This is a genomic window from Bacillus sp. EU52 (assembly GCF_037964975.1).
Lineage (GTDB): Bacteria > Bacillota > Bacilli > Bacillales > Bacillaceae > Bacillus > Bacillus subtilis.
The window spans coordinates 408,187-522,037 of record NZ_CP150177.1 but is presented as its reverse complement, the minus strand read 5'-3'; the positions used below and the strand labels follow the sequence as shown (position 1 = coordinate 522,037).

General features: G+C 45.2%; 119 protein-coding genes, 7 tRNA genes, 2 pseudogenes and 1 riboswitch (1 of these 129 cut by a window edge). Of the genes and pseudogenes, 32 read left to right on the top strand and 96 right to left on the bottom strand.

Annotated features, from left to right (window positions below; translation table 11 throughout):
- Positions 1-141: 141 nt before the first annotated feature.
- The 9 genes from NSU05_RS02720 to NSU05_RS02680 all read right to left on the bottom strand — a co-directional run bounded on the left by NSU05_RS02720 (position 142) and on the right by NSU05_RS02680 (position 2,648).
- The gene (locus NSU05_RS02720) at positions 142-1,146 is read right to left on the bottom strand and encodes a hypothetical protein (RefSeq protein WP_038428388.1); all 1,005 of its coding nucleotides are present in this window, start codon (positions 1,144-1,146) and stop codon (positions 142-144) included.
- A gap of 211 nt (positions 1,147-1,357) precedes the next feature.
- A tRNA-Leu gene (locus tag NSU05_RS02715) sits at positions 1,358-1,441 on the bottom strand.
- 80 nt (positions 1,442-1,521) lie between these two features.
- Positions 1,522-1,603: transfer RNA gene (locus tag NSU05_RS02710), tRNA-Leu, on the bottom strand.
- An 11-nt stretch (positions 1,604-1,614) separates the two neighbouring features.
- Positions 1,615-1,690 (bottom strand) — tRNA-Lys (locus tag NSU05_RS02705).
- Positions 1,691-1,716: 26 nt separating this feature from the next.
- Positions 1,717-1,791 (bottom strand) — tRNA-Gln (locus NSU05_RS02700).
- Between the two features lie 11 nt (positions 1,792-1,802).
- Positions 1,803-1,874, bottom strand: a tRNA-Glu gene (locus NSU05_RS02695).
- A 29-nt stretch (positions 1,875-1,903) separates the two neighbouring features.
- Positions 1,904-1,994: transfer RNA gene (locus tag NSU05_RS02690), tRNA-Ser, on the bottom strand.
- Positions 1,995-1,998: 4 nt separating this feature from the next.
- A tRNA-Asn gene (locus NSU05_RS02685) sits at positions 1,999-2,073 on the bottom strand.
- 122 nt (positions 2,074-2,195) lie between these two features.
- Positions 2,196-2,648, bottom strand: a complete 453-nt coding sequence (locus tag NSU05_RS02680) for a SprT family protein (RefSeq protein WP_003234309.1) — start codon at positions 2,646-2,648, stop codon at positions 2,196-2,198.
- Positions 2,649-2,751: 103 nt separating this feature from the next.
- Here NSU05_RS02680 and cmpA point away from each other — a divergent pair, with 103 nt between their 5' ends.
- The gene (cmpA, locus tag NSU05_RS02675; protein ID WP_003225207.1) at positions 2,752-2,865 is read left to right on the top strand and encodes a cortex morphogenetic protein CmpA; all 114 of its coding nucleotides are present in this window, start codon (positions 2,752-2,754) and stop codon (positions 2,863-2,865) included.
- Positions 2,866-2,874: 9 nt separating this feature from the next.
- Here cmpA and NSU05_RS02670 read toward each other — a convergent pair whose 3' ends face one another.
- From NSU05_RS02670 to acpS, 15 genes and pseudogenes are all read right to left on the bottom strand, one after another.
- Positions 2,875-5,034, bottom strand: a complete 2,160-nt coding sequence (locus NSU05_RS02670) for a Tex family protein (RefSeq protein ID WP_038428387.1) — start codon at positions 5,032-5,034, stop codon at positions 2,875-2,877.
- 93 nt (positions 5,035-5,127) lie between these two features.
- Positions 5,128-5,322: pseudogene (locus tag NSU05_RS02665) on the bottom strand (MarR family transcriptional regulator); the annotation flags it as partial.
- Between the two features lie 111 nt (positions 5,323-5,433).
- Positions 5,434-6,033: a phosphoserine phosphatase RsbX gene (gene rsbX / locus NSU05_RS02660; protein WP_003246608.1), complete on the bottom strand. Its 600-nt coding sequence runs from the start codon at positions 6,031-6,033 to the stop codon at positions 5,434-5,436.
- Positions 6,033-6,821 (bottom strand): RNA polymerase sigma factor SigB, encoded by a 789-nt coding sequence (gene sigB / locus NSU05_RS02655; protein WP_003246715.1) that lies wholly within the window; start codon positions 6,819-6,821, stop codon positions 6,033-6,035. The genes rsbX and sigB overlap by 1 nt, the downstream gene beginning before the upstream one ends.
- The gene (rsbW, locus tag NSU05_RS02650; protein ID WP_038427419.1) at positions 6,787-7,269 is read right to left on the bottom strand and encodes an anti-sigma B factor RsbW; all 483 of its coding nucleotides are present in this window, start codon (positions 7,267-7,269) and stop codon (positions 6,787-6,789) included. The genes sigB and rsbW overlap by 35 nt, the downstream gene beginning before the upstream one ends.
- Positions 7,266-7,595, bottom strand: coding sequence for an anti-sigma factor antagonist RsbV (gene rsbV, locus NSU05_RS02645; protein ID WP_014475877.1), 330 nt, complete (start codon positions 7,593-7,595; stop codon positions 7,266-7,268). The genes rsbW and rsbV overlap by 4 nt, the downstream gene beginning before the upstream one ends.
- 61 nt (positions 7,596-7,656) lie before the next feature.
- Positions 7,657-8,664 carry a phosphoserine phosphatase RsbU gene (rsbU, locus tag NSU05_RS02640; protein ID WP_003234295.1) on the bottom strand — a complete coding sequence of 336 codons (1,008 nt, stop codon included), beginning with the start codon at positions 8,662-8,664 and terminating at the stop codon, positions 7,657-7,659.
- A gap of 11 nt (positions 8,665-8,675) precedes the next feature.
- Positions 8,676-9,077, bottom strand: coding sequence for a serine/threonine-protein kinase RsbT (gene rsbT, locus NSU05_RS02635; RefSeq protein ID WP_017697001.1), 402 nt, complete (start codon positions 9,075-9,077; stop codon positions 8,676-8,678).
- Between the two features lie 3 nt (positions 9,078-9,080).
- Positions 9,081-9,446: an RsbT antagonist protein RsbS gene (gene rsbS / locus NSU05_RS02630; protein WP_003225190.1), complete on the bottom strand. Its 366-nt coding sequence runs from the start codon at positions 9,444-9,446 to the stop codon at positions 9,081-9,083.
- 4 nt (positions 9,447-9,450) lie between these two features.
- Positions 9,451-10,275, bottom strand: coding sequence for an RsbT co-antagonist protein RsbRA (rsbRA, locus tag NSU05_RS02625; RefSeq protein ID WP_009966610.1), 825 nt, complete (start codon positions 10,273-10,275; stop codon positions 9,451-9,453).
- 115 nt (positions 10,276-10,390) lie between these two features.
- Positions 10,391-10,741, bottom strand: coding sequence for a type II toxin-antitoxin system endoribonuclease NdoA (ndoA, locus tag NSU05_RS02620; protein ID WP_003156187.1), 351 nt, complete (start codon positions 10,739-10,741; stop codon positions 10,391-10,393).
- Positions 10,742-10,745: 4 nt separating this feature from the next.
- Positions 10,746-11,027 carry a type II toxin-antitoxin system antitoxin EndoAI gene (gene endB, locus NSU05_RS02615; RefSeq protein ID WP_003225183.1) on the bottom strand — a complete coding sequence of 94 codons (282 nt, stop codon included), beginning with the start codon at positions 11,025-11,027 and terminating at the stop codon, positions 10,746-10,748.
- 115 nt (positions 11,028-11,142) lie between these two features.
- Positions 11,143-12,312 carry an alanine racemase gene (gene alr, locus NSU05_RS02610; RefSeq protein ID WP_015252766.1) on the bottom strand — a complete coding sequence of 390 codons (1,170 nt, stop codon included), beginning with the start codon at positions 12,310-12,312 and terminating at the stop codon, positions 11,143-11,145.
- A 113-nt stretch (positions 12,313-12,425) separates the two neighbouring features.
- Positions 12,426-13,442: an outer membrane lipoprotein carrier protein LolA gene (locus NSU05_RS02605; RefSeq protein WP_072557167.1), complete on the bottom strand. Its 1,017-nt coding sequence runs from the start codon at positions 13,440-13,442 to the stop codon at positions 12,426-12,428.
- Between the two features lie 165 nt (positions 13,443-13,607).
- Positions 13,608-13,973: a holo-ACP synthase gene (acpS, locus tag NSU05_RS02600; protein ID WP_038428386.1), complete on the bottom strand. Its 366-nt coding sequence runs from the start codon at positions 13,971-13,973 to the stop codon at positions 13,608-13,610.
- A gap of 94 nt (positions 13,974-14,067) precedes the next feature.
- Between acpS and NSU05_RS02595 the strand changes: the two genes are divergently transcribed.
- Positions 14,068-14,667, top strand: coding sequence for a rhomboid family intramembrane serine protease (locus NSU05_RS02595; protein ID WP_038428385.1), 600 nt, complete (start codon positions 14,068-14,070; stop codon positions 14,665-14,667).
- Between the two features lie 195 nt (positions 14,668-14,862).
- Here the strand turns inward: NSU05_RS02595 and NSU05_RS02590 are convergent, their stop codons facing one another.
- The 5 genes from NSU05_RS02590 to NSU05_RS02570 all read right to left on the bottom strand — a co-directional run bounded on the left by NSU05_RS02590 (position 14,863) and on the right by NSU05_RS02570 (position 21,400).
- On the bottom strand, positions 14,863-16,344 hold the full coding sequence (locus NSU05_RS02590; RefSeq protein ID WP_038428384.1) for a PH domain-containing protein: 1,482 nt from the start codon (positions 16,342-16,344) through the stop codon (positions 14,863-14,865).
- A complete protein-coding gene (locus NSU05_RS02585; protein ID WP_003234318.1) occupies positions 16,334-16,813 on the bottom strand; it encodes a PH domain-containing protein in 480 nt (159 codons plus the stop codon). The genes NSU05_RS02590 and NSU05_RS02585 overlap by 11 nt, the downstream gene beginning before the upstream one ends.
- Positions 16,814-16,985: 172 nt before the next feature.
- A complete protein-coding gene (gene cshA, locus NSU05_RS02580; protein ID WP_003246685.1) occupies positions 16,986-18,470 on the bottom strand; it encodes an ATP-dependent RNA helicase CshA in 1,485 nt (494 codons plus the stop codon).
- Positions 18,471-18,869: 399 nt separating this feature from the next.
- Complete coding sequence (gene murF / locus NSU05_RS02575; RefSeq protein WP_038429985.1) at positions 18,870-20,243, bottom strand: UDP-N-acetylmuramoyl-tripeptide--D-alanyl-D-alanine ligase; 1,374 nt, start codon at positions 20,241-20,243, stop codon at positions 18,870-18,872.
- Between the two features lie 71 nt (positions 20,244-20,314).
- A complete protein-coding gene (locus tag NSU05_RS02570) occupies positions 20,315-21,400 on the bottom strand; it encodes a D-alanine--D-alanine ligase (protein ID WP_038428383.1) in 1,086 nt (361 codons plus the stop codon).
- Between the two features lie 153 nt (positions 21,401-21,553).
- Here NSU05_RS02570 and NSU05_RS02565 point away from each other — a divergent pair, with 153 nt between their 5' ends.
- Complete coding sequence (locus NSU05_RS02565) at positions 21,554-21,874, top strand: thioredoxin family protein (RefSeq protein WP_038428382.1); 321 nt, start codon at positions 21,554-21,556, stop codon at positions 21,872-21,874.
- A 14-nt stretch (positions 21,875-21,888) separates the two neighbouring features.
- Here the strand turns inward: NSU05_RS02565 and NSU05_RS02560 are convergent, their stop codons facing one another.
- On the bottom strand, positions 21,889-22,761 hold the full coding sequence (locus NSU05_RS02560; protein ID WP_339204422.1) for a cation diffusion facilitator family transporter: 873 nt from the start codon (positions 22,759-22,761) through the stop codon (positions 21,889-21,891).
- A 247-nt stretch (positions 22,762-23,008) separates the two neighbouring features.
- Here NSU05_RS02560 and NSU05_RS02555 point away from each other — a divergent pair, with 247 nt between their 5' ends.
- Both NSU05_RS02555 and fbpB read left to right on the top strand, forming a co-directional pair.
- A complete protein-coding gene (locus NSU05_RS02555; RefSeq protein WP_003225157.1) occupies positions 23,009-23,173 on the top strand; it encodes a Fur-regulated basic protein FbpA in 165 nt (54 codons plus the stop codon).
- Positions 23,127-23,306: a Fur-regulated basic protein FbpB gene (gene fbpB / locus NSU05_RS02550; RefSeq protein WP_010886410.1), complete on the top strand. Its 180-nt coding sequence runs from the start codon at positions 23,127-23,129 to the stop codon at positions 23,304-23,306. Before NSU05_RS02555 ends, fbpB begins: the two co-directional genes overlap by 47 nt.
- 23 nt (positions 23,307-23,329) lie before the next feature.
- Here fbpB and NSU05_RS02545 read toward each other — a convergent pair whose 3' ends face one another.
- From NSU05_RS02545 to dctS, 9 genes are all read right to left on the bottom strand, one after another.
- Positions 23,330-24,475 carry an acyl-CoA dehydrogenase family protein gene (locus tag NSU05_RS02545; RefSeq protein ID WP_003234334.1) on the bottom strand — a complete coding sequence of 382 codons (1,146 nt, stop codon included), beginning with the start codon at positions 24,473-24,475 and terminating at the stop codon, positions 23,330-23,332.
- A 129-nt stretch (positions 24,476-24,604) separates the two neighbouring features.
- Positions 24,605-24,940 (bottom strand): hypothetical protein, encoded by a 336-nt coding sequence (locus tag NSU05_RS02540; protein WP_003225151.1) that lies wholly within the window; start codon positions 24,938-24,940, stop codon positions 24,605-24,607.
- A 94-nt stretch (positions 24,941-25,034) separates the two neighbouring features.
- Complete coding sequence (locus NSU05_RS02535; protein WP_015715273.1) at positions 25,035-25,802, bottom strand: ABC transporter permease; 768 nt, start codon at positions 25,800-25,802, stop codon at positions 25,035-25,037.
- A complete protein-coding gene (locus NSU05_RS02530) occupies positions 25,795-26,721 on the bottom strand; it encodes an ABC transporter ATP-binding protein (protein WP_038428381.1) in 927 nt (308 codons plus the stop codon). Before NSU05_RS02530 ends, NSU05_RS02535 begins: the two co-directional genes overlap by 8 nt.
- Positions 26,714-26,878, bottom strand: a complete 165-nt coding sequence (locus tag NSU05_RS02525; protein ID WP_014475863.1) for a hypothetical protein — start codon at positions 26,876-26,878, stop codon at positions 26,714-26,716. The genes NSU05_RS02530 and NSU05_RS02525 overlap by 8 nt, the downstream gene beginning before the upstream one ends.
- Before the next feature lie 119 nt (positions 26,879-26,997).
- Complete coding sequence (locus NSU05_RS02520; protein WP_003246523.1) at positions 26,998-28,050, bottom strand: AI-2E family transporter; 1,053 nt, start codon at positions 28,048-28,050, stop codon at positions 26,998-27,000.
- A gap of 147 nt (positions 28,051-28,197) precedes the next feature.
- Positions 28,198-29,463, bottom strand: coding sequence for a C4-dicarboxylate transporter DctP (gene dctP / locus NSU05_RS02515; protein WP_014475862.1), 1,266 nt, complete (start codon positions 29,461-29,463; stop codon positions 28,198-28,200).
- A gap of 120 nt (positions 29,464-29,583) precedes the next feature.
- On the bottom strand, positions 29,584-30,264 hold the full coding sequence (gene dctR, locus NSU05_RS02510) for a two-component system response regulator DctR (protein WP_003234347.1): 681 nt from the start codon (positions 30,262-30,264) through the stop codon (positions 29,584-29,586).
- The gene (gene dctS, locus NSU05_RS02505) at positions 30,254-31,861 is read right to left on the bottom strand and encodes a two-component system sensor histidine kinase DctS (protein WP_076458442.1); all 1,608 of its coding nucleotides are present in this window, start codon (positions 31,859-31,861) and stop codon (positions 30,254-30,256) included. Before dctS ends, dctR begins: the two co-directional genes overlap by 11 nt.
- A gap of 69 nt (positions 31,862-31,930) precedes the next feature.
- On the opposite strand from dctS, the gene dctB reads away from it, so the two are divergent.
- Entirely contained in the window at positions 31,931-32,983 is a 1,053-nt protein-coding gene (gene dctB / locus NSU05_RS02500) for a C4-dicarboxylate TRAP transporter substrate-binding protein DctB (RefSeq protein ID WP_032722921.1), read from the top strand.
- 84 nt (positions 32,984-33,067) lie between these two features.
- On the top strand, positions 33,068-33,889 hold the full coding sequence (locus tag NSU05_RS02495) for a manganese catalase family protein (RefSeq protein ID WP_015715268.1): 822 nt from the start codon (positions 33,068-33,070) through the stop codon (positions 33,887-33,889).
- A 36-nt stretch (positions 33,890-33,925) separates the two neighbouring features.
- On the opposite strand, the gene NSU05_RS02490 is transcribed toward NSU05_RS02495, so the two are convergent.
- From NSU05_RS02490 to NSU05_RS02475, 4 genes are all read right to left on the bottom strand, one after another.
- A complete protein-coding gene (locus NSU05_RS02490; RefSeq protein ID WP_032722920.1) occupies positions 33,926-34,285 on the bottom strand; it encodes a YdbC family protein in 360 nt (119 codons plus the stop codon).
- Complete coding sequence (locus NSU05_RS02485; RefSeq protein ID WP_003246564.1) at positions 34,279-34,620, bottom strand: cupin domain-containing protein; 342 nt, start codon at positions 34,618-34,620, stop codon at positions 34,279-34,281. The genes NSU05_RS02490 and NSU05_RS02485 overlap by 7 nt, the downstream gene beginning before the upstream one ends.
- A gap of 131 nt (positions 34,621-34,751) precedes the next feature.
- Positions 34,752-35,123, bottom strand: a complete 372-nt coding sequence (gene gsiB / locus NSU05_RS02480; RefSeq protein ID WP_003246542.1) for a glucose starvation-inducible protein GsiB — start codon at positions 35,121-35,123, stop codon at positions 34,752-34,754.
- Positions 35,124-35,251: 128 nt separating this feature from the next.
- Positions 35,252-36,070 (bottom strand): EcsC family protein, encoded by an 819-nt coding sequence (locus NSU05_RS02475; RefSeq protein ID WP_003234359.1) that lies wholly within the window; start codon positions 36,068-36,070, stop codon positions 35,252-35,254.
- Between the two features lie 117 nt (positions 36,071-36,187).
- Between NSU05_RS02475 and NSU05_RS02470 the strand changes: the two genes are divergently transcribed.
- From NSU05_RS02470 to NSU05_RS02450, 5 genes and pseudogenes are all read left to right on the top strand, one after another.
- The gene (locus NSU05_RS02470; protein ID WP_003246574.1) at positions 36,188-36,640 is read left to right on the top strand and encodes a DUF2188 domain-containing protein; all 453 of its coding nucleotides are present in this window, start codon (positions 36,188-36,190) and stop codon (positions 36,638-36,640) included.
- Positions 36,641-36,717: 77 nt separating this feature from the next.
- Positions 36,718-36,975 (top strand): GlsB/YeaQ/YmgE family stress response membrane protein, encoded by a 258-nt coding sequence (locus tag NSU05_RS02465; protein WP_003246519.1) that lies wholly within the window; start codon positions 36,718-36,720, stop codon positions 36,973-36,975.
- 229 nt (positions 36,976-37,204) lie between these two features.
- On the top strand, positions 37,205-38,482 hold the full coding sequence (locus NSU05_RS02460) for an Nramp family divalent metal transporter (protein ID WP_003234364.1): 1,278 nt from the start codon (positions 37,205-37,207) through the stop codon (positions 38,480-38,482).
- Positions 38,483-38,585: 103 nt separating this feature from the next.
- Positions 38,586-38,852 carry a hypothetical protein gene (locus tag NSU05_RS02455; RefSeq protein WP_021481716.1) on the top strand — a complete coding sequence of 89 codons (267 nt, stop codon included), beginning with the start codon at positions 38,586-38,588 and terminating at the stop codon, positions 38,850-38,852.
- A 27-nt stretch (positions 38,853-38,879) separates the two neighbouring features.
- A pseudogene (locus NSU05_RS02450) lies at positions 38,880-39,081 on the top strand (hypothetical protein).
- On the opposite strand, the gene NSU05_RS02445 reads toward NSU05_RS02450, so the two are convergent.
- The 10 genes from NSU05_RS02445 to lrpC form a co-directional block, all read right to left on the bottom strand.
- A complete protein-coding gene (locus tag NSU05_RS02445; protein WP_038428377.1) occupies positions 39,073-40,797 on the bottom strand; it encodes a pyruvate oxidase in 1,725 nt (574 codons plus the stop codon). The pseudogene NSU05_RS02450 and the gene NSU05_RS02445 overlap by 9 nt on opposite strands.
- A gap of 66 nt (positions 40,798-40,863) precedes the next feature.
- Positions 40,864-41,313, bottom strand: a complete 450-nt coding sequence (gene mutT / locus NSU05_RS02440; protein WP_038428376.1) for an 8-oxo-dGTP diphosphatase MutT — start codon at positions 41,311-41,313, stop codon at positions 40,864-40,866.
- A gap of 58 nt (positions 41,314-41,371) precedes the next feature.
- Positions 41,372-43,195 (bottom strand): potassium transporter KimA, encoded by a 1,824-nt coding sequence (kimA, locus tag NSU05_RS02435; protein WP_038428375.1) that lies wholly within the window; start codon positions 43,193-43,195, stop codon positions 41,372-41,374.
- Between the two features lie 196 nt (positions 43,196-43,391).
- Positions 43,392-43,535, bottom strand: a riboswitch (cyclic di-AMP (ydaO/yuaA leader).
- Positions 43,536-43,670: 135 nt separating this feature from the next.
- Entirely contained in the window at positions 43,671-45,782 is a 2,112-nt protein-coding gene (locus NSU05_RS02430; protein WP_038428374.1) for a cellulose biosynthesis cyclic di-GMP-binding regulatory protein BcsB, read from the bottom strand.
- Between the two features lie 5 nt (positions 45,783-45,787).
- Entirely contained in the window at positions 45,788-47,050 is a 1,263-nt protein-coding gene (locus NSU05_RS02425) for a glycosyltransferase family 2 protein (protein WP_003246697.1), read from the bottom strand.
- Positions 47,043-48,749, bottom strand: a complete 1,707-nt coding sequence (locus NSU05_RS02420; protein ID WP_082200994.1) for a DUF2334 domain-containing protein — start codon at positions 48,747-48,749, stop codon at positions 47,043-47,045. Before NSU05_RS02420 ends, NSU05_RS02425 begins: the two co-directional genes overlap by 8 nt.
- Before the next feature lie 10 nt (positions 48,750-48,759).
- Entirely contained in the window at positions 48,760-49,611 is an 852-nt protein-coding gene (gene epsK / locus NSU05_RS02415) for a cyclic-di-GMP receptor EpsK (RefSeq protein WP_015252791.1), read from the bottom strand.
- A complete protein-coding gene (locus NSU05_RS02410; protein ID WP_038428372.1) occupies positions 49,592-50,680 on the bottom strand; it encodes a hypothetical protein in 1,089 nt (362 codons plus the stop codon). The genes epsK and NSU05_RS02410 overlap by 20 nt, the downstream gene beginning before the upstream one ends.
- 202 nt (positions 50,681-50,882) lie before the next feature.
- Positions 50,883-53,066, bottom strand: coding sequence for a DNA topoisomerase III (locus NSU05_RS02405; protein WP_003246684.1), 2,184 nt, complete (start codon positions 53,064-53,066; stop codon positions 50,883-50,885).
- Between the two features lie 64 nt (positions 53,067-53,130).
- Positions 53,131-53,565 (bottom strand): transcriptional regulator LrpC, encoded by a 435-nt coding sequence (gene lrpC / locus NSU05_RS02400; RefSeq protein WP_003246585.1) that lies wholly within the window; start codon positions 53,563-53,565, stop codon positions 53,131-53,133.
- Between the two features lie 184 nt (positions 53,566-53,749).
- Here lrpC and NSU05_RS02395 point away from each other — a divergent pair, with 184 nt between their 5' ends.
- The gene (locus NSU05_RS02395; RefSeq protein ID WP_014475846.1) at positions 53,750-54,040 is read left to right on the top strand and encodes a DUF3817 domain-containing protein; all 291 of its coding nucleotides are present in this window, start codon (positions 53,750-53,752) and stop codon (positions 54,038-54,040) included.
- A 44-nt stretch (positions 54,041-54,084) separates the two neighbouring features.
- On the opposite strand, the gene amj is transcribed toward NSU05_RS02395, so the two are convergent.
- The 5 genes from amj to NSU05_RS02370 form a co-directional block, all read right to left on the bottom strand.
- Complete coding sequence (gene amj / locus NSU05_RS02390) at positions 54,085-54,894, bottom strand: lipid II flippase Amj (RefSeq protein ID WP_015715258.1); 810 nt, start codon at positions 54,892-54,894, stop codon at positions 54,085-54,087.
- Between the two features lie 505 nt (positions 54,895-55,399).
- A complete protein-coding gene (locus tag NSU05_RS02385; RefSeq protein ID WP_015252796.1) occupies positions 55,400-55,822 on the bottom strand; it encodes a pyridoxamine 5'-phosphate oxidase family protein in 423 nt (140 codons plus the stop codon).
- A gap of 77 nt (positions 55,823-55,899) precedes the next feature.
- Positions 55,900-56,451 (bottom strand): GNAT family protein, encoded by a 552-nt coding sequence (locus NSU05_RS02380; protein WP_038428371.1) that lies wholly within the window; start codon positions 56,449-56,451, stop codon positions 55,900-55,902.
- Between the two features lie 87 nt (positions 56,452-56,538).
- Positions 56,539-57,042 (bottom strand): D-lyxose ketol-isomerase, encoded by a 504-nt coding sequence (gene lyxE / locus NSU05_RS02375; protein ID WP_003234400.1) that lies wholly within the window; start codon positions 57,040-57,042, stop codon positions 56,539-56,541.
- 15 nt (positions 57,043-57,057) lie between these two features.
- Positions 57,058-57,918 (bottom strand): SDR family oxidoreductase, encoded by an 861-nt coding sequence (locus tag NSU05_RS02370; RefSeq protein ID WP_038428370.1) that lies wholly within the window; start codon positions 57,916-57,918, stop codon positions 57,058-57,060.
- A 154-nt stretch (positions 57,919-58,072) separates the two neighbouring features.
- On the opposite strand from NSU05_RS02370, the gene NSU05_RS02365 reads away from it, so the two are divergent.
- Positions 58,073-58,669, top strand: coding sequence for a class I SAM-dependent methyltransferase (locus tag NSU05_RS02365; protein WP_038428368.1), 597 nt, complete (start codon positions 58,073-58,075; stop codon positions 58,667-58,669).
- Between the two features lie 19 nt (positions 58,670-58,688).
- On the opposite strand, the gene NSU05_RS02360 is transcribed toward NSU05_RS02365, so the two are convergent.
- From NSU05_RS02360 to pbpC, 4 genes are all read right to left on the bottom strand, one after another.
- Entirely contained in the window at positions 58,689-60,200 is a 1,512-nt protein-coding gene (locus NSU05_RS02360) for a class I adenylate-forming enzyme family protein (protein WP_038428367.1), read from the bottom strand.
- Between the two features lie 211 nt (positions 60,201-60,411).
- On the bottom strand, positions 60,412-62,496 hold the full coding sequence (mtlR, locus tag NSU05_RS02355) for a mannitol operon transcriptional activator MtlR (protein WP_038428366.1): 2,085 nt from the start codon (positions 62,494-62,496) through the stop codon (positions 60,412-60,414).
- A 185-nt stretch (positions 62,497-62,681) separates the two neighbouring features.
- A complete protein-coding gene (locus NSU05_RS02350) occupies positions 62,682-63,584 on the bottom strand; it encodes an aldo/keto reductase family oxidoreductase (protein ID WP_033883703.1) in 903 nt (300 codons plus the stop codon).
- A 100-nt stretch (positions 63,585-63,684) separates the two neighbouring features.
- Complete coding sequence (pbpC, locus tag NSU05_RS02345) at positions 63,685-65,691, bottom strand: penicillin-binding protein 3 (protein WP_033883702.1); 2,007 nt, start codon at positions 65,689-65,691, stop codon at positions 63,685-63,687.
- 150 nt (positions 65,692-65,841) lie between these two features.
- Here pbpC and NSU05_RS02340 point away from each other — a divergent pair, with 150 nt between their 5' ends.
- Complete coding sequence (locus NSU05_RS02340; RefSeq protein WP_003234413.1) at positions 65,842-66,129, top strand: antibiotic biosynthesis monooxygenase; 288 nt, start codon at positions 65,842-65,844, stop codon at positions 66,127-66,129.
- A gap of 5 nt (positions 66,130-66,134) precedes the next feature.
- On the opposite strand, the gene NSU05_RS02335 is transcribed toward NSU05_RS02340, so the two are convergent.
- From NSU05_RS02335 to NSU05_RS02295, 9 genes are all read right to left on the bottom strand, one after another.
- Entirely contained in the window at positions 66,135-66,380 is a 246-nt protein-coding gene (locus NSU05_RS02335; protein ID WP_003240256.1) for a YczI family protein, read from the bottom strand.
- Between the two features lie 172 nt (positions 66,381-66,552).
- Positions 66,553-67,194, bottom strand: coding sequence for a spore germination lipase LipC (gene lipC, locus NSU05_RS02330; protein WP_033883701.1), 642 nt, complete (start codon positions 67,192-67,194; stop codon positions 66,553-66,555).
- A gap of 63 nt (positions 67,195-67,257) precedes the next feature.
- Positions 67,258-68,010, bottom strand: coding sequence for an IclR family transcriptional regulator (locus tag NSU05_RS02325; protein WP_014475834.1), 753 nt, complete (start codon positions 68,008-68,010; stop codon positions 67,258-67,260).
- Between the two features lie 15 nt (positions 68,011-68,025).
- On the bottom strand, positions 68,026-69,033 hold the full coding sequence (pxpC, locus tag NSU05_RS02320) for a 5-oxoprolinase subunit PxpC (protein ID WP_003234419.1): 1,008 nt from the start codon (positions 69,031-69,033) through the stop codon (positions 68,026-68,028).
- Between the two features lie 2 nt (positions 69,034-69,035).
- Complete coding sequence (gene pxpB / locus NSU05_RS02315) at positions 69,036-69,758, bottom strand: 5-oxoprolinase subunit B (RefSeq protein WP_014475832.1); 723 nt, start codon at positions 69,756-69,758, stop codon at positions 69,036-69,038.
- Between the two features lie 44 nt (positions 69,759-69,802).
- Positions 69,803-70,576 carry a putative hydro-lyase gene (locus NSU05_RS02310; RefSeq protein WP_082098088.1) on the bottom strand — a complete coding sequence of 258 codons (774 nt, stop codon included), beginning with the start codon at positions 70,574-70,576 and terminating at the stop codon, positions 69,803-69,805.
- 23 nt (positions 70,577-70,599) lie between these two features.
- On the bottom strand, positions 70,600-71,814 hold the full coding sequence (locus tag NSU05_RS02305) for an NRAMP family divalent metal transporter (protein ID WP_003234422.1): 1,215 nt from the start codon (positions 71,812-71,814) through the stop codon (positions 70,600-70,602).
- Positions 71,815-71,828: 14 nt separating this feature from the next.
- Positions 71,829-72,602, bottom strand: a complete 774-nt coding sequence (gene pxpA / locus NSU05_RS02300) for a 5-oxoprolinase subunit PpxA (protein ID WP_003234423.1) — start codon at positions 72,600-72,602, stop codon at positions 71,829-71,831.
- A 205-nt stretch (positions 72,603-72,807) separates the two neighbouring features.
- On the bottom strand, positions 72,808-73,557 hold the full coding sequence (locus tag NSU05_RS02295) for a phosphoglycolate phosphatase (RefSeq protein WP_003234424.1): 750 nt from the start codon (positions 73,555-73,557) through the stop codon (positions 72,808-72,810).
- Positions 73,558-73,689: 132 nt separating this feature from the next.
- On the opposite strand from NSU05_RS02295, the gene NSU05_RS02290 reads away from it, so the two are divergent.
- A complete protein-coding gene (locus NSU05_RS02290; protein ID WP_032678934.1) occupies positions 73,690-73,854 on the top strand; it encodes a hypothetical protein in 165 nt (54 codons plus the stop codon).
- 32 nt (positions 73,855-73,886) lie between these two features.
- Here the strand turns inward: NSU05_RS02290 and NSU05_RS02285 are convergent, their stop codons facing one another.
- Positions 73,887-74,279, bottom strand: coding sequence for a 3-hydroxyacyl-ACP dehydratase FabZ family protein (locus tag NSU05_RS02285; protein ID WP_015252806.1), 393 nt, complete (start codon positions 74,277-74,279; stop codon positions 73,887-73,889).
- Between the two features lie 84 nt (positions 74,280-74,363).
- Here NSU05_RS02285 and NSU05_RS02280 point away from each other — a divergent pair, with 84 nt between their 5' ends.
- Positions 74,364-74,972 (top strand): dienelactone hydrolase family protein, encoded by a 609-nt coding sequence (locus tag NSU05_RS02280; RefSeq protein ID WP_029726564.1) that lies wholly within the window; start codon positions 74,364-74,366, stop codon positions 74,970-74,972.
- Between the two features lie 59 nt (positions 74,973-75,031).
- Here NSU05_RS02280 and lepB read toward each other — a convergent pair whose 3' ends face one another.
- From lepB to NSU05_RS02250, 6 genes are all read right to left on the bottom strand, one after another.
- On the bottom strand, positions 75,032-75,595 hold the full coding sequence (gene lepB / locus NSU05_RS02275) for a signal peptidase I (protein WP_038428365.1): 564 nt from the start codon (positions 75,593-75,595) through the stop codon (positions 75,032-75,034).
- 134 nt (positions 75,596-75,729) lie between these two features.
- Positions 75,730-76,794, bottom strand: a complete 1,065-nt coding sequence (locus NSU05_RS02270; protein WP_082098067.1) for a tartrate dehydrogenase — start codon at positions 76,792-76,794, stop codon at positions 75,730-75,732.
- Positions 76,795-76,884: 90 nt separating this feature from the next.
- Positions 76,885-78,006, bottom strand: coding sequence for a mannitol-1-phosphate 5-dehydrogenase (locus tag NSU05_RS02265; protein ID WP_003234438.1), 1,122 nt, complete (start codon positions 78,004-78,006; stop codon positions 76,885-76,887).
- 1 nt (position 78,007) lies between these two features.
- A complete protein-coding gene (locus NSU05_RS02260) occupies positions 78,008-78,439 on the bottom strand; it encodes a PTS sugar transporter subunit IIA (protein ID WP_003246714.1) in 432 nt (143 codons plus the stop codon).
- A gap of 24 nt (positions 78,440-78,463) precedes the next feature.
- Positions 78,464-79,900 carry a PTS mannitol transporter subunit IICB gene (locus NSU05_RS02255; protein ID WP_038428364.1) on the bottom strand — a complete coding sequence of 479 codons (1,437 nt, stop codon included), beginning with the start codon at positions 79,898-79,900 and terminating at the stop codon, positions 78,464-78,466.
- A 172-nt stretch (positions 79,901-80,072) separates the two neighbouring features.
- A complete protein-coding gene (locus tag NSU05_RS02250; protein ID WP_003246726.1) occupies positions 80,073-80,426 on the bottom strand; it encodes a hypothetical protein in 354 nt (117 codons plus the stop codon).
- A gap of 164 nt (positions 80,427-80,590) precedes the next feature.
- Here NSU05_RS02250 and ycnK point away from each other — a divergent pair, with 164 nt between their 5' ends.
- Genes ycnK through NSU05_RS02235 form a run of 3 tightly spaced genes read left to right on the top strand, consistent with a single transcriptional unit; the run spans position 80,591 to position 83,450 of the window.
- Positions 80,591-81,163 (top strand): copper uptake transcriptional regulator YcnK, encoded by a 573-nt coding sequence (ycnK, locus tag NSU05_RS02245; protein ID WP_015252812.1) that lies wholly within the window; start codon positions 80,591-80,593, stop codon positions 81,161-81,163.
- 34 nt (positions 81,164-81,197) lie between these two features.
- Positions 81,198-82,823: a copper transporter YcnJ gene (gene ycnJ, locus NSU05_RS02240; protein WP_038428363.1), complete on the top strand. Its 1,626-nt coding sequence runs from the start codon at positions 81,198-81,200 to the stop codon at positions 82,821-82,823.
- A 12-nt stretch (positions 82,824-82,835) separates the two neighbouring features.
- A complete protein-coding gene (locus NSU05_RS02235; RefSeq protein WP_038428362.1) occupies positions 82,836-83,450 on the top strand; it encodes a DUF1775 domain-containing protein in 615 nt (204 codons plus the stop codon).
- 43 nt (positions 83,451-83,493) lie between these two features.
- On the opposite strand, the gene gdh is transcribed toward NSU05_RS02235, so the two are convergent.
- The 4 genes from gdh to gabT form a co-directional block, all read right to left on the bottom strand.
- The gene (gene gdh, locus NSU05_RS02230; protein ID WP_003246720.1) at positions 83,494-84,279 is read right to left on the bottom strand and encodes a glucose 1-dehydrogenase; all 786 of its coding nucleotides are present in this window, start codon (positions 84,277-84,279) and stop codon (positions 83,494-83,496) included.
- Positions 84,280-84,298: 19 nt separating this feature from the next.
- Positions 84,299-85,162: a glucose uptake protein GlcU gene (gene glcU / locus NSU05_RS02225; RefSeq protein WP_003234455.1), complete on the bottom strand. Its 864-nt coding sequence runs from the start codon at positions 85,160-85,162 to the stop codon at positions 84,299-84,301.
- A 122-nt stretch (positions 85,163-85,284) separates the two neighbouring features.
- Positions 85,285-86,673 (bottom strand): succinate-semialdehyde dehydrogenase, encoded by a 1,389-nt coding sequence (gabD, locus tag NSU05_RS02220; RefSeq protein ID WP_038429981.1) that lies wholly within the window; start codon positions 86,671-86,673, stop codon positions 85,285-85,287.
- Positions 86,674-86,741: 68 nt separating this feature from the next.
- Positions 86,742-88,052, bottom strand: a complete 1,311-nt coding sequence (gene gabT, locus NSU05_RS02215; RefSeq protein ID WP_038428361.1) for a 4-aminobutyrate--2-oxoglutarate transaminase — start codon at positions 88,050-88,052, stop codon at positions 86,742-86,744.
- Between the two features lie 106 nt (positions 88,053-88,158).
- On the opposite strand from gabT, the gene gabR reads away from it, so the two are divergent.
- Positions 88,159-89,598 (top strand): transcriptional regulator GabR, encoded by a 1,440-nt coding sequence (gene gabR / locus NSU05_RS02210; RefSeq protein WP_038428360.1) that lies wholly within the window; start codon positions 88,159-88,161, stop codon positions 89,596-89,598.
- Between the two features lies 1 nt (position 89,599).
- On the opposite strand, the gene NSU05_RS02205 is transcribed toward gabR, so the two are convergent.
- On the bottom strand, positions 89,600-89,914 hold the full coding sequence (locus NSU05_RS02205) for a metalloregulator ArsR/SmtB family transcription factor (RefSeq protein ID WP_003234476.1): 315 nt from the start codon (positions 89,912-89,914) through the stop codon (positions 89,600-89,602).
- Positions 89,915-90,053: 139 nt separating this feature from the next.
- On the opposite strand from NSU05_RS02205, the gene NSU05_RS02200 reads away from it, so the two are divergent.
- From NSU05_RS02200 to NSU05_RS02185, 4 genes are all read left to right on the top strand, one after another.
- Positions 90,054-90,341, top strand: a complete 288-nt coding sequence (locus NSU05_RS02200) for a putative quinol monooxygenase (RefSeq protein ID WP_038428359.1) — start codon at positions 90,054-90,056, stop codon at positions 90,339-90,341.
- Positions 90,342-90,357: 16 nt separating this feature from the next.
- Positions 90,358-91,107, top strand: coding sequence for an oxygen-insensitive NADPH nitroreductase (nfsA, locus tag NSU05_RS02195; protein ID WP_003234479.1), 750 nt, complete (start codon positions 90,358-90,360; stop codon positions 91,105-91,107).
- A 163-nt stretch (positions 91,108-91,270) separates the two neighbouring features.
- On the top strand, positions 91,271-92,149 hold the full coding sequence (locus tag NSU05_RS02190) for a TetR/AcrR family transcriptional regulator (protein WP_038429980.1): 879 nt from the start codon (positions 91,271-91,273) through the stop codon (positions 92,147-92,149).
- Positions 92,150-92,168: 19 nt separating this feature from the next.
- The gene (locus NSU05_RS02185) at positions 92,169-93,587 is read left to right on the top strand and encodes an MDR family MFS transporter (protein ID WP_014478836.1); all 1,419 of its coding nucleotides are present in this window, start codon (positions 92,169-92,171) and stop codon (positions 93,585-93,587) included.
- Positions 93,588-93,633: 46 nt separating this feature from the next.
- Here the strand turns inward: NSU05_RS02185 and yclQ are convergent, their stop codons facing one another.
- From yclQ to yclN, 4 genes are read right to left on the bottom strand one after another with little or no spacing between them, the layout of a single operon-like run.
- A complete protein-coding gene (gene yclQ / locus NSU05_RS02180) occupies positions 93,634-94,587 on the bottom strand; it encodes a petrobactin ABC transporter substrate-binding protein YclQ (protein WP_038428358.1) in 954 nt (317 codons plus the stop codon).
- A 21-nt stretch (positions 94,588-94,608) separates the two neighbouring features.
- Positions 94,609-95,367, bottom strand: a complete 759-nt coding sequence (yclP, locus tag NSU05_RS02175; protein WP_041336852.1) for a petrobactin ABC transporter ATP-binding protein YclP — start codon at positions 95,365-95,367, stop codon at positions 94,609-94,611.
- Positions 95,361-96,308, bottom strand: coding sequence for a petrobactin ABC transporter permease YclO (yclO, locus tag NSU05_RS02170; protein ID WP_003246705.1), 948 nt, complete (start codon positions 96,306-96,308; stop codon positions 95,361-95,363). Before yclO ends, yclP begins: the two co-directional genes overlap by 7 nt.
- Positions 96,301-97,251, bottom strand: a complete 951-nt coding sequence (gene yclN / locus NSU05_RS02165) for a petrobactin ABC transporter permease YclN (RefSeq protein ID WP_014475804.1) — start codon at positions 97,249-97,251, stop codon at positions 96,301-96,303. Before yclN ends, yclO begins: the two co-directional genes overlap by 8 nt.
- 384 nt (positions 97,252-97,635) lie before the next feature.
- Here yclN and NSU05_RS02160 point away from each other — a divergent pair, with 384 nt between their 5' ends.
- The 3 genes from NSU05_RS02160 (at position 97,636) to NSU05_RS02150 (ending at position 99,438) form a co-directional block, all read left to right on the top strand.
- Positions 97,636-99,000 carry an aspartate kinase gene (locus tag NSU05_RS02160; protein ID WP_033883679.1) on the top strand — a complete coding sequence of 455 codons (1,365 nt, stop codon included), beginning with the start codon at positions 97,636-97,638 and terminating at the stop codon, positions 98,998-99,000.
- A 153-nt stretch (positions 99,001-99,153) separates the two neighbouring features.
- Positions 99,154-99,267: a YjcZ family sporulation protein gene (locus NSU05_RS02155; protein ID WP_003234495.1), complete on the top strand. Its 114-nt coding sequence runs from the start codon at positions 99,154-99,156 to the stop codon at positions 99,265-99,267.
- Between the two features lie 81 nt (positions 99,268-99,348).
- Positions 99,349-99,438: a YjcZ family sporulation protein gene (locus tag NSU05_RS02150; RefSeq protein WP_015482794.1), complete on the top strand. Its 90-nt coding sequence runs from the start codon at positions 99,349-99,351 to the stop codon at positions 99,436-99,438.
- 99 nt (positions 99,439-99,537) lie between these two features.
- Here NSU05_RS02150 and phrC read toward each other — a convergent pair whose 3' ends face one another.
- The 4 genes from phrC to yclJ all read right to left on the bottom strand — a co-directional run bounded on the left by phrC (position 99,538) and on the right by yclJ (position 103,047).
- Positions 99,538-99,660, bottom strand: coding sequence for a phosphatase RapC inhibitor PhrC (phrC, locus tag NSU05_RS02145; RefSeq protein WP_003224994.1), 123 nt, complete (start codon positions 99,658-99,660; stop codon positions 99,538-99,540).
- The gene (gene rapC / locus NSU05_RS02140; protein ID WP_017696151.1) at positions 99,644-100,792 is read right to left on the bottom strand and encodes a response regulator aspartate phosphatase RapC; all 1,149 of its coding nucleotides are present in this window, start codon (positions 100,790-100,792) and stop codon (positions 99,644-99,646) included. Before rapC ends, phrC begins: the two co-directional genes overlap by 17 nt.
- A 163-nt stretch (positions 100,793-100,955) precedes the next feature.
- Entirely contained in the window at positions 100,956-102,377 is a 1,422-nt protein-coding gene (yclK, locus tag NSU05_RS02135; protein WP_339204406.1) for a two-component system sensor histidine kinase YclK, read from the bottom strand.
- Positions 102,364-103,047, bottom strand: coding sequence for a two-component system response regulator YclJ (gene yclJ, locus NSU05_RS02130; RefSeq protein WP_015482792.1), 684 nt, complete (start codon positions 103,045-103,047; stop codon positions 102,364-102,366). Before yclJ ends, yclK begins: the two co-directional genes overlap by 14 nt.
- 212 nt (positions 103,048-103,259) lie before the next feature.
- Between yclJ and NSU05_RS02125 the strand changes: the two genes are divergently transcribed.
- Both NSU05_RS02125 and NSU05_RS02120 read left to right on the top strand, forming a co-directional pair.
- Positions 103,260-104,720, top strand: coding sequence for an ABC transporter permease (locus NSU05_RS02125; protein WP_038428354.1), 1,461 nt, complete (start codon positions 103,260-103,262; stop codon positions 104,718-104,720).
- Positions 104,721-104,735: 15 nt separating this feature from the next.
- Positions 104,736-105,416 (top strand): ABC transporter ATP-binding protein, encoded by a 681-nt coding sequence (locus NSU05_RS02120; RefSeq protein WP_038428353.1) that lies wholly within the window; start codon positions 104,736-104,738, stop codon positions 105,414-105,416.
- A 104-nt stretch (positions 105,417-105,520) separates the two neighbouring features.
- On the opposite strand, the gene gerKB is transcribed toward NSU05_RS02120, so the two are convergent.
- Genes gerKB through gerKA form a run of 3 tightly spaced genes read right to left on the bottom strand, consistent with a single transcriptional unit; the run spans position 105,521 to position 109,514 of the window.
- Positions 105,521-106,642 carry a spore germination protein GerKB gene (gene gerKB / locus NSU05_RS02115; RefSeq protein WP_038428352.1) on the bottom strand — a complete coding sequence of 374 codons (1,122 nt, stop codon included), beginning with the start codon at positions 106,640-106,642 and terminating at the stop codon, positions 105,521-105,523.
- 24 nt (positions 106,643-106,666) lie between these two features.
- Entirely contained in the window at positions 106,667-107,890 is a 1,224-nt protein-coding gene (gerKC, locus tag NSU05_RS02110) for a spore germination protein GerKC (protein WP_003246578.1), read from the bottom strand.
- The gene (gerKA, locus tag NSU05_RS02105) at positions 107,880-109,514 is read right to left on the bottom strand and encodes a spore germination protein GerKA (RefSeq protein WP_003234515.1); all 1,635 of its coding nucleotides are present in this window, start codon (positions 109,512-109,514) and stop codon (positions 107,880-107,882) included. The genes gerKC and gerKA overlap by 11 nt, the downstream gene beginning before the upstream one ends.
- 125 nt (positions 109,515-109,639) lie before the next feature.
- Between gerKA and NSU05_RS02100 the strand changes: the two genes are divergently transcribed.
- Positions 109,640-109,861 (top strand): hypothetical protein, encoded by a 222-nt coding sequence (locus NSU05_RS02100; protein ID WP_015252828.1) that lies wholly within the window; start codon positions 109,640-109,642, stop codon positions 109,859-109,861.
- A gap of 14 nt (positions 109,862-109,875) precedes the next feature.
- Here the strand turns inward: NSU05_RS02100 and NSU05_RS02095 are convergent, their stop codons facing one another.
- On the bottom strand, positions 109,876-111,630 hold the full coding sequence (locus NSU05_RS02095) for a right-handed parallel beta-helix repeat-containing protein (protein ID WP_015252829.1): 1,755 nt from the start codon (positions 111,628-111,630) through the stop codon (positions 109,876-109,878).
- 279 nt (positions 111,631-111,909) lie between these two features.
- Between NSU05_RS02095 and NSU05_RS02090 the strand changes: the two genes are divergently transcribed.
- Positions 111,910-113,388, top strand: a complete 1,479-nt coding sequence (locus NSU05_RS02090; RefSeq protein ID WP_015252830.1) for a peptide MFS transporter — start codon at positions 111,910-111,912, stop codon at positions 113,386-113,388.
- 41 nt (positions 113,389-113,429) lie between these two features.
- Here NSU05_RS02090 and NSU05_RS02085 read toward each other — a convergent pair whose 3' ends face one another.
- Positions 113,430-113,851 carry the end of an alpha/beta hydrolase gene (locus tag NSU05_RS02085; RefSeq protein WP_038428351.1) on the bottom strand. It continues 424 nt past the right edge of the window, so only the last 422 of its 846 coding nucleotides appear in the window; its start codon lies beyond the right edge, outside the window; its stop codon occupies positions 113,430-113,432.

Sequence of the window (113,851 nt, the reverse complement as noted above, 5' to 3'; positions counted from 1 at the left end):
TTCAAGGAACAAGAGAATTAAAAATACCAAGGGATTCAAAACCCTTGGTATCATTTATTATGCAACCAACAGAAAATTAATTAAGAAAAATAAACAAAATATCTCATAAGTACATGCGTTATTGTTGTTCACTCAAATAATTCATTCAATCATGTCTAATTCTTTAAGTCTTTTTATAAGAGCTTCTTCATCAATGCTACCCTTTGTACTCCCTTTAAATAAACTTAGATCGACTTCTCCCATATAGTTCAAATAACCGTTTTCTTTTAGTGCTTTACTTATGTAGTTTCTCGCATTAACATATACCCTATGTGCTTCAAGAGCTATTTCACCTGTTATATCTATTTTTCCACTATGAACAATTTCATTCCTAACTGAATATAGTCCGTCATACCAATCTTTAATAATTGGATTACTTTTAAAACCTAGGTCAGTTTTTAAAAACTTTTTTCCTAAATGATCCTCTAAGACATTCCGAAAGGCAATTGATGATGCTTTAGAGAGTTCCTGCTCTTCTTTTCCATTCTTTAATAATATAAGTTTGTGAGAATTTCTAATAAAAATCTCAAATGAGGTTTGCAAATCAATAATTACATCAATAAATTGTTCCTTATAAAAGTGAGATTTCGCAGAATGAAAAAATTTTTCAACTAGATATAAATCATGGTGATCATCATAAATCTTAATTTTATTTTGTAACTTTTTTAAACCCTCTTCTCCTAACACAAATTCTTTGTACGCATAATCCTGTGGATTTGTTACATAAATATAATCTTTATCTCCATATTTAATTATTATTATTGGTGGTAAATCAGCGATAGTAATGTTATGTACGTATTCTAAATTAAAACTTGCTCTGATGGCATCAAAGAACTTATTTAAATAACTAATAGTATTGAGAATCACAGTTCTCAGTATCTCATCAACTTCTTTTATATTATGCAAGTTATCTTTTGGAATTATATAATCAACAGTTATTCTTGTACATTCTTGACTGCTTTGAAAAAGACTATCATCAACAACTATACTTCTAGTATAAGTATTAAAATTTAATATGTACTCAACAATACCATAATTACTATAAAACTTCTGATTAGATTCTAATGGTAATTTAAACGGTAAATTAAAGTCAAAATTAAATTTCAAATGTTATCACTCCATTTTTAAGAGGATTATTTTATAAGGAAGGTTTAAAGAAAAAGGATATTTGAAGTAAGTTACTTTGAACAACACGTCATAAATCTAAGGGATTCAATGTGTCATTAATTCATCATACTCGTAAAAAATACTTTAGACCCAAATGGAGACATCCAAAAATGAAAAATACCAAGGGCGTCAAAACCCTTGGTATCATTGATGCGGCCGAGAGGACTTGAACCTCCACGGGTTATTCACCCACTAGGCCCTCAACCTAGCGCGTCTGCCATTCCGCCACGACCGCGTGATCATTAAATTGTGTTATGCTGGTTTAGTAGGCTCTTAACCTAGTAAAACAGATTTGCGTGCACTTTGTAAATAAAGTGCGGGTGAAGGGACTCGAACCCCCACGTCGTAAGACACTAGATCCTAAGTCTAGCGCGTCTGCCAATTCCGCCACACCCGCAAAAAGACAAATGGTGAGCCATGAAGGACTCGAACCTTCGACCCTCTGATTAAAAGTCAGATGCTCTACCAACTGAGCTAATGGCTCTTACTATTAGATTTCAAAAATAAAAATGGCTGGGCTAGCTGGATTCGAACCAACGCATGACGGAGTCAAAGTCCGTTGCCTTACCGCTTGGCTATAGCCCAACGAAATGGAATGACCCGTACGGGATTCGAACCCGTGTTACCGCCGTGAAAGGGCGGTGTCTTAACCGCTTGACCAACGGGCCGATGGTTGAGAACTTATATCGAAATCTTATGGCGGAGAAGGAGGGATTTGAACCCTCGCGCCGCTTACGCGACCTACACCCTTAGCAGGGGCGCCTCTTCAGCCACTTGAGTACTTCTCCAATATGGCTCCACAGGCAGGATTCGAACCTGCGACCGATCGGTTAACAGCCGATAGCTCTACCACTGAGCTACTGTGGAATAATGAGACAAGACTTATTATATCAGCCTTGATTTACAGTGTCAAGAGGTAAATATTTTTATTTATCTCTCGTAACGACTTTTATAATGTAACATAGGCTTGCCATATTCGTCAACCTTTTTCACGAAAAAATTCTTTTTATTTTCCCGCGGCATTTTCCGCACCTGTATCTGTCAGGGTTCATGGCGCGCTTCTTTATATACTGTTGGCCGCAGGCCGTACAGATATACATATAAGTTTTTTTGTTTTCCGCTTTTTTCTTAAGGGGTGTACAGAACCTCGGCGCGTTGACCTGCTGCAAAAGCATTCTAAAATCTCTGTCTCTGTGCTTGTACCCTTTTCCTTCAAGGTGGAGGTGATAATGGCAGAGCTCGTGCTTGATAATGCCGATCAGCTCCTCCCTGCCGTGTTCAATCAGATATTTTCTGTTCAATTCAATGTTATGGGAGGTTAACAGGTACCTGCCGCCAGTGGTTTTAAGCCTGTCATTAAAAAGCGCCTGATGGCGGAACGGCTTTTTAAAATACGTTTTAGAAATATCCTCTGTCAGCTTTTGAAGCTCTATATTATCCATAGTGCACCTCACTTAAAAAACATTGAACGGGACAATTCACCGTTCGCATACAATATGGTAATCACCGTCCCTCTTATGATAAAAGCTGAGGAGGAATGAGCCTATGCCAAATTGGCTTAAAAAGCAGATGCAAAAAGCGTTCCTTGAAAAAGATAATTACCAAATTAAACTGCTGAATCAATGCTGGTATTTCTATAGGAAAAAACACTGCTCGTAAGCAGTGCTTTTATTTTACCATAGACAGCGATACTCTGCCTTTTTGTACATCTACGCCGTCAACCCAAACTGTCACAATATCGCCGACAGATACGACATCAAGAGGATGCTTGACGAATTGATTGCTCAATTTTGAGATATGCACAAGCCCGTCTTGTTTGACTCCGATATCAACAAACGCTCCGAAGTCCACTACATTGCGCACGGTGCCCTGCAGTTCCATTCCCTCTTTCAAATCTTCCAGCTGAAGGACGTCTGTTTTCAGCAAAGGCTTAGGCACCTCATCGCGTGGATCGCGTTCCGGCCTTGTCAGCTGTTCACAAATGTCTTTCAGAGTGATTTCGCCGATTCCCAGCTCTTTTGCCGTTTCAGAGAGCGCCAGCTGATTGATTTTGTCCTTCAATTCCGCCGTGCCGATATGTTCTGTTGAAAGTCCGAGTTTTTTCAAAAGTGCTTTTGTTTCTTTATAGCTTTCCGGGTGGATGCCTGTTCTATCCAAAGGCTCTGTCCCTTCCTGCACTCTTAAGAAACCGATACATTGCTCGTAGGTTTTCGCACCTAACCTTGGGATGTCCTTCAGTTCTTTTCGATTTGAAAACTTTCCGATTTCCTCACGTTTTTTGACAACGTTGCCTGCTACAGACTTCGATAATCCCGCTACATACTGAAGCAGCGCGGCGGAGGCTGTGTTGACGTTTACTCCCACCTGGTTTACGACAGTTTCGACGACAAACCGCAGAGATTCATTTAAGCGTTTTTGGCTGACGTCATGCTGATACTGTCCGACACCAACAGACTTCGGATCGATCTTAACGAGCTCCGCGAGCGGGTCTTGAAGTCTCCGAGCAATAGATACGGCACTGCGCTCTTCAACCTTAAGGTCAGGGAATTCTTCTCTGGCAAGCTCTGAAGCCGAATAGACGCTTGCTCCCGCTTCATTGACGATCACATAATAAATTTTGCGCGGCATGTCTCTGAGTACATTGACGATGAATTGCTCTGTTTCTCTGGATGCTGTGCCGTTTCCGATCGCCACCATCTCGACTTGATACTGCTCAAGAATCTTTTTCACTTTTTCATGGGCTTCTTTTGTTTTGTTGACTGGCGCATGCGGATAGATCACATCAATTTTCAAGACTTTTCCAGTCTCATCTGACACAGCGAGCTTACAGCCGGTTCGAAAGGCTGGGTCAACACCGAGAACGGTTTTGCCTTTCATCGGCGGCTGCAAAAGAAGCTTTCTCAAGTTCTCTGAGAAAATATGAATCGCCTGTTCATCAGCTTTTTCTGAGAGCTCTTTCCTGATTTCACGCTCGATTGCCGGCTGGATCAGCCTTTTATAGCTGTCTTCAATTGTCTCCTGCAAAATCTCTCTTACGGATGTTGAGCGATTTTTGATGATTTGTTTTTCTAAATACGCCTTAATGTGATCCGCAGGCGGTTCGATCGCTACTTTTAAAATGTCTTCTTTTTCGCCGCGGTTCATTGCCAGCACCCTATGCGGAACGACTTTTGCAATTGGCTCTTCATACTCGTAATACATTTCATACACATTTTTCTCATCGGTGTCTGCCGACTTTCCTGCTGCAGACTTAATGGTTCCTCTTTTGAAGGTTTCCTGGCGAATCCACTTTCTGAAGGTCGGCTCGTCTGAGATTTGTTCCGCAATAATGTGCTTGGCGCCTTCAATCGCTTCTTCTCGTGTGAACACTTCTTTTTCTTCGCTGATGTATTGGTCTGCTGTTGCTGCAAGACGATCATCTTGGGGAAGTGTCAGGATATAGTCGGCAAGCGGCTCAAGGCCTTTGCTTTTGGCGACTGTCGCCTTTGTTTTACGTTTTTGTTTATAAGGGCGGTAAAGGTCTTCCACTTCCTGAAGCTTCACCGATTGCTCGATTTTACGTTTTAGATCATCTGTCAGTTTATCCTGCTCTGCGATCAGCCTGATGACTTCTTCTTTTCGCTGATTCAGGTTTTGTATGTATTGCCAGCGTTCAGAAATCGTCTGAATCTGAACCTCATCCATTGAACCCGTCTGCTCTTTTCGATACCGGGCAATAAACGGGACTGTATTGCCGTCCTCAAGCAGGCGGATGACACTTTCAACGTGTTTTTGTGATAAACCTATTTCTTTCGCAATTTGCTGTTTTAAAAGGGCTGACGTTTCCATGTAACCAAAGCCTCCAATTTTGTCGTTCTTTCTCTAGTGTATCAAAAACCGAAAAAAACACATAAAAAAAGACAGCTGGCGCTGCCCGTATCTTTACTCATGTTTCAATAGTTCCTGTAAGCCGCTCAGAAAATTCTCTTTTTTCATCGCAGCTGCAAAGAAGGCTTGATCAATCTTCTCAACAATTGGCAAAGCCGCTGTTACTTTTTCTCCTCCTATTTCTGTAAGAGACAGGAGGACCTCTCTTTTATCCTGGGGATTTTTGCTTCTTTCGATAAATCCTTTTTTTACTTTGCCGATCGCAGTAAAGCTTCTTATTAATTATAATAAGCGCACTTATTAATAGTCAACCGCAAAAAAAAGAAGCCGGTATTTCAGCTTCTTCTTGTTCTTATTCTCTTAGGACAGCTGTCCGAGAATATAGGTCAGGTCATCTTTTCTCGATGTCGTATACATTTTCAGCGAATTCGATATTTCTTCTACCGATTGGCCTTTTTTCAAGTGGGAGCGGATATCAGGTACGTTGAGTCCATCTGTATGTATAATGAACTTTGAACCCTTTTCATAGGTGGCGGTGTGCGTTTTGTATTTTTGCGGCTTGCCTGATAAATAGCCCGAAATCGGCAGAGGATAAAAGCTTTCACCAGACGGGGAATGCAGAATAAACCGTACATTTCCGACAGAGCAGTACGTAAACTGCCTTTGCTCAAAATTGATTTTCAGGATAGATGCTGTAGCGCCTCTTTTGTTTTTCATCGCCTGATTACAGCGTTCGATAATGCTTTCTACGTCTTCACTCGCATAGTTTTCCACTAAGTCTTTGATGGCTGCAGAGGATTCGTTAGCAAGTGATCCACTTCCCAGTCCGTCAGCAACCGCGCAAATTAACTCCTTATCATCAGCTTTCATAAAAAAGCTGTCACCGCAAATCGATTTCCCTTCTTTATTCAGTTGATATACTAGAGTTTGAATATGCTCGTTTTCTTCAACCTGGATCATTACATTAACTCCATCGAGGGATCTTCAATCAAGGCCTCTCTGAGCTTCTTCACAGCTTTGCGTTGCAAGCGCGAGACGTGCATTTGAGATATACCGAGAATGTCCCCAGTTTCTTTTTGGCTTTTGTTTTGAATATACGTAAGGTCTATGATTTGTTTTTCACGATCTGAAAGGACATGAAGCACGCTTTGCAGCATCAATTGCTGGTTGACCCGCTCATATCCGTCCTCCTGTGATCCGACGATATCAAGAATCGTGACGGTGCTTCCGTCCGAATCCGCTTCAATGCTGTGGTCAACGGATAAGGCTTGATAGCTTTTGCCCATTTCCATCGTTTCAAGAACCTCTTCTTCAGAAACATCGAGGAATTCGGCAATCTCTTCGACTTTCGGCGATCTTTGTGTTTCAGTGGTCAGCTGATCAACCGCCATTTTGATTCTTGGACCCAGTTCTTTAATTCGTCTCGGCACATGAACGCTCCATGTTTTATCTCTGAGGAAACGTTTAATTTCACCGATGATTGTCGGAATTGCAAAAGCTTCAAACGATTTGCCGACAACAGGATCGTATCGCTTAATCGCGCCTAGCAGCCCGATCATGCCGACCTGGCGGAGATCCTCGTGGAAGCTTTTGCCTTTTGAATATTTTTTCGCAAGCATGTCAACCAGATTTGTATACACCCGCACAAGCGTTTCCTGCGCCTGTTCATCTTGCTTTGTTTGGTAATCGCTTATGAGCCGATCGACTTCATCTTTAGTTAGTTTCGTAGTTTTTGATGGTTGTGTCATGATCAACTCGCTCCCCATTTAAATACTTTGTCATCGCTACGGTGACGCCGGAGTGGTTTTGCACTCTGACTTCATCCATGAGCGTTTCCATTAAATATAGACCGAGCCCTCCTTCTGATAATTGATCAACTGTGTGCGAAGGTGTGTACGGCCCTAGATCCTGCTGCTTTTGATCAAAGTCAAAGCTGTCTCCTTCATCCGCCACAATAACCTCTAAACGGTCTTCAAACACACCGAATCGTATTGACACTTCCCCATTTTTATCCTCTTTGTAAGCGTGCTGAACCGCATTTGTGCACGCCTCGCTGACTGCGATTTTCAAATCTTCAATTTCATCGTACGTATAGCCCATTCTGCTTGCGATCCCTGACAGCGTCAGTCTTATAATTCCAACATATTCAGGTTGGGCCGGCACTTTCATTTCGATGTAATCAACATTATTCTTCATTGCACTCCACCTTCTGACTTTGCAGAAATATCAATGATGTCCTTCAAGCCTGTAATGTCAAACAGTCGGATCAGCCGGTCAGAAAGATTTTCAAGTTTCAGCGAACCGCCTTGTTTTTTCACCATTTTAAAGGTCCCTACAAAAACGCCCAATCCGGTACTGTCCATGTAGCTGACATCTTTCAGGCAAATTCTTAAGTCAGCTCCTTGTTCTGCCAGAGGAACGAGCTTCTCTCTGAGCACCGGTGCTGAGTATACATCAATTTCTCCTGCAATGTTTACTTGTATATCATTCTCGTTTTGCTTCACATCAACATTTATATTCATTCGTATCACCTCAAATTTTCCTTCAAATCACTAGTTGCTTTATACCCTCGTCTGACAGACGTTAAACCTTTCTCCGCAAAACAATTAACGTAAAATCATCGTGAAGCTGAAAATCCTGCAATTTGAGGAGGCTGTCATAAATGTTTTTGACCATTTCCTGCGCGGAGGAACACATATGTTCCTCAATGAGCTTCTGCAGATCAGGACGCTCCAAGAAACCGTTTTCCGTTCTGCATTCTGTGACGCCGTCAGAAAATAAAACAATCATATCGCCCTTTTCCAGATGCTGATCGAATTGTTTGTAGTCATAGTCCTGTGAGATGCCGAGAACGAGTCCTTTGGCCTCTAAATCGTAAAACGTGTTGTCTTTTTGAGAATAATAGAATCCCGGTTCATGTCCCGCTGAAGCATATGTAAATTGATGCTTGTCCATATTGTAATTCGCATAAAACATCGTAATAAACATACTGGCATCAACGTTTTGTTCAACAACACGATTCAAATTTTTCAGCACTTGAGAAGGGTGTATGCCTGTTTCCGGCAAAGAGTCCATTGCGTATTTAATCATGGACATGCATAAAGCCGCTGGAATGCCTTTTCCGATCACGTCCGCGATTGCGATATTGATGGATTCCTTGTCTTTGACAAAGTGGTAGTAATCACCGCTCATCTGTTTAGCGGGAACACTGATGGCGCCGATATCCAGCGCTTCCTCCTGAGGAACTTTAGTTCCGAGAAGCGTCTGCTGGACATTTGCCGCGATTTCAATTTCTGATTTGATTTCCTGCTGTATCCCTCTAAGGGTTTGATGCTCCTGATAAGCCATTCCATAGCCAATCATGACTTCAATTAAAAAATCCAGCGAATGAAACACATCTTCCGGGAGACTTGGATACAGCTCCTTCAGCACTTTTCTGTGAATGCTGATGATTTCTTCCGGAGGAATTTGGTGTTCGATTGTTTTTCGGCTGAATTTTTGGGCTTGATATAAAGATGTTTCTGTTAATTCGGCTATATATCGACTAAGCAGCTGATGATACCGCTGCTCAATAACCTCCCTAAAATCCACGTTCTTACCTCCTACCGAAGCCATTTGATGGCTTGTATCTCTGTTCCTTCCCCCGATACGGAATTTAAGCTGAATTCATCCATCAGCCTTTTGACCCCGGGAAGTCCCGCACCAAGTCCTCCAGACGTTGAAAACCCGTCTTCCATGACTTTTCGGATATCAGGAATTCCCGGCCCTTGGTCTTCCGCTATAATTTTCAGGCCTTTTTTTCCTCTGTCTGCGACCTGTTCAATTCCAATCTGCCCTTTGCCGGCATATAAATAAATATTCCTGGCTAATTCTGAAATAGCTGTTGTAATTCTAGCCTGGTCTACCGTGCCGAAACCCAGTTCTTTCGCAACGTTTCGTCCCAGCTGTCTGGCGGCCACAATATCCCATTCTGTCATGATTCTTACACAGGATTGGTCGTTCATTCGCTATTCCCCCAATTCCCGCTTCAATGTCTCAAGCCCCTGCTCTAAGTCGAGCGCAGTTTCGATTTCCTCAAGTGCGATTCCAAGTTCAATCAGCGTCACTGCCACAGCGGGCTGAATGCCGGTCAAGACGACTTTAGCCCCCATTAACTTAGACATTGTAATGACGTCGCCCAGCACTTTCGCGATAAATGAATCAATCATATCCACAGATGTCAGGTCAATGACGACTCCGTTAGCACCTGTTTCGTATATTTTATTTAATAAGTCTTCTTGAAAAGTTAAAGCTGTCTGGTCATCAAGTTCCCATTGAATGGATACTAATAAGCAATTATACAGTTTCAAGATCGGGATTTTCGGATGTCTCAAAATGTTATTCCCCCAATGAAACGATTTTTCGATCCGTCATTTCCAATGCTGTTTGAATTCCTTTTTGCAGGGTATTCTTAGTTATAACTTGGGATAAATCAATCCCCAGGTTGACGATTGTTTGAGCAATTTCCGGACGGATTCCGGCCAGCAGGCATTTTGCTCCGACAAGCCTTACAGCTTCTGATGCCTGAATAATATGATGGGCAACCATCGTATCGACGACAGGGACACCTGTAATGTCAATCAGCACGACTTGGGAACGGTGTTTGACGACGCCATTAAGAAGGTTTTCCATAATTCGTTTCGCGCGTTCGGTATCAATTGTTCCGACAAGAGGCATCACAGTGATATTTTCAAACACCGGGATAAGCGGCGCAGACAGCTCTTGCAGCGCGATTTTTTGCAGGGATACTGTTTTTTCCCATGAGATTGAGTATTGATTAAAAATTTCTGTGTTAATCGGGCTGAAAAAGCGGTCAATCTGCCAGATTAATTCCGTGCTCTCTTGATCTGGCAATCTCTTATCATTCATTTTCGTGTAGAGACGCTTCCAGAATTCAGCAAGCGCAGTAGCCAAAAACTTCATAGACAGTCCGATTTGGACCGCTCGAAGCGCCAGTTCGCTGATTTGGCTTTCAGCAGCGTTTTCGTCCTTAACAGACAGCAGCAGAATGTCGATATATTCTTTAGATATATTTTCATACACTTGGTCAGTCAGCTGATAGGATTCTTGCTCGCTTAATTCTTTTAGTGTGTCAGTCCACAGTTGGAGCAGTTCATTTTGATTTTCGGCAATGAACTGGTATACAGTCTGATTCGACATCAAATTCGCTTACCTCCCAATAAAAAACAACATATTTTTTTCGTTATTTCACTATTATATCGTTTATGTTTTTTGAAAACAAAAAAAGTTGCTCTATTTGAGCAACCTGCAAATATGTCTAAAAATCAATGAGTGCCAAACTGATTTGTAAGGCTTCATCAACCTTATCCATCATTTCATCATCCAGATGAGTAATCTTATCCGTTAACCTTTGCTTGTCAATCGTCCGAATTTGCTCCAGCAAAATAACGGAATCTCTTTCAAAACCGTAGCGTTTTGCATCGATTTCGACGTGGGTTGGTAATTTCGCTTTCTGTATTTGTGCTGTTATGGCTGCAACAATAGCAGTTGGGCTGAAGCGATTTCCGATGTCATTTTGGATCACTAAAACCGGGCGCACCCCGCCTTGCTCTGAGCCAACAACAGGAGATAAATCAGCAAAATAAACATCGCCGCGTTTCACAATCAAATGATTATCCTCCGCTGACTAAGCGCTCAACTGTCGTTTCAGCCTCGCACTCCGCAAAGTGAGCCTCAGAAGAAATATTCAGGTTGATTTTCGCCATTTCCATATAGCCGCGTCTCATCAAATCACGGTTGTGACGAGTTGTTCGTTCGCTGACATACGCTCTCACTGCTTGTGATATCAGTTCGTTTCTGCTTCGTTTCTCCCGCATCGCTACACCATCCAATTCAGCTACTAGGTTTTCGGGCAAGCTGATTTTCATTTCGGTTCTTGCGCTGGATTCAGACAAAAAACATACACCTCCACCAAACTTACGGATACGACTCTTTTATCCATCCAGTGATAATGATACCATTATTCACTCTTCAAGCAAAGCTGTTTTATGAATTCTCCATTTAGGTAAGTTAATTGCTTGTATTTACCTGCAATAAAGGATTTCTTACTTCCATTATACTCCCATTTTCCAAAAACATACGGGGAACACGGGAACTTATTGTACAGGCCACCTCATAGTTAATGGTTTCGAGCCTTCCTGCAATCTCATCCATGGAAATATATTCATCCCCCTGCCGGCCTATTAATGTGACTTTTGTGCCCGGCGGATATTCCTGATCCAGCTCCACCATAAATTGGTCCATGCAAATTCGGCCGGCAATTTTCAAGCGTTTTCCCTTCACAAGGATGTCAGTCCCTTTCAATTTTCGGAGCCAGCCGTCCGCATAGCCTACAGGCACCGTCCCGATCCATGTGTCTTTTTCCGCTGTGTACTCGGCTCCGTAGCTGACGCTCTCGCCTTTTCTGATCAGTTTGACATGCGACAGCGTCGAATGCAGGGTAAATGCCGGACGCAGCTGAAACGGTATCTCGTCCGAAATGTCAGCAGACGGGCGAAGGCCATACATGCCGATGCCGAATCTGACTGCATTAAAAAAGCCTTTTTTCAGCCGGAGTCCGGCGGCGCTGTTCGCGCAGTGGACCATCAGATTCTTTAACGGCAGCGGAGCAATCAGCTCTTTAAAACGCTCAAACTGCATTAAGAAATAGCCTCTTTCTTTTTCATCCGCTGTCGCAAAATGGGTAAATACCCCTTTGCACTTTAAACGAGGGTTGCGGTCAAGAATGGCCATCACGTTCTGAACTTCTTCCTCTGTTTTTACACCAAGCCTGTTCATCCCTGTATCGACCTTCAGATGAAAATGAAGAGAACCTTTTTTTGTGTGGCGGGCTGCCTCCTGAAGCCATTCAACAGAATAACCTGTTAAGGTCACGTCATACTCAGCAGCGATTGCCACATACTCTGGGGGAACCGCGCCAAGCACCAATATAGGCGCCTTCAATCCCTTTTTGCGCAGTGAAATCGCTTCATCCAAAATGGCCACGGCCAAGCATGAAGCACCTGCGTCAAGAGCAGCCTTTGCTGTTTCTGCATCACCATGCCCGTAGGCGTTTGCTTTCACAACTGCCATCAGGTGGACATGTTCACCGATATGTTTTTTCATATTGCTGACATTTTCCTTTATCGCGGACAAGTCAATTTCCGCCCACGTATCTCTGTAAAAAGGTTTTGTGCTCATTACGACACTTCCTAGCTTTTATTCAATATCATTTACATATCATACTAAAATTAAAGGCTAAAGGGAAACGATGTCTAACGAAAAAAAGGCCAAATCATGTTTGGCCTTTGTTGTTATTTCGATGATTGTCCCTGCATGCTTTTCGCTACTGTCACCATTTCCTCTTTAGAAAGATCTTTAGAAGAGAGAAGGTAATCTACACCTTCATATGTCCATGACAATGATGCATCCGACAAGGCGCCGATGGTGTAGCCGAGATTTACCGGTTCGCCGTTCAGCGTAACGGAGGAGGAAGCCTTGGCAATCTGGGCTTTTTCCTGAATTAACGTAAATGACTTTTCTCCTCCGTACGTCATGATGATGCGCTTCCCGTCTTCAGTAGATATATCTTTTTCTTCAAGCAGCTTGACGCCAAGCGGCAGTTCCAGCGGCGTTTTGACCGCGAATGTATCGGAAGGCTTTGCGCTTGTGGCAACATCCATTTGAGAAAGGGTCATATTTTTCTTTTCGTCAAATGATTCTTTATCAAATTGTTTATTAAATTCAAAGCTGCTGAATTCTACTTTGACCATCACTTTCCGGTCAGTATCCATCACTTTGACAGATGACGGGCTCATATCTTTTTTGTTAAATGTGATTTCTTGCGTGGGCAGCATTTTGTTATGCTGATAGTTTGTTTTTGTTTCAAATACGTATTTCTTTTCTTTCGCTGTGAAAACTGCATCCGAATCGTTTTGAACATCCTTTACGAGCGATTCAAACAGATAAACCTGGCTGCTGTTGTTCGGCCAATCGCTTTGAAATCTGAAGCTCTTATTTAAAGACGGCGTGAGAACGAATACTCCGTTTTCATTTCGTAAAATGACTTGGTTTTGGTCCTTTTTCGGATTTTCTAAATAAACCCTGTACAGAGACGGCTTTTTGTGCCAGATTTCCACATTGTATACTTGAGGCTCACTCCCTGTCTCGATGGTCATTTTCGCTTTTGCTTTGTACGAGGTGTATTCTTTCGCCTTTTCATCTAACCCGGCCACAATATCTTGCTGTGTTTTTTGCCCGCAGGCAGAAAGAATAAGAACAGCAAGCAGTCCCGTTAAAAGCAAAACAAAGCTTTTTCTCACCTTTTTCAACCCCTTTTTCTCAATTGATGTAAAAGGAAGAAATCGCTTGTTTGACTTTAACGGTACGCTCGGTACACGTTTAGGCAGAACAGATGCGTACCATAAAAGCCTCAAACAACTTGTCTCCCTTAATGCACTATCAAATATATGAGTGGGGTTTCCCTAATATGCAGACTAGCTTGACAACCTTTCAATCACAACCTGCGCGGCAGCGTATTCTTTTGTATGAGTGATCGATACGTGAACGGCAGCCTGGCTCAGTTTCGTGCAAATGATATAGGGCTTGCCATTTTGGTCTTTCCTAATTTCAATGTCCTGAAAGCTGAGCTGCCTCCCAATGCCGGTGCCAAATGCTTTCGAGAAAGCTTCTTTTGCCGTGAATCTGCCCGCGAGAAATTCGATTTTTCTTTTCTCTGAAAGCTCATGGTATTGGTCAAGCTCGCTTCGCGTCAAAATCCGCTCGGCAAACCTTTTCTGGCGCCCAGTCATAGAGGCGATCCGTTTAAGCTCGGTAATGTCCAGTCCAATGCCGTAAATCATGTATGATAACCTCCTTTGCGTACGTACTATTTAAATGGTTTGTCTCATAAACGTGTTACTATAGATATACCAAAATGAAGAAAAGGGGCTCGGAATGTTTATACGGACTGAAAATTTTCAAACATTTATCAGGCTTTACCCCGTTGTCACCTTTATATTGGCTTTGCAAGCTGTTCTCTGGCTGTTTTTTTCACTTCCTGCCCATTCAGTCGTGTTATGGAGGGATACCGTCACAGGCTATAATCTAGGTGTCGCAAACGGTGAATGGTGGCGGTTTATCACACCGATTTTGCTGCACGCCGGTTTCACACATCTGCTGTTTAATTCCATGTCCATCTTTTTATTTGCCCCGGCTTTGGAACGCATGCTGGGAAAAGCGCGTTTCCTTCTTGTATACGCCGGCTCCGGCATCATCGGCAATATTGGCACTTATGTTACAGAGCCGCTTGATTACGTGCATGTCGGTGCTTCAGGCGCAATTTTCGGGCTATTTGGCGTATACCTGTTTATGGTTCTTTTTCGCAATGAGCTAATAGGGCAGGAGCATTCCAAAATGATCATCACACTGCTCGCATTTGCCGTTCTCATGTCGTTTATCAATTCCAATATTAACATGATGGCCCATCTGTTTGGACTATGCGGCGGGTTTCTTCTTTCGTTTTTATGCGTGCAAAAAAAAGAGCGGCGGTATTAACCGCGCTTCAGATTGATGACAAAATCCTAAAATGGTTTTCATTTTAGGATTTTGTCATCTTTTCAGCGTGATTGAAAACCCTTGAAGTCTAGGAAGGACGAGCATAGGAGCGGAGCGAATGTTCTAATTCGTGAGCACCGAAGCGCAGTCCTGACAACGAATGCGAGGGTTTGCCGACACGCTGGAGCGGCGGTATTAACCGTCCGCTTTTTCATATGAGTACCACTTTAAAATGAAGGCTGCATCCTCTTCACCTACATCCCTCACCGTTAATTCTTCCATATGGCTCGATGATTTCACCGAAGTAGAAATGGTATACAAGCGGCCTTTCTTTTGGAAATAGGATTGGCTGAACTTGCAGACCTGCATTCGTTTTTTCAGTACAATGGCGGTTGTTCTGCCTATAAATCTAGACGTCAGCTGAAGACGGTCCCCGTTGATCGTCCATGCAGCCTCTTTATACGCGAGATAGCCGAAGAACAATTCTATCGGCAGCAGGATCACTGACAGATAGCCCCATGGCTGAAAGAAGATACATAACGGGATGATCAAAAAGAGTGAAAAAATGACAGAACGGAACAAATAGCGTTTCAACGCGCGCCGCGGCAGGCGGCGGCAGTTTTCTTCCAGCGTGTATTCCGGCGTAAATGTTCGGAGCATGTGCGGAAGCTTTTTTTTATGAATCATTGGAAAGAGAATGGTCAAAGCGCCTTCTTCTTTTTCCCGGTCGCCGCCTCCTGCGCTGACGATGGACACCGTTACAAAGCCGAAAAGCTGGCGAATGATATTTTCTTTGATTTTAATGGCTTGTATTTTTCGCAGCGGAATCGTGACTTGATGTTTTTCAATAATTCCCCTTGAAATCACCAGTTCCTGCTCTTTTTTTATGATTTGAAAGTTCGCGTATCTAAACATCATGCCCGCGATGCTGAAAATCCAGGCGATAAATAAACCGATAAAAATGAGTACCGCATAAATACCGATGCTGGCGTGCTGAAGGAAGGAAAATTTATCAAATAACCAATCCATTGGCAGCACTTCATCAAGCTGGGAAATAAGTGCAAATACAGCGGAGATAATGACTCCGATTCCGCCGGAGGTAGAAGCGGCCATGAGCAATTCTTTCGCGTTCATGCGATAGTGCTCTTGCACCTCAACGGCCGGAACCAACTCCTCTTCAGCTTCAAGCCGTTCTTCATCAAGTTCATTTTCTCGTCTTTGCGCTTTTTTCTTAAAGACAGCTTCTTTGATGCGTTCCGCTTCTTCAACAGAAATAGCAGAAAGAACGGCTTCTGCCTCCTTGCCCCCGCCTGCTGTTTCAATTTGCAGCTTCACAAGCTTAAAGATTTGCTGGACAAGGCCTGCGCTCGTATTCATCGTTTGAATCCGATCAATCGATATGTATCGCTTTTTCGTAACAAATAAGCCTTCTTCGATTCTAAATTCATCATCTTCAATTCGATAGGTAAACCTTCTCCATTTGATAATGCTTGCCGCTACAAGCCAGATGAATAGCACACCGAGCGCAATGGCTCCGTAAAAACGGACAGTATGGTTTGAATTGACAATATACACAAAAAAGAATGGCAGAATGATATTTTTTATCGTTTGAATAATGGTATGGCATAAATTCAAAATGACTGCTGCCGGGTGCAGGCGTTTCGGTTCAGACATCATCATCAGTCACCCTCGCCAGACGGGAAATGGAGTCTCTCAGCCGATCCGCTTCCTCCATCTCTAAAGCGGGGATCGAATGAACGGTCGCGGCCGTGGAAATTTTCACCGTTGCCAGGTTGTATTTTTTTAATAATGGCCCTTGTGACGTATCGACGTGCTGAACTCTGACCATCGGAACAATCACACGTGTTACCACAAAAATACCTGACTGAATATCTATTTCATGTTCATGGACTTCATATCGCCACACCTTATGACGGACCTTCGGAATGATAAAGACCGTCACAATCGATCCCAACAGCCAAACCGCGCCGAGCACGCCGCTGATCCAGTACGGCCAATGAAAATAATAGCTTAACACTGCAACTGCAATGACAATAAGCAAGCAAACAGCGGATATGATGATCTCTTGAAGTCGCCAAACCTTTAATCCGTCTGGACTGATTTGGTTTTTTGGCTGCTCTCTCAAAAATACCTACCTCCCTTTTTTTCGTCGTTACTTATACGTCTCTTTTACAGAAAGGTTTCATTCTTAAGCATACAGAGAAAAATGGCTTCCGTCAGCTGAAAATTTGCTGAATAACAAATCGCGAACATAAAAAAGCCCAAAACATCATGTTTTGGGCTCTGAATCGATCAAATTAGTAAGATTTTTTCTGGCGTCTGTCACCTGAAGAACGGCGATCGTTTGAACGCTTTTTGTCATAGGAAGAACGGTTGTTGCTTTTCCCTTTTCCGCCGCGGTAGCCGCCGCCTTGACCGTCTCTGCGTTTAGAAGAGCGCTGGTTCTTGTAGCGTTTGCTGACCATCGGCGCTTCGTCTGTTAAGCGAACCGGTGTGTCGTCTGGCTCTTTTGTAGCCATTTTGATAGCCGCCGCAACCACTGTTACTGCATCATGATCTTCAAGCAGCTCAGCTGCCGCTGTCATGTAGAAGTTCAGGTTGTTTTCACTGATTGTTGTGCGAAGACGTTCAACAGTAACCTGTTGCTGGCCTTCTAACGCTTCATCAAGTGTAGGCTCCTTCATGCGGTCCATTTTGCGTTTTGTTGTTTGTTCAATTGCGCGAAGCATGCTTTTCTCACGCGGTGTAATGAACGTCATTGCCATACCTGTTTTTCCTGCACGGCCCGTTCTTCCGATACGGTGAACGTAGCTTTCAGGATCTTGAGGCACGTCGAAGTTGTATACGTGTGTAACACCTGAGATATCAAGTCCGCGAGCGGCAACATCAGTTGCGACTAGAACTTCGATTGCGCCTTCTTTAAATTTACGAAGCGCAACCATACGTTTCGCCTGCGTTAAGTCACCGTGAATTCCTTCAGCTGCATATCCGCGAAGGTTCAGGGCTTCAGCCAGCTCATCGACACGGCGTTTTGTACGTCCGAATACGATCGCAAGCTCAGGAGACTGAATGTCAAGAAGACGAGTCAGTGTATCGAATTTTTTGCGTTCTTGCACTTCCAAATAGAACTGCTGAATGTTAGAAACCGTCATTTCTTTCGCTTTTACTTTTACGTGTTCCGGCTCAGTCATAAAGCGCTCTGCAATGCGTTTGATCGGCGCAGGCATTGTGGCAGAGAACAGAAGTGTCTGATGCTCGCTTGGCACGTTTGAAAGGATAGATTCAATATCATCAATGAATCCCATGTTCAGCATTTCATCCGCTTCATCCATTACAACGGTATTTACATTGTTTAAACGAATGGTGCGGCGGTTGATGTGGTCAAGAAGACGTCCAGGTGTTCCGACAATAATATTCGGATTCTTCTTTAACGCCCGGATTTGCCGTCCAATATCCTGTCCGCCGTAAATAGGAAGAACCTTCGCACGTTTATCTTGTCCGATTTTATACAATTCTTCAGATACTTGAATGGCTAATTCACGGGTTGGCGCGATTACGATTGCTTGAATATTAGGAGACTCGGGGTTAATTTTTTCAACAAGGGGTATACCAAACGCAGCTGTTTTACCTGTACCTGTTTGCGCTTGTCCAATGACGTCTTTATTTGAAAGTCCGAGCGGTATCGTTTGTGCCTGAATCGGTGTTGCTTCTTCAAATCCCATACGATTAATTGCTTTCATGAGATCAGAACTTAAATTAAAATCTTGAAACGTTATAGTCAAATTATTCAAACTCCTTCTAATTGCTGTTTCAGTAATGTCGTGATTTACCACTTATAAAACTGCCCTTTAGACAAGAAGGACAGGATCCATCCGTATACAAAGCCCGAATTACTTTAAGTTTTATCTTACCATTACACTATTTGTTTTTCAATAAGATGAGAAGCAGATCGGCATCTCGAATATGCCGGCTGCTGCTCCATCCGCTCCCAAGAATCCGGCGGAGAACTTCGGGTCACGATGAAAAGTCCGGACGAATATGTTCGTATCGCGAAATAACCTATATATATTGTATCATAGCCGCAGCCGGCCAGATATACATAATTTTCGGCCGGCATACATTAGTGTTTGCATATCATGTTATTTTATGATGCAATATGCGTTTTTTCGCAAAATATTTTCTTATGAAAGCGGGCTCTCTATTAAATCTTTAACGATTTCTTCAAGCTTCATACCTCTGGACGCTTTGAATAAAATCAAATCGCCTTTTGATGCGTTTTCCTTCACAGCTTGGAGGAGATCTTTTTTCTCAGTGTAATGGCTGACGCGGTCTTTCTCAAAGTGTTTCAAGGCGCCTTCTGCGATAAAAGCTCCCAGTTTTCCGTACGTAAAGACGCGGTCAATTTTCTCAGGGCTGATCACAGCACCGCACTCTTTATGGAACGTTTCTTCAAGATCGCCGAGTTCAAGCATATCACCGAGCACGAGCATTTTTTTGCCGTAGCCTTCGAGGCTTTCTGTCAATTGAATTGCAGCTTTCATAGAAGTCGGGCTCGCATTATAAGCGTCATTGATTATCGAAAGGCCGCTGTCTGTTTTGATGAGTTCAAGTCTCATCCCGGTTACCTTTAGGCAGCTCAGTCCTTTTGCCGCATCCTCAGGCGCGATGCCAAAATAAGCCCCTGCAGCAATTGCAGCCATGGCGTTCATCACATTGTGCTTGCCGAGTATCGGAATAAAAAACGTTTTTTCTATCCCTTTGATTGTAAAATGGGTTCCTTCCTCACTCTGGCTGACATCCTGAAGCTGATAATCATTATGCGCTCCCGTCCCGTACGTTTTCGTCTGGCAGCTGTATGCATTTTGAAGGAGCGGTTCGTCCCCGATATAAATCAGCACTCCGTCTTCTTTAAGCCCGTTAATGATTTCAAGCTTCGCCTCTGCGATGCCCTCTCTAGAGCCGAGGTCTTGCATATGCGATTCGCCGATATTCGTAATCACTGCCGCATCCGGGTTTGCCAGGCGGCTCAAGAGGTCAATTTCTCCTTTGGCGCTCATTCCCATCTCCAATACGGCGATCTCCGTATTTTCAGGCATCGCTAAAACTGTCAGCGGCAAACCGATATGATTATTGAAGTTTCCTCCAGTTTTGTGGACACGGTACTGGGTCCCCAGTACGGCGTGAATCATATCTTTTGTTGTCGTTTTGCCATTGCTTCCGGTTACTCCGATGACACGCGTGCCAAGCTCCTGCAAATAGGCTTTTGCAAGCTGCTGAAGTGCAGTAAGGGTATCGTCCACTAAAATGACGGCGTGATTCTCGGGCGGATTTGGTACTGACCGATCCCAAAGAACAGCCGCTACACCAGCTTCAAAGGCCTGCTCCACAAAAGTGTGGCCGTCAAAACGTTCCCCTTTCAGCGGAATGAAGAGCTGATGTTGTTCCAGTTTTCTTGTATCGGTTGCCACTCCATGAATGACTGTTTGTTCATATTGCGGATTTGTTAGTGTGCCATTAACCATTTCGGCAATGTTTTTTACTGTTCGCTTAATCAAGTAAGGTCCCTCTCTTTCTTTTGTATATACGGGAAAAAACACTGCCCTTTTACCGGCAGTGTCCTTCTTCATTAGAATGTATGCTTAATCAATTGTTTTTCAGCGTGGCGTTCTTTTGCAAGCTCCACAAGCTGTTCAATCAGGTCAGCATATTCCACTCCGGCTTCTTTCCAGAGCAGCGGGAACATGCTGAAAGGTGTAAAGCCAGGCATTGTGTTGACTTCATTGATCAGAACGTCGCCGTCAGCTGTCAGGAAAAAGTCCGCTCTGACGAGTCCTGAACCATCGATCGCTTTAAACGCTTTGATCGCCATATCACTGATTGTTGCGTATTCCTCATCAGTCACAATCGCCGGAATCATCAGATCAGTATCTCCATCCTCATATTTCGCTTTGTAATCGTAGAAATCTGTCTTCGGTGCGATTTCTCCCACAACAGAGCATTTAGGATCATCATTTCCAAGAACGCCGATCTCAATCTCGCGGCCGTTAATTCCTTCTTCAACGACGACTTTACGATCATATTGGAAAGCAAGCTCAAACGCTTTTTGCAGTTCTTCACGGTTTCGGCATTTGCTGATTCCGACACTTGAGCCGAGGTTCGCCGGTTTTACGAAGCAAGGGTAGCCTAATTCCTGTTCAACCTGCTCACAGCTTTCTTTCGGAGAACGAGTCCAGTCTTTCTTAAGGAAAGCTGCGTATTTAGCCTGAGCAAGGCCGGCCTGAGCAAATAAATGTTTCATGACAACTTTATCCATGCCAGCTGAGGAAGCAAGCACTCCGTTGCCGACATAAGGAATGTTCAACAGCTCGAGCATTCCCTGGATCGTACCGTCTTCTCCGTTCGGTCCGTGGAGGAGCGGGAATACGACGTCGATGGCTTCATTTTGCTGTGACGCTTCCTGCGGAAACATCTCCTGGTTCAAGGCAGCTGGAGAAAAAGCACTGCCTCCTTGCTCAAATTGAAGCATTTTCACATTTGAAACAGGCTCAGTTAAACGGGCGCCTCTTACCCATTCGCCTTTTTCTGTTATATAAATCGGATGTATATCAAACTTCTCAGTATTTAGCGCTTTGATTACAGCCAGAGCCGTCTGCAGGGAAACATTATGTTCTGCCGACTTTCCTCCGTACACTAATCCTAGACTTGTTTTCAATGGATACTCCCCCCACTACAATTCATCTTTACTATCTTATCATTTTCACCGGAAAATGATCTAATTATTTTTGGGCATGCTGATGTTGAATGCATTTGTATGTAATTCCTTTTTATTTTATATTAAAATGGCATTGAAAAGGAGATGTGACATATGAAAAAAATCACAACAAACGAACAATTTAATGAACTGATTCAATCAGATAAAGAAATCATTGTAAAGTTTTATGCTGATTGGTGCCCAGACTGCACACGCATGAATATGTTCATCGGCGACATTTTGGAAGAATACAACCAAAACGATTGGTATGAGCTGAATAAGGACGAGCTTCCTGACCCGGCTGAAAAATACCAAGTAATGGGCATTCCCAGCCTGCTTATTTTCAAGAACGGTGAAAAAACAGCTCACCTTCACAGCGCCAATGCCAAAACGCCTGAAGAAGTGACTGAATTTTTATCTGAACATATAAGCTAATTCGTTAAACAGCCTTATTTTATGTCGTCAGGCTCTACATGAACATGAACATGAGTGACATCGTGTTCATGTTTTATTTTGTCTTCTACTTCATCCGCCACTCCATGGCCTTCTTCTACTGTAAGCTTCGGATCAACCGTAATCACCATCTCGATATGAACTGTACTGCCTAAATACCTCGCTTTCACATCCTTTAGGCGATGCACATTTTCGATCCTGCCGACGGTCTGTTTGTAAGGCTCAAGATCTTTTAAATGGAAGCCGTCTGTTAAGGAATGTGAAACGTCTTTAAAGATATCCCACGCTGTTTTGCAAATGATGATGCCGATGATAAAAGCCGTTACCGGATCAATCCACGGCAGCTTCAGCTGGGACGAAAAAACACCGATAAACGCGCCGGCGCTTACAAAAGCGTCTGACCTGCTGTCCTTTGCCGCTGCCATCAGGGCAGAGCTTTTAATGGACGCTGCCAGCCTTTTGTTATATAAATAGATGCCATACATAAACACAGCACTGCCTAACGCCGTCCATGCCGCGATAAGATTTGGCGTTTCCGTTGTGCCGCCCGCAATCGCTTTTCCTCCGCCGATTAACACTTCAATGCCGACTGCCATCATAATAAAAGACGCAACAAGAGACGAAATTGTTTCAGCCCGATAATGGCCGTATGGATGATCGCTGTCAGCCGGTCTTTGAGAAATCCGCAATCCTATCAGCACTGCTACTGACGCAACAATATCTGTTCCATTATTTAACCCGTCTGCTCTCAGCGCTTCAGAATGATATAGAATCCCGATGACTAGCTTTACAACAGCAAGGATGACATATGCAAAAATATTGAGGAGCGCCCCTTTTTCTCCCTTTTTCAGATTTTCTGTCCGCTCCATTGAATACCAGCCTCCATTCTATTACATAGTATGGTTCAAAACATGAAAAATAGCAGGACGCGTTCAATGAAGCGGAATATTTCGACAGCAAATTATTGCCCGGGAAACTTTTTGTCGATTTGTTGAATGTTTGTAAATTGGCGAAAGAATAGGACTGTTTTCACCTTTACAGGCGATTGCGGACATTGTATACTGAAGTTAATTGATAATGATTATCAATATCGTTTGATTGGAGGTTGGTGACACAATGACACCTCAGTCTGCAGAAATCAGAAAAAAACAGCTCATTCATCTGTTAATACAGAATGGTATATACAAAAAGTCAAAGCGTCATCTGTATGAATTGTCGCTGACGGAGTTAGAAAGTGAATACAAACATGTCAGGAGGGCGCCGGAGCATGCCGAAGCGTAAAGTGAAAACTTACCAACAGCTGATCCAGGAAAACAAAGAGGCGATTATGGGCAATCCAAAGCTGATGAACGTTATTTATGACAGAATTGACCGCAAGCATCAAAAAAATCTGCAAGAGCAAAACAATACATAAAAAGAGCCGGCTAGGCTCTTTTTTTATGACTCAAACGCTTCAGCTGCCAGCTTGTGTATCACGGCGTCATCCATCGGCGGGTTGTGAAGACCGGCGCGCACATCACGGTAATAGCGCTGAAGCGGGTTGGTTCGTTCCAGGCTTTTGGCCCCGACAATTCTCATCGCTTTATCAACAACAGACAGCGCAGCGTTTGTGACGATATGTTTCGCCGCACCGAGCTCGCTGGTCAAGTGTGGACGCCGCACCGGATCGTCATACAATTGAGCGATATGGAAAAGAAAGTGTCTGGCATTGAGCAGTTCAAGCTCCATTTCGCCTGTTCTTTGCTGTACGGCCGGGACATTCTTGATCGGTCCATTCAAGCTGTTTGGAGAATACTCAGATGCAAATTGCACTGCATAGTCACGAGCAGCTTGAGCCACACCAAGATAAATCGCAGGAATGTGAAGCAGCCAGCCATTCGGCTTAGCTCCACGAGGCCCTTGAAGCAGTTCCACCAGCTTATTCTCATCAAGCATGACTTCGTTCAGTACAAGGTCATGGCTCCCAGTCGCCCGCATCGCCATCATATCCCACGTTTCTTCAATCGACAAGCCGGGATCATCTTTATGAATGAGAAACACGCCTGTTGTTTGTTTGTCCTCAATCCATGCGGTTACTAAAAAATAATCCAGAGCTTGTGACATCGTCGTAAAGGTTTTTCTCCCGTTCACTGCCCATTTGCCATCCTTTTTGACGGCGTGTGTACCGGGACGCCCTCCTCTTGTCGGGCTTCCGGTTTTCGCTTCAGTCGCCGCCCTGTTAATGACAGCTCCGTTTTGGACTTCCTTGGCAACAAATGCAAATACGTCTTCATCCCAGCTGTTGCCTTCTCCAAGCTCCCCGATCACGCTCAAATGCCAGCCGATGCTAAGAGCCGTCGGAGCATCTCCCCGTGCAAGCCGTTCTTGAAACAGGAGCATATCGTAAACAGAAATGCCCCCTCCGCCATGAGATGCCGGCAATGTTAATGCTGTATACCCAGCATCACGCAGTTTTTGTATTTTCTCTGCAGGAAAACGTCCCTGTTCGTCATCTTCAGCAGCTGTTTGCTGAAATTCATCCGCAATCCGTCCGATTTTCTCCATCCATTGCCGCTGTTGATCGTTTTGTATAAATAATGACATCCGGCAGCCCCCCAAGTTTTAATTCCGATAAATTTAATATGTATTATAGATTTCCTGCCATTTTTCCGCAACTGTTAATCTTTTTGTCCAGTATAAAAAAACACGCCGTTCCCCAAGGGAACAGCGCGATTACACAGGATTTGCATCCCGGTCTTGTTTCATGCCGAGATAAATCAGCATATATGTCAGGTAACCCATCGTCATCACCAGGCCGCCAAAGAAAAAGCTTGAGAAAATCGGCTCTTCAAAAGCGGTCACTGCGGCCAACACAATCCAGCTGGCATACAGATAGATGATAAAATAGCGGATGCCCGTCTTCATTTTATATATCATGTACAGTCCCACGAGAGAAAACAACCCAAGCGCGAGCCTGAAATAAACAAGATGTTCAAACTGAAACATGAATGACACAAATGAGAATCCAAGCAGCAATACGATCGGTAAAGCGGTAATAAAGTTCCTCAATCGAGACACCTCCGTCAGTACCTTTAGTATAAACCAAAATATCAAATGATATTGATTTACGTGAGCTTTTTCACAAAAATGTCATTCCTTGCCTTTAGACCCGAACATCCCGTTTACAGAAGCACCACCAGCCAACAACGATGAAGAATATGGCATGTATGATGAGAATTCCAATTGAAAACAATGGCGTCATGCCTGAAAACAACGCTGTCTCTCCGCTTCTGTATTGCGTAAAGTCAGTGTTCGCAAAAAGCAAAAAGCTGCCCCACTTGTTTTCAAACAACTTCATGAGCTGAACAAGTGTACTCGCTCCGTATAAAACGACAAAAGAAACAACAACTGCTACCGCGCTGTTGCGGAACAGCGAAGAACAAAGCAGCCCGAATAATCCCATCATTACAGCTTCAAGCCAGTTTGACCCGATCAGCGCCAAGGTGTTGACCAGCAATGTCTTTGATTCCGCAGTCACCGATGTGCCAAAAAACACGAGACCGAATAATAATGCCAGAATGTAGTATGCCAGATACAAATAGAAGCTTACCATCACGACTGTGATTAATTTTGACCAAAAGACCTTTTGGCGTTTAACCGGACGAATGAGCAAAAATTTGATCGTCTTTTTATCAAATTCCATCGAAACAATTGTTGCTGCAATTACGATCGTTAAAGCCTGCAGCAAAATGTTCAGGCTCGGTGTATACGATAAATAGCCGATGAAGTTTTCATCTGTTCCGGCACTGATGACAATCCGTTTAATGATCAATGCCATGAAGAATTGAAAGACAGCCATCAGGATAAGAGAAACCAAAGTGACCTTCCGATTAAAAAGTTTCATATGTTCATTCCAAATTAATTTAGACAAGCTCTTCTCCCTCCTCTTGATGAGCTGTTGTCGCTTTTATAAATTCGTCTTCCAGTGACTGCGTGTAAGGCGTAATGGAAAATACATTCAGATCTTGTCCGACAAGTGATCGGTTCAGCTCCGGTATGTTTTCTTTTGCCACCTCAACTACAATCGTCCCGTCTTGGCTCTCAGCTTGATATTGATTGCCTGTAAGCCAATTGAGCGCTTTTTCTTGCGGCTGCACTTCTATAATTGCTTTTTCTGTGGTTTGATCAGTTCCTTGTAAGCTGACTTCCGCTTTGATCTCACCTTTTTGAATGATGATGACACGGTCGCACAAGTCTTCAACCTCGCGCAATAAATGAGTGGCGAACAGGACAGCTGTTCCTTCCATTTCTGCGAGTTCCTTAACATGATTGCGAAAATCCTTCATCCCCGCAGGATCGAGTCCGTTTGTCGGTTCATCTAGAATGAGAAGCTTCGGCCGGTGAAGAATTGCCTGGGCGATTCCCAGACGCTGGCGCATCCCAAGGGAATAGGTTTTCACCTTATCATGAATCGCTGACGTCAGCCCGACACGTTCTACCACTTCATCAAGCCGTCCATCCGCTATTTTTTTGTGCATATTCGCAAAGTGCTTGAGGTTTTCCCAGCCTGTCAGGTACGGATAGAACTCAGGGTTCTCAACAATTGCTCCAACCGCTTCCATCGCTTTTTCAAACTCTGTATCATGCTGGAATCCGCTGATTGTCACGCTTCCGCTGTTTTGTTTCAGCAGCCCGACGATGATACGGATGAGTGTTGTTTTCCCGGAACCATTTGGACCGAGCAGGCCGATGATTTCGCCCTCCATAACGTCCATGCTGATCTGTTTTAAAATCTGTTTAGACCCAATCTTTTTATCGAGGCCTTCAATATGTAAAATCGGCTCAGCCATAAAGCCTTCCTCCTTTTTCGACAAAAAATAAACAGTGCCCAACATTAGGCACTGTTTGTATTATAGCATTTGTTGCTTCCAAATGTTTGGTTAAACCGATGATGAGCGTTTGCTCCGACTGTTTGTTCTTTTCAGTTTCTGTAATGATGACAGGCATTGTCACCTGTTGTGTTCACCACTGTGCGAAGCAATGCCAAACTCCGATTCCGAGTCTTAATTCCATGCCCTGAACAGGCAGGCCGGCAGATCGAGGCACACTCATTATTCGATTTTAAACTACTTTTTATCGCTATTCTCTCGGGGACCTTTAGACCTATCTTCCTTGTTGGTGACATCCAGAATATCAAGGAGAAACACAAAGATCGGAATCCCGATAATTAAACCCCAAATGCCGAAGAAGTGTTCAGAGAAAATGAGTACTGTGAAGGTGAAAAAGATTGGCAACTCTGTTTTCGCCGACATCAGCTTCGGATTTAAGAAATAGGTTTCGATCGCATGAATGGCGAATATGACAAGAACAATGTAGAGCACATACATTCCACCGCCAGTGCTGTAGGCGATAATGCTGAGCGGAATCAGGGAAATGACGACGCCTGCTACAGGGATCAATCCAAGGAAGAACACCATAATCGACAGCCCAAACAGCTGCGGAAAATGCATAATCCAAAGCGCGATAAACGTCAGAATACAGTTGACGAGCGCAATGATAAATTGAGCCTCGAGCACCTTGCCGAACGTTCTTGCAAATTTGCTTCCGAAAAAAGCAATTTCCTCATAAAAGACCCTCAGTTTGCTCGTTTTAAATTTCGCCATGAATTCAGAAAGCCGTTTTTTCTCAAATAAGAAAAACATGCTAAGAATGAGCGCCATCACAACCTGCAAGCCGAATGTGCTGATATCGGCCAGATACGTATACACTACATTGAAGCCCTCTTTGACATATGAACTGATGTTAATATCTCCGAAGACACTGGTGATCTCATCAAAGAAAGGGATGCTGTCAGGATGATACGCAATATGTTTAATCTGCTTTACCAGCTGCTGGATCTGCGCCGCGACGACCGGATAAAACACAAAGCCCCCGACTGTAAGCAGCACAGCCAGCAACATGTAAAGAAACGTAATGACAACCCGCTGGCTCACGCGGAAGAACTGGCTTACAAACTGCCGCACGACAAGCTCCAAACGATCCATTAGAAATGTGAAAATGAAGGTAAGCAATATTAAGTTGATCATGCTCTTAAATAGATATAACACACCAGTTAACACGACAAAGATGGAGAAACGCCTTACTCCCGGGTGCTGAAAAAATTTAACTAAAGCGGCCATTTATACACTCCTGTTAGGACAAACGTCCTTCATTCAATATAGTATCCATTTGTAAATTATATAACAAAAAAATGCTGAGGTCTCTGTCCTTACCTTAATAATTCTTAAACAATTAAAAAAACGGCCCATGAATGGGCCGTTCTTTTTTCAGACTGCTGTTTTCATTTTTTTCATGCCTTCAACAGCCTCTACGCTTTTTGCTTCATCAAATTCATTTTCGCTTTTGGCAACAATGATCGTGGCGATTCCGTTTCCGATCAGGTTCACAATGGCTCTTCCTTCACTCATGAAACGGTCAACCCCTAGCAGGAGTGCAAGACCCTCCAGCGGAATGACCTGCAGCGCTGACAGCGTTGAGGCAAGGACGATAAATCCGCTTCCCGTCACACCTGCCGCTCCCTTCGATGTCAGCATCAGAACGAGGATAATCGTAATTTGCTGGCCGATGCTGAGGTCTACTCCAAACACCTGTGCCAAAAAGACAGTCGCCATTGATAAATAAATGGATGTGCCGTCGAGGTTAAACGAATAGCCCGTCGGAATAACAAGCCCGACAACGGATTTGGAACAGCCGTAGCGCTCCATTTTATCCATCATACGAGGAAGCACCGATTCGGAAGAGCTTGTGCCAAGCACGATCAGAAGCTCATCCTTAATGAAGCGAAGGTAATTCCACAGGCTGAATCCGTAAAGCTTGCAGATGATATTTAAAGCAACAAATACGAACAGGAACATCGTAATATAAACAGACATCATTAAGCTTGCCAGCGGTTTGATGGAATCGAGCCCGAAGTGTCCGATTGTATACGCCATCGCCCCGAATGCCCCGATTGGCGCGGCACGCATAATGTAGCCGATAATTTTGAAAAAAACGTGAGAAACCTTGTCGAAGAAATCAATGACGCTTTTTCCTTTTTCGCCTAATGCCGCAAGACCCACTCCGAAAAGAATAGAAAAGAATAAGACCTGCAAAATGTCCCCTTTTGCGAAGGCATCAACCATGTTGGATGGAACAATGTGTGTAACAAATTCAATCCAGTCGATTCCCTGACCGCCATTTTGCGTGTATTGTGATACATCACCCTTTTCAAGCTTGCTGTAATCAAGACCCGCACCCGGCTTCATAATATTGACGACAAATAAACCGATAATGAGTGCGAGGGTGGTGACAACCTCGAAATAGATAAACGCTTTTCCCCCTACTTTTCCAACCTTCTTCATATCGCCCATTTTTGCAATCCCGAGAACGATTGTGAAGAAAATAATTGGTGCAATCACCATTTTAACAGCGTTGATAAATGTATCGCCAAGCGGTTTCATTTCTTTGCCGACATCCGGCCAGACCAGCCCGACAATGACCCCGATGATGACCGCGGTTATGACCTGAACTGTTAAATTTTTAAACAGTTTCATATCCTTCATCCCCCTGTCCTATTCGCCTTTTGTGTCTTTCTTACTATAATGATAGCGTTTTCATAATGTCTGGGGAAGTTTATGATCATAACGGACATTTTGGTCTTTTTGGTCTCAGGTTTATCCTTTTAACACGTAGCGGTTGACCGGCCGGCCGACTCCGCCGTATTGAACGTCCAATTTGATGATCCCGGTTTTTTCTAAGTAATCAAGATATCGTCTGGCTGTCACTCTGGCGATGCCAAGCGCCTTGGCGACCTCTTCAGCAGAAAGGGATGCGGTTTGCTGTTTCAAAAAAGCAGTGACTTCATTCATCGTGAAATGATTCAACCCTTTCGGCAGATCCTGTACAGCCTGCTGCGGAATATTCAGGATCGCATCGAGCTGTTCCTGGGACAGCGTATCATTCGCTTCGATTTTTTGTTTATATTGCTTGTACTTTTCGAGTGCCTGTCTCATTCGCTCAAGCTTAAACGGCTTTAAGATATAGTCAACCGCCCCGTTTTGCAGCATGAGTGAGATCGTTTCCTTGTCTTTTGCAGCGGAGACGACAATGACATCCACTTCAAGCTTTTGCTTTCTGATCTCCTGCAAGGTCTTGATGCCGTCTTTTTTCGGCATGTACACATCGAGAATGACGAGATCCGGCTGTTCTTCTTTGATCAGCTTCATGCCTTCCTCTCCGTTTCCTGCCGTTGCACAGACAGTAACGCCTTTAACAGTTGTAATGAAATCCTTATTGACCTCTTGAACCATCGGATCGTCTTCAATGAGCAGAACCTTCCATTCTTTACGAGCCATGCTGTGCTTCCTCCCCCTTCATTGGAAAAACGATAGAAAAAGATGTCCCCTGCCCCGCATGTGAATCAACTTCTATCGTGCCCGATCCTTTGTCTATGATTTGTTTCACTAGATACAGGCCATAGCCTGTGCCGCCAGTTTTATTGACCGTAAAACCTTTGTCGTAAAGGCGAGGCATATGTGCCGGATCAATTCCGCAGCCGTTATCTTCTATTAAAATAGCAAGGATATCATCTGTTTGTTCGATACTAATGTCAATTCGTTTGTCTTCAGATTGAACGGTTTCAAATGAGCCGAAGGCATTTTCAATCAGATTCCCCAAAAGCACGACAATATCATGCTGATCAACATGCTCGGGAAATTGCTGAAGACTGCTGTTTTCATCTATATGAACAGCAATGCCGAGCTCTCTTCCCCTTCTGATTTTACTTAATAGAAGGCCTGCCGCAGCGTCATTTTGAATCGAGCGGTGCAGAAATTCAGTCACATTTTCCTGCTCAGTTGACGCCTGGAATGCAAGCTGCAAGGCTTTTTCAGATTTCCCCAGCTGGATGAGGCCGGCGATCGTGTGCAGCTTATTCATATGCTCATGGTTTTGGACACGGAGCGCCTCCACAAAGTTTCTGACACCAGTCAATTCCTCTGCCATCTTGGCCGCTTCCGTTCTGTCCTGAAAAATCGCGACGGCGCCGATCACTTTTTTCTTCATGACGATCGGAATTCTGCTGCTCATGATGACTTTTCCGCTAACACGAATTTCTTCATTATAAACCGCTTTGTTCCGCTCCACGATTTCGGGCAGGCGCGAATCCTTGAGAACCTCCCAAATCACCTTGCCGATCAGATCCCCCTGCACTTCAAAGATCTGTTTCGCTTTTTCATTGAAAATCGTAATGACGAGCCGATTGTCAATAGCGATCACCCCTTCATTCATCGAGTGAAACGTCGCTGTCCGTTCTTCATACATTCGGACAATCTCATGGGGTTCAAGCTGAAACATTTGTTTTTTGATATGGCGGGCCAGCAAAAAGGAACCAGCAAGGCCAAAGCCGAGTGTCAGCACAACGATGAATGCAATATCACGCTTTAAATGAAGCAGGATGTCAGCGATCCCCGGCAGCGTTTTTCCGACAAGCACCACGCCTATTTGGTTCAGGTCTTGATCCTTAACCGGATAAAAAGCGCGAACCGCCGTGCCGAGCTCGCCCTTTGCTTCAGAGAAATAAATGTGCTCCGCAAACGCTGCCTCCTCGTCTGCACCTTCTGATTTCTTGCCGATGCTTGTGCTGACAGGATGCGTATATCGGATGTGATTCATATCCATGACGACAATATAGTCTGCTTCATTAATCATCCTGATTTCTTCAACCGCATGGCGAACAGCTTCTGTTTGTTTTTTTCGCGCCAAGGCTTCTTTCACTTCTGTCATCTCTGACACCGTCCGGGCCGTATTCATCAGCCGCTTTTTCAGCTCCCGCTCCTCTGTATGCTGAATGTTGCCGATGAGCACAATGCCGCCGATCAAAAAGGAGAAAATGACGAGTATATAGGATAAGATTGTGATTTTCCAACGGATTGAGAGCTTCTTTTTGTTCATCAGCTTCTCCTTTCAGGTCTTTACGAATGTCATTGCCCCCATTATCCTTAACATAGGGGAGGGCTTTTCATGAAGAGTTTGCTTGCATGTCTCGCACTGATGATCGCTGGAATTGCAACCGCTTTATTTATTGGATTCCATGATCATACAGGCAATAAAAAGATTGTTTATGATGACGACCAGGAAGGCCTGAAGGATCAAATCGTGTTTAAATTCAGCCACGTGGTTGCTGAAAATACGCCAAAAGGGCTGGCCGCCAATAAATTCGCTGATCTGGTGAACGAAAAATCAGGCGGGAAAATAAAAATAGAAGTATTTCCGAATGGAAGCCTGTACTCGGACATCGAAGAAATTGAAGCATTGCAAAACGGTGATGTTCAATTTATCGCCCCCTCCACATCGAAGCTCGGCATGCTCTCGCCTGAATGGGGAGTGCTGGATCTGCCGTATGCATTTACAGATTACAACGCCGCCAAAAAAGGGCTGAACGGAAGCATCGGCACACAGCTGTTTGATTCTCTAAAGAAAAACCAATTAAGAGGACTGGCCTATTGGACGAACGGCTTTAAGCAAATCACAACAAATCAAGGGCCGGTCAAAACACCGGATGATTTAAAAGGGCAGGATCTGCGCATTATGCAAAGCGATGTGATTGAGGATCAGTTCAAGCTGCTTGGCGCAACACCTCATCAGGAATCCTTCAATTCTACCTTTCAGCTGTTAGAAAACAATGTAGTCGATGGCGAAGAAAATACAATTTCAAACATCTATTCTAAAAAATTTTATAATGTTCAGGACTATTTGACAATAAGCAGCCACGGTTACCTCGGCTACGCTGTCATGACTGATGAACACTTCTGGAAGGCGCAAACACCAGAAACAAGACGCATTTTGACTGAAGCGATGAAGGAGACGACGGAGTGGAATGAAACGTATGCCGAACAAATGAACAAGGAGCAGCTGGAAGAAATCAAAAAGAATTCTGCTATACATATTTATGAGCTGTCAGATAAAGAGAAACAAGAATGGATGAAGCGTCTTGACCCTGTTTACCGGCAGTATGAGCCCATCTTTGGCCGGGAGCTGATCCGGGAACTGTTGGAGCTGCGAAAAGATTCATAGTTCCCATCTCGATACGCTGTTTTTCGTTTATCTTTCTATCGATCGGAAATATAAAAAGAGATAATCGAAAAAGGAGATGGGTACATGTTTAAGCACACAAAAATGCTGCAGCATCCTGCTAAACCAGATCGTCCAGATCCATTATTCGCTAAAAAAATGCAAGAAATTTTAGGCGGGCAATTCGGAGAAATTTCAGTTGCCATGCAGTACTTATTTCAAGGCTGGAACACAAGAGGAAATGAAAAATACAAGGACTTGCTGATGGATACGGCAACTGAGGAGCTCGGGCATGTTGAAATGATCGCAACGATGATTGCCAGACTTCTTGAGGATGCCCCTCTTGATCAGCAGGAAAAAGCTGCTGAAGATCCGGTCATCGGCTCCATCCTGGGCGGCATGAACCCTCACCATGCGATTGTATCAGGACTTGGCGCCATGCCGGAAAGCAGTACAGGCGTACCTTGGAGCGGCGGTTATATCGTAGCAAGCGGAAACCTGCTGGCAGACTTCCGCGCCAACCTGAATGCGGAATCTCAGGGCCGTCTGCAGGTCGCACGCCTGTTTGAAATGACGGATGACAAAGGCGTCAAAGATATGCTCAGCTTCCTGCTGGCGCGTGACACAATGCACCAGAACCAATGGCTTGCCGCCATTAAAGAATTAGAAGCACAGGAAGGTCCGGTTGTGCCGGGTACATTCCCGAAAGCGCTCGAAAAACAAGAGTTCTCACATCAGCTTATCAATTTCTCTGAAGGCGAAGAAAGCGCCGAGCAAAACTGGCTGAATGAAAAAGCGCCGGACGGAGAAGCCTTTGAATATGTGAAAGAAGCAAAAACGTTTGGAGAAAAACCGGAGTTAAAACCAGCACCGCCTTTTGTTCATAATACACTTCCGGGACGCGAGTAAAGAGACAAGCCCAAAACATGATGTTTTGGGCTTTGATTATGCCTTCAGAACCGTCCAGTCTGGTTCGTACCGGATATCAGGGTTATGTAACAGATCGTGAACGAACGGTTTATCCTCTTCGTACACCGTCACCTCTATCGAAAGAATTACAGCCTTCTGATCGTTTTCCTCGTATATGCTGTCATGTTCGTTCTCCATAAAATGATCATAGGCTTCTCTGTTTTCCCATACACTGATGATTTCTGCGGTGAGCGGCTCGTCTATCGTTTTTCGCCAGCCGCCGGCCTGTTTGATAAAGCCGCTTATATGCGATAATGCTTCCCACTGTGACTGCGCTTTTGCAAATGCTTCAGCGTTTGCAGCGTCTACTTCACATATCACCTTTTTGATTAGCATGGCTGCTCCTCTATGATGACGGTTTCGGCTTGTTTATGCTCCACACAGAGATTAACCGTTCTGACATAAGAGCGTGTGCGGTGAACCGTGCCTTTCGGGATCAGCAGGCTGTCATTTGCTTTGAGCACCGCGGTTTCTTTGTCCTTAAAATCGATCAGCAGCTCCCCTTCAAGAACAATAAACAATTCGTCTGAGTCAGGGTGATGGTGCCAGTCATATTCTCCCGTAAACACCGCAAGGCGCACGCAGTGGTCGTTGACCTCTGAGATTGAAAAATTGGCGTGCTTTTCTTTGACTTCATTTGCGATGGCGAGCAAGTTTTGCATCTTGGACATTAGCGAAAACCCCTTTTTCACTTATTGTATCGCAATAGCGGCATAAATTGAGAAGATTCCAAAAAAAAGCGATCCAGCTGATGTGCCGGATCGCTTTTTTATTTACAGGTTGTCTGCCTTTATGCTTTTGATTAGTCGTTGTTGCGGGCGTTTCCGCCTTTTGAGCCAATTTCTTGGTAGAATTCTTTATCATGATTTTTGCTTGTTGCCTCTCCGCCTTTTCGGCCGATTTCTTGATAGAATTCTTTGTCATGATTTTCGCTAGTGGCTTCTCCGCCTTTTTCACCGATTTCTTGATAGAACTCTTTGTCATGGTTCTTGCTAGTGGCTTCTCCGCCTTTTTCGCCGATTTCCTGATAGAATTCTTTGTCATGGTTTTTGCTAGTGGCTTCTCCGCCTTTTTGACCAATCTCTTGATAGAATTCTTTGTCATGGTTCTTGCTTGTTGTTTCTCCGCCTTTTCTACCTGCTTCTTCTCTGCTCATTTTGTTATTGTCTGCCATTTTGAATTCCTCCTTTAATTGGTGTTGGTTGTTGTATTCCCGCTCACAATTCTTTTAAACAAACAAAACACATTGGGTATGTTTCCACTAAAAAAAGCAGGCGGATCGCGGTGTCCGTCTGCTTTCTGCTATTCCATCTCTCGTTCTGTTTCTTTCAGTCGTTCAAGAATGCGCCTCTTTTTGTACAGCATCATGCCTGTCTCGGTAATGTCGTTTAATGTTGAGCGATTGGCAGCGGCGCCAAAAACCATTCCGGCAACCGGCACCATCTGGAAAAGTTTTTTCCAGCCAAACGTGTCTCGATAGCCCAAAACGACTTCTCGCCAGCCTTGGATTTGAGAAGCGACATTCTTATATGTACGGTCTTGATCGTAGTGTTTTAATTCCTGCAAAATCGATCTTTTGCCGACAACATCAGCCGACGTCAGCTGCAGACATTTCACAATGAAGACGCGTTCTTTTTTCTCCTTTGGGTCATAGCCGTATGCGACTGCGATATCCTGTAATGTTTTTAGTGATAAGCCAAGCACTGCCGGAATGTCTGCCGCCAGCGTAAACACGCCGCCCACACCGGTTGTCGCGCCTTGAACGGTTGCTGCGTTGGTTCTGTTTTTGCCCATTCCTTCCGCAATTTCATCCATGACAGGAAGAGGCGCTTTCCGGATGTCCTCCAGCGATTCAAAGATCTCCTCCGGCAGTTTCTTTTGAAATATCCTGATAATCTGTTTTTCAGATGTCAGGTACTGTCCGCCTGTTTGAACAAAGCTGCCGACCTCATCCAAGAGCTTGCCGATCTTTTTCTGGATGAATTCCGGTGTCAGCTTGTCCAGGAGTTGAAACGGGAGACGGCTGAGCTTTTCCCAAAACCAGACTTTTTGCTGATCTTTTTCCCATTTCTCTATCTCTTTTAATTGCTGATGTAAGTCTTCTTTTCGTTCTGTTGGCACCCAATCCGCACTTCCCTTCCGTTTTTTCTACTATATAGTATACCTTCATTTTTTCGGATGCGTTTTTATTTTTCACCTGCGGGTACCATTTTTATAAAAGGAAAAGGAGTGATGGACATGCCTTGGTCGATGAAGGATTATCCTGCTTCATTAAAAAATCTTGAGAAGCCGGTGAGAAAAAAGGCGATAGACATTGCGAATGCGATGATTGATGAAGGCTATGAGGAAGGGCGCGCGATTCCAATTGCGACAAGCAAAGCGAAGGAATGGGCGGAAAACGCCTCTACAGATGAAATTGATGATTTCCTGACGCATGATGATGAGACAGAACGCGATGCTGATCCAAGCAGCGGCAGCGGCCCCGAGCTCATGAATAAAGCAGAGCATGTTATTAAGCATAAAAAAGGCTGGGCAGTCAAAGCCGAGGGCGCCAAACGTGTGTCTGAAATCAAGGATACAAAGAAAGAAGCGATTGAACGGGCAAAGGAAATCGCGGCGCATAAAGGCACTGAGGTCATTGTTCATTTAGCTGACGGCAGTGTGCAGAGAAAGATTAAAACAGGATCATAAAGGAATATGCTTTCAAGTGTTTCGAAATGATCAGGAGCGGTTATTGATTGGTAAATCATTTATGAGAGGTGATCATGATGCTTAGCTTTTTGGTTTCATTAGTTGTTGCTATTGTTATCGGATTAATTGGGAGCGCCATTGTAGGAAACCGGCTGCCGGGAGGAATTTTCGGCTCTATGATTGCCGGGCTGATCGGCGCTTGGATCGGGCACGGACTTCTTGGCACATGGGGACCGAGCCTCGCCGGCTTTGCTATTTTCCCTGCCATCATCGGGGCAGCCATCTTCGTATTCTTGCTGGGCCTTATATTCCGCGGGCTGCGGAAGGAAGCCTAGACTCATTAGATACAGAAGGCATCGTTTCGAACTGAAACGATGTCTTTTTATATGGGACCTTATCCCGAATCCCTACATATCATGTTACATAACAGGGAAAAATTCAGAAGTGTATTTTGAACATTTTCGGTTGACAAGAAACCGGGATGGTCATATGATGTAGATAAAATAATTTGCCTTAAGGAAACTCTTTGTTGTACGGCAAAAACAAACAGAATTCAGGTGAGACATGATGAACAAGGACATCACAGCACAATCTCCCCGTTCCAAAGCCGTCCAAGATGCGCTTGACGGGAAAATCAGAGGATTCAGAGGGCTGCTCCCTTTTCTCGGCCCTGCATTTATAGCAGCCATTGCCTATATTGATCCCGGCAACTTCGCAACGAATATTTCGGCGGGTTCTAAATACGGATATATGCTCTTATGGGTGATCTTATTTTCCAATATCATGGCCCTTTTAATTCAATCCCTATCCGCCAAACTCGGTATTGCGACAGGCAAAAACCTGCCTGAGGTTGCCCGTGAAGAATTCCCGAAGCCTGTCTCGATCGGATTATGGATTCAGGGCGAGCTGGTCATTATCGCAACTGATCTGGCGGAATTTATCGGAGCGGCTCTGGGACTGTATTTGCTGTTCGGCATTCCGATGCTTGAAGCGTCTATTATTGCGGCGATCGGTTCTTTCGCGATATTGGAGCTTCAGCGCCGCGGTTATCGCTCACTTGAAGCCGGTATTGCCGGTATGCTGTTTGTGGTCGTGATCGCCTTTGCGCTGCAGACCTTTTTCGCAAAGCCTGATGCCGTGTCAGTGATGAAGGGCCTTTTTGTCCCGGCGTTTCATGGCACCGACAGTGTGCTTCTTGCAGCGGGTATTCTTGGCGCAACTGTTATGCCGCACGCCATTTATTTACACTCTGCCCTTACACAGCGGCGGGTGGTTGGCAAAACTGATGCAGAACGGAAGAAAATCTTTAGGTTTGAATTTATTGATATTTTAATAGCGATGCTGATTGCAGGGGCTATTAATGCAAGTATGCTGATTGTGGCTGCCGCATTATTCTTCAAAAACGGCCTGTTTGTTGAGGATCTCGACGTCGCATTTCAGCAATTCGGACATCTTGTCAGCCCTATGTCTGCGGCTTTATTCGGGATCGGGCTGCTCGTTGCCGGTCTATCCAGTTCGTCTGTCGGCACACTTTCAGGCGACGTGATTATGCAAGGATTTATCAACTACCGCATTCCGCTGTATGTACGGCGTTTTATCACGATCATTCCGCCGATCTTGATCATCGCGTCAGGTGTTAATCCGACGACCGCTCTCGTACTGAGCCAGGTCGTGCTGTCCTTCGGGATCGCCTTTGCCCTCATTCCGCTTATTATGTTTACAAGCAATAAACGGATCATGGGATCTCTGATCAACGCCAAATGGATCACAGTGGTGTCTTGGCTGATTGCTGTATTGATCGTTGCTTTGAATGTGTTTTTAATTGTAGATACGTTTCGATAAAAAAACCGGCTTCTAAAGCCGGTTTTTATTTTTTCGCAAAAGCTCATTGATACCCTTTTTGACAGAAATTTGTTATGATAGAAGAAAAATCGGAGTTTTGATGATGTCAGTATTTATTCTGTTTTATTTGTGGATTGTTCCTATTGTTATCGGCATTTTATGTTCTGTTGCTGCCCATAGATCCAAGGGAAAAATGAGAGTCGCGCCCGGCATTGCCATGATCGTGCTCAGTATTATTTCCCTAATCACGGCGTTTACGGCCGGACACACAAATTTCCACGTGTTTATCGGCGGCATGTTTTTATTCGGCACCTTCTTGGTCGGTTCTGCTTTTCCTTTCTTCTTCGGGCTGAAGAAAAAAGAAAAATAACCTATTATGAGAAGAGTTCTGTAAGATTTGATAAGAATAAGCATGCAAGGACAAATGCATCTTCCTTTGAAACAAGATGCATTTGTCCTTTTGTCTGTTTCGAGTATGGCGAAATCAGTTCCTAATACATATACCGATCATTTTATGAATTCAAACATGCTGAAAATACATTTGTTTCCAAAAAAAAAAAAAAACAAGGGCTCTTAGGGCCCCTGTTTTTTTAAAATAACCGTTTCAAACTTTTCTTCAGTGACGGCATTTCAAATTTTTGGTTTTCGAAGAAGTTTTTCAGCATGTACTTGCTAAAGCCTTTCGCCTGCCCGTAGGTGATTTTGCCAGGAAGCGGCGGTTCGTTTCCAATCATGACATCCACTACGACCGGTTGGTCAGAGTGCAGCGCCTCATGAAAAGCCGGCGCAAGCTCTTCCGCTTTGGTCACTTTGATGCCCTTTGCTCCGCAGCTTTCTGCAAATGCGGCATAGTCGACATTTTGAAGTTTTGTGACATAGTCGATATTGCCTTTGACCTGCTGCTCGTACTCAATCATGCCGAGATTTTCGTTGTTTAAAATAACGACTGTGATCGGGAGCTTATATTTAACGGCGGTCGGAAGGTCCTGCATGACCATGGAAAATCCCCCGTCACCGCAGACGGCGATCGCCTGGCGTTCCGGTTCGGACAAGCTCGCTGCAATCGCTCCCGGCAGGCCGCAGCCCATTGTCGCAAGCCAGCTGGAAACGATGAAATCCTGATTCGCGTTCATTTTGAAATGACGCGCCATCCAGACTGTCACAGTGCCGACATCTACAGAGAGCACCGCATCATCGGCTGCCGCTTCCTGAAGACGGGCCACGACCTGCTGAGGTTTAAGCGGTGTTGTTGCCTCTGTCTCATCTTTTTCAATTTCGTTCCACCAATGCTGCATATGTTCTGTGCAGGCATTCAGGAATCTTCTGTCTTCCTTGCGTTCAATATACTCTGTCAATTCGCGCAAACCGAGAGCCGAATCACAGACAAGGCCCGCTGTCACCGGATACCGTTTTCCGATTTTTGCCGGTTCTGAATCGAGCTGTATCGCCGGCGTGTCATCAGGCAAATAATCACGGTACGGGAATGACGTTCCGAGCATGATTAATAAATCACATTCCTCCATTGCCTCGTAAGCCGGCTTTGTTCCGATCTGACCGAGGTTGCCGAGAAAATGTGGGTGCTTATCGGGAACAACACCCTTTGCCGGGAGTGTAACAACGATCGGAGCGGCGGCTTTGTCCGCAAATTCTAAGAGCTCCCGTTTCGCCTTTTTCATTCCCTGCCCTGCCAGGATAATCGGCTTCTTAGCGTTATTAATATATTGGGCACAGGTGACGAGCTGTTCTTTTTTCGGTTCAAGGTTCCCTTCAATGTACACTGGTGAAGTATACACGGGCTCGCGTTTGATTTTCTCCGCAAACAAATCATCTGACACGCTCAATACCGCAACGCCTTTTTTGCTGTAGGCGGTCCTGATCGCCTGATTTAAGAGATCCGGAAGTGATTCCGCGCTATGTACCTCTCTGTTGAACACAGCCACGTCCTCAAACATTTGCTCCAGCTTAATCTCCTGGAAATAGTCCCGTCCGACTTCGCCAGAAGAAACCTGTCCTGCAATCGCCAGCACAGGGGCGCCGTCGGCTTTTGCATCATATAAACCATTTAATAAGTGCACCGCTCCCGGCCCTGCGATTGACAGACAGACTCCGATCTTGCCGGTGAGTTTTGCTTCAGCCGCGGCTGCCAGTGCCGCTACCTCTTCGTGGCGAGTTTGAATGAACTTCAGTTGATTTCTTTCGTGTCTTAATTCTTCAATAAACTCATTTATACTGTCTCCGGGGATGCCGTATACATGATCAACTCCCCATTGCTCAAGCAGCTCTGTCATTGCTTGTCCTGCAGTTTTGTGTGCCATAACGTATCCTCCTTTTTCCTTTTTTCAATACCACAGGAGAAAGGCTTTAAAACCCGGAGACCTGAATCACTTGCCCAGTCTTCTTTTCAACAGGTCGATCGCCGCGAGCAACCCTCTATCCTTGACGGTGACATTTACATCTTGAGCGCCATTCTTGAAATCATTGATCTGCCTTTTTCGGTTCGGCACCATAAAAAGCGGCAAACGCTCCGGGGAAACCCACTTTAATCCCGCTGTCTCTGTGCCGTCAGCCACTGCTTGTCCGCCTGTTATGCTTCCGAAAAACAGATGCTGTTCATCTTGAAACTTTGGCCTTTGGTAAACACCTATTTTCGCAGAAAGCGCTGCATTGTATCCCGTTTCTTCCAATACCTCCCGCACTGCCGCTTCCTCAGCCGATTCCCCGGGATCAACCCTGCCGCCCGGCAAATCCCATAAAGGGACATCTTTTCGTTTCACCAGCAGAACCTGCTGACTTTCGTTCAGTACGATCACAAAAGCACCTTGTGTATACACCGCCATACCTCCTTTTTCCGCAAAAAAGGACCAAGGTGATTCCCTTGGTCCTAGAGCTTTACTTTTTAAAATGATACGGCAGTGTGGCAACCATTATGTCCTTTTTCCAGAACAGCCGGACTCTGAGGAGGAAGGCTGATTGGTTGTGAAGGATGGTGTGCCAGCGTTTTTTCGTTATAAATTGCGGAAACAGCACCATAACGGAAAACTGCTCCTTCTTCGCTTTCGCCTCAACTGTTTCCAAAAACTTATCAAACGGATGGACAAGGCTTCTATACGAGGAGTGAAGCGTAACGAGACGCACGCCGTTATTAAGCTCTTCCCAGCGTTTTTCGAATTTCTTTTCCTGTTCTCTGTCAAATGACACGTGAACGGCGATCACCTGATCGGACAGTGATTTCGCATAGTGAATCGATTTTTGTACGACGGTGGTGACACCGGCCACAGGCACAATCACAACGGTGCCTTTGATTTCTTCCGGCTCTTTGTCTACGATGCGAAGCTGTTCGCCGACAGCGGTGTAGTGATTTTTAATCGCAAAAAACAACAGAACGACGATAGGCATAAAGATTAAAACAGGCCATACAACATTAAACTTCGTCACAAACAGGATCGACAGAACCATAAACGAAATCAAAGCGCCGCAAGAGTTGATCAGCATTTTTCCGATCCAGCCCTTTGGTTTTTGCTTGATCCATTTGATGCACATGCCGGTTTGCGAAAGCGTAAATGGAATAAATACGCCGACAGCATATAACGGAATTAAGTGCTCTGTCTGTCCCCCGAATAACAGGATGAGCACAATGGAAGCAACGCCTAAAAAGATAATCCCATTTGAGAAGCCTAGGCGGTCGCCCCTGACTGTAAACATTCGCGGCATATACTGGTCTCTCGCCAGGTTGAAGGCAAGCTGCGGGAAGGCTGAAAATCCCGTATTTGCCGCAAGAACCAAAATAAGCGATGTGACACCTTGGATGACATAGTAGAACACATTCCGCCCGAAGGTTTCGGACGCAATTTGTGAAACCACTGTTTCATCAGGCTTCGGCGCCGTACCATACCCGTACGCGAGCACCGTGATGCCGGAAAACAGAATCGCCAGCAAAATCCCCATCATCGCAAGCGTTCTTGCCGCGTTTCGCGCAGGCGGGTTTTTGAATGCAGGAATCGCATTAGAAATGGCCTCAACCCCGGTCAACGCTGAGCAGCCGGAGGAAAAAGCCTTAAGCAGCAAAAACAGCGTAATGCCGGCTACAGGTGTGCCGAGCGGTGTATGATGGGCTGGCTGGTCTATTTGTCCTGTCATAAGTTTAAACAACCCGACTGCAATGAGAACCAAAAGCGCCACCACAAACAGATAAACAGGGTAGGCAAGAATGGATGCCGATTCCGAAAGCCCGCGCAGGTTCAAAATCATAATCACTAACACGAGAAAAATAGCGATCGGCACATGATAATCATGCAATACAGGAAAGGCTGACGTGATGGCGTCCGTGCCTGCGGAAATACTTACCGCTACTGTTAAAATATAATCAACAAGCAATGAACCGCCCGCAATCAATCCCGGTTTTTCACCGAGATTTTCTTTAGAAACGATATACGCCCCGCCGCCCTGCGGATAAGCGTAAATAATTTGCCTGTATGAAAGAATCAGTGCGAGCAGCAAGATGAGAACGCCCACCGCAATCGGAATGGAGTACCAAAATGCGGCAGCACTGATTGTTGCCAAAATGATTAGAATTTGTTCTGTCCCATATGCGACAGATGATAGCGCATCTGAGGAAAGCATAGCCAAGGCTTTTAATTTCGTCAGTTTTTGCTCTCCAGCTGCTTGGGATTTTAGTGGTTTCCCAATCAAAAAACGTTTGATTGAATGATACATCGATGTCTTCCCCTTTTAATTTCTCATTTTTCAATTAAAACAATAAAACATCCATCAGTGTCTTGCTCTCACATGTTGATGATAGTCCTTTCTGCTATGATGTCTCTGTATGCGATTTGCATTCAAAAATGAACAACAAAAAACACAGAGGCAAACGGATGCCCCTGTGCCATAACATCGAACACAGGTTTCATTCATCTCCTCTCACGAACGCTTACGAGGTTAGCTGACGGATTCGGGCATATGAGAGTTAGCCCTACCTAAAAAGGATTCACCCCAACGGCAAAAAGCCGTTCTATTGGGTCCCCCGCTCTGATTTCAGATTAAGCGATTTGTTTTCTAAAAGAGATCATACTCCCGTTCCCGCACGTTGTAAAGAGGCTTATTGGCTGAGAGAAAAAAATAAAATGACAGGTTCCACAAATGGAATTTACTTACCAAAAATAAAAAAACAGAGGCTAAAATAGCCTCTGTTTTATTCTGTATCTGTCTTTCTTTTTCTGCGTCTTACGGCAATCCAAATGAACACTGCCGCAACCACCATAATGAGTGCCAGCACACCAATATACATCCATTTCTGGCTATGATCCTGTGTTGGTTGTTCTGCATCGGAACTGTTTGTTTCCGATTTGAGCTGCTGGTGGTTTGTAAACACCTGCTGGCTGTTTGTTTCATTAAGGACGGTTGCCGACTCATCGTTGCTGTTCAGATAACTGATGATCTCTTTTGTGACAGCCGTTCCATCTCCTTTTGACGGTGCAAAGACTGCCATTGTATAGCGTGAATCCCAAACCGATGCTTGGGTAAATACCACTTGTTTTGTCGTCTCATTCAGCATCTCGAAACCAGATACATCAAACGAGCCGTTCTTCTCCTGCGGCACAAGCAGATCTGATGATTTCTCCTTCAGAAGAGAAAATTGATTGATCCCTCCTATGAAAATGAGGTTTCGTCCTTTCGCATCCTTTGCTGTAACGTCAGATGATTTCTTTACTGTATATGAATGCTGTGCTTCGCTGCCAAAGGATTCCGTTACGAGAGAAAGCTCCTCAAGCTTCGATTGGCTTACGGTGTCAGGAAGCACGATTAATGTTGTTTGATCCTGGTTTCCGGCGTAAGGAAGCGGCCACTCTTGAAAATCCGCTGACGGAGACATGCCTTTGATGGCGTATGATAATGTACTGTTTTTATCGATAAAAACCCACTTTTCCTCATCAGTGGTGTTGCAAGGGTTGTTTTCCTTTAAGCCGGTCGTGACGAACTGAATATCAATGTAGCGGTTTTTTTGCAGCAGTTTAGGGTCCACTTTCACTGTGACATGATAGAATCCGTTTTTATCTTCTTTTCCTAATTCATCAAGTCGGACCGAGTGCGGCTGGCCGTTGATCATCACTTTCAGTTCTGCGGCCTGAGAGGCAGACTCGTTTTCAGCCGCTGAGGCTTGAATCGTTTCAGACTTTTTCAGTTTAAGCGACAGCTTCGCCGATTGGTTTTCATCTAAAACAGCCGAAGCCGGATAAAAATAATGTGCTGAAGATGTTTTGTCAGCTCCAATTGTGATATCACCCGCTCCAAAATTCTCAAGGGTCAGCTTATCGCTTTCTTTTTTTTCAGTCTGCTGAAGCTTGCTGATTGAAAGTGTATCGCCGCTGAGCTGGCCTGTATATGTCTGATCTGTCATCACGCTGATTTTTTTAGTGAGCGCGTACTCGGACGCCGCTTGCGCAAACAGAACCGGCTGCTGTTTGCCCTCTGCTTTCAGCACCCGCTCCGCAAGCAGAAGGTTTTCTCCTTTTGCCTGTAGCCCAGCTTGTTTCAACAGTTTTTTCACTTTGCCGTTCCAATGCTTGTCCACGCCGATAACAATCGTCGGCTTATCGATTTTTTTCAGTTCAGATTCCGTGACATATGCAATACTGACACTGCTGTCCACCGTTTTCAAATAGCCTTCTGTTTTAACAGCAGCTTCTATTTCTGCTGAACTTGGGTTATCCGGAATGACGATGGCTGTTTCTTCCGCTGTATTTCCAGATTGGGCGAAAGGATACGGATAATGGTCCAGCGACGTTCCCTTCGCTTCACTGCTGTCAGCAAGTGTCAGCCGGCTGTCCGGATAAATTTTAATCCAGTTGCCTGATGTATCCTGTCTGACGCACACGCCCTCTTTCATTACGCCGTAGAATTTCAGCGATACGTTGTGATAGCCTTGCGCAGACTGGCTTTTATTCAGATTCAGCTTCACTGTTTTCCGTTTGGAATCACCATCAAGCTTTAACGTCTTGACCGGTTCATCATCAATGACAGCCGTTAACGATGATGGAGAAATTAGAAGATTTGATGCCTCGTATTCGATTACCAATTGCTGATTGCCCGAAGAGGCGCCTGCCGGGATCTGGTACGTCAGCTCTGCGCTGTCTTTTGATCCATACAGTGTAATCAGCTCGCTTGTCAGCACCTGCTGTTTGGCTTGTTCTTGGCTGCTTTTCCCGAGGAGCGAACCGCTGACCTTTACGTCTTTGGCAAGAACCGTTTGTCCAGTCATCGCCAGCAGCATGAAGCTTGTGAGAAAAATCATTATTTGTTTCAAAAAGGTCACCCGCTTTTATGTTGATTGTATCGTTCTGTCTTGTACCATTTGACCTCTTGCTTGAATAAACGGTGCTTGATTTCCACGAATAAAGAGTAGATAACAAGCACAATCCATGCCTGCGAGTATGTGAAGTACATGAGAAATACGATAAAAAAGTTTTGCTTGTTCATTTCTGTTTTTTCAATGCTCAACGTAATCATGACCTCTGTCATAAATAAGAAAAATGCCAAAATCCAGAGAATCATTGCCAAAAATCCAACCGACAAATGCAAATCATAAAACAAATTCACTACAAAAATCGCATTTGACATGATCACGCCAAAGAAAAACAGGAAGTACGTAAAGAAAAAATAAAACAAATCAAAGATAATCCGTTTTCGTTTCAGCTTAAAAAACTGCGCCAAAAATTTGAGCACGACATATTGATTGCCGCGCGCCCATCGGGTGCGCTGGCGCCACCATACCTTCCATGTTTCCGGTTCCTGCTCCCACGTGATGGCGGCAGGGAAAAAGCGGATGTGATAGCCGAGATTATACACCCGGATGGTCAGCTCAGTATCCTCAGCGAGCGCTTTGTCATCCCAGCCTCCGAGCTTTTCGATAATGCTTCTGCGGATCGCGAAGTTGGTGCCTGGGATCGTGGCGATTTTGAACCACTTCCATCTGCCTCCCTGGGCCATCCACTGAAAACAGATCGTTTCGATATTAATAAACCTCGTCAGCAGCGTCTTTGCTGCATTGATGACGCGGAATTTCCCTACCACGGCGCCTGCCTTTTCGTCATTCATCAGGCCGAGCACGAGGTAATACACGGCCATTTTCTCAGGCGTGTTGTCGGCGTCATACACACAGATCACATCGCCGTTCGATTCGGCAAAACCCGAGTTAAGTGCAGAGGATTTTCCTTTTCCTGCATTTGGCGGCTTCGTAATCACCATTTTGATGAAATCGTATTTCTCGGAAAATTCATTGACGATATCACCCGTCCGGTCTGATGAATTATCATTAACGACGATAATCTCCAGCCGGTCCTTCGGATAATAAAGGTTGACCATCGCCTTCAGCGTCTGCCGAATCACAACCTCTTCGTTATGCGCCGGGATGAGGACGCTGACCTTCGGCAGTTCCTTCATGTTTTCTCTCCACTTCGGGATATTCCGTTCGAAGGTCATATAGTGGCGAAACCCGCCCTGCATGAGGAACATGTGGTAGAGAAGCATAACCCATATTAAACTTAGCGAGATAAAGAACAGCGTATTACCCAAGGCTTCTTCTCTCCTTAAAAATTCGTTTTTTCAATGTGGCTCTCAAGTAAAACGTATAACTGACAAACATGATGACAAATAAGAGCACAACAGCGGAGAGAATCCATAACGCCTTTTCCAGCGGGGTTTGACGATGATGATCGAAAAACTCGTCAATGGCGCTTACGCCGTTTTTCACCTGAATCGTTCCGTCACCGCTTGTATGAATTTCCACTTTGTCTGTTTTGACGGTTTGTTTCGTTCTCTTTAAATCAAGCCATTCACTGTCTGGAATGCGTTCCATCTGATCAACCAGCTCCGGCAGATATTTCATCCCAAGGTACGGGTGATAAAATCCTCCGGCTACTCCGCCTTCAAAATCAATCATCTGGGAGATGTGCTCCTCCATCTCACCGAGCGGGTTTTGCTTTGATGTGTCGACAAAGCCGATCGTTTCCGGATAAAGGGTCATTCCGTGCAACATCGAAGGAGCACTCACAAACGGAGGTGCACCGGATGTTTTCCATGTTGTGCTGCTGAGCTGGACCTGGCCGAAAATGCTTGTAAAATACTGCGAGGCGATTTGATAGCCATATTCGGACATCGTGTAATGCGGCGCTTCAAACGCCAGCGGGTAAAGACCCGACGATGTCAAATCCTCAATGGCACGCGTCAGTTTTTGTTTTGTATACGTTTCTTCCTTTTCCCGAAATGGTTCGAGATAGCTGTGATAGGCTTGTTCGTTCGGGAAGTCCTGTTCTTTCTCCAAAATGGACGGGGGGTCTTCGGCATTTCCGGATGTAATCGGCTGATCCGCCTTTGCATCCCAAAATTCAAAGCCCTCTCCTGTTTCACTGTAGCGATAAGCGTGAGTATAGCCGTGAACAATGATACTGCCGCCCATGCTTTGCAGCTTCTTCAGCACCTTGACCATCTTCGGTTGATCAGACAAATACACTTTGTCGCCTGTTTCCGGATTCAAATAAACCGGAATGACCGCCAGGATAAAAGGAATATGCCGCTTATGCAGGTATGTACCGGCTTGAAGCAGCAATTTTTCATCAGACATCGGGCTGATATCCTCGAGACGCAAATACAATAACGTCGTCCCCGCCTTCTCTCCGAAAGCTTCTCTGAGCTGTTTCGCCACGATCAAATTGTCATTTAACAAATTTGTTAATCCAATGTACACATTCCCTTTTTTGGTTTTCCATATAAAAGAATGCGTTGTGCCGTCATCGGCTTTGAAGGTGTAAAGCGCCGTTCCTTTCAGGCCTGATACACTCAGCACGTTAAGCCCGCTTTCCAGAGACACATCGGCCTTTTCCGACCTGCTGTGAACCTGAAACACATTTTCTTTGCGGGCTAATGAAAGACCGGAAAATTGGCTGATTTGGCCTGCGTTATAGCCAATGGCGACAACCGGTTTTTTTACGCCGCTGATAAGAGACAGCAATTTTTTGCTGAGCTTTCTTTTCGTTTGGCCGTAATAAATCACATGGTCTTTCCCTTTGAGATCCGACGCTTCAACGTCTGAATCTTTTTTGACTGTCACATGGGATGTAAAGTGGCCCGCAAGCAAATCGAGCATTTTGACTTGTGACGACTCTTTGCCATCCAAGGTTGAATAGATGATGAGAATGCCGGCATCTTGATCTTTCGCTTGCGCAGAAACGGGAAAAGACGCAATAGCTGAAAATAGAAGCATGACGCATAGCAATGTGATTCCTTTATAGTTCATTCATCATCATCTCGTTTTCCAGTTCTTCTAAAAATTGATCAGCTGTTTTGATATCGTTGCGGTAGGGCAAATAGCAAACGTGGAACGTAAGCGACACATACTTTCCATTTTCCAGCTGATATGTATCCAATTGTTTCTTCAGCTTAGTCAGAACGGCCGGCATATGTTCAGCAGGCGTGTGCGTCAGCACGATCCCGATACGCTCATCAGAGGGACGGAATTTCTTATCCGTTTCCCGAACGCTTGTCCTGATTTGCTGACTGACATATTGGAAGAGGCGGTCCGTTTCTTTTTCACCGTACAAAGACTTAAACTCTTTGAAATAATGCATATGGAGCAGCAAAAACACAAAAGAATTGCCGTAGCGCTCCGCCCGCTTGATTTCTTCTGAAAGCTCCAGCTTCATCCTTTGCTTGTTATCAAAACCAGTCACTCTGTCAACAGCAACATAGCTTTTAATTTCGGATTGAAGCCGTGTTATTGAGCGCCGAAGCTCTGCTGTAATATCGTGGATTCTTCCAGAAATAAAAGAAAACAGCAAAAGCGCGATTCCCCACACAACAAGCATTCGCAGCCCTTCCTCAGCCGGAAAGAGCGATGTCTGTCCAGTCTGGAAAAACATCATTAAGGTGCCGAGAACAAAGAGTACGATTAAGGTCACTGCCAGCGCGTAAATCGGGCCGAACCAGATGCCTGCGGCGATGACGCCAAATGTGATGCAAAGGATCAGAGCACCTTCTGATTGCTGGGCTGACACATAATAAATAAACAAAGACAGGGCCGCGATGAGCCCTGAAAAATAAGCAAATAATTTTTGTGATTCACTGAATGATATTTTCATTAAAAAGCTTCCTTTCGGCTAACAGCGGCAGCAGATTGTCAAATGAATGCGTCTGAGTGCCGCTCATATAGCCTCCATAATACGATTTCACCGGATCATGAATTTCAAAGTCATTCATTCTGTCATATATGGCTTTGATGACAGAACTGTTTTCATGCTGTTTTGTCAAAAACAATACGGCTAAGGCATATACGGATGGAGACTCATATTGGACGGCAGGCTCCTTCGTATCTGCCGAATACCGCCCGTACAGCTTTCCGTTTTTCTGAAATTCCTGCTTGATCCAGTCCGCTAAAACAGATGCTTTTTCATCCCCTTCCGGCAAATGCCAAGCAGAGTAAAGCTGATCAATCAGGTTGATTTCACTATCATATGTGTATTCCTTCGTCTCCGAGCTGTATGTCTTCGGCAGAAAGCCATTTTTTAAAGGAGCTGAATAGAGAACATTGGCATTCCGCTGTTCTGTGTCTTCGTCTATGATTCCATTCTTCTTTAAGACGGCTAAGGCGTCAGGCATGACGTATGAAAGCGTCACATCCTTTGAAGCGGCCTGTGAGTCGTAATAGTCTGTAAATAACCCGTTGTTCATATTGTATGTCTTCAAAGACGTGCCGATATCCCTAGCCGTTTGCGCGTAGTCGCTGCGGCCCCATTTTGCGGCGGCTTGGTCAAGAGACAGCATAATTCTCATATCATCTATCAGCGCATTCGTCCCGCTCGCTTGGCCATTTTGAATCTTCCACGTCACCAAGTGATTGCTCATCAGAAATGAATCAGTCAGATGCTGATATTGATCCTGGAAATGCGGTGCGTCATTTTTGCTGAGCAGAAACTCCATCCACAGGCCGAGAGATTCCGACAAGTAAGAAGGCTGGTCTGAAAAATCGGTTTTAATCAGCCCTTGGTCATTCATTAAATTGTGATAGATGAAATATTCCGCCGGCTGGAGCGGGCTGGCATTCACTTCTGTCGCCGACTGATTTTGGGTCTTGTTTCCAGCTTCAGCACACCCTGCGGAAAGTCCGATAGATAAGAAGAATAAGATGACAGCAATTAGTACATGCCTCACAGGCAAATCCCCCTTTGTCGCCTGAAGCAAATCAGACGCTCACAAATAGTTATAGACGAAAATATGACTGCCATGTTACAAAGTACATTTACTATAAAAGAAAAAAATGCAGATTGCTAGCTTTTTTTCCCCTTTTTGAACATTAAGAAAACAGGACCTAAGTCCACTAAAAAAACCTGTGCGATAGGCACAGGTTTTTTTATTATTTATCCAAACCGAGTTTTTTCAGCTGTTCTGCCAGCGCGTTGTTAATCGGCTCATCTTTATTTTGTTTTTTCATATAAGAGGATACGTCCCGTTTGGTAGCACGCGCTTTGTCTTTGTTTTTTCGTTTTTCAAATACAGAGAGCTTTTCACGGTGACCGCACACACACGCAAAGGTCTGGCCCTCGCCTTGGCCGCGAAGCTCCATTCTTTTATGGCAATTCGGGCAGCGTGCGTTTGTTTTTCGGGCAATCGTTTTTCTGCTTCCGCATTCACGATCTTGGCACACGAGCATCGTCCCGCGTTTGCCGTTTACTTTCAGCATCATTTTGCCGCATTCCGGACATGCCGTTCCCGTGATGTTGTCATGTCGGAAGGTTTGGCTGCTGTTTTTGATTTCTTTTACCGTTTGGTGAGCGTAAGCCTTCATATCTTTAATAAAAACAGCCGATTTCAATTTGCCGGCCGCGATCGCAGACAGCTTTTGCTCCCATTCTGCTGTTAAGGCCGGTGATTTCAGATCCTCCGGAACAAGCTGCAGGAGCTGTTTTCCTTTAGATGTGATAAAAATATCTTGGCCTTTTTTCTCGATTAAAAAGCTGTTGAACAGTTTTTCAATAATGTCGGCACGCGTTGCCACCGTGCCGAGGCCGCCTGTTTCTCCAAGCGTTTTGACGAGGCCTTTTTCTTCTCCCTGCATAAACGCGCTTGGGTTTTCCATCGCTGACAGCAAGGTCCCTTCATTAAAGCGGGCAGGCGGCTTCGTTTGGCCGCTTGTTTCCGTTAACGTGCGGACGGCAAGTGTGTCGCCTTTTTGAAGCGCAGGAAGTGTCTGATCTCTGTCATCCTCCTGCTCATCATCCTCTTCCGCCATATCATAAACGGCTTTCCACCCTTGCGACTGCACGGTTTTGCCTTTCGCCGTAAAGGTTTCTCCGCCGATTTCTGCGATGACCTTTGTTTCCTCATATTCGAATGCAGGCATTAATACAGCCAGGAAACGTTTCGCAATCAGGTCATACAGCTTTCGTTCTTTATCACTCAGACTGCTGAGAACGAGCGGCTCTTCGGTCGGGATAATCGCGTGGTGGTCTGACACCTTCGCGTCATTGACATATCCTTTATGAGATTTAATGCCGCGTTTTTTAATTTGGCTGACATATTGGGCATACGGTTTTACTTCCATGCCTTCCAGACGGTCTTTTAACGTCGGGACGATGTCACTGGATAAAAATCTAGAGTCCGTCCGCGGATATGTGACGAGCTTATGCTGCTCATATAGCTTCTGCAGGACAGAAAGCGTTTCTTTGGCAGAAAAACCGAAGCGCTTGTGGGCGTCACGCTGGAGCTCCGTTAAATCATAAAGCGCAGGCGCAAAGCTTTTTTTCGCTGTTTTTTTCAGCTCAGCTACGACCGCTTGCTTTCCTTGGAGATTTTTTAGTAAACGGCTTGTTACATCTTGATTGAACGTTCTCGTCTGCTTTGATTTCTTATCCTGCCACGTCAGCGTCATGCCGTCGACTGCAGCACGTATGCCGTAATACGGAACGGGCGTAAACGCCTGAATGTCTGCCTCCCGCTTTGCAATCATGGCTAGCGTCGGAGTCTGCACACGACCGCATGAGAGCTGGGCATTGAATTTTGTGGTAAGTGCACGGGTGGCGTTGATTCCCACAATCCAATCCGCTTCCGCTCTGGCGACGGCAGAATGGTACAGGTTTTCATATTCTTTGCCGCTGCGCAGCTTTTGAAAACCTTCCTTGATCGCTTTATCCGTCACAGATGAAATCCACAGCCGCTTGATTGGTTTTCGGACATTCGCTTTCTCAATGATCCAGCGCGCAACAAGCTCACCTTCCCGGCCTGCGTCAGTCGCGATGACAATCTGATTGACGTCTTTACGGGTAAGCTGGGATTTGACTGCATTGAACTGCTTTCCGGTTTTTTTTATTACCACAAGCTTTAAGGGTTCTGGGATAATCGGCAGATCCTCTAGGCGCCATGATTGAAATTCTTTTCCGTAGCCTTCGGGATCAGCAAGCGTCACCAAATGGCCTAAAGCCCAGGTCACAATATATTGATCGCCTTCGAGATAACCGTTTCCTTTTTTATGGCACTTCAGCACCCGGGCTAAATCCCGGCCGACTGAAGGTTTTTCAGCTAATACAACTGTTTTTGACATGCTTGATCACTTCTCTTTCTTTCGCGCTCATCCTGTTATTATAACAGACTTCACGCGGCACTCTCTAACCGCGCCCGTTTTTCGTGTCAATTTCTGAGAAAATGACGTGAGTGACGGTTTGCGCGTAGGGCGATGTTTTGTTAATGAAATCTTCTACCGCTTCGAGGCTTTCGGCATTGATTTTCAGCATATAGCAGGCTGCACCCGCAATCCGGTAGCAAAATTCAATATTCGGCAATGTTTGAATATAGCTTTTGAACCGCTCGTAATCCGCGTTTTTAACGGTTGCTTCTACAATGCAGGAAACGGGAAGCCCCAGTTTTTTCTGGTCGACCTCCAGCGTGTATTGCTTAATGATGCCAAACGATTCAAGCTGTCTTACCCGTTCTGTTACAGATGGAGGCGACAGCTTAATTTTTCTGCCTAATTCCCTCATCGACAAACGGCTGTCCTTCTTCAGCTCCTCAATGATATTCAGATCAATCTGGTCAAGTTTCATTTCAACATCCTTCTTTTTTGATTTTGTACACATTATCTCGGGTATTTTTGTAAATGACAAGTACAGTTCCCTAGAAAAGGCATGTAAAAATGAATGTTTTCCGAACATTTTTTGAAAGCTGTCATATGCCCCTCCGGATTGTTTATAGTATAAAATGAAAACGTGTCCACAAGGAGGGCGATTTATGCTGCACACGCCGATTGGAAGACTTCGCACGATGGGTTTTATTGAAGGAATGTCACTCTTAATCCTGCTGTTCATCGCTATGCCGCTTAAATATTGGGCAGGCCTTCCGCTTGCGGTGACAATTGTCGGTTCGGTTCACGGCGGGTTGTTCATTTTGTATTTGCTTGTCTTGGCTTATGCAACCTTCTCTGTCAAATGGCCGCTGAAATGGTCAGCTGCCGGCTTCATCGCCGCTTTCGTCCCATTCGGAAATTTTTTGTACGACCGCGGATTAAGGAAATATAAATAAGGGAACGCAAAAAAGGCTGGATTTTTATGATCCAGCCTTTTTTATTAAAACCACTTTGTCAGCCACGCGATATAGTAGGCCCCCGGAATAAACATGAGCTGGGCGAGGAGTGTGCCCGCCACCCTTGATGTGACCATTGTGACAGAGGTCCATTTTAAATAGAGATAGCTTCGTTTTCCTTTTGCCACATCATCAGCTAGAACGGATACTTTAGGATCAACAAAAATGGCCAGCAGCATCGTCGCAATTCCGTTGATCAAACCTGAAGCCATGACGGCTGTCGTGCTGCGCTCCGGCGCCAAAAGGCCTGCGTATAAAGCCGAAAGCACACCAATCGTATAAATCGATGTGATCAGCATGTTGATGACAAACAAACGCTTCGGAATCAAGCGCATATGAAATCCTTTTACATATGAAATGGACGGCAGACGTAAATAGGAAAGGGCATTTTTGAATCCTTGTTTCGAGAATCCCTTTCGGAATACTTGAAAAACAGAGCCGCCGCCGCCCGCCAAGTGAATAATCGCCCGTGAAAAAAGAGCGACAAAAGACGGGAGCAGGATAATGCCCAAAATGGTGCCGACTGTCGATCCGAAAATTAAAAAGCGGAACTGCTCCCCTACAATCGCCAGTGCGTTTTTTCCAGCATCATCAATTAAATGCCCAGTAAAGGGCTGCTGCACCATGTTCGACATTCTGGATACGATGACCATGACATTAAACAGAGAAAGCGCGGACGCAATAAATCCAACGCGGGCTCCGGAAAGCCTTGTGGCATAGGCTAAGGTTTCTATCGAGTGAATCAGCAATAAAAAACAAAAAATAAAAAGTACTTGTGTTGTAATGACATGCACGTTATTCTTCCTCCAATTTCATCCTAGAGATAAGACTGGAAAGAAGACAAGGAGGTTTCAGTACGATGTGTTTTTTGCAATAAAAAAACCGTCCGGCGTACGCCGGGCGGTTTGTCTTATTCTTTTCTATACGCAAATAAAGATTATATCATCCGCCAAGTCAGGCGGGTTAGATTCATAAAGCATTGTTCCGAAGAATCATTCTGGAAAGTAAACACCATGGAAATTTCTTGAACACAAGACAACGAAAGCCCTACCTCTCAATCGTCACTGCGGCTCCGAAGCCGCGCCGGTGTGAATTGTAAAACAAAAAAGTCTTTTTTCCATCTCATCGTTAGGGGCGATTTGTTATGAAGGAAAAGAATAAGGGCAGCTGGTTATGCTGCTTGGGAAGCGGTAAGCTTCTCTCTCAAAACAGAAAAAAGAAGTTTACTTTCTTTTTTATTTGCTTATTTTTCTTACTAGCTATTCATAATAACATATCGCCCCTGAAAACACAAATTTTTTATAGTTTGAGTGAGACCGGTGTTTTCTCCCCGGCATTCATTAATCTGATATCCTCCGGTTCAATTTCAAGAATCACCAGATTCGGATCATCCTTGCCGTCAAACCAGCGCTCTAATTTGGAACTCCATATTTTGTCCTTGAGTTCTGCCGAATTGTTGATTTTGGCTTTTCCGGCAACTTCGACATATGCGTCGCCAAAACCTTCACAATCATAGCCTAATAAAATGTGGACATTGGGGTTGTTCTCAATTTCTTCTGCTTTATGAGTTTCCTTGCTTGTCGGTGTGTAAATCGTCAGCCCGTCATGGAAAAAAGTCATGTAGCGGGAATGCGGTTTGCCCTTTTGAACTGTTGCGAGCGAACCTACTTTATGGTGATCTAGAACATCAAGCACTTTTTGTTTAATGTCTTGCTGATTCATCTCGAATCACTCCTTTTTAACGTCTCCGCTGTTACTTTTCCACATCCGGGGAAGATTTAAACAAGAAAGTGTGCTCTTTATTTATCGCCTTCCCATTCACGCTTTAACAGACTGTAGTAGACGAGGTCGTGATGCCTGCCGTTTACGTATAAGCCATCCCGTGCCCTTCCTTCCTCTAGAAACCCGAGCCGCTCCGGAACCGCTCTGCTTTTTTCGTTTCCGACAGCCGCACAGATCGCCACACGATTCAGCTCAAGCTCTTCAAAAGCATACGTAATGAGTTTTCGGCAGGCAGCTGTAATAATGCCTTTCCCTTCAAATTCTTTGGCAATCCAATATCCGATTTCCGCCTTACGATTCACTTGATCAAGGTTATGCAGGCTGATCATGCCGCATAGGCTGCCGTCATAAAGGAGCCCCGCCTCAATGCCGTTCAGGTCGGCATACTGATGCCGCCATTCTGGAATGATGGTTTCTCTGTACGTGTCAGCGCTGCTTGGATTTTCCGCCCAAAACAGCCACTGGCTGAGCCGCTGCTGATTTTGGATAATGAGGTCGGCCAGCCGCTCCGCATCATTCGGCTCCAATAATCGGATGGTGATGTGCTCATTTACCTTGCAAGTGAACATCGCTTCGCCCTCTTTCCTTTTTTACCCATTATATCGATGATTCTGTTTTTTTCAATACAAAAAAGGATGGGCTGCTAAGCCTCATCCTTATATTCTTGGATCGGTAAAGATATCATGTTTATCCGTGCTCGTCGATGACATTTCCGTCACGACGGCACCTTCTTCCCCGGCCTGGAACCAATGCTTTGTATTCGGGGGGATTGTATATTGCCCGCCCGGTTCTAGCTCAATTTCGTGCCAGACCGTATAGTGTTCTCTGTCTTCCTGAGGAGGGAGAACTTTTGGAAGCGGCGTTTTTTCTCCTTCTACGTAAAGATACACTTTTCCGTAGCGGCAGCGGAAGGTCTCCTGCTTGCCTTCCTGGCCGTCGACCGGCGGATGGCGGTGTTCCGGGCAAGTCTGTCCCGGAAACAGCACCAATTCCTTTGAACAATAACGGTCTGTATTGACGTAGACGAAGAGCTGGAGCCCGACTTTTCTTTCTTTTCCTAAGCCGTAATCCATCAGCTGGATTTGGTCTACTTCCTCGTCCGTTAATACAATCCCTGCTTTTTGATAGTAGCTGTTCACTTCTTCTTTCGTGATGCCCATATGTCTCACTCCCTCTTATGTCGTCACAAAGTTTCCGCCGTTGACATGCAGGGTCTGTCCTGTCATGTAAGAGGACTCATCTGATGCCAGAAGCACATAACAGCCGACGTGCTCAACAGGCTGTCCAGGACGGCCCATCGGCGTATCTTGCCCAAATTGAGCAACTGTTTCTTCAGGGAACGTAGCTGGGATTAGTGGCGTCCAGATTGGACCCGGCGCGACTGCATTTACACGGATGCCGTCTTTAACAAGCGCCTGCGCCATTGTTCTTGTAAAGGCGTTGATCGCCCCTTTTGTCGCTGTATAATCAATCAGTGTCGGGTTCCCTACGTACGGGTTGATGGATGTCGTATTGATGATGGCGCTGCCCGGTTTCAGGTAATCAATTGCTTTTTTAGTCAAATAAAATTGAGAATAAAAGTTTGTTTTGAATGTGCGGTGAAGCTGTTCGCTCGTAATCTCTTTGATGCTTTCCTTCGGATGCTGTTCACCTGCATTGTTGACAAGGATGTCAAGGCCGCCTAGTTCCTTGACCGTTTTTTCAACCGCTTCATTGCAGAATTCCTCTTCACCTACGTCACCAGTAATCAGCAGGCATTTTACGCCTTCTTGTTCAACACGTTTCTTCGTCTCCTCAGCGTCTTCATGCTCATCCTTATACACAATGGCGATGTCTGCGTCTTCCTTTGCATAAGCGACGGAAACCGCGCGTCCGATCCCGCTGTCGCCGCCTGTAATAAGAGCTACTTTTCCTTTTAATTTGTCTGCTCCTTTATAATCCTCGTACTCATACACCGGACTCGGATTCATTTCGCTTTCAATTCCCGGCTGGCGACTTTGAGTTTGTGCCGGCAGTTCTTTTGGATAATTTGCCATGATGATTCTCCTCCTTTGTTTTCATGTCTATTTGTTGTGTACCTCACACACTCTTTGGATAAACATGGCTTGGCACCTTCGCATTGCTTTATCAGAAAAATGTTTCACATGGAACGCTTGGAGGAAATAACTCAAAAAGGGGGTTGGTTGCTGAATGATTAACATGCTTTCTAGAAGATTCAGCAGGCCAAAGGGCGTCATCGGCATGATTGCCGGGTACATCATGGCTGCTGAAAATCAAACACTGAATCAGTGGACAATCAATCAGCTGGGTATCACGCGCGGGGACAGCATTTTAGAAGTCGGGTTTGGCCCGGGATACTGCATAGAGCAGGTGCTGAAACGCGAGAAGGATGTTCAGCTTCATGGGATTGATGTGTCAGAGGCCATGCTGAAGCTGGCCGCCCGCAGAGTGAAATCCAAGGGTGTGCGCCTGATACAAGGAAGCATCGAGACATTTCCTCTCCCCGCCTCGTTTTATGATAAAGTGATTTCCGTTAACAACTACACCATTTGGAATAACCAAACAAAAGGCATGAAACAGATTTATCGGGCATTAAAGCCAGGCGGCAAAGCAGCCATTACGATGCAGCCGCGGGAAGCGGATGCCAGTCCTGAGAAAACCAAATCATTTGGAAGACAGATGATTGCTGACTTTAAAGCAGCCGGCTTCGAAGACACTGATATACAATTTAAGAACATTAAGCCTGAGCTTTCCGTCTGTGCAACTGCAAAGAAGCCCGCCACATAAAGTGGACGGGCTTCTTCTTTTATGAATGTACAGCCTGATTGCGCAGGACGTCTTTTTTCACCTTGCCAAGGTTGTTTTTCGGCAGTTCGTTAACAAATTCAACTTCAGGTATTTTGTAAGCGGACAGGCGTTCTTTACAAAATGCGATGACATCCTCTACCGTGATGCGCTGGCCGCCATTTTTCACGATAAAAGCTTTCGGTTTTTCACCGTAAAGCGGGTCAGGAATACCGACCACAGCCGTTTCAAGGATTCCCGGGATCTGCTGGATAACTTCTTCAACCTGATCAGGATAGACGTTATCGCCTCCGTAAATAATGACATCCTTGTAGCGTCCCGTGATGAAAATAAAGCCATCTTCATCCACATATCCTGAATCTCCGGTTCTAAACCATCCGTTTTGCAGCACTTTCGCTGTTGCTTCAGGATTGTCTTCATAGCCTTTAAATAAGAATGGAGTATGAACAACGATTTCGCCGATTTCTCCTTGAGGAAGTTCTTCTCCGGTCAGAGGATCTTCCACTTTGACTTTAACACCTGCCACAGGTTTTCCTGCAGATGCCGCTTTATCCATTCCCATATCAGGCGTCCATGTGCTGATGCCCCAAGCCTCAGTACTTCCATAGCCATGCGCAAGCGGAATGCCAATATCAAGATAGCGGCGTATTAGGCTGCTCGGCACTTTTGTTCCGCCTGTCATTAAAATAACAAGCGAAGATAAGTCAGTTTGGTGCTTTTCCCACGCCTCAAGCAAATACGTGTAGAACACAGGAAGAGCCATCACGGTCTGAATCTTCTCTTCTTCAATGACCTTCAGCATGTGAACAGGATCTTGATCCTTTGTAAACACAAAGGTTGTTTCTGCAAACGTTCCAAGCATGATGCAAATGAGCGCACTCGTATGATAAATCGGATGGCACGCGAGAAAACGAAGGCCCTTCATGCGTGCTATTGAGCTGTTGGATTTTTTAACATATCTGTATATGCCGCCATGTGTAATCATGCATCTTTTCGGGTTTCCCGTTGTTCCAGATGTAAACATCAGAAGTGCTGTATCATCAGGTGAAACCATTTCCGTCTCTGGCAAATGATCAGGACCTGCAAACAGCGCTTCAAATTCAGCAGATGTTTCGTAAGCTGTTCCTGTTTCCATTGTTACACACAGTGAGGACAATTCAGGAAGAACTTCATCCAGTATCTCTTTAAACTCCGCTCCGTAAAACATCGCTTTCGGTTCACTTGCTTTTAAAATGCCTGTCATTTCATATGGTTTCAGCTGCCAGCTGACAGGTACGACAACAGCACCTATTTCAAGTGCGGCGAACATAACAGTTGAGGCGGGATGGCCGTTTTTGCAAAGCAATGCAACACGGTCGCCCTTTTGAATTCCTTTTTGAAGCATGGCATTCGCCAGCTGATTAATCCGTTTACGGTAACCTTTATATGTCAGTGTATGGTCTCCGCTTTTTACAGCCTCTATTTCTTCGCTATTCGGCATGTCATGCAGAATCAGATGCTGTAATGTTTCCATATCGTCATCTCCTATATTCTCTTGAATCTTCAATAATTTGTTAGATTTTCTTCCTTACCTCACCCATTTTAACCCAAAAAAGATAACTTGTAAAACTATTTCATTTTGGAATTATTCCAATACTGAATGATAAAATAGTCCCACATTTTCTTATTTTGTTCCCCCTCCACAGAAAAACACACGCCAAATTTTTGACGTGTGCCATGCAGGTTTACAGTATGTTTTTTTCTTTCATCCATGTGAAAAATATGCGGTTTAACCGCTGATACAATTCTTGTTCTCCTTCTTCCTGAAACCCCGCCATGCTTTCTCCGCTCTCGATAATTGCCGAGCTGATCGCGCTTAAAATCTCCGACCCTTCAGCGGATAATGAGCTAGGCGCCATCATGACGAGGATGCGTGTCATCCTGAGGGTATTTCCGTCCATGCCATCCACTTCATAGGGGGTGCTGAGATCAAACATTTTGAAAAAAGGCAGGACGATTTCATCATTTTTGAGATGATAAAGCGCCATGTTTGTTCCGGGGATTCCCAATCCCCCTTGTTTCTCCCGCTCAGCCAGGCAAACCGCGGCTTTTTCCGGATCACGGATCAGGCCATCCTTCTTCAGCTGTTGAAAAAGCTCTAGCAGAAGCATGCTATGGTCCGGGTTTGTTTGGAGTTGAGCTAGCGTAAAATGGCGCAGAACATCTTGGATAACTTCCATATACCGCCCTATGCTTTCCGCCGCCTCCAGCATGTCAGGTACATCAGCTTGCTGCGCCTCTTCCTTCGGGCTTCTTTTTTTGTTAAGAATAAGGGGGATCTTCCGCTTGATATACTGCTTGACCTGGTTTGCGTCTTCCTCATTTAATAGCGGGCTGACCATGATGTAATCAATGTTTTCATAAGGAATCGGTACAGTGGACACAATCATATCATAGGCTTGAACATCCTTCCCCTTTAGCTCGATCAGGGATGACATATCAAACGATTCAATTTCCGGCAGCTCTTTTTTCAGTCTGGAGGCAAGCATTTTCGAGGAGCCGATCCCGCTTGAGCAGACGACAAGCGCTTTCACTTTTGCTTCTTCTTTTTTGATTTCAAGAGCCGAGCCAAAGTGAAGAACGATAAAAGCGATTTCATCATCAGAAAAGGACATGCCCGGAAAATACTTTTCGACGCCTTCTTCGATCGCCATATAAAGCAGAAAATAATCGCGCTTGATCTGTTCCTTCATCGGATTGTATATCTCAATATTTTCTTTTATGCGGCTGACGGCCGGCTCCAAATGGGCAATCAAGCCTTCATATAAAGAGTAGTTTTTCGTCAGATCCATTCTGATTTTGTCTGAAATAAAAGCAATGAGCCGCTTTGTTTGCAGGGCTGTTTCCAGCTCAATTTCCTGCGCTTTGTATTCTGTTTTGTATTTTCGATTAGCGCTTCGAAGGTGGATTGTAATATAGCCGACCTCCGCCTCTGGAATCGTCACGCCGAAGGCACGTTCAAGCTCGCCCGCGATTTCAAGAGCCGAACTGTATTCTTTCGCATTCTTCAGTTCCTCAAACTCATTTTGCTCCATGGTAATAGTTTCCCCAAGCTTAATTCGTTCGATCGCATACGTCAGATGGACGACGAGCGCTATATAGGAGCTATCGGACAATGAAAAAGCGATTTTTTCTTTGAGCTGAAATAAGATGCGCTCCATTTTTAACAGCTCACCTTTGCTGACAACCCCGAACATTTTCTCTGAAGAATCGGCTTTTCCTTTGATGTTTAATTCAACCGCTTCCAAAAACATTTGGATGTCGAGACGGTTCACAATCAAGTTGCCGACAATTTTCCGTTTCGCATTCTCCGGCCCTATAAGCTGGATGCCAAAACCTCTTTTGCGGATCAGTGTCAGTCCGAAGGGAGAAATCCACTTCTCGAGCTCATCTAAGTCATAGCTGACCGTGGCATTCGTCACCTGGAGATCATGAGCAAGAGTGTACAGTTTGACGGGCTCCTGAGACTCTAATAACGAACAAAGAATGAGCAGTTTCCGTTCGTCGGCGCTGTATTCATGCTGTTCATATGATAAATCAGTAAGCAGCTTTTGTTTATCCTCGGGACTTCCCACTGCTTTCAACCCTTTACCGGGCTGTTTATCTAACGTAAGCCCCACGGTTTCCATCAGCGGTTTAATTGATTTGAGTTCCCTGTGAATGGTTCTCGTGCTGACTTGCATCAGCTCAGCAAGCTCAGTTACGGTTATATATCTGTTTTGTAATAATAAGTGCTTTAACAGCTTTTGTTCTCTGGCAGTCATATACATAAAAAAGACCTCCTAGCCAATCTTGATGTGCGGATGAAGTCGCAAGGAGATGCAGTAGAGGATATAGAGAGGTTTCCTTTTAATATAAAACGCTTTCAAGAAAGAATCAATCACTTATAAATGGTAATTTGGCACTATGCGGTGTGACAATATTGAAAAAGCATCAGCTGGTAAGCTGATGCTTTTTATGGAATATCGTAACCCTGTACGGCTGTAAAAATGCGGAACCATTGATCCTGGTCAAGCTTGTATGACAACGCATTTATCGCGGCGGAAATCCGCTCGCGCTTTCCGCTTCCGACAATCGGCATAATGCCGGCCGGATGCGTGAACAGCCATGCGTACATGACCTCGCCCAATGAAGCGGCGCCAATCTCTGCTTGAACGGATTCAAGCGCCGTGCGGACACGCCGGTCTTTTTCCGTGTCACCAGTGAAAACTTTGCCGCCTGCCAGAGGCGACCAAGCCATCGGCGGAATCCGTTTTTCCTGGCACAGGTTCAAAGTGCCGTCGAGCATATTTTCTAATTCGTATGCGGAAAGCTCAATCTGGTTGGTCACAAGCTTCTCAGGCAGATACGTTTCCAGCATCCGATACTGGTGATCTTTAAAATTTGAAACGCCAAAGTACCTGACCTTGCCAGAGCATTTCAAGGCCTGAAACGCCTCTGCTACTCCCTCCGGATCCATGAGCGGGTCCGGTCTGTGAATCAACAGCACATCGATATAATCCGTCCTAAGGTTCATAAGCGATTGCTCAACAGAAGCCAAAATATGCGATTTGCTTGTGTTATAATGATGCGATCTGTGAGCAGGCCGTTCAGGCGATTCAAGAACGATGCCGCATTTTGTGACCAGCTCTACGTTTTCTCTTAATCCAGGCGAAAGGGCAAGGGCGTTTCCAAACAGCTTTTCGCACGTATAGCCTCCATAAATATCCGCATGATCAAAGGTCGTGATGCCGTGATCGATACACCATTCAATGAGGCTCAGAAGTTCAGCATCTGAATAGTTCCATTCATTCAGCCGCCAAAGCCCGTGTATGACTCTTGAAAATTGAAGATCCTCCGCCAATTGAATACGCTGCATGCAAAATCCCTCTTTTCTTTGTATAAACCGGGTTTTGCCCCTTACTAGTTCATTCGGCCTCAGATCCCCTTTTTCCTTTCGCTCCTTTTAAAAAGACATTTTAATTCGATTGAAATTGCTTTTTCGCTTTCTCAACGACATAGTGGCTGCCGCCGCGGTCCTGCACATTTTGGATCATCATGGCGACAAGCAGGTCTTTGTTTTTGTAATCGTAGCCGACAAACCAGCCATTTTCCGTGCCGTCTTTATCATCTTTTGATGTTTTCAGCTCGGCTGTTCCTGTTTTCCCGGCCACTGTGATTCCTTTTACGACAGGCTGATACGCTGATCCGCGCTCATCTTCCACAACGCCTTTCAGACCTTTTGTAATGTCTGCCGCCCCTTCCTTCGTGACCACTTGCTTGTGCCAAACATCAGCTGTTTGTGAATCTTTTTTGATCAGCGTCGGTTTGACAAGGTCTCCATTGTCAACAAATGGCGTGTAAGCAGTTGCCAAGTGAAGCGGAGACATTTGCATTTGCCCTTGTCCGTAGCCTGTATCCGCAAGCAAAATGTCTGAATCAAGCTTGTCATTTGCAATAGACGATTTCTGGATCGGGAATTCATACGGAACGTCCTCTGAAAAACCGAATGTTTTTAAGCCTTTTGTGAAGGTGTCCGCTCCCATATCAAGCGCATTCTGGGCAAAATAAATATTGTCTGACGTAATAAGGGCGTTTTCCAAATCGACTTGTTGAAGTCTCTCAGACACACGTGTCACTGAATAGCCGCCCCAGCTCGAATCTTTTTGCCACTCCTTGCCTTTGATTGTTTTCTTCTCATCGGCTTTAAGGGTGCCGTTTTTGATTCCAATAGCAGCCGCAATCGGTTTAATGGTAGAACCTGGCGCGTATGTCTTATTGAATTTCGCTGAAAACGGATTGTTTTTATCTTTGTTTAGCTTTTTCCATTCCTTATCGCTCCAGCCGAAAATAAATCCGTTTGGATCGTAGGAAGGCGCGCTGACAAGGGCGAGTGTTTCGCCTGTCTTCGGCTGCAGCGCGACTGCCGCCCCGCTGTCATCCTTCAGTTCATCATACAGCTTCGTTTGCGTTTTGATATCAATTGTGAGGTGAAGATCCTCGCCGTCCTTTGCTTTCTTTTCAGCGATGACTTCCCCGGTTTGCGGCACGTAGATTTTCCAGCCAGTTGTGCCTCTTAGCTTGTCTTCATACACATTTTCAAGTCCGGCGATACCGATGTTAGACGTATCGCTGTACGTTCCTTCTTTCTTTTTCTTCAGTTCTTCCGCTGTAATGGCGCGGACATAGCCTGTCAAATGGGCTGTCTTTTCGCCATACGGATAGTAGCGGGAGCTGACATTCGTTCTTGTTACGCCTTGTAATGACGTCGCTTCAGAAACTAATTTCTCCTGGTCAGGCTTGACCTTTTTGAGCGGCACAAACGAATCGTCTTTTACCCAGCCTTGATCCAGCTTTTTCTTGATGTCGTCTTCAGTCAAATCAAGTTTTTTGGCGAGTTCTTTTATAACTTTCTCTTTTTTATCGCCAAGCTCTCCGGGAACAATTCCAATTTCCGGAACATCTGTATTGACAGCTAAACCTTTTCCATTTTTATCGTAAATTTGGCCTCGTTTCGGTTCAATGCTCATAATTTGCACGGTTTTGTCGTCAGCCAGCTGCTCGAAAATAAACGATGGGTCCCAATCTATATTCCATGACTCCTCGTCATCTGTTTTTTCTAATTTCAGCACAGCAGTATTCTTGAAGCTGACTTTGCCGGCATTTGTGTTCATGCTGACTTTATACGGGATATGTTTCATTGTCTTGTTGTCTTGATCGTCCTTATCTACTTCTCCCGCAGTGACTTTCAAATTTTTTACGCCAGCCTGCTCATAGATGGCTTTATACCTGTTGACGAAATCTTTTTTGGAGATTTCTTTTTTGACATCTTTAGTCAGGCTTTGATACATGTCATCGAATTGCTGATCGTTCCACTGTTTCACGAATGCTTCCATGCGATCCTCTGGTGAATCTGTTTTGGAGCATCCGATTAACCCAATCAATCCGACGCATAGAAATACTAGTAGAATACACTTTTTTAACATGACTTTCCCCTGCCTTCCACTTGTTATTTTCTCTTAATTGAATTGGTGCGTGCAAGATTTTTTTGAAAATGAAGGAAAAGTTCACCGATTTTGCAGAAATCTCCTATCGTTTGCTGTAGACTATTTGAAAAGACAGAAAGAAGGGATAGCATGGTCAGAGAGGCAGCAATGCTTCACATTAAAGAAGGCCTTGAACAAGAGTTTGAGGATGCATTCCGGCAAGCGGCGCCGATTATTTCCGGCATGAAGGGCTATATCACTCACTCATTATCAAAATGCATGGAGGAAACGCATAAATATCTGCTTCTTGTGGAGTGGGAAACACTTGAGGACCATACGGAAGGCTTTCGCGGTTCTTCAGAGTATCAAGAGTGGAAAGCCTTGCTTCATCGGTTCTATACCCCGTTCCCGACGGTCGAGCATTTTCAGGATGTGTAATAGATTTATATAATATGAAGTGTAAAACCGATAAGGGAGACAGACCATACAAAAACGGCGGTATAAATATTAAAAGCGCCTGAACCGTCATTTTCTTTTTTGCGTTCTTCAAGCCCCTGCATAAACATGACCGCACCAAGAAAGACGAGCATGACCGATTGGATAACAGAGGTGTGTTCCGTATAGTTAAAAGCAATAAGCGCCAGTATAATAATGATAACCGCAAAAGACATTTTAAAAATCCGAAACAAAAGGACCATCCTTCCTTATATACGAAATATTGAACGTTATGGCTATATTTGCCTACGCCCTCCATTATTCTAGCGCACTTTGTTTGTCTGTAGAACAGAAGACAGAGAATTTTAAGTTTCTTTTAATATTTCGATCACACATAAAAAACGCGCCTGTCATGAGGCGCGTTTTCTATGAAACTGATAATTCTTTATAGCCTAGCTTGTGAACGGCTTCAGCCATCGCTTGATAGCCTTTGCTGTTCGGATGGACACCGTCAAAGGACAGATATTCCTGTTCTTTGCCTTTGAAGATGCTATAGGCATCCGCGATTTTGACATGGGGTGCTGATGCAAGTGTTTCTAAATGTGAATTAAACGAAGTGATCCATTTGCCGGCGATATCAATTTCGGGAAACGGATTGTATAAGTTGAACACACGAATGGCGTACGGGGAAGGATTTTCTCCTTTAATCTCGGCGATTTCGGCAATCATCTTTTCAAAATTCTCATGGCAATGGGCGGATACACGGCTGAAAATCGTTTCATCCTTAGAGGTTTGGTAGGCTAAGACCGAATCGATGAGATCGTTTCCGCAACCTGTGATCGTTATCATATCAGCATCTCGAATGCATTTTTGCACATAGGGATATGACAGGAGTCCCAAAATCTCTTCTGTATTCAGGCCTGATCTGGCAAATATGTTTATTGCCGTTCTTGTTTTCAAGTCAGCTTCCATCATGTCCCCAAAACGCTGGACGAAGCCGGGTGAAAACAGCCCGGAGCCTCTCCCTGTCGTCAAGGAATCGCCCAGAGCTGTATATCGAAGCACCATGTTCTTTCCTCCACTCTTGAACGTCGATACGTTAATGTACGCAGCAGAGAAAAGATTGGCTACTTATGTATATCCTATTTTTCTTGAAATCTGTAAAGCGGCGTCCTTCACCTTTTCTGTTAAATAGGGCAGCCTGTCTTCTGTAAATCTCGCTTCAAAGCCTGCAATGCTAATGCCGGCTGCCACTTGGCGCTTATGGTTAAAGATCGGGGCGCCGATCGCCGCCGTATAGTTTTCGAGCTCTGAATAGCTGACAGTATAGCCATTTTGCACAGAGGCATCAATCTCCTGAAGCAGTTTTTCGGGATCGGTAATCGTTCCGGAGCCAATCGAAATGAGCTCGGTTTGTTTGATGTATGCTTCGATTTCTTCACGGGGAAGAAAGGACAGAATGCTTCTGGCGCACGCTCCCGCGTATAGGGGGGAACGCCTGCCGATCGCCGTATACAGCCGCACAGTCTGTGTCCCTTCTATTTTCTCAACGTATATCGCTTCATTGCCGTCTCTCATGATCAACTGCACGGCCTCATCCACTTCCCGGCACAGCTCTTCCATCACCGGTTTCGCTATTTTTCTGATATCCAGCCTGTCAGCGACAAGCTGTCCGAATTCCAAAAACACCAATCCCAGCGAATAAGCGCCGGACGCATCCCGACTGAGGAACCCCATTTCCTCCAAAGAGCTGACCATCCGGTGAACAGAGGTCTTCGGCATTCCTGTCAGCGCCACCAGTTCACTTAAGGTTAGGCTTGGTTTATGCAAAAACAAATTGAGCAGCGCCATAGATTTGACTACGGTTTTATTTTTATTCTGCATCATTCATCCCCTTTGCTATGTCAGCCATTCCATCTTCATTCTCGTTTTCAGTTCTTTTATATGCTGTTCCCGTTCTACCGCAAGCGCTTCTGCCTCCTGAAGGGACACAGGTTCAAACTGGACGTGCTCACCCGGCATGATTTGGGAAACAATCGGAAGATCAGCGGATATGATGTGCGCGATCCTCGGATAGCCGCCAGTCGTCTGCCGGTCTGCAAGCAGGATAATCGGGTTGCCGTCAGGCGGCACCTGAACTGTTCCGAATGAAACCGCTTCCGACACCATCTCAAGCGGGGCCTTCAGTTCGAGCGGTTCTCCTTTGAGCCTGTAGCCCATACGGTCAGACTGCGGCGTGACACGAAATGCTTCTTCATAAAAACGCGTTTTTGATTCTTCTGTGAAAAAGGCAAATTGCTTTCCTTCCAGCACCCGAATGACGGGATTCTTCTTCAATGGCAGAAATCTGCCGCGGCTGACTGACCACTTCGGTGCTGCAAATCCCTGTTTTCCAAGCTGCGAACTTAAGCGGGAAAGGATGGTTTGCGAAAGAGCTGACATCTCTCCAATGTTCAGTTCATCTTCTTTTTGAAGCGCTCTGCCATGAAGTCCGCCGATGCTTCCTCTGACGTATGTGCTTTTACTTTCCATGACGGCAGGCACCTCAATGCCGCCGGCTGCCGCCAAATAAGCACGGCTGCCGAGTTTGCAGGGGCCAAAGCTGACTGTGCTGTTTTCCTTGATGAGCACAGGCTTCCATAAAGGCGCTTCCTCGTCATTAATACGCAGCGTGAAGTCCGCCCCTGTCACAGCAATCAGTGTCTGTTTTGAAAAATGAAACGACGGACCGGGCCCCATCATCGTTATTTCGAGACCTGCTTCATTTTCGCCGTTTCCTATCAACAGATTGGCAATGCGCAGTGATACCGTGTCCATAGCGCCGCTGGCCAGAACGCCGTATTTTTGGTAACCCGTTCTGCCTATATCCTGAACCGTTGTGAGCAGTCCGGGCTTTAATACTTTCATGCTCAATTGGACTCCTCCTTATAGGCGTGATAGTCTTTTTCTGAGATGCGAACGAATTTCACAGTATCTCCCGCCCGCAGCAATGTCGGCGGGTTTTCCTGCGGCCGGAAAAGAGCCAGCGGCGTTTTGCCGATCAGCTGCCAGCCGCCCGGCGTTGAAATCGGGTAAACGCCTGTCTGCAATCCCGCAATACCGACCGAACCTGCGGGAATCGACGGTCTTGGCGATGATTTTCTCGGAGCTGCAATGCGTTTTGACATCCCGCCTAGAAAAGGAAAACCGGGCGCGAAGCCAAGCATATACACCACATATTCACCGTTTGTATGAATGTCGATTACTTCCTCCGGTGACAGCTGATTGATCTTCGCCACCTCTTCTAAATCCGGACCAAATTCACCGCCATAGCAGACGGGAATTTCTACAATACGGCGGTTGACCTCATAGTCTTCGGCTATTTCTGCCAGGCGCTCTTCGACATCGCGCTTGACCTTCTCAAAAGGTGAGCTTATGCCTTGAGGCAAATGCTTGTACACTTCATACATATCATAAAATACGGTTAGACTTGTAAAAGCTGGGATACATTCAATGAATCCCGGAAATGGCTGTTCTTCTATATAAGCGGCCGCGGCATGGACAATGCCGTTGACCTGTTCATTGATTTCTTCTCCGAATCGGATCATCATTGCAGAATCACCGAGCTGTTCGATTTGATATCGTACAGTCATCTTTCTCACCTCTTTTAATTCTCGTTCATCAGGATGACGAGAGGTTACAGCACCGCAAGCGACTCGTCTCGAATATCTGTGATGAGCATATGCCCCGGCGCATGTGTGATGACCATTTCAGGTTTTACATTCATAGCCACGGCTTGCGGTGTCACTCCGCATGCCCAAAAAACAGGAACCTCGCCTTCTCGAATGGGAACGGCATCTCCGAAATCCGGTTTCCCGAGATCGCGAATCCCGATTGCTCCCGGATTGCCGATATGGATCGGCCCTCCGTGCACAGCCGGAAAACGCGAGGTCACTTGCGCGGCACGTACAGCCAGCCGTTCAGGAACCGGTCTCATGCTGACAACCATCTGTCCGTGAAACGCCCCCGCCGGAACACAATCGATATTCGTTTTATACATCGAGACGTTTGTCCCCTCATCAATATGCCGGACAGCTATCCCATTATTGATCAGTGCCTGTTCAAAGGAGAAACTGCATCCGATCAGAAAGCCGACAAAATCGTCCTCCCAGTATGGCGTAATATCAGATACTTCTTCCGATAAGATACCGTGCCTGTAAATACGGTATTTCGGAAAGTCCGTTCTGATATCAGCATCCGGCGCAGCCAGAGACGGCACAGGCGAACCTGCTTCAGTCACATCCAGCACGGGGCAGGGCTTTTGATTTCGCTGGCAAAACAGCAGAAAATCAAAAGCAAGGTCCTTTTTCAAAACCACAAGATTCGCTTGGGCGTAGCCGCCGGACATGCCTGCGGTCGGCCCGTTTATTTTCCCCTCTCGTATCAGGGCGCGTACATCCTTCGGCGCCATTTTGTTTAATTGCTCCACTTATATCAGCTCCACAATTGAGGAAGTTGTGTACATAACGTGTAGATTCCCATAACTGCCATTACAATCACTACAAGCGCGCCTGTGCTTGTCAGCCAAAGCGGATGCTTATAATCACCGACAATGTTTTTCTTGTAGGCGGCAACAAGCAGCGTTCCGAGCGCAATCGGCAGAATTAAGCCGTTCAGTGAACCGACAAGGACGAGGATCTTCGCAGGCTGGCCGATTGTGACAAAAGCTAACGTAGAAACCACAATAAATCCGATAATAATACCGCGTGAATTCTTTTCAATTTTTGGAGAAAAGGTCTTGAAAAATGAAACAGATGTATAGGCTGCTCCAATAACAGACGTAATCGCCGCAGACCACATGATCAATCCGAAAATTTTATAACCAACATTTCCAGCAGCCAGCTTGAAGACAGAAGCCGCCGGGTTGCTTTCATCGATGTGCAGCCCTTTCGATACAACGCCTAGAACCGCAAGAAAAAGAGCGATACGCATGACAGATGTAATTAAAATGCCGACAACCGAGCTTTTTGTCACCTGCGGAATGGATTCCTTTCCTTTAATTCCGGCATCAAGCAAACGGTGTCCCCCGGCAAATGTGATATAACCGCCGACGGTTCCGCCCACTAGGGTGACAATGGCAAATATGCTGATGTGTTCCGGGACGAATGTATTTGCGACTGCCTGTCCGACCGGAGGAGCTGTCGTCGCCGCAACGTAGACCGTTAAAATAATCATCACGAACCCCGCGATTTGCGTAAAACGGTCCATCGCTTTTCCTGCTTCCTTGATGACAAAAATCAAAATGGCGATAACGGCACTGATTAAAGCGCCTGTTTCAGGTGTAATGCCGAACAGCACCTGAAGTCCCAGCCCGGCCCCTCCGATATTCCCAATATTAAAAGCTAGTCCGCCAAGCACGACGAGAATGGCGATGAAATACCCCAGTCCGGGAAGCACCATATTCGCAATTTCCTGACCTCGTTTTCCAGAAACTGCGATGATGCGCCACACATTGGTTTGGGCGAAAATATCTAAAATAATAGAGATTAAGATGACAAAACCGAAGCTTGCTGCGAGTGTGTTTGTGAATGTTGCGGTTTGGGTGAGGAAACCCGGTCCGATTGCTGATGTCGCCATTAAAAAGGCGGCGCCCATCAGCAATGACCAGCTGCCCGCTTTTTTTCCTGCTGTCTTTTTCTGCTGCTCCATCTATTGTTCCTCCTTTATGTTGACCTCTGTTCTGAAATAGCTGTCACTTCAATTCCAGCCGCTTTGAGCTGTTTTCTGATTTTTTGCGCAAATGTCAGCGCATGGGCTCCATCTCCATGAATGCAGACTGTATCTGCTTTTAATGACACATCATGTCCTTGCTGAGATTTGACCGCCCCTTCTTTCACCATTTTGATGACCTGGGTGACGGCGGCATCATCACTTTCAATGAGTGCGTCCGGCTGGGAGCGCGGTGTCAGCGTGCCGTCCGATTGGTATGTTCTGTCGGCGAACACTTCATTTGCGGTCTGAAGTCCGATCCGTTCTCCCGCTTTTACAAGCTCGCTCTCAGCAAGACCGAAAAGAATCAGGCCTGGATCAACCTTATAGACAGCTTTCGCGATAGCATCCGACAGTTTTTGATCGACTGCCGCCATATTGTATAAAGCGCCATGCGGCTTGACGTGCTGCATGTGAAGTCCCTCTGCTTTTAGAAAGCCAGAGAGCGCGCCAATTTGATAAACGACAAGATCATACGCTTCCTCAGGAGAAATCGCCATATTGCGGCGCCCAAAACCGAGTAAATCCGGCAAGCCCGGATGCGCACCCATTTTCACGCCTCTTTCTGCTGCAAGCGCGACGGTTTTTCGCATAACACTAGGATCTCCTGCATGAAATCCGCATGCGATATTCGCTGATGTCACATACTCTAAAATATCTTGGTCAAGGCCTATCTTGTAGGCTCCGAAGCTTTCTCCTAAATCACAGTTTAAATCAATCTGAAACACAGAATCCCTCCTGCCAAAGCAAACGATATGCTTTATGTCATTTATTGTCCCGAAATCCGGAACGACTATTCCGAATTTTTGAACTTTATTTCATTATAAGTGAATCATATCTGTTTGTGAAATACTTTTGTCAGAAAACCTACCATGGTCCCAGAAGAAAACCTGCCAAACTAAAAAAGAGAGTCCATCTTAGGACTCTCTTTTTTTATAGTACCCAATGGCGAATCGCTTTAGCGACACCATCCTCAATATTTGTATCCGTGATATAATCAGCCGTTTCTTTTACGATGTCTTGCGCATTGCCCATTGCGACGCCAAGACCCGCTTCTTTGATCATCGCAATGTCATTAAGGCTGTCGCCCATCGCCATCACATTCTCCATTGTAAAGCCGAGTTTTTCCGTAACCTTGGCAAGGGCTGCAGCTTTGTTGATGCCAAGCGCGTTGACTTCAATGTTTGTCGGACTTGAATTTGTGATTTCGAGCTCTTTGTTTTTTCTCAGCTCCTCAAGCACTTCGTTTCGGATATCGTCATCCTCGATGTCAAAGCCGAATTTGAGCCATTCATGATCCGTAATGTTTTCCGGAAACTCGCCTCTCCATACTTTATTCACCGTAGAAGCCCAGAAATTAGTGTTGTGCTTATTCCGCAAATCCCACATCATTTGAATATGGTCCGTATGAAGCAGCTTCCGTTCCACCAAATTAAAATTCGAATCCCAAATTTCACTGCCGTTTGCCGTGATTAGAAAGGATGACAGCTTTAGCGATTCCGCCAGCTCCCGGCACGTCATCAGCGTCCGGCCCGTGCTGATCACCACATACACACCTTTATCCTCCGCTTCACGAATGGCTTTGCGGTTTTCATCCGAGATCAGCTGCTCGTCGTTCAGCAGTGTACCATCCATATCAATTGCGATCAGCTTGATATCTACATCTTCTCTTTGAACAGACATATATGTACCTCTCTTTATCTTTTTGTTGTGCTTCTCTCTATTCTAATACATTATACCCAGCGGGACAAAAAAGCGATTTCCTATGTTTGAGGAGAACGGATAAGAGGAAAACAAACGGTGAGGTGATCAAACATGACAGAAAGAAAACAGCAAAACAAACCAAATGAAAACCCCGAGCACAACGACTTAACCGATCCGATTCCTAATGAAGAGCTGAAGGAAAATATGAATGATGAAAAACACAAACGCCAGCAAAGAGATAACTCTCAAAGCGAACGGGATTACGACACAAAATAGAACCCCTCACAAAATGTTGTGAAGGGTTTTTTTCATTTTTCAATATAGATGCCGATTTCAGCTTCAGCAACAGGCTGCTCTCCAACTGATGCCTTGGCATGTCCGAACACAAACCCGCGCCGATTGCGCGTGACTTCAAACGTAAGATCAAGCCGGTCACCAGGCACAGCTTCTCCCAGCTTTTCCGCTTTCTTCACCGAAGTCAATAATCCCAAGCTGTTCTCATCTGTAATTCCTGTAAAAGCCGCGGTTTGCGCAAGCGCTTCAATCACAAGTGAAAACGGCATTTCTGTTTGCGTATCAGTGATAAACCAGTCGTTCTCACTAATCAGCTTATAAGCTGCCGCATGTTTGCCGGGCTCGCTATCCGTCACGCCATCAATAAACAAAAATGGATAGCGGTGAGGCAAAGATAATGAGTTCATTTTATATCTCCTTTTTTGACCATTATATCTCAGCCTAAAGTGAAACGATAGGATATAATGGAAAAAACACAAAAGGAGGCCGTTATGTCCCCAAAACCGCTTGTCATTCTCGTACACGAAATATACGGTGTAAACAGCCATATGAAAAAGATGGGCCGGCTGATCAAAATGGCTGGATATGATGTGTTGACGCCCAACCTGCTCGGCGAGAATGAAGTCTACACACTGCAAGAAGAAAAAACGGCATACGAACAATTTACAAAACACGAACGGCTGAAAACGGGAGAAACCATCATCCAGAATGTGATCAGGCAAAACGCCGGACGGCACATCTTTGTGATTGGATTCAGCGTGGGGGCTACTATCGCATGGAAATGCAGCAGTATGCCTGAGGTGAGCGGATCGGTTTGTTATTACGGTTCCCGGATACGCGACTCTCTTCATCACGTGCCAGCCTGCCCGGTCCTATTGTTTTTCCCTAATTATGAGCCGTCGTTTGACGTAGCGCTTCTTATCAAAAAATTGCGGGAAAAACAGCATACCCATCTTGAGATTTATCAATTCGATGCGCTTCACGGCTTCGCCAATCCTGATTCTGTTTATTTCAACAGGGCCCTTTTCTTCAAAACGCTTTCTATCATAAAAAACGGGGCGGAAAGCCGGCTCCGCACCGTTTCATCATCATTTTTTTAAACGTGCACGGCGCTTTATTATCGGTGCCGTCATGTTCCATGTTCTTTTTGCATTGCATTTTATTTTGCCTGTCTCATCTCACCGAATGGATAAAAGACGAGAGATTCAGTACCGATGATATCGTCTTCAGAAGGCATGCCCATTCCGTTTCTGCTATCCAGTGAATTGAGACGGTTATCTCCCATCACAAAATATTTACCGGAAGGAACCTCAACTTCGAAGTCACCTGTTAAGGTTACACCCGACTCTTTGACCTCCTGTTTATATTCCTTTAAGTATGGTTCTTCCACCTTTTTATCATTTATGTATAGCTGATCATTTTTCATTTTAATGCTGTCACCAGGCAAACCGATTAAACGTTTGACAAATGAGCGGCCGCTCTTTTTGTCATGAATGACTATGATGTCGCCTCTGTGAAACCCGCCAATCCATTTGACTGCTTTATCAACCAGAATTCTTTCTGAGTCTTTAAGCGTTGGGGCCATTGATGATCCTTCAATAAGAAAAGGCTTGTAAAACACCAATCTAATCGTAAAAATGAGAGCTGCGATCATAATGATACTGAGTGCAACGATCGTTTTGATTTTTCTTTTTTTCTTTAACGTGATTGTTTTTGCATTCAACTTCCTTCACCCGATGCTTTCCTAAGAATTCCAAATTATTATACAGCATTTGGATCTGCTTGGTTAGACTTTCGTGGAAATTTTCGTAAGGAAATGGACAGGCCGAGGCAGCCATCTGCCACCGGCCTGATTCATCAGAGCTTTCTTAAGCGCGAACAGATTTCATCAGTGACCTCAGCCGTTGTGCTTTGTCCCCCAATGTCGCGTGTTTTGATGCCGTCGGCAGTCACTTGCTCCATTACATCCAGAATGTTCGCCCCCAGCTCTTCCTCTCCGAAGTGGTCTAGCATCAGCTTCGCTGTCCAAATCTGGCCGATCGGATTGGCAAGGCCCTGTCCGGCAATGTCAGGAGCTGAGCCGTGAACCGGTTCAAACATGGACGGATATTTGCCGGATGGATTGATGTTAGCAGAAGGCGCAATGCCGATGCTTCCCATCAGGCTTGAGCTGATGTCGGTTAAAATATCACCGAACAAGTTGCTCGCCACAATGACATCAAACGTTTCCGGACGCGTCACAAAAAAAGCGGCCAGCGCATCAATATGCTGAGATGATGTTTCGATTTCGCTATAATCAGCTGCTGTCTGCTGAAAGACTTCATCCCAAAACGGCATCGCGTGATAAATGCCGTTAGACTTTGTGGCGCTTGTCACATGGCTGCGCCGTTTTTTTGCCAATTCGAAGGCAAAGCGCATGACACGTTCTGTCGCTTTTCTCGTAAACACGGCATTCTGGATGGCGATTTCATCATCGCCTCTGTGAATGCGCCCGCCGACTTCACTGTATTCACCTTCACTGTTCTCGCGAATCACCACGAAGTCAAAATCATTTGGATGCAGAAGCGGCGACGTAATGCCTGCCATTTGTTTGGCGGGTCTCATATTAATGGAAAGCTCAAGCTCCCTCCGGATTTTCAGCAGCAGTCCCCATAACGATATATGATCGGGAACCAGCTTCGGATTTCCGACGGCTCCCAAAAAAACCGCTTCAAATTGAGTAAGCGTATGTATTCCATCTTCGGGCATCATTTTGCCGTGCTCCAAGTAATAATCACAGCTCCATGGAAAAGCCGTGAATGAGAATGACAAACCTCCGTGTACCTCAGCGGCTGTATGAAGCACTTTCTCAGCAGCCGCTACAACCTCTTTTCCTACTCCGTCTCCCGGTATTGCCGCAATCTCGAATTGTTTCATCGTCATTCTCCTCCCCCTGTTTTCGTAAGCGCTTTCTATTATACTAGATTGCGAGATAGTAAAAAAAGCCCGTGACATTGTGTCACGGGTGATCGGTTATTGATTAAGTTTCTTTAAAATGATGGCGTGCAACGGTTCATGGGACTGAATACCGCACACCTCTTGAAGTACGCCGCTGTATCCTTTTTCTTCAATCAGCGCTTGCAGTTCAACCGCTTCAGGGTCACCGGTGAAATCGAAGCGCAGGGCTGCGGCAATTCCTTCCGCCAGTGCATTCGGCTCTTTTATTTTCTTTGCCGGGCCTACAAGTCTATCATTTTCTCCCAGTTTTCTGAGAGGTGACCTCGCTACGCGGGTCACATCGTCCGAAATGAAAGGATTTTCAAAGCGGCCGATGATTTTTTTGATATATTGTTCGTGTTCAGTTTGCTTAAAGCCATACGATTTGACGAGATAGTCACCAGTTTCAAGCAGCGCCGAATGAACAACACGGCGGATTTCCGGATGATCGATTGCTTCTTTGACCGTCTTGAGTCCGCGCTGATAGCCGACATACGCTGTCACCGCGTGTCCGGTATTGACCGTAAACAGCTTCCGTTCGATGTACGGCGTTAAATCATCAACAAACAGTGCGCCGTTTATGACTGGTGTTTTCCCTTTAAAGCCTGATTCATCAATGACCCATTCGAAAAATGGTTCAACCGATACTTTCAGCGGGTCTTCATGATGCTGAATCGGGACGATCCGGTCAACGGCAGAATTCGGAAAACCTACCGTTTCACTGACGGACTTCTGCTCTGCTTCCGTTAAATGGCTGTATATTTCTTTCTTTAAGAAGCTGCTTCCGCCAATCATATTTTCGCAGGCAATGATATTCAGTGTGTCTGCAGTGTTTCTCCGTCTTAAACCTTCTGCGATAGATGGAGCAATCAGCTTCAGCACATTCGGACCGACAGCTGTTGTGATGAGCGCCGCCTCATTCATCAGCCGGTACAGCTCTTCGGGCTGACTGCCGCTGTTAATCGCGCTGACCGGGCCAATGACCTCTGATGAACGTCCCTCTTCTGCCAGTTCTACTGTGTATTCTTTTTTTTCGTTGAGGAGGCTGACCATCGTGTCGTTTACATCCGCAAACACCACATCATAGCCGGAGTGGTGAAGCAGCGCGCCGATAAACCCTCTCCCAATATTCCCCGCACCGAAATGTAATGCGATCATGTCAGTTCACCTCGTTGAAAATGGCGATCAAATCTTCTTCGCTTTTAGCGGAGATCAGGCGTTCAATATTTTCTTCTTCTGAGCAGATAATGGCGATATTAGACAAAATGTCTAAATGCTCATTGTTTTTACCCGCAATGCCGAATACCACTTTTGCCGTGTTGCCTTCTCCGTACTCAACGCCCTCTGGAATCTGTATGATTGAAATTCCAGAGTGAAGCACCTCGCTTTTCGCTTCTTCTGTGCCGTGTGGAATGGCAATGAAATTCCCCATAAACGTAGAAGACGTTTCTTCACGTTCAAACATTTTGCTAATGTAATCCTCTGTCACGTAGCCGTTGTCAATCAGCGTCTGGCCTGCCAATTTGATGGCCTCTTCTTTTGATGATACCGTTTGATTGAGTTTAATATTTTCCTTTGCGAGTACTTGCATGAGTATCACTCTCTTTCTATAAGATTACTTTTTCAGCTTTTCAATCAGCTCGTCGTATTTCGGGCTGTTTAAGAAGTTATCCACTGATATGTGCGTCGCGTTCGGCAGCTTTGCTTTCGCGCGGTCTGTTAAATCTTTGTGGGTGATGACAATATCCGCATCGCTTGGCAGATTGTTAATGGCCGTGTTGGTCACACTGATGTCAAGCTCCGCTTTTTTCACTTTGTTTCTTAAGATGGATGCCCCCATGGCACTTGATCCCATTCCCGCATCACACGCAAAGATAATTTTGTTCACGCTTTCAGGAGACAGCTCAGACGCTTCTTCTGCTTTGGCTTGTTCCGCCTCTAAAGCAGCTGCTGCTTGGCTTTTCTTCCCCTTCATGGACTGCATTTTTTCTGTTGCGGCAGCCAAGTCTTCTTCACTAGCTTTTGAGGATTTCAGGATCACTGCTGAAACGATGAACGATACAGCTGCAGCGACCAATACACCCGCCAATACCCCGAAATAGCCTCCTCTTGGCGTCATTGCCATCAATGCGATAATGCTTCCCGGTGACGCTGCCGCGACAAGTCCGGCATTAAAGATCGTAAACGTTAAGAGTCCGCTTGCTCCGCCGGCAATGGCTGCGAGAATCAGGGCCGGTTTCATCAGAATGTACGGGAAGTAAATCTCGTGAATCCCTCCGAAGAAATGGATGATCGCCGCACCGGGAGCCGTTGATTTTGAAGATCCTTTGCCAAAGAACATGTACGCCAGCAAAATGCCGAGCCCCGGTCCAGGGTTTGCTTCTACTAAAAACAGAATTGATTTTCCTGTTTGGGATGCTTGCTCGATTCCGATCGGGCTTAAGATTCCGTGGTTAATGGCGTTGTTGAGGAACAACACTTTCGCCGGTTCTACAAAAACACTGGCTATCGGCAGTAAATTAGCGTGTACAATGACTTCCACACCAGCCGCCAGCAATTTATTTAGCGTCAGGACAACCGGGCCGATGGCGTAAAACGCGAGAATCGTTAAAGCCGCGCCGACAATCCCTGCCGTAAAGTTGTTGATCAGCATTTCAAAGCCTTGTTTGACTTTATCCTTGAATAATTTATCAGTCTGTTTAATGAGGTATCCGCCAAGCGGACCCATAATCATTGCGCCTAAAAACATTGGAATATCCGATCCGACAATCACCCCAATTGCCGCTGTCGCTCCGACAACTCCGCCGCGGTGGTCGTAGATCATTTTTCCGCCTGTATACGCTATCAAAAGCGGCAATAAATACGTAATCATCGGGCTGACCAGCGTGTTCAGCTGTTCATTCGGAAACCATCCTGCCGGAATAAACAGCGCGGTAATGATACCCCACGCGATAAACGCGCCGATATTCGGCATAATCATTCCGCTCAAATAACTCCCAAAGCGCTGCACTTTCACTTTCATGCCGCCTTGCTGCTGTTCTTGCTGCTGCATATATAAACCCTCCCTGTTTTGTTTGTCGCTGTAAGATAAAAAAATATGTTCAGAGAATGATGCTTCCCTTTGACTCTATGTTAAAACGCTTACAGTCCCTATACAATTGAAAGTAAAGAGGACTTTGGCACATGACTGTGACAATTTTTTAAAAATAAAAAGGCTCCTGGTTTCAGGAGCCTTTTCTCTTTCCTCTATAAATAATGTTGCCGTTTTGAATCACGTACTTTGCGATCATCCGCTCACTCACAATAAAAACGGGATACGCGCACACAAGCGCAAATACAGCCATCGGCACGTGCTGTACAGCTGGCAGCACTGAGCCTGCCGCATTGCGGAGGAGCATCAAAAGATAAATAAGCAGCACGATGGCCGCTAATGATACCAGCATAATCGGAGCTGAAACTTTATATTCATAAAGCCGTTCCCGGCAGTGGCCGCAGCGAAATTGACAAGGCACATTTGATGATCTGACCATATCGCCTGTCAAAGGTTTGCCGCAGTTCGGGCATGGTGTTTCTTTCATAGGGTATTCCTCACTTTCTATTCCATCTGTCTATTATACCAGAGTCCCTTCTGTTTCGTTTTGTTGCTGTTCAACACATTTTCACATTTTTTATCATCCACTTACTTGTCTCCGTCTCTAAAATCCTCTACGCTTAAATAGATCTTAATGAAGAGGGTGTATGAATGCTTCCGATTAATAGACAGCAACACATACTGAAGTGGCTGAAAGAAGAAGGCTCGCTTAGAATTTCTGACATCAGCGCAAGGTTCGGCGTTTCGGAAATGACGGTATATAGAGATGTCAATCAGCTGGTTCAGTCAAATCAGGTCATAAAAACCGCCGGCGGTATCACGCTCCCCGTCCGAACACCTCAAACAGATCATATGTGCAGCTATTGCTTGAAGCCCGTCAATCAAGCTCATTCGGTTCAGCTGATTACGGTAAACCAAGACATTGAACAGCTATGCTGCGCACATTGCGCGTTTTTGCGTTACGCGGATAAAACGGAAGAGGTTTCACACTTGATTTGCAGAGATTTTCTGTTACAGACAACCGTCAGTGCCGGTTCGGCTTATTTCGTCGTAAATGCTGAATTAAACCTGCACTGCTGCCAGCCGCAGGCCATTCCGTTTGCGACACTTGACCATGCCGAACGATTTCAAAAAGGATTCGGCGGAGCCGTCCGCACTTTCGACCAAGCGCTGGAAGATATGCTTCAAGACAGAAAGAAACGCTGCACCTGCACCAAGAAATAACACAACACATACAGCGGAAGGTGGTGTCTGAGTGATGAAGCGAAACAGATGGTGGATCATCCTTCTGCTTTTTCTTGTTTTCCTGCCGAAAACAAGCTTTGCTCACGCCTATATTGTCAAATCTTCACCTGGGGAAAACAGCGAATTAAAAAGCGCCCCTGCGCAGGTGGAAATCGAATTTAATGAACCGGTTGAAGAAGGGTTTCATTACATTAAAGTCTATAATTCAAACGGCGACCGTGTGGATACGGACAAGACTGAAATCAAAAAAGATAATCATCACATCATGACAGTGAAGCTGAAGAAGAATCTGCCTCATGATGTGTACAGAGCGGAATGGAATGCTGTATCCGCGGACGGGCATCCTGTTTCCGGCGTCATTCCGTTCAGTATCGGGAAAGCGGATGGCGGATTCAGCAGCCAAAAAGCAGCCGATTCAGCGCTGAATCCGGGAACAGCAGCAGATCGCGCGATTCTGTATACAGCCTTATCTCTGTTTATCGGAACGGTTTTCTTCCATCTTTTCTGGTATAAAGGGAAATCAGAACAGCTCGTCAAACGGACGAGACGTATCCTGATCGTTTCGATCGCAGCATTGGGGCTAGCGCTTTTGCTTCAGCTTCCGATTCAGACAAAAGCGAACGCAGGCGGCGGCTGGGGCAGCGCATTCCAGCCGGGCTACATCAGAGAAACACTGTTTGAGACAGCAGGCGGCTCCATTTGGATCATACAGGCCGCGCTGTTCGTGCTGCTCGCACTGTCTGTAATCCCTGCGATACGGAAAAACCGCTTTTCATCCTTTGGCTATTGGACAGCGCCGCTCATTTTCTTTTTCGGTCTCCTGCTTGCCAAAGCGTTTACCGGGCATGCCGCTGTCGTTGAAGAAAAAACGGTCGGCATTTTGATGGATTTCCTTCATTTAACTTCCGCTTCCATCTGGGTCGGCGGAATAGCGGCACTCGTTTTGCTGCTCTCAAAAGAATGGAGGCAGCCTGACAAAACGCTCGCGTGGGAGACGGTCAGACGGTTCTCCCCATGGGCGCTCACTGCAGTCGGCGTCATTTTGTTTTCAGGCTTGCTCAATGGATTTTTCATCATTCGTTCAATGGATTCACTGTTCCATACAGCGTACGGACAAGCTCTTTTAGTGAAAAGCGGGCTGTTTGTTTTCATGCTGGTCTTAGGCGCAATTCATTTTCTGCTTACCAGAAAGCAGCGCCGCACAGGAATCAGCCGAACGTTGAAAGCGGAGTGGGCAATCGGCATCGCTGTATTGATCACAGCGGCCGTGTTTACAAGCCTGCCAAGCCCGCCTGAGCCGGCGCCGGAACCGTTCTACCAAACCAAAGCGATTGAGAACGGACAAAGCGTTTCTCTCAGCATCAGCCCAAACCAGCCCGGAAAAAATGTTTTTGAGCTGCGGGTCACCGACCATAACGGAGATCCCGTGAAAAACATCCAGCAAATCACGTTAACCGTTTATAAAACAGGCCTGTCAGGCAGCGAAAACAAAAGCACTTTTACATTAAAAGAAAAAACAAAAGGCGTCTTCCAGGATCAAAACCTGTCGATTAATGAAAAAGGAAACTGGAAGATCAAAGTCCACGGCCTGACCGGCGACTTTAACGAAATCAATATCATGTTTACAAAGACCAATTAAGGAGTGTTTACGTTGTTGAAAAAAATCGCATTGACACTATGTCCGGCTATTGTCGGCTCCCTCTTATTCTTTACGGCCCCTGCCAGCGCGCATGTTTCTGTAAAACCGGCTGAGTCTGCTGCAGGCTCTTGGGAAACGTATACAATGAAGGTTCCTTCAGAGAAAAATCTGCCGACAACGAAGGTAGTCCTCAAAATGCCGAAGGATGTTGAATTCCAGCAATATGAGCCAATTCCGGGCTGGAAGGTCTCCACTCAAAAACATGATGACAAATCAGTGTCCGTGACATGGGAGGCGACTGACGGAGGCATTCAGGAAGGACAGTTCCAGCAGTTTACCTTTGTTGCCAAAAACCCTGACAAAGCGGAGGAAGCTGCTTGGGACGCATACCAATATTACAAAGACGGCAGCATTGTTGAGTGGACAGGTGACGAGGATGCCGATACACCTCATTCCATTACAAACATCACGTCTGCAAAACAAGTGACAGATGAGCACGGCGCCACGAAAACAGAAGACGATTCCGAAGACTCAGGTTCTTCAGCTCTAGACATTACAGCGATTGTGCTGTCTGCGGCTGCCATTATTTTATCTGTAGCAGCACTTGTTAAGAAAAAGCGTGCGTAATAAAAAAGCGATCCAGATGTGATGTCTGGGTCGCTTTTTTTGTTTAACCGCGTCCTGCCTGGAATGAAGGATATTGTGTCATACCGCCGTCCGCGAATAACGTGATGCCTGTGACGTAGCTGGCTTCCTTCGAAGCAAGCCAGGCTGCTACTGCGGCGATCTCCTCCGGTTCGCCGATATATCCCATTGGAATCATGCTTTCTACATCAGCTTTCTGTTTAGGGTCAGCGAATTTTTCAGCATTGATTGGCGTGTTGATCGCACCTGGCCCAATATTATTGACGCGAATGCCCTTCGGCGCGTATTCCAACGCTAATGTTTCTGTCATCAGCTTTATCCCGCCTTTACTTGCCGCATAGTGGACAAATAACGGCCAAGGAATCACTTCGTGCACACTGGACATGTTAATGACATTTCCCTTGATATCGTTTTCTACGAAATATTTAATCGCTTCACGGCTTCCTAAAAAGGCACCCGTTAAGTTCGTGCCGATGACTTTATCCCAATCCTTGAGCGGCATTTCGTGAGATGGTACAGGATTTTCAAGACCGGCATTATTAATCATAATATCGAGTGTGCCGAACTCCTTAATTGCCGTTTGCACGATATTTTTTACATCTTCCTCTTTCGTGACATCTCCTTGGACGACAACAGCTTCACCGCCCGCCTTGATGACCTCTTCTTTTACCTCGTTTGGATCTTGTTTATTACTATAATAGTTGATAACCACTTTTGCCTGCTCCTTGCCGAAGCGAATGGCCATCGCCTTTCCGAGCCCTGAAGCAGCTCCTGTAATAGCGACGACTTTTCCTTTTAAATCCGGATACATATACATCCTCCTCCATTTGTTATGAATTTGTTTTGGCGATTCCTAAGAATACGGCGGCGGCAATAATCAGGATAATCCCGATCGCAATTGCTATTAGCTGGCGTTTCGTTTTCTTTTCACGCAGGATGAAAATACCGCCGAGCGTAGAAATGACAATTCCCATTTGTGAAAGGGAAAAGCTCGTTGCAACGCCGACTCGCGGCTGAGAAATAAACAAAAACATATTTCCGCCTGCCCAGATTAACCCTGGGAGAATATTTCTGATCGCATACTTGTTAAAGGGTTTGTGTCTATAGGTTAAAACTAACCCCCCGACCACCATACCAATTGCCTGTGGCAGCAACGCGGACCAGCCGGACACATTGAATAATCTAGCCACGACTACATAAACCAAATAACCAAGAGTCGAAACAAGGAGAATCAAAATGCCCTTTTTCAAATTGCTTGGCTCGCCCTCTTTTTTATCATTCTTATCTTCCAAGGACGTGAGAATGATTCCTACAATGATAAAGATCAAAGCGAGAACGCCAAGCGTAATCGCAATCGGTGTTGACCATTCGCGGAACACGATCACACCGAACAGCGAGGTGGAAACGAGCTGCATTCCTGTGGAAATCGGCATTGTTTTCGACACGCCCATCAATTGAATGCTTTTCAGCTGGTTGGCCTGTCCAAGTGACCAAAATAAGCCGGATACGATTCCAACAATAAAAATGCGAAGGGACAGAACGGGCTGAACAAAAAAGTAAATAACGATAGAAACAATGAGCGCCCCGATCGTCGTTCCCAGTGTCTGGCTGTACGGCCCGCCGCCTAATTTCACATTGAAGAGAACAATGCTCCCCCAAAACAAAGCCGGGAGAAGAGCCAATAATAAATCCATTGTTGGGGAACCTTCTTTCAAAATGTATTTGCTGTTATTTTGGCTGGAATTGTTGTGATTATTCGCCGGAACACAAAAAGAGCTGCCGGAAAATCCGGCAGCTCTTAGGAGCGTGCATTCTTTTATAAACCGATGGACAAATATTTTGTTTCAAGGTACGGCTCGATACCTTCTGAACCGCCTTCACGGCCGATGCCGCTTTCTTTCATTCCGCCGAATGGCGCTTGAACAGCTGACGGTCCGCCGTCATTCCAGCCGATAATGCCATACTCTAGATTCTCGGAAATATAGATGCCGCGGCGGTAGTTTTCTGTGAAGAAGTAAGCAGCCAAGCCATACGGTGTATCGTTGGCAAGCTGAATCGCTTCATCAATATCAGAAAACGTGACGATCGGGGCGACCGGGCCGAATGTTTCCTCATGCATGATGTTCATGGACGGATCGACATCGGTGAGCACTGTCGGATTCACAAAGTAGCACCCTTTGTCATCGTTTCGGTTATATGTGCCCCCAGCAATCACTTTCGCGCCTTTTTCAACCGCATCATCTATTTGGCTGACGATTTTTTCGAAGCCTCGTTTGTTGATGATCGGGCCGACATTGACGCCTTCCTCAAGTCCATTTCCGACTTTCAGCTTAGACACTTGCTCGCTCAGTTTCGCAGCAAATTCATCTTTAATGGATTCATGAACGATCAGGCGGTTGGCACATACGCAGGTTTGGCCGGCGTTTCGGTATTTGGACGCCATCGCCTGTTCAACGGCAAGGTCAATGTCCGCATCTTCATCTACGATCAGCGGGGCGTGTCCGCCGAGTTCCATTGAGACGTGCTTTACGGTGTCCGCGCTGTTTTTCATAAGGATTTTCCCTACAGGTGTTGAGCCTGTGAACGTGATTTTGCGGATTTTCGGACTGCTTGTGAACACATTTCCGATTTCTTCTCCATCGCCGATCACAACCTGAAGAACATCCTTCGGAATGCCCGCTTCATATGCGAGGCGCGCTAGTTCATAAGCAGACAGCGGTGTGTCCGGCGCCGGCTTGATGATAAATGTACAGCCGGCGGCAAGAGCAGGCGCCGCTTTGCGTGTAATCATCGCATTCGGGAAATTCCAGGGCGTGATAGCAGCAACAGGGCCGACCGGCTGGCGTGTGACAACAATTCGTTTACCAGTTGTCGGGGCCGGGACCGTTCTTCCGTACACACGCTTCGCTTCCTCTGCGAACCATTCGATATAGCCTGCGCCGTAAAGTACCTCGCCAACTGCTTCCTTGTATGGTTTTCCGTTTTCCTTTGTAATTAAATCTGCAAGCTCTTCTTTATGTTCAACAATCAGCTCATACCATTTTTTCAAAAGAGACGCTCTTTCGTTCGCTGATGTTTTAGACCACGTTTTAAACGCTTGATGTGAACGTTCAATGGCTTCTTCTACCTCTGTGGCTGATTGCTGAGGAATCGTTTTGATCTCCTCGCCCGTAGCCGGGTTGTAGACCGTTAATTGATCTGGCATATTGAACATTCCTTTCTTTTCATGATTACTTAAAATGATAGCAGACCCGGCCATTTTCTTTCCAATGATTAAGCTCGCAGGCCCGCCTCCAAGATGCTGAGCCCTTCATTTAATAGGCTGTCTGAGATGACGAGCGGTGTCAAAAAGCGGATGATATTACCGTTAATTCCCGCTGTCAGCAAAAGTAATCCGTTTTGATTCGCATAGGCTGCGATCGCCGCTGCTTTTGCTTTATCAGGCTCACGCGTGTCTGGATCCTTGACGATTTCGATTGCGGCCATCGCCCCGAGCCTGCGGATGTCACCGATGATCGGGAATTCTTGTTTCCACTCATACGCCTTGTCTTCAATGATTTTGCCAATTTCTTCAGATCGCTCATTCAGTCCTTCTTCTTCGATAATATCCAAGACTGCCAAAGCCGCCGCGCAGCCGAGCGGGCTGCCGGCATACGTGCCGCCCAGCTCCCCTGGCGCTGCCGCATCAAGCATTTCCGCACGCCCAATCACACCGCTTAATGGCAGGCCTGCCGCAAGCGATTTAGAAACCGTGATCAGATCGGGCACTACATCAAAGTGCTCAATTGCGAAATAAGTGCCAGTTCTGGCAAAGCCGGTTTGGATTTCATCAGCAACAAAAACAATGCCGTGTTCTTTGCAGAATGAAGCGACGTGCTGTACGAACCGTTTCGAAGGAATAATAAATCCGCCTTCTCCCTGCACCGGCTCCATCACGACACACGCCACCGTTTCAGGCGCCACTGAAGCGATAAAGAAATCATTGAATGCTTGAATGACCATATCGTCATAGCTTTCATCACTCATGCCGGCCGGCTTCTGATAATAATAAGGGAACGGCGCTTGATAAACCTCTGGCGCAAAAGGCCCGAAACCGAATTTATAAGGTTTTACCTTGCTTGTCATGCTCATCGTCATATTCGTGCGTCCATGAAACCCGCGCGTAAACGAGACAACGCCTTGGCGCTTTGTATACTTTCTGGCGATTTTCACAGCGTTTTCGACCGCTTCTGCCCCTGAGTTAAGAAAAATCGCTTTTTTCTCATGGCTGCCCGGCGCGATGCCGCACAGTTTTTCTGCTAATTCGATATAAGTCGGGTACATCATGACATTAAAACCAGGATGAATCAGCTCCTCCGCCTGCCGCTTCACAGCCTCAACCACCTTCGGATGCGAGTGTCCGACATTTAACGTGCCGATGGCGCCTGCAAAATCAATAAATCTCCGGCCGTCCAGATCGTACAGCTCGGCCCCTTCTCCTTTGACCGCCAGACTGCGGTTGCCGTTGCTCACACCTTTTGACACAAATTGATCCCGTTTTTGCTGCCATTGTGCAGTTGTGATGCTTACTGTTGTTTGACTCATGTGAATATCCCCCTGTCGGTATTTTCTTATCATTCTGACTTCTCTTTGGTATGATGAAAAGTACCAATTATAACTTTTTGATGGTATCAGAAGGAGAAACTACAAAATGGATATCACAATTACACTCGATCGTTCAGAGCAAGCCGATTATATCTATCAGCAAATTTATCAAAAGCTGAAAAAAGAAATCCTCAGCCGCAATCTGCTGCCGCACTCGAAGGTTCCCTCCAAGCGGGAGCTGGCTGAAAATCTCAAGGTCAGCGTAAATTCAGTGAATTCAGCCTATCAGCAGCTGCTGGCTGAAGGGTATTTGTACGCCATTGAACGAAAGGGTTTCTTCGTGGAGGAACTAGACATGTTTTCCGCCGAGGAGCACCCTCCATTTGCACTGCCGGATGATCTAAAAGAGATTCACATCGACCAGAGCGATTGGATATCGTTTTCACACATGAGTTCCGATACAGACCATTTTCCGATCAAAAGCTGGTTCCGCTGCGAGCAAAAAGCGGCCTCCCGCTCATACCGCACGCTCGGCGATATGTCACATCCGCAAGGGATATATGAAGTGAGAGCTGCCATTACCAGGTTCATTTCCCTGACGAGGGGTGTAAAATGCAGGCCAGAACAAATGATCATAGGGGCAGGCACACAGGTGCTCATGCAGCTGTTGACTGAGCTTTTACCCAAGGAAGCCGTGTATGCGATGGAGGAGCCTGGCTACAGGCGCATGTATCAGCTTTTGAAGAGTACCGGAAAACAAGTAAAGACGATCATGCTGGATGAAAAGGGCATGTCGATTGCTGAAATCACCAGACAGCAGCCAGATGTGCTGGTGACTACCCCGTCGCATCAGTTTCCGTCCGGAACGATTATGCCTGTATCCAGAAGAATTCAGCTGCTGAACTGGGCAGCCGAGGAGCCGCGCCGATATATCATTGAGGACGATTATGATAGTGAATTCACATATGATGTAGACAGTATTCCAGCGCTGCAAAGCCTCGACCGTTTTCAAAATGTTATCTATATGGGAACCTTTTCAAAGTCCCTTCTCCCCGGCTTGCGGATCAGCTATATGGTGTTGCCGCCTGAGCTGTTGAGGACATACAAACAGCGGGACTATGATCTGCAGACTTGCTCGTCACTCACGCAGCTCACTCTGCAGGAATTTATCGAGTCTGGTGAATATCAGAAGCATATAAAAAAAATGAAGCAGCATTATAAAGAAAAGAGAGAACGCCTGATCACCGCTTTAGAAGCAGAGTTCAGCGGAGAGGTTACCGTAAAAGGGGCAAATGCGGGGCTGCATTTTGTTACCGAATTTGATACCAGGCGCACCGAACAAGACATCCTGTCACATGCTGCCGGGCTGCAGCTTGAAATATTCGGAATGAGCCGATTTAACTTGAAGGAAAACAAGCGGCAAACGGGCAGGCCAGCTCTCATTATCGGCTTTGCACGGCTGAAGGAAGAAGATATTCAGGAGGGTGTGCAGCGGCTTTTCAAAGCGGTTTACGGACATAAAAAAATCCCCGTTACAGGGGATTGATTCACCAGCGGTCCTGGTCTACATTCAGCACGGCTTCAAGCAGGCCCGGAAATGCCTTTTCAAGGTCTTCAGCGCGAAGCGAATAATACCGGCGCTTTCCTTCTATCCGAACTTGAGCGATGCCTGATTCTCTCAAAACTTTAAAATGATGCGATAAAGTCGATTTGGCAACCTGCACATCTGCACAGGTGCTGCACGTTTTTTCTTTTGCTTCAGCTAATTGCTTGACGAGCTCTAAACGAAGCGGATCACTAAGTGCATGAAGAACCTTTGTCAGCTGCAATGTTTCTGTTTCTGGATGGTTTGGAATGTTCATGACACAAATGTATCACACAACAATTAGAATGACAATTTTACTATTTAAGGGTTTTTCCTTTACCTCAATTAGAATACATGTTACATTTAGTTCGATGAAATTCGAACAATAAATTCGCATAACAACGGAGGAGATTTAAATGATCGTATTACAAGCTTATATCAAAGTAAAACCAGAAAAACGCGAGGAATTTTTGAGCGAGGCTCAATCACTTGTTCAGCATTCAAGAGCTGAGGAAGGCAACGTGCAATACGACCTATTTGAAAAAGCAGGCGAAGAAAATACATTTGTCATGCTTGAAAAATGGAAAGATGAAGCGGCAATGAAATTCCATAACGAAACTGCGCATTTCCAAGGGTTTGTTGCAAAAGGAAAAGAACTGCTGAGCGCTCCTCTTGATGTTGTCCGCACAGAGCTTAGCGAGTAAAGGAAGGGTGTCTCATATGAATGAAGTGATTAAATCTTTAACAGACCACCGCTCGATTCGCAGCTACACAGATGAGCCTGTAGCTCAGGAGCAATTGGACCAAATCATTGAAGCGGTGCAATCAGCCCCTTCTTCTATCAACGGACAGCAAGTGACTGTGATCACAGTCCAGGATAAGGAGCGCAAAAAGAAAATCTCCGAGCTGGCAGGCGGCCAGCCATGGATCGATCAAGCTCCTGTTTTCCTGCTGTTCTGCGCAGATTTCAACCGGGCCAAAATTGCGCTTGAAGATCTGCATGATTTCAAAATGGAAATCACAAATGGATTGGAATCTGTTCTTGTCGGCGCAGTAGACGCTGGTATTGCCCTCGGCACAGCAACAGCAGCGGCGGAGTCACTCGGACTTGGCACAGTTCCGATCGGTGCAGTTCGCGGAAATCCTCAAGAGCTGATCGAACTGCTTGAGCTTCCAAAATACGTGTTCCCTTTATCCGGCCTTGTCATTGGGCATCCTGCCGACCGTTCAGCGAAAAAACCGCGCTTGCCGCAGGAAGCTGTCAATCATCAGGAAACTTATTTGAATCAGGATGAGCTGACGTCTCACATTCAGGCATACGACGAACAGATGTCTGAATACATGAATAAACGGACAAACGGAAAAGAAACAAGAAACTGGTCACAGAGCATCGCTTCCTACTATGAGCGCCTGTACTATCCGCACATCCGTGAAATGCTTGAAAAACAAGGATTTAAAGTTGAAAAATAAGCTCTTATTCGGCCTGTCGGATTTTCCGGCAGGCCTTTCATTTACCCGGTTAAAATCCATTGACTTCTATTTTGTTTATTTGGTAAAATTTTTTCATAGTTACTCATTGGTTTTCTGTGAACCAATGGGTTTTCTAATGTTCAAGAAAGAAGGAAGCCATGAGATGCTTGATAAAAAAACAGATATCTTGTTAGCCGCGCGAAAGCTTTTTTCGGAAAAGGATTTTACGTCGGTTTCCATGCAGGCGATCGCAGAAGAATGTAAGATGTCAAAAGCTTCGATATATAAGCTGTTCCAATCTAAAGAAGATCTGCTTTTGGAGCTGCTGTCATTTAACCAGAAGCAAATGGTGGCCGCAGCCTCAAGACTTCAGGAAAATACCGCACTTACACCGGAGGAGCGTTTGACGCAAAAGGTCAAAATGGAACTGGAGGGCTTCAGGCGGAATCAGCAGTTTTTCAATATGCTGACCTACGGAAACCCCAAGCTGCATAATGACCGGGTCAAACAGCATATCCATCAGACCAGATCGACGATTATCTGCTGGCACCGCGATTCGCTGATCCAGGCGTATGGAGAAACCATTCTCCCGTTTGTGTGGGATTTGGTTATCATTCTTCACGGCATGATGCGTGAGTTTTTAATGCTGATCAAAATCGAGGAAAAACCGCTTGAGCTTGACCCGATCGCAGAGTTTATCATCAGCACCCTCAATCAGATTATCAAAAACAGGGAAACCCGCCAGTCTCTTCTTCCGCCCGAAGCCATCGAGCTTTATATTCATTCAGCATCCTCCTACAAGCCAAAGGATAAGTCAGTCCTATTATCGGAAAGCCTGAAGGAATTACATAAAGGCATCTCTTCCCTGCCCGCCGCGGACTATGACGTAGATGAACTGACATCCGCAGCCGCCATGCTGGAGGAAGAAGCGAAGAAGGAAGAACCCCGCGCTTTTTTACTCAAATCACTGATTGGCTATCTGGAACAAACCGGTGTTTTAACACAGCCCGTTTCCATGTTAAAAACACTGTTAATTACTTAGAGAAAAGAAGGGATATGTATTGAACACAAGTATTGAACAAAAACCTTTTAACCGTTCTGTCATTGTCGGCATTTTGTTAGCCGGAGCGTTTGTGGCGATTTTGAACCAGACATTGTTGATTACCGCACTTCCCCATATCATGAGGGATTTCAATGTCGATGCCAACCAAGCACAATGGCTGACAACATCATTTATGTTAACCAACGGGATTTTAATTCCGATTACCGCGTTTTTAATTGAGAAATTCACAAGCCGGGCGCTGCTCATCACAGCAATGAGCATTTTCACTGCCGGAACAGTCGTCGGAGCGTTCGCGCCGAACTTCCCGGTTCTGCTGACAGCGCGTATCATTCAAGCGGCTGGAGCCGGCATTATGATGCCGCTCATGCAGACTGTATTCCTGACAATCTTTCCGATTGAAAAGCGCGGCCAGGCTATGGGTATGGTCGGATTGGTCATCTCATTCGCGCCTGCGATCGGACCGACTCTTTCCGGATGGGCTGTCGAAGCTTTCTCTTGGAGATCATTGTTTTATATTATTCTTCCGTTTGCTGTGATTGATTTGATTCTTGCCAGCATCCTGATGAAAAACGTGACGACTTTAAGAAAAACACAGATTGATATTTTATCAGTCATCCTTTCAACATTTGGGTTCGGCGGCCTTCTGTACGGCTTCTCAAGCGTCGGCTCTTATGGCTGGTCCAGTTCAACCGTCTTGATTTCACTGCTGGTGGGTGTCATCGCGCTGCTCTTGTTTATCACAAGACAAATGAAGCTTGAAAAACCGATGCTGGAATTCCGCGTCTTCACGTTTGGCGTTTTCAGTTTAACAACACTGCTGGGAACCCTCGTCTTTGCATTATTGATCGGTACGGAAACCATCCTGCCGCTTTATACACAAAATGTCAGAGACGTCACAGCTTTTGATACAGGGCTTATGCTCCTTCCGGGAGCCGTTGTGATGGGCTTTATGTCGCCGATTATCGGCAGAATTTTTGACCGTGTCGGCGGAAGAGGGCTGGCGATTGCCGGTTTCTGCATCATCTTCCTGACATCTCTGCCGTTTATGCAGCTGACTGACCATACGTCACTCGCTTGGATTGTCGTTTTATACACCGTTCGTCTCTTAGGCACCGCCATGATCATGATGCCGGTGACAACAGCTGGAATCAACGCGCTGCCGCGCCACTTGATTCCGCACGGAACTGCGATGAACAACACGATTCGCCAAGTCGGCGGCTCGATCGGAACCGCACTATTGGTTTCCGTGATGAGCAACCAGGCGGCACATGCAGGCACGACAAATGTAAAGCACGCCGCCCTGCACGGCATGAACGCCGCTTTTATTGTGGCTGCCGTCATTGCACTTGTCGGCTTCCTTCTCTCATTCACATTAAAAAAACCTCAGCGCCCTGCCGAACAGCAGCCGGCACGCTGATTAACAAAAAAAGAGCCCCGCTATTTAGCGGAGGCTCTTTTTGGTTTTACTTTTCTAAACCGTCTTTCACTTCTTTGATCATTTGTGCCATAGACTCAAGACCGCCTCCTGATAAGTACCAAGTAGCAGAATCAAGGTAGACGACATGATCATTTTTCACTGCGTTTACATTTTTCACATAATCATTTTCAACGACTTGTTTAGTAGATGATGTTTCACCGATCGCTGTACCGCGGTCAATGACAAACAGGTAATCCGGGTTTGTTTTTGAAATGTACTCGTAAGAAACGCTTTGTCCGTGAGTAGACGCTTTGATGTTTTTATCAGCCGGTGTCACGCCGAACACGTCATGGATCAGGCCGTATCTTGATTTAGGACCGAATGCGCTGATCTTCCCGTCGTTCGCCATGATGACGAGACCGTTTTTGTTAAGCTTTTCAGCGGTTTTCTTTACATCTGCGATTGAGTGATCAATGTTTGCGAGCTCATCTTTCACTTTGTCTTCTTTATCAAAGATTTTACCGATTGTTTCAGCGTCTGATTTAAATGATTCCATGTACTTCGCTGTATCTACACCAAGGTAAATCGTCGGCGCAATTTTAGAGAATTCTTTGTAAGACTCAGATTGTCTTGCTGAAATAATGATCAGATCAGGATCTAATTCTGCCACTTTGTCGAAGTCTGGCTCTTTTAAGCTGCCGACATCAGCGTATTTGTCATCCTTGAATTTGGACAGATATTTAGGAAGGACTTGTTTCGGCAGGCCCGCTACTATATCATCAAGTCCTAGTTTATCTAATGTATCTAAGCTTCCAAAGTCAAATACGACAACTTTTTTAGGGTTCTTCGGTACTTTTGTGCCGTTTTTGTCGAGCTGGTGTTTCACTGTGATTTGTTCTTTCTTTGTATCAGAACCTTTGCTGCTTGTGCTTTGGTTTCCGCATGCAGAAATGACAACGGCAGTGACCAAAGCGATGAATAGTAACGCGAACTTTTTCATGCTCCTCACCTCTTCTATATATTAAGAAAAATAAACACCTATTCTTTGATTATCAATCGTCTGAATCGGGATGGTCATATCGTAGATTTCCTCAAGCACTGATGTTTCTATCATTTCTTCAGGCGGTCCTTCTTTAACGATTCGGCCGTTTTTCAAAGCGACGATATAGTCAGAATAGACTGAAGCAAAATTGATATCGTGAATGACGATCACGATCGTTTTTCCAAGCTCCTCTACCAGCCGTTTCAGCAGTTTCATAATTTCAACTGAGTGTTTCATATCCAGATTGTTCAGCGGCTCATCCAGAAAGATATAATCTGTGTCCTGGGCAATGACCATGGCGATAAATGCCCTTTGGCACTGTCCGCCGCTCAGCTGATCCAAGTATTTGTCTTGAATGTCTTCCAGCTTCATATAGCTAAGCGCTTGGTTGATATGAACCCAGTCTTCCTCTGTCAGCCGACCCTGTGAGTACGGAAACCTGCCAAAACTGACAAGGTCTTTGATCGTGAGCCTGATATTGATTTGGTTCGCCTGTTTCAAAATGCTCATTTTCTTGGCAAGCTCTTTGCTGTCACATGCTCCAATCTCTTGTCCGTCTATGTAAATCTCGCCGGAATCCTTTTTGATCAGGCGGCTCATGATAGACAGCAGCGTACTTTTGCCGGCGCCGTTAGGACCGATAAACGAGGTGATTTTGCCCTTTTGAATCGTGACTGACGTCTTTTCAAGAACAACTTTCCCGCCATATTGTTTGCTTACATTTCTGACCTCTACCATGATTTATTCTCCTTTAACAGCAAGTAGATAAAATAAATCCCGCCGGCAAAATTAATAATGACGCTCAGCGTCGTTGAGAAGGTAAACACTTTCTCAACCACAAACTGCCCTCCGACCAGCGCAATGATGCTGATGAAAACGGAGCCTGCGATTAAGTATGAATGCTTATATGTTTTCAGGAATTCTCTCGCCAGGTTGACGACCAGAAGGCCTAAAAACATAATCGGCCCGACTAGCGCTGTTGAAACAGAAACCAAAATCGCAACCACGATCAGCATCTGCTTCACCACTTTGTCGTAGTCAATGCCCAAATTCACGGCGTGCTCGCGTCCGAGCGACAGCACATCGAAAAATTTTGTAAAACGCCAGACATAAACGCCTGTCAGCAGGAAGATGATGAACGCGAGCCATAACAAATCCGTATTGATATTGTTAAAGCTGGCAAACATCTTGTCCTGCACAACTTGGAACTCATTCGGATCAATCAGCATCTGCATAAAGGAAGACAAGCTGCTGAACAGCGTGCCAAACACGATTCCGATAAGCAGAAGGAAAAAGATATTTCTCCCCTCACCCTTGAACATGATCTGATACAAAACAAGAGAAAACAGGATCATCAGCAGAACAGAGATGATAAAGTTGATGTTTTTATTCATGATGACCATATTCGCAGAACCGAACAAAAAGATAATGCCAGTCTGAATCAGCATGTAGAGAGAATCAAGGCCCAAAATGCTCGGCGTTAGGATGCGGTTGTTCGTAATCGTTTGAAAGATCATGGTCGAAAACGCAATCGCTCCCCCAGTCAGCACAATGGCAGCGACTTTTTTGATTCGTCTCGGCAGGGTGTAATCCCAATTTCCTAAGTCATAAAACAAAAACAAGCCAATACATACAATGGCTAAACCAACGAGCAAAGCTATTTTCATCTGGTTACGCATAGGCTTTTCTCCTTAACAGCATAAACAGGAAAATGCCGCTGCCGATGATTCCGACCATCAGGCCAATCGAGATTTCATAAGGGAAGATAATGATTCTGCCCAGTATATCGCAAAACAGCACAAAAACTGCTCCCAACAGCGCAGTATGCGGCAGGCTGCTCTTCAGATTGTCTCCTCTGTAAATCGATACAATATTCGGGATGATTAAACCGAGAAACGGCAGCATACCGACAGTCAAAATGACAAGAGACGTGATCAGGGACACGATAATGAGCCCGATGTTCACAACCCGTTTATACTTGAGGCCGAGGTTGACAGAAAAGCTTTCACCCATACCGGCCAATGTGAATTTATCCGCATACACATAGGCAATGATGACGAGCGGAATACTCAGATAAAGAAGCTCGTATCTTCCTTTCACGACTAAAGAGAAGTCTCCCTGCAGCCATGATGACACATTCTGGATCAAGTCATATTTATATGCGATAAATGTCGCGATTGAACTGACGATATTCCCGAGCATTAAACCGACAAGCGGAATAAAGATGGTGTCGTTAAACTTGATTCTTTCAAGGATTTTCATAAACAGAAAATTTCCTGCAAGGGCAAAGACAAACGCGACCAGCATTTTGATTAAAGGACTGGCGGATGTAAACAGCAGCAAGGAAATTAAAATGCCGAGCCTCGCCCAATCCATCGTGCCCGCCGTCGTCGGTGACACGAATTTATTTCTGCTGATCTGCTGCATAATCAAACCGCAGATGCTCATGCTTAATCCCGCGATGACAATGCTGATCAATCGCGGCAAACGGCTTGCAAACAGCGTTGACGCCTCTTGTTTGCTTAAATCGAAGAGATCAAGCGGCGACAGATCTTCTACACCGATAAATACAGATGTGACTGCTAATATGATAAGTAGAATAAATAAGTAACGTAGCTTCATGCTGCCTCCTTACATCCTTACAGCAAAAAGAACGTATCTCCTACTCCGCAAGGACTCAAAACAATATGGCCATATAGTAATTGATTATCATTATCATTTACATATTACCATTTTTATAGGGTTAGTCAATATTCTTTAAAAATATTAACCTAGTCATTTATCAATTTTACTAATCATTCTAACCATTTTCCATCCCAAAACGTTAGGCTGTTTACCATATTTATCTTTATAACGCAGGCATACGGTCAGCAAACCTAACATTATTCCTCGTGAAAAATACAAATGTTCTCCTGAGAAAGAAATTCCCCCTTGATTTACAGTACTGAAAGAGAGATAATAAATACTAAATTTGTGTGAAAATTTTAAACATTAGGAGATGTAAACATGAAGGTCGTTAAATTCGGAGGCAGCTCACTTGCTTCAGGCGCCCAGCTTGACAAGGTGTTTCACATCGTTACCTCAGATCCGGCACGGAAAGCTGTAGTCGTTTCAGCTCCGGGAAAACGCTATGCCGAGGATACGAAAGTGACTGATCTCTTAATCGCATGTGCAGAACAATATTTGGCAACAGGCAGCGCACCTGAACTGGCGGAAGCTGTTGTGGAACGGTACGCTCTCATCGCCAATGAGCTTCAGCTGGGGCAAAGCATTATCGAAAAAATCAGAGATGATCTGTTTACGCTTTTAGAAGGAGACAAAAGCAATCCCGAACAATACCTTGACGCAGTCAAGGCCAGCGGAGAGGATAACAATGCCAAACTGATCGCCGCTTACTTCCGTTATAAAGGCGTCAAAGCGAAATATGTAAACCCGAAGGATGCCGGCCTCTTTGTGACAAATGAACCCGGCAACGCGCAAGTTCTTCCTGAATCCTATCAAAACCTCTATCGTCTTCGGGAACGTGACGGACTCATCATTTTTCCCGGTTTTTTCGGATTCAGCAAGGATGGCGATGTGATCACATTCTCACGGAGCGGTTCTGATATTACCGGTTCGATTCTTGCCAACGGACTACAAGCCGATTTGTACGAAAACTTTACAGACGTGGACGCTGTGTATTCTGTCAATCCGTCCTTCGTTGAGAATCCAAAGGAAATCAGCGAACTGACATATAGAGAGATGCGGGAGCTGTCCTACGCGGGCTTTTCAGTGTTTCATGATGAAGCGCTCATTCCGGCATTCAGAGCGGGGATTCCTGTTCAGATCAAAAATACGAACAACCCCTCAGCCGAAGGCACCCGCGTCGTCAGCAAGCGGGATAACACAAACGGGCCTGTCGTCGGCATTGCCAGCGACACCGGTTTTTGCAGCATTTATATCAGCAAGTATCTCATGAACAGAGAAATCGGTTTTGGCCGCAGAGCCCTTCAAATCCTGGAGGAGCATGGTTTGACGTATGAGCATGTTCCATCGGGAATCGATGACATGACAATCATTTTACGGCAGGGGCAAATGGATGCCGCCACTGAACGCAGCGTCATCAAACGGATCGAAGAGGATTTGCATGCCGATGAAGTCATCGTCGAGCATCATCTCGCCCTGATTATGGTTGTAGGGGAAGCGATGCGCCACAATGTCGGTACAACGGCAAGAGCCGCCAAAGCATTATCAGAGGCACAGGTGAATATCGAAATGATCAATCAGGGGTCTTCTGAAGTGAGCATGATGTTTGGCGTAAAAGAAGCCGAAGAAAGAAAAGCCGTTCAAGCGTTATACCAGGAATTTTTCGCGGGCGTGCTGATCTCTTAATCGTACATAAATAGCGGGCGGCAGCGCCCGCTATTTTTTTATATCACCTTCATATAGCCGAATTCTTCATTTTTTCTCTTGTCCACTATTATCCCTGCCAAATGGATCGGTTCAGCATATCTTATAGTATCCTTCATAGGGAGGTGAAACCTTATGTCAGGATACTCTAACGGCGGCGGTTACGGCGGCATCAGTTCTTTCGCTTTAATCGTTGTATTGTTTATTCTATTAATTATCGTAGGGACTGCGTTTGTTGGCGGCTTCTAAGCTGCTGACCGTCTCTGCGGGACCCTGTCCGCCACAGTTTTGCAGCATTTGCTGAAGCAATCTCGCAAGGAGGTGCACAAAATGTCAGGTTACGGAACTTCTTTCGCTTTGATTGTTGTGTTATTTATCCTCTTGATCATTGTGGGAACTGCATTTGTAGGAGGCTACTAAATAAACGTAATCTCCATGAAGGCGGCGCCGCAAGACTATGTCTTGCGGTGTTTTTTTGAAAAGAAAAACCCCTTCTCGCTAATGAGAAGGGGCTTGTTCTTACGTCATTCCTCTTTCTGTCACATGAAAGTCGAGTGCTTCCGCATTAGCAGAAACGCCAGCCGCTGTAAAAATCGCGGCTGCGGCCAAACAAATAACAAACAACTTAGATTTCAATTTCATACAAACCTTCACTCCTTTGTATTTGTTTTCTTGCCTCTTCAACTTGTAGAAAGTAGGAAGCAGACAGTTTAAACCATTTCTGTTCATAGTAATATTTTGCTACTTCTAGGGCTAAATCCTCTATATCAGCGTACATATTTTTATTTTTTAGGTATTGGAAACATCGTTCGATTCCTTCTTCATTGGGCTGATCCTGATATAGGGATTGCAAAAACTCGAATTTTACGGCATAGTCTGCATCGTCTGTTTCTTTAGCATATTCATAGCCCCGCTTGTGATATTCCGAAGCTTTATCATGTTTTCCCCGTTTATAATAAATCAAGGTAATTAAAAAGTATGCTTGCGGCAGTGAATTGACGATCCTGCTGCTTTCAAAAGTGGAGACCGCTTTTTCAAAGTAATCAATGGCAGGGTCTAGAAGGTCTTGATTGTAATAGCATAATCCGAGATTGTAGTATGCTCTTCCGACCAGCTGGGCTTTTTGTTCCGCTTGGGCCATATTGAGCGCCAATTTGAAATGGCGTGCGGCTTGTTCGAAATTTCTTTCATCCATCAGGTTGACCCCGAAGACGAAATGGCATTGAATGATTCTCACATTATAGGTTTCCTGCTCCACGTAAATTTCATAAGCGTTTTTTATATTAATCAATGAAAAATACGTTTGCTTCATATAATAATAAGCTTCCGCGATTTTAAAATAGAATTCAGCCCGTTCAATATGGTCTGCGACAAAGGAGAGCTTTTTCTCCGCCTGTTTATAGTATGTAATGGCAGAAATAAATTCCCGCTTATCAAACTCATACATCCCGCGAAAAAAATTCACGTAATAGTCGAGCAGCCCTTTGAGATCTGCCTGGTTGCTGTCAATGTTTCTTGATAATTCAGACAGGCTTGGCTGGTCTTCGATATTTAATTTCTCTAACGGCTCAAGATAATCCAGCATAAGCTGGTGCCGGAATTCCATTAGTGAATAATAAAGCAGCAAGTTGGAATCATGCTGCATGTGTTTCAATTCCTGCTGGATTTCAGCTTTTAACACTTCGGCATCCGGCACGCTGAATGTCCGGATATATTTGTACCACTCGTTAATTTTTTGACCGACCGCTGAAGAAGGAATTACCCCACTCTTCATTCCTTCACCCTCTCCCATCAAAAACTGTTTATGTCATATTTTATCATGTTTATAGGCCGTCCCAACCCGAAAAACACGCAATCTTTGTTTTCGGGAGCACGCAATAAACCGAAGCGGTGTGCAAAAAAGGCGGCTCCATCAGATGATGCCGCCGCCCTGTATGCTATTGCTGTTTTGCCGTTAAAGGAAGGCGGATGATGAACTTTGTGCCTTTCCCTTCTTCACTCTTGATTTCTACTGTGCCCTGGTGCATTTCAACAAGCTGCTTGACGATCGAGAGACCGAGTCCGTATTCACCGTATGCCGTATTCGTTCTTGAAATATCTGCTTTATAGAACCGTTCCCAAATATGCTCAATATCCTCTTTTGGAATGCCGATACCCGTGTCTTCAATTTCAATAATCGTCTCTTTATAACCTTCCATTCCGCGCAGCCAAATGTCACCGTTTTTCGTAAATTGGATGCTGTTTTTCGTAATGTTGACGAGAATTTGAATGAACCGGTCATAATCGGCATGTACGATGACGTGATCCTCTACCTGGATCATCAGCTTGTTTTGTTTTTCTTCCGCCTGCTGCTGCAAGTGCTCTTTCACGATTTCAAACACCTCGATCAGAGGAACGTCTAGCTTGTTCAAGGTAATTTGCTGGGATCTGATTTTTTCATAATCCAGATTTTCTTTTACGAGCCGCAGCATGCGCTTCGTTTCCTCACTGATCAGCGAGAAGCATTTATCCTTCTTATCCTCAGGAATCGTATGGCTGTTCAGCCCTTCAACCAAACCGTTGATCGTCGTCAGCGGTGTTTTTAATTCATGTGACACGTCAGCGATAAACTGCCTTCTCCGCTTCTCAAGGCGATCGATTTCATCCCTTGACTGCTTTAGTTTTTTCGCCATGATATTAAAGTCAGACGCCAGTACGCCGATTTCGTCCCCGTAGCTGTTTTCCAAATGGATGTCATAATCGCCGGAAGCCACTTTATCTGTCGCTTCTCTCAGCTTTTGAATCCGTTTGACATGGAATTTGGACAGAAGCCAGCTCACGAGAATCGTAATCACAAGCGTGCTGATCACAGCGTAAAACATATAGAGGTTGACCTGATTGACCATCTGTTCAACACCGCTGATCGGAGAAATCAGCAGAACAGCGCCTTTAAATTCGTTCTGAACAAATATAGGCTGCGCCACAAGTGACACTTCATCATCAAAACGGCCATCTGCCCTGATCATGACAGTCTGCCCTTTTTTTAGCTTATTCCATTCTGACTTCTTCAGCTGTTCCCTTGGTGGGTGATGAAAGCCTTCAGGAAGAAAATAAGGCTGCTGCTCTTCATTAAAGATGATAAACTGCGTCTTTCTTGTGCTTAAAATGTCCTGATAAGGATAGAGCCTGCGCATGTCCACCTGGCCGGATTGGAATTCATTTGCAATCTGCACCGCATATGACGTCAATTCCTCTACTTTGTTCTGATAGGCAAATTCCTTCACAAAGTGGGAAAACAGAGAAATGATAATGACAAACGCTAAAATCAAAATGCTGATATGGCTTAGCAGCAGCTGATATAAATATTTAATCTTCATCAAATTTATACCCTACTCCCCACACAGTATACAGGAAAGGCTTGTCCTCGCTGGCAAGCTTTTTACGCAGCCGTTTGATATGAACGTCAACCGTTCGTTCATCTCCATAAAACTGATAGCCCCATACCTGCTCGAGCAGCTGTTCTCTGGAGAACACCTGCCGCGGATTTTGGACAAGGTAATAAAGCAGATCGAATTCCTTCGGCGTGAGATTTTCTACAGGCTCTCCGTTTAATAATACTTCTCTCGTCTTCTTATTAATGGTAAAGCATTCTGATTCGATCATATCTTCATCAATAACCGCTTTGCCTGTCGCCTTGTATCTTCTGATGACGGCTTTGATGCGGGCAACCAATGTCAGCGGGCTGAACGGCTTTGTGACATAATCGTCCGCCCCCATCTCAAACCCGATGACCTGATCTGATTCAGTGTCTTTGGCAGTCAGCATGATAATCGGCACCGTGCTTGTCTCTCTTATTTTTCTGCAGATGGTCACGCCGTCCATAGATGGAAGCATGATATCCAAAATGATCAGATCCCAATTTTCTTCCGTAAAACGCTGGTACCCTTCTAACCCGTCATGAACGAATTCCGCTTCAAAACCTTCTTTAAAAAAGAACATCTCCGTCATCGTACATACACTAACATTATCTTCTATCATTAATATTTTCATTATATCCTCCGGTTGTTTTGATGCTTTTTTATATAATAGCACCATTTTAAACAGAAGGTTTTGCGTTTCACAATTGTTAGTTTTTATTTCATCAACTAGAAATAGATTGTTCATATTTTTTTCATACCTTTGGACTACTATTAATTTATCAGCAAGGGGACGCGCCCCAGAGGTGGTCTTATCAATAAAAATACCTATACGGAGGAACATAAATGAACTTTATCAAACGGGCCTTTTGGAATATGAAGGCTAAAAAGGGAAAAACGTTATTGCAATTATTTGTGTTTACAGTCATATGTGTCTTTGTTCTATCAGGCCTCACCATCCAGTCGGCAGCACAAAAGTCAAGCGAACTGGCCAGACAGGAACTCGGCGGAAGCGTGACACTTCAGGTTGACCGCCAAAAGCAAATGGAAAAACAGCAGGACAGCGGTGAAAAGCGCAGCTTCGAATCCACACCGATCAAAGTGTCTGATGCGAATAAGCTTGCAGCGCTTGATCATGTGAAGAGCTACAATTACACCACATCAGCTTCAGCCAACGCGGGAAACTTTGATGCGATTGAAAGCTCTAGTTCAAGTGATTCCAGCTCCAGCAGTTCAAGCTCAAACGCTAAAAACAGTCAAGGCGGAGGACAAGGCGGACCGCAAATGGTTCAAGCTGATCTTTCTATTGAAGGTGTCATCAGCACAGCGTTAGTCGATGATTTCTCTGACGGAGATTCAAAAATCACAGACGGACGCGCGATTACAAAATCAGATGTCGGCAAAAAAGTAACAGTGATCAACGAAACATTAGCGGAAGAAAATGATTTAAGCGTTGGCGATTCGATCACAATTGAATCAGCAACGGATGAGGATACAACAGTAAAACTGAAGATCGTCGGTATTTATAAAACAACATCTTCTGGTGATGACCAAGCCCAAAATTTCTCTTTCTTAAATCCTTATAACAAGCTTTATACGCCTTACACAGCAACAGCGGCGCTGAAAGGCGACGACTATAAAAATACGATTGACTCAGCTGTTTACTATATGGACGACGCGAAAAATATGGATGCTTTCGTAAAAGCAGCGAAGAAAACATCAATTGACTTCGATACGTACACACTGAATACAAACGATCAGCTTTACCAGCAAATGGTCGGACCGATTGAAAATGTAGCTTCTTTCTCTAAAAACGTGGTGTATCTTGTATCAGTGGCAGGCGCCGTCATCCTTGGCCTGATTGTCATGATGTCAATCAGGGAGCGCAAATACGAAATGGGCGTGTTAATGGCCATCGGTGAAAAACGATGGAAATTGATTGGACAGTTCTTGACTGAGATTCTGATTGTGGCCGTTATCGCTATCGGCCTTGCATCTGTGACGGGAAATCTCGTCGCGAATCAGCTTGGAAATCAGCTTTTATCCCAGCAGATCAGTTCATCAACCGATTCAACGCAAACCGCAAGCGGACAAATGCCCGGCGGCGGTGGCGGCATGGGCAGCAGAATGTTCGGCCATAGTTCATCAAACGTGGACGTTATCGATTCACTGAACGTCGCGGTTTCTATGAACGACATGCTTATTCTTGGCGGGATCGGCATCCTAATCGCAATCATTGCAACATTGCTGCCGTCAATTTCAGTACTGCGGCTTCATCCGAAAACGATATTGACAAAACAAGAATAGAAAGAGGCGGAACCTATGAGCTTATTAGAATTTCAGCAAGTCGGCTACTGGTATAAAGACAAAAGCCAGCCATTGTTTCAGGATATTAACATCAGCTTTCAAAAAGGCAAATTCTACACAATCGTCGGCACATCAGGGACGGGGAAAACCACTTTCCTGTCTCTGGCAGGCGGACTTGACGCACCAAAAGAAGGAAACATCCTTTACGGCGGAAAAGCGGTTTCTAAAATCGGCTTAACCAATTTCAGAAATCAATATGTATCAATCGTCTTTCAGGCGTACAACCTGCTCCCGTATATGACGGCTTTGCAGAACGTCACAACCGCTATGGAAATCACAGGTTCTAAAGAAAAGAACAAAGAATCATATGCGCTTGACATGCTGCAGAAGGTTGGCATCAACGAAAAACAAGCCCGGCAAAAAGTGCTCACACTGAGCGGCGGACAGCAGCAGCGGGTATCAATTACAAGGGCTTTCTGCTGTGACACGGATCTTATCGTAGCCGATGAACCGACCGGAAACCTTGATGAGGACACATCAAAAGAGATCGTACGGCTCTTTCAGGATCTGGCGCACAAGGAAGATAAATGCGTCATTATGGTGACGCACGATGAACAAATTGCAAAAGTGTCAGACATCAATATCAGACTTTCAAGAGGAAGTTTTACTGTGAAGGAAAACGTCGCAGTCGTATAACAAAACGCGCCTCTGCCAGTGCAGACAGGGGCGCACCCTATATCCCCCTTTTATATAGAAGTGAACATAAAAAGAGCGGCGGCTGCATCCCCCCGCTCTTTTTATCATTTTTTTGCTTCCGCCCCTTTTGACTTCTCTCTTCGTTTCTTTTTCCAAACAGCCACAATAAACAGAAAGAGCGGAAACAATAATTGAAAAGGCAAATGAATATACAGCGGCACCACATTCAGGCCTTCATTCAAGTGCTCCGAAAAGTTAGTCGCGATCGTTATAGAAAGGATTAAGATGCCCAATCCCATCGGATAAGCCAATTGAGAGGGATTCTTTTCCTTAAAGAGCGTAGATGTCCCAACCACAGTGGCATATAAGTAGAGGCTGACCTTAAAGAAGCCCCCGATGATCAGCGCCAGCATAAAAAAGACATCGAGTCGGTCTAAAAATTCTTCGACCTTGATTGTCTGGATCGTGCTTAAAAGCGGAAACTGGGATCTGAGTGTAAGATCAACATCAAGCACGCTGATATTAATCGCCACGGTGAGCGCCACAACCAATCCGCTAATAGCCATGGCGATCATCCCCATTTTTTTCACATCTTTTCTGTCATTCAGGTTAGGGAAAATCATCACAAATAAAACAACTTCACCAAATGGAACGTACATGGTCTGTGTGAAAACAGAGTGAAGGACAGGAGAAATGCCGTTTGCCAAAACCGGCTTTAAATTGTGCGGGTCTATAGTCCCTGAGACAATAATCAGCACAAGGCCGATCGCGCCCAGTAAATACATGGCCCCGAAAAGAAGTTCGGCCGCGCGTGCGAGTACTTCAATTCCTTTTCTTACGGCATATATGCTTACTACCATTAATAAAGCATTTACAATAATGATAGGTGTATCATGATAAGCAAACGTCAGCAGCATTTCTCCAAAGTCACGCAGCACCCTTGCGGCAATATAGGCAAAGTACAAGATATAGAGAAATGAAAACAGCCAGCTCAGCTTGGTTCCCAGCATATCATCCATATATTCTTTCGGAGAAGAATTCGGATAACATTGATAAATGCCTTGATACAAATAGAAAAGAAACAGTCCGATCGCACAGCCTAATAAAACTGCTATCCAAGCATCCCTGCCCGCCATTGATCCCGGTGTAATCAATAAGGAGCTGCCCAGTTCAAAAATGATAATCATGACAAACAGCTGCCTTATGCTTATTCTGGCTTTTTCCATCTGTCACTTCCCCTTTCTTCAGACCTAATCATCTTTAAACTGGTGTTTGATCGGATTGTTTCGCAATCCCGTCCTTCTGATATACGTCTCGGCCTTCACATCGATGGGCAGTTCCGGCAAATATTCTTTGTCCCAAGTGTCCTTCATTTTCTCCCACTGCTCCGGATACTTTCTATATATCGTGTCACCAAAACCGATAAAATCTATTTTATTCTTCTTAATCTTTTTCACAGTATGGCTGATTTCCTTTTCAAGCTCTTTGTTGAGCGCTTTTTCAATAGCGGCCAGCACCTTGGGATCAGACAATTGGAAAGGGTATTTGACAGCATCTATAATACCTTCAACCGACACTTTCACATGGATGTACGGACGTCCGTTCCGCATTTTCGGTACCAGCTTTGTGTCTTGATGGGTAACCTGCAAGCTGACCGCATCCTTCGTCTTGCCCCAGTCAGCATTAATAAACGTATGCTGGATCTTATTCATAAGCCAGACTGCCCCCACGCTTTCATCATCTTCCAGCCAATACTTTAAATATCCTGCCTTATCAAAAACCGCCAAACCATCTGCCTGAAGAATGGCTTTCGGGTCAGTCGCCTGCGTGTTTTCCATGCTGACTCCTTTTTTATCGTCACCGATCATCATATATCCGGGGATGACCGGTGCCATAGTGTTGGCGGCAAGTGTTTTCAAAACGTCCTGAATATTGATTTTGACCACCCGCCCGTATTGTGCCTCCGTGAAATCGAGTGTTTTATTGACTTTATTTGACGGAATTTTATCAATCGGCGTCAAGATTTTCACAATATTTTCTGCTTTTGTTTTATGGGCAACGACGAATGTTGCTGTTGTCCTGAATTCTGTGTCCCGGTCAAGATTATCTAATACAAAATCCAAACCTTCTTCTTTTGCCAGCTTTTCATTGATCACGACTAGATTGGTATGGGCAAAATAAAGCCGCCGTGATACCTTCATGGAGGCTTTTCTGAGTGCTTCCGTTATATTGTTACCTTCAATCGAATAGACAGATACAGGCGGCCTGTCTCCAGCACCGCCTCCCTGAAGGCCGCCGGCAACATTTCCTGGATTGATAATTTGAAGATGCAGCACGTAGTTGCTGTCGTTTGTCCGATCGATGCCAATCGCCGAGATAATCGCAAGATCCGTCAGCTCCCGCTTATCCCAGCAGCCGGGCAGCACAATGACGCTCAAAAGCATGAGAACGGCTAATAGACATTTACGTACCATTCTGATCCCCTTCTTCCAAATCTTTGTTCACCATTCCTCGTGAAGCGGCCGGCTCTGGGCGTTGATCTTTCCCCTGCCGCACCTTATCTTCCTTGCTGACCGATTCCGGCCTTTTTTCATCGGCCCACCACGGAACCCGGAAAAGCGCGTCCTTTACGCCTTGTGAAGAAAAAGGTGCAAGCGGCGACATATATGGAACGCCGAATGAACGAAGACTGCATAAGTGGACAAACATCATAATGATCCCTAAAATCAGCCCGTAAAAACCCATAACAGCTGAGGCAATAATAAAGATAAACCGAATAAGCCGGGCTGAAATCGCCATTGCAAACGCCGGTGTTGCGAAGCTCGCAATCGCGGTGAGTGCCACGATAATCACCATTGCCGGAGAGACGATACCAGCCTGTACGGCAGCCTGGCCGATTACGAGCGCGCCTACGATTGACACTGCCGAGCCGACAACCCGGGGCAGCCTGACTCCCGCTTCCCTCAGAATCTCAAAAGCAACCTCCATCGTCAACGCCTCCACAACAGCCGGAAACGGGACAATTTCCCGCTGGGCCGCAATGACCACTAACAGCTGAGTCGGTATCATTTCTTGATGAAACGTCGTGGCTGCCACGTATACAGCCGGAGCCACAAGCGAAATGAAAAAGACTAAAACACGAAGAATTCTTATGCTTGTCGCAATGTCAAAACGCGAATAATAATCCTCAACAGACTGAAAAAACTGGACAAATAAGGCCGGGGCAATAAGCACAAACGGTGTTCCGTCGACAATAATCGCGAATCTTCCTTCTAACAGATTACCCGCTACAACATCAGGGCGTTCTGTATGATACATAGTCGGAAACGTCGTAAATGTTTCATCTTCAATCAGCTGCTCAATATATCCAGATTCCAAAATACTGTCAATATCTATTTTTTCCAGGCGCTGTTTCACTTCCTTCAGCACCTTTTCATCGCATATTCCTTGAATGTACATGAGAGCGATATCCGTATTCGTAACAGAACCTTTTTTCATTTTTTCAACCCATAAATTCGGATTTTTAATGTATCGCCGGATCATGGAAATATTGGTTTGCAGAGACTCTGTAAACCCTTGGCGCGGGCCGCGGAATGACACCTGGGTGCTCGGCTCTTGGATGGAGCGCTGCTCTCCCCCTTGAGTGCTGCAAATCAAAGCTTCATCATGGCCATCAGCAAAAATGAGCGCATTGCCGAGCATTAACTCGGAAAAAAGCTTGTCCCAGCTCTTTTCCGCTTTCACCCCGCCCAGCGGGAGCGTTTTTTCAAGAATTTGCTGGATCGCATGAGTATTCTGGATAGACTCATCCTGTACCAATGGGTCAATTAACGACTCATGGATCGTGTTATTATCGACCAGCCCAGCAATATAGATAACAGCTAGGTGGACATGATCTTGCTCCCCGATTTTAATCTCGCGAATGATGACGTCAGAGCTGCTTCCGACTTCCTTTTTCGTTTCCGCTATATTCTTTGCCAAACTTGGAGAAATGAGAACCGGCCTTTCTTTTTCTTGCTGCTGTTCCTGATTCCTTTCGTCTGTATTCTGCTTGTCTTTTGAATCGGTATTGTTCTTTCGCTTAGAAAATAAAGGCATACACAAATACCTTTCCTTGTCGTTTTCTCATATTCTTCCTTTTAAAATTGAGATTATGCATTAGGGTTAGATGCGGTATAACTTCTCCGCCAACGATAGACACTAAAAGCGGAGGATGATGAAGCATGAAGATATTGGGCGTGACCGGAGTCATATTAATTTGTTTATTAGCTATTTCTGTATTGATGGACATGCTTCAAGGGTTCAGTTTAACAAAAGCCGTTTATAACAATATGTCCAGCTTTAAGATGACAACATTTGCGGAATGGGTCGTGATTTTATTTTTTGTGTTAGTACTTGTGAGAGAAATGTACGTGATCTATAAATCGAAAAAAAAGAACCCCTAGAGGGGGCGCTTTTTTTAGACAATAAAATTGCCGTCTATTGTATCACTGCTGTGTTTGTTGATTGTCCCTTTAAAAATGCGGTTGCCGATGATTTTGGAATTGGTTGAGGTGTTTGTTTGAATAGCTGTCGCAGTGCCCGCGGAGAGGTTATTGATGGTGTTTCCTGAGATGATAGAGCCTGCCGAGCCATTGACATAAATCACAATCGGATTCCCGGCTGTTCTGTTGACTGAAATGGTATTATCAAAAATCTCATGCACACCGGCGCTGATATAGATGGTGACCAAAAGCGGAGATCTCTCTAAGTGGTTGCCGATAATTGAGGTTTTTGCACTTGTGGAGCAATAAATGGGGTAATTTTTGAACTCTTTAAATGTATTGTTTTTGATGATGGCGCCGGCATTGTTTGTGACGGAAACAGAATATGATTCCGGCACTGCTTCAAACGCGTCAGGATTCAGTGTATTCCCTTCAATCACCGCGTTCCCTTGAGCAATCCAAATGCCCCGGCTGAATTTTCTCAGGAGATTATCTTTAATGATCATATTTCCGCCGGAAACGTTCACACCGTCAACGACTTGAATGAGACAGTTATTCAGAAAAGCGATGTCATCTGACAGCACTGCGCGAAGACCGATGCTGCGCCTTGTTTCAGACAGTCCGTTTTGAATTTGGTTTCCGTCTACCTTTACATCGGAAGACTGATAAACCAATATCCCTGTGTTTTCAAAGTTGCTGATTTTGTTGTTCGTCACAAGAACGCTCTTTCCTCTGACATCAATTCCAGTTGAAAATCCGGTAATGAGGTTGCCAGCGATCACTGCATCACTGGTCTCTTTTCCTTGTGATACACCGAGTCCGGTTATCCCGACTCTTGGCGCAGCCGCCGCGTCTTCAGGGCGTCTCAGAATATTGCCCTTGATCACTGTTTGCGTCCCATATCCGTAGCTGATTGTATTGTCAGAGTGATTTCCTTCTATTAAAATGCCATACCCGTTAAAATTGGTCACAGAACTTGAAACGTTTCCAACAAAGTGGTTATTGCGAATTGATACATTAATCGGTTCCTCATAATCAACATCACCTTCGCCATATCCTTCAATGTCAATTCCGAATTTCGGCGCTGTTCCATTCCCCGTTCCGGCATCTTCAATCAAGCATTCCTCCACCGTGACCATGTCACATCCGGTAATGGAAATGTTATTTCTCCTCGACCGCCGAACCTCACAGCGGCGGATGATAATTTGCTCTGACGTTCGATAATCTTGATTGGTCTTTAATCCCCTTGGGCTGACTATGATCCCATCGCCGGTAAAATCAGAAATTTTCACATCATCAATGACAACATTCGAGCATCCTTCAATACATATGCCAAAGCCCCATTCATGGGTTGACCTTATCCCTGCCGAGGCATACGTATGCTCATCCCGTTCGCCGATAATTTGTCCCCCGGAAATGGTTATATTCTCTTGCTTGCCCACATAAAATGCGGAATAACCCCACGAACTATTCGGGATCACTTTCATGATACATTCGGGGTCCATCATAATCTCAAGGTTGCCGGGAACAATGATCCCCGCGTTTCGAAACCTCTGATTAAGATCTCCGCCAAGCGTTGCGTCTATTAAATATGTTCCCTTTGGAAACCAGACAGTATGATAGCCTTTCGATACAGCTGTACTGAGGCACTGATTAATCCGTTCTGTCGAATCCGTTTTACCATCTCCAGGAACACCGAAATCCGCTGCATTTAATATGAATTCAGCCAATTGCGAGCCTCCTTCTCTATGATTACTATCATGTTACTCACAAAGGCCCGATCTGCTTGTACATTTCTCTAAAATTTTATTAAAAAAATATAAAGGAATAGTTGTGTAAGAAAATCTCACGATAAAGAGTATAAAAATTAGGAGGAAATCACTATTTTTAGGTATTTATAATTTTTCCAATATGGAACTATTTGAAATGAGTATAAATTATATTGACACAAGTATTATATAAGAATATGATTTTTATAATACACTTTTTTTAGAAAGGGTTTGGCTGACATGGCTTCGATTGATAACGAAAGTATCATTAAAAGCGTCCCGCAAAAAGGGTTCTTTGGTCACCCGCGAGGACTATTTACACTATTTTTCACCGAATTTTGGGAGCGTTTCTCTTACTATGGAATGAGAGCAATCTTACTTTACTATTTGTATACAGAGACGGTAAACGGAGGGCTCGGCTTTGACAAGGGCACTGCGGTTGCCATTATGTCGATTTACGGATCACTCGTATACATGTCCACCATTATTGGCGGATGGCTCGCTGACCGGGTATTCGGTACCGCAAACACCGTGTTTTACGGCGGCATATTCATTATGTTCGGCCACATTGCACTCGCCTATCCGGGCAGCGCGATCGCATTCTATATCAGCATGGTGCTTATTATTGTCGGAACAGGCTTATTAAAACCAAACGTTTCAAGCGTGGTTGGGGATCTTTACACGAAAGAAGACCCGCGCCGCGACTCAGGTTTCAGTATTTTCTACATGGGGATTAACCTCGGTGGTTTACTTGCGCCGTTAATTGTCGGAACACTCGGACAGAAGTACAACTATCATCTCGGCTTCGGAGCTGCCGCGGTCGGAATGCTTCTCGGACTTATCGTTTTTGCTTTGACAAGAAAGAAAAACCTCGGGCTTGCAGGTTCCAATGTGCCGAATCCGCTGTCTAAAAAATCTGCGATTGGCACCGGCATCGGTGTTATCATCGTGGCGATCGCAGTGATGATCTCTGTACAAACAGGCGTGCTGACGATCAAACGTTTCATTGACCTTGTAAGTATTCTCGGTATTTTGATTCCTGTGATTTATTTCATCATCATGTTTACAAGCAAAAAAGCGGACAAAACAGAAAAATCCCGTCTTGCCGCTTACGTTCCTTTGTTTATCGGTGCTGTCATGTTCTGGGCCATTCAGGAACAGGGAGCGACCATTCTTGCGGTATACGCTGATGAACGCATAAGACTTTCATTGGGCGGATTCGAACTTCAGTCATCATGGTTCCAATCATTAAATCCATTGTTTGTTGTCATTTTTGCGCCAATATTCGCATGGCTCTGGATGAAGCTTGGCAAACGTCAGCCGTCTACACCAGTTAAATTCTCAATCGGAATTATTTTAGCCGGATTGTCATTTATCATTATGGTATTCCCTGCTATGCAAGGAAAAGAAGCACTCGTAAGCCCGCTTTGGCTCGTTCTCAGCTTCCTGCTTGTCGTGCTTGGAGAGCTGTGCCTGTCTCCAGTCGGTTTATCCGTGACAACGAAACTGGCACCAGCTGCCTTCTCTGCACAGACAATGAGTATGTGGTTTCTGACGAACGCAGCAGCCCAAGCGATCAATGCCCAAGTAGCCGGATTGTTTGATAAAATTCCTGAAACAATGTACTTCGGCACCATCGGTTTGATTTCTATCGTTCTTGGCGGCATTCTCCTGCTGCTCTCGCCGGTTATCAAACGCGCGATGAAAGGGGTCTTATAATCAGAAACAGCCCGCGGATTTTGATCTGCGGGCTGTTTTTTTTATTGATCCAGCCATTTGCTGAAGCTTTGATCAAAGGCTTCCGGTTCTTCCAGCATCGGCTGATGGCCGCTCTTTTCAAAAATAACCTTATCCACATGGGGATATAAACCGTCGACAGCATCCCATAGCGCAACAGGCGCAACCAAATAATCATATCTCCCTAATCCGATATACACCGGCATACGAACATCAGCTAACCGCTGAATAAGATCAAGCCGGGCAAATGTTTTGCCCCATAATTCATCCATGATCGGCATATTCGTGAATACACCGTCCCATAAGGCAGCAGCATGCGGCCGCTCTTGATAAAAGCTTTTCGCTTCAGCACGAATACACATGTGCACGAAGCGCCTTTCAGGATCTTTGTCGATGTCCTGCGGCAAATTCTCGATGTCTTTTTCAAAGCGTTTCTTTCTCTCAA

Excerpts from the sequence above, each read along its gene's own strand:
- dctB (WP_032722921.1), top strand. The coding sequence starts at position 31,931 with ATGAAGAGTTTGCTTGCATGTCTCGCACTGATGATCGCTGGAATTGCA.
- NSU05_RS02250 (WP_003246726.1), bottom strand. The coding sequence starts at position 80,426 with ATGAAAGAAACACCATGCCCGAACTGCGGCAAACCTTTGACAGGCGAT.
- NSU05_RS02325 (WP_014475834.1), bottom strand. The coding sequence starts at position 68,010 with ATGCAGAATAAAAATAAAACCGTAGTCAAATCTATGGCGCTGCTCAAT.
- NSU05_RS02490 (WP_032722920.1), bottom strand. The coding sequence starts at position 34,285 with ATGCTAATCAAAAAGGTGATATGTGAAGTAGACGCTGCAAACGCTGAA.
- alr (WP_015252766.1), bottom strand. The coding sequence starts at position 12,312 with ATGAGCACAAAACCTTTTTACAGAGATACGTGGGCGGAAATTGACTTG.
- gerKC (WP_003246578.1), bottom strand. The coding sequence starts at position 107,890 with ATGGTACGTAAATGTCTATTAGCCGTTCTCATGCTTTTGAGCGTCATT.
- NSU05_RS02155 (WP_003234495.1), top strand. The coding sequence starts at position 99,154 with ATGTCAGGATACTCTAACGGCGGCGGTTACGGCGGCATCAGTTCTTTC.
- NSU05_RS02265 (WP_003234438.1), bottom strand. The coding sequence starts at position 78,006 with ATGATCGCATTACATTTCGGTGCGGGGAATATTGGGAGAGGGTTTATC.
- NSU05_RS02395 (WP_014475846.1), top strand. The coding sequence starts at position 53,750 with ATGCTGCACACGCCGATTGGAAGACTTCGCACGATGGGTTTTATTGAA.
- NSU05_RS02555 (WP_003225157.1), top strand. The coding sequence starts at position 23,009 with ATGACACCTCAGTCTGCAGAAATCAGAAAAAAACAGCTCATTCATCTG.
- gabD (WP_038429981.1), bottom strand. The coding sequence starts at position 86,673 with ATGCCAGATCAATTAACGGTCTACAACCCGGCTACGGGCGAGGAGATC.
- pxpC (WP_003234419.1), bottom strand. The coding sequence starts at position 69,033 with ATGAAAGTATTAAAGCCCGGACTGCTCACAACGGTTCAGGATATAGGC.
- ycnK (WP_015252812.1), top strand. The coding sequence starts at position 80,591 with ATGCTTCCGATTAATAGACAGCAACACATACTGAAGTGGCTGAAAGAA.
- ycnJ (WP_038428363.1), top strand. The coding sequence starts at position 81,198 with ATGAAGCGAAACAGATGGTGGATCATCCTTCTGCTTTTTCTTGTTTTC.
- NSU05_RS02365 (WP_038428368.1), top strand. The coding sequence starts at position 58,073 with ATGATTAACATGCTTTCTAGAAGATTCAGCAGGCCAAAGGGCGTCATC.
- NSU05_RS02530 (WP_038428381.1), bottom strand. The coding sequence starts at position 26,721 with ATGGCTGAGCCGATTTTACATATTGAAGGCCTCGATAAAAAGATTGGG.
- NSU05_RS02100 (WP_015252828.1), top strand. The coding sequence starts at position 109,640 with ATGAAGATATTGGGCGTGACCGGAGTCATATTAATTTGTTTATTAGCT.
- NSU05_RS02205 (WP_003234476.1), bottom strand. The coding sequence starts at position 89,914 with ATGAACATTCCAAACCATCCAGAAACAGAAACATTGCAGCTGACAAAG.
- NSU05_RS02200 (WP_038428359.1), top strand. The coding sequence starts at position 90,054 with ATGATCGTATTACAAGCTTATATCAAAGTAAAACCAGAAAAACGCGAG.
- acpS (WP_038428386.1), bottom strand. The coding sequence starts at position 13,973 with ATGATTTACGGCATTGGACTGGACATTACCGAGCTTAAACGGATCGCC.
- NSU05_RS02465 (WP_003246519.1), top strand. The coding sequence starts at position 36,718 with ATGCTTAGCTTTTTGGTTTCATTAGTTGTTGCTATTGTTATCGGATTA.
- NSU05_RS02470 (WP_003246574.1), top strand. The coding sequence starts at position 36,188 with ATGCCTTGGTCGATGAAGGATTATCCTGCTTCATTAAAAAATCTTGAG.
- NSU05_RS02150 (WP_015482794.1), top strand. The coding sequence starts at position 99,349 with ATGTCAGGTTACGGAACTTCTTTCGCTTTGATTGTTGTGTTATTTATC.
- NSU05_RS02565 (WP_038428382.1), top strand. The coding sequence starts at position 21,554 with ATGAAAAAAATCACAACAAACGAACAATTTAATGAACTGATTCAATCA.
- rsbV (WP_014475877.1), bottom strand. The coding sequence starts at position 7,595 with ATGAATATAAATGTTGATGTGAAGCAAAACGAGAATGATATACAAGTA.
- gerKA (WP_003234515.1), bottom strand. The coding sequence starts at position 109,514 with ATGCCTTTATTTTCTAAGCGAAAGAACAATACCGATTCAAAAGACAAG.
- rapC (WP_017696151.1), bottom strand. The coding sequence starts at position 100,792 with ATGAAGAGTGGGGTAATTCCTTCTTCAGCGGTCGGTCAAAAAATTAAC.
- gabR (WP_038428360.1), top strand. The coding sequence starts at position 88,159 with ATGGATATCACAATTACACTCGATCGTTCAGAGCAAGCCGATTATATC.
- NSU05_RS02190 (WP_038429980.1), top strand. The coding sequence starts at position 91,271 with ATGCTTGATAAAAAAACAGATATCTTGTTAGCCGCGCGAAAGCTTTTT.
- phrC (WP_003224994.1), bottom strand. The coding sequence starts at position 99,660 with ATGAAATTGAAATCTAAGTTGTTTGTTATTTGTTTGGCCGCAGCCGCG.
- NSU05_RS02290 (WP_032678934.1), top strand. The coding sequence starts at position 73,690 with ATGACAGAAAGAAAACAGCAAAACAAACCAAATGAAAACCCCGAGCAC.
- NSU05_RS02370 (WP_038428370.1), bottom strand. The coding sequence starts at position 57,918 with ATGGCAAATTATCCAAAAGAACTGCCGGCACAAACTCAAAGTCGCCAG.
- rsbT (WP_017697001.1), bottom strand. The coding sequence starts at position 9,077 with ATGAACGACCAATCCTGTGTAAGAATCATGACAGAATGGGATATTGTG.
- NSU05_RS02280 (WP_029726564.1), top strand. The coding sequence starts at position 74,364 with ATGTCCCCAAAACCGCTTGTCATTCTCGTACACGAAATATACGGTGTA.
- yclP (WP_041336852.1), bottom strand. The coding sequence starts at position 95,367 with ATGGTAGAGGTCAGAAATGTAAGCAAACAATATGGCGGGAAAGTTGTT.
- NSU05_RS02560 (WP_339204422.1), bottom strand. The coding sequence starts at position 22,761 with ATGGAGCGGACAGAAAATCTGAAAAAGGGAGAAAAAGGGGCGCTCCTC.
- yclJ (WP_015482792.1), bottom strand. The coding sequence starts at position 103,047 with ATGAAAATATTAATGATAGAAGATAATGTTAGTGTATGTACGATGACG.
- pxpB (WP_014475832.1), bottom strand. The coding sequence starts at position 69,758 with ATGACTGTACGATATCAAATCGAACAGCTCGGTGATTCTGCAATGATG.
- NSU05_RS02380 (WP_038428371.1), bottom strand. The coding sequence starts at position 56,451 with ATGTTCACTTGCAAGGTAAATGAGCACATCACCATCCGATTATTGGAG.
- dctR (WP_003234347.1), bottom strand. The coding sequence starts at position 30,264 with ATGGCTCGTAAAGAATGGAAGGTTCTGCTCATTGAAGACGATCCGATG.
- NSU05_RS02445 (WP_038428377.1), bottom strand. The coding sequence starts at position 40,797 with ATGGCACACAAAACTGCAGGACAAGCAATGACAGAGCTGCTTGAGCAA.
- sigB (WP_003246715.1), bottom strand. The coding sequence starts at position 6,821 with ATGACACAACCATCAAAAACTACGAAACTAACTAAAGATGAAGTCGAT.
- NSU05_RS02305 (WP_003234422.1), bottom strand. The coding sequence starts at position 71,814 with ATGGAGCAGCAGAAAAAGACAGCAGGAAAAAAAGCGGGCAGCTGGTCA.
- NSU05_RS02295 (WP_003234424.1), bottom strand. The coding sequence starts at position 73,557 with ATGTCTGTTCAAAGAGAAGATGTAGATATCAAGCTGATCGCAATTGAT.
- epsK (WP_015252791.1), bottom strand. The coding sequence starts at position 49,611 with ATGAAAATATCATTCAGTGAATCACAAAAATTATTTGCTTATTTTTCA.
- rsbW (WP_038427419.1), bottom strand. The coding sequence starts at position 7,269 with ATGAAGAATAATGTTGATTACATCGAAATGAAAGTGCCGGCCCAACCT.
- NSU05_RS02350 (WP_033883703.1), bottom strand. The coding sequence starts at position 63,584 with ATGCAGCGTATTCAATTGGCGGAGGATCTTCAATTTTCAAGAGTCATA.
- NSU05_RS02670 (WP_038428387.1), bottom strand. The coding sequence starts at position 5,034 with ATGGAAACGTCAGCCCTTTTAAAACAGCAAATTGCGAAAGAAATAGGT.
- NSU05_RS02460 (WP_003234364.1), top strand. The coding sequence starts at position 37,205 with ATGATGAACAAGGACATCACAGCACAATCTCCCCGTTCCAAAGCCGTC.
- yclO (WP_003246705.1), bottom strand. The coding sequence starts at position 96,308 with ATGCGTAACCAGATGAAAATAGCTTTGCTCGTTGGTTTAGCCATTGTA.
- NSU05_RS02310 (WP_082098088.1), bottom strand. The coding sequence starts at position 70,576 with ATGGCGCCGAAGGATGTACGCGCCCTGATACGAGAGGGGAAAATAAAC.
- kimA (WP_038428375.1), bottom strand. The coding sequence starts at position 43,195 with ATGTATCATTCAATCAAACGTTTTTTGATTGGGAAACCACTAAAATCC.
- mtlR (WP_038428366.1), bottom strand. The coding sequence starts at position 62,496 with ATGTATATGACTGCCAGAGAACAAAAGCTGTTAAAGCACTTATTATTA.
- NSU05_RS02525 (WP_014475863.1), bottom strand. The coding sequence starts at position 26,878 with ATGCCTGTCATCATTACAGAAACTGAAAAGAACAAACAGTCGGAGCAA.
- NSU05_RS02260 (WP_003246714.1), bottom strand. The coding sequence starts at position 78,439 with ATGCAAGTACTCGCAAAGGAAAATATTAAACTCAATCAAACGGTATCA.
- lrpC (WP_003246585.1), bottom strand. The coding sequence starts at position 53,565 with ATGAAACTTGACCAGATTGATCTGAATATCATTGAGGAGCTGAAGAAG.
- glcU (WP_003234455.1), bottom strand. The coding sequence starts at position 85,162 with ATGGATTTATTATTGGCTCTTCTCCCGGCTTTGTTTTGGGGGAGCATT.
- pbpC (WP_033883702.1), bottom strand. The coding sequence starts at position 65,691 with ATGTTAAAAAAGTGTATTCTACTAGTATTTCTATGCGTCGGATTGATT.
- gabT (WP_038428361.1), bottom strand. The coding sequence starts at position 88,052 with ATGAGTCAAACAACAGTAAGCATCACAACTGCACAATGGCAGCAAAAA.
- NSU05_RS02405 (WP_003246684.1), bottom strand. The coding sequence starts at position 53,066 with ATGTCAAAAACAGTTGTATTAGCTGAAAAACCTTCAGTCGGCCGGGAT.
- NSU05_RS02125 (WP_038428354.1), top strand. The coding sequence starts at position 103,260 with ATGAACTTTATCAAACGGGCCTTTTGGAATATGAAGGCTAAAAAGGGA.
- NSU05_RS02120 (WP_038428353.1), top strand. The coding sequence starts at position 104,736 with ATGAGCTTATTAGAATTTCAGCAAGTCGGCTACTGGTATAAAGACAAA.
- gsiB (WP_003246542.1), bottom strand. The coding sequence starts at position 35,123 with ATGGCAGACAATAACAAAATGAGCAGAGAAGAAGCAGGTAGAAAAGGC.
- NSU05_RS02270 (WP_082098067.1), bottom strand. The coding sequence starts at position 76,794 with ATGACGATGAAACAATTCGAGATTGCGGCAATACCGGGAGACGGAGTA.
- NSU05_RS02385 (WP_015252796.1), bottom strand. The coding sequence starts at position 55,822 with ATGAATCAGCAAGACATTAAACAAAAAGTGCTTGATGTTCTAGATCAC.
- NSU05_RS02455 (WP_021481716.1), top strand. The coding sequence starts at position 38,586 with ATGTCAGTATTTATTCTGTTTTATTTGTGGATTGTTCCTATTGTTATC.
- NSU05_RS02090 (WP_015252830.1), top strand. The coding sequence starts at position 111,910 with ATGGCTTCGATTGATAACGAAAGTATCATTAAAAGCGTCCCGCAAAAA.
- lyxE (WP_003234400.1), bottom strand. The coding sequence starts at position 57,042 with ATGGGCATCACGAAAGAAGAAGTGAACAGCTACTATCAAAAAGCAGGG.
- NSU05_RS02595 (WP_038428385.1), top strand. The coding sequence starts at position 14,068 with ATGTTTATACGGACTGAAAATTTTCAAACATTTATCAGGCTTTACCCC.
- gdh (WP_003246720.1), bottom strand. The coding sequence starts at position 84,279 with ATGTATCCGGATTTAAAAGGAAAAGTCGTCGCTATTACAGGAGCTGCT.
- NSU05_RS02340 (WP_003234413.1), top strand. The coding sequence starts at position 65,842 with ATGGTCAGAGAGGCAGCAATGCTTCACATTAAAGAAGGCCTTGAACAA.
- NSU05_RS02680 (WP_003234309.1), bottom strand. The coding sequence starts at position 2,648 with ATGGATAATATAGAGCTTCAAAAGCTGACAGAGGATATTTCTAAAACG.
- NSU05_RS02285 (WP_015252806.1), bottom strand. The coding sequence starts at position 74,279 with ATGAACTCATTATCTTTGCCTCACCGCTATCCATTTTTGTTTATTGAT.
- yclN (WP_014475804.1), bottom strand. The coding sequence starts at position 97,251 with ATGAAGCTACGTTACTTATTTATTCTACTTATCATATTAGCAGTCACA.
- NSU05_RS02485 (WP_003246564.1), bottom strand. The coding sequence starts at position 34,620 with ATGTCCAAGATGCAAAACTTGCTCGCCATCGCAAATGAAGTCAAAGAA.
- dctS (WP_076458442.1), bottom strand. The coding sequence starts at position 31,861 with ATGAACAAAAAGAAGCTCTCAATCCGTTGGAAAATCACAATCTTATCC.
- cmpA (WP_003225207.1), top strand. The coding sequence starts at position 2,752 with ATGCCAAATTGGCTTAAAAAGCAGATGCAAAAAGCGTTCCTTGAAAAA.
- dctP (WP_014475862.1), bottom strand. The coding sequence starts at position 29,463 with ATGAAACTGTTTAAAAATTTAACAGTTCAGGTCATAACCGCGGTCATC.
- NSU05_RS02520 (WP_003246523.1), bottom strand. The coding sequence starts at position 28,050 with ATGGCCGCTTTAGTTAAATTTTTTCAGCACCCGGGAGTAAGGCGTTTC.
- rsbX (WP_003246608.1), bottom strand. The coding sequence starts at position 6,033 with ATGATCCAGGTTGAAGAAAACGAGCATATTCAAACTCTAGTATATCAA.
- gerKB (WP_038428352.1), bottom strand. The coding sequence starts at position 106,642 with ATGGAAAAAGCCAGAATAAGCATAAGGCAGCTGTTTGTCATGATTATC.
- NSU05_RS02160 (WP_033883679.1), top strand. The coding sequence starts at position 97,636 with ATGAAGGTCGTTAAATTCGGAGGCAGCTCACTTGCTTCAGGCGCCCAG.
- NSU05_RS02255 (WP_038428364.1), bottom strand. The coding sequence starts at position 79,900 with ATGCAGCAGCAAGAACAGCAGCAAGGCGGCATGAAAGTGAAAGTGCAG.
- yclQ (WP_038428358.1), bottom strand. The coding sequence starts at position 94,587 with ATGAAAAAGTTCGCGTTACTATTCATCGCTTTGGTCACTGCCGTTGTC.
- NSU05_RS02545 (WP_003234334.1), bottom strand. The coding sequence starts at position 24,475 with ATGTCATTATTTATACAAAACGATCAACAGCGGCAATGGATGGAGAAA.
- NSU05_RS02360 (WP_038428367.1), bottom strand. The coding sequence starts at position 60,200 with ATGGAAACATTACAGCATCTGATTCTGCATGACATGCCGAATAGCGAA.
- nfsA (WP_003234479.1), top strand. The coding sequence starts at position 90,358 with ATGAATGAAGTGATTAAATCTTTAACAGACCACCGCTCGATTCGCAGC.
- lipC (WP_033883701.1), bottom strand. The coding sequence starts at position 67,194 with ATGGTGCTTCGATATACAGCTCTGGGCGATTCCTTGACGACAGGGAGA.
- NSU05_RS02590 (WP_038428384.1), bottom strand. The coding sequence starts at position 16,344 with ATGATGTCTGAACCGAAACGCCTGCACCCGGCAGCAGTCATTTTGAAT.
- NSU05_RS02495 (WP_015715268.1), top strand. The coding sequence starts at position 33,068 with ATGTTTAAGCACACAAAAATGCTGCAGCATCCTGCTAAACCAGATCGT.